The 115,343-nt window shown below is 61.3% G+C and carries 101 protein-coding genes, 1 tRNA gene and 4 riboswitches (1 of these 106 running past the window's edge); of the genes, 40 read left to right on the top strand and 62 right to left on the bottom strand.

What is annotated here, in order from left to right:
- On the bottom strand, window positions 1-1,640 hold the 5' portion of the coding sequence (locus K7R21_RS12435; RefSeq protein ID WP_224983638.1) for a KUP/HAK/KT family potassium transporter. It extends 178 nt beyond the left edge of the window; only the first 1,640 of its 1,818 coding nucleotides appear in the window; the start codon lies at window positions 1,638-1,640; its stop codon lies off the left edge, out of view.
- Between the two features lie 88 nt (window positions 1,641-1,728).
- Entirely contained in the window at window positions 1,729-3,549 is a 1,821-nt protein-coding gene (locus tag K7R21_RS12430; protein WP_224983637.1) for a KUP/HAK/KT family potassium transporter, read from the bottom strand.
- 250 nt (window positions 3,550-3,799) lie between these two features.
- Here K7R21_RS12430 and ileS point away from each other — a divergent pair, with 250 nt between their 5' ends.
- Both ileS and lspA read left to right on the top strand, forming a co-directional pair.
- Entirely contained in the window at window positions 3,800-6,577 is a 2,778-nt protein-coding gene (gene ileS, locus K7R21_RS12425; protein WP_224983636.1) for an isoleucine--tRNA ligase, read from the top strand.
- A gap of 145 nt (window positions 6,578-6,722) precedes the next feature.
- Window positions 6,723-7,229, top strand: coding sequence for a signal peptidase II (lspA, locus tag K7R21_RS12420; protein ID WP_224983635.1), 507 nt, complete (start codon window positions 6,723-6,725; stop codon window positions 7,227-7,229).
- Window positions 7,230-7,314: 85 nt separating this feature from the next.
- Here the strand turns inward: lspA and ybgC are convergent, their stop codons facing one another.
- The 25 genes from ybgC to K7R21_RS12295 form a co-directional block, all read right to left on the bottom strand.
- Complete coding sequence (ybgC, locus tag K7R21_RS12415; RefSeq protein WP_224983634.1) at window positions 7,315-7,725, bottom strand: tol-pal system-associated acyl-CoA thioesterase; 411 nt, start codon at window positions 7,723-7,725, stop codon at window positions 7,315-7,317.
- Between the two features lie 194 nt (window positions 7,726-7,919).
- Complete coding sequence (gene glnE / locus K7R21_RS12410) at window positions 7,920-11,138, bottom strand: bifunctional [glutamate--ammonia ligase]-adenylyl-L-tyrosine phosphorylase/[glutamate--ammonia-ligase] adenylyltransferase (RefSeq protein ID WP_224983633.1); 3,219 nt, start codon at window positions 11,136-11,138, stop codon at window positions 7,920-7,922.
- Entirely contained in the window at window positions 11,135-12,175 is a 1,041-nt protein-coding gene (gene mtnA / locus K7R21_RS12405; RefSeq protein WP_224983632.1) for an S-methyl-5-thioribose-1-phosphate isomerase, read from the bottom strand. The genes glnE and mtnA overlap by 4 nt, the downstream gene beginning before the upstream one ends.
- A gap of 127 nt (window positions 12,176-12,302) precedes the next feature.
- Entirely contained in the window at window positions 12,303-13,742 is a 1,440-nt protein-coding gene (gene gatB, locus K7R21_RS12400; protein WP_224983631.1) for an Asp-tRNA(Asn)/Glu-tRNA(Gln) amidotransferase subunit GatB, read from the bottom strand.
- A 166-nt stretch (window positions 13,743-13,908) separates the two neighbouring features.
- The gene (gatA, locus tag K7R21_RS12395; RefSeq protein ID WP_224983630.1) at window positions 13,909-15,366 is read right to left on the bottom strand and encodes an Asp-tRNA(Asn)/Glu-tRNA(Gln) amidotransferase subunit GatA; all 1,458 of its coding nucleotides are present in this window, start codon (window positions 15,364-15,366) and stop codon (window positions 13,909-13,911) included.
- 12 nt (window positions 15,367-15,378) lie between these two features.
- Window positions 15,379-15,666 (bottom strand): Asp-tRNA(Asn)/Glu-tRNA(Gln) amidotransferase subunit GatC, encoded by a 288-nt coding sequence (gene gatC, locus K7R21_RS12390; RefSeq protein ID WP_199390778.1) that lies wholly within the window; start codon window positions 15,664-15,666, stop codon window positions 15,379-15,381.
- 90 nt (window positions 15,667-15,756) lie between these two features.
- A complete protein-coding gene (locus K7R21_RS12385) occupies window positions 15,757-16,527 on the bottom strand; it encodes a fibronectin type III domain-containing protein (RefSeq protein WP_224983629.1) in 771 nt (256 codons plus the stop codon).
- Window positions 16,527-17,903, bottom strand: a complete 1,377-nt coding sequence (gene argH / locus K7R21_RS12380; RefSeq protein ID WP_224983628.1) for an argininosuccinate lyase — start codon at window positions 17,901-17,903, stop codon at window positions 16,527-16,529. Before argH ends, K7R21_RS12385 begins: the two co-directional genes overlap by 1 nt.
- 46 nt (window positions 17,904-17,949) lie before the next feature.
- Window positions 17,950-19,089, bottom strand: a complete 1,140-nt coding sequence (locus tag K7R21_RS12375) for a hypothetical protein (protein ID WP_224983627.1) — start codon at window positions 19,087-19,089, stop codon at window positions 17,950-17,952.
- Between the two features lie 171 nt (window positions 19,090-19,260).
- Window positions 19,261-19,692, bottom strand: a complete 432-nt coding sequence (locus K7R21_RS12370; protein WP_224984894.1) for an NUDIX domain-containing protein — start codon at window positions 19,690-19,692, stop codon at window positions 19,261-19,263.
- A 61-nt stretch (window positions 19,693-19,753) separates the two neighbouring features.
- A complete protein-coding gene (locus tag K7R21_RS12365) occupies window positions 19,754-20,974 on the bottom strand; it encodes an argininosuccinate synthase (protein ID WP_224983626.1) in 1,221 nt (406 codons plus the stop codon).
- Window positions 20,975-21,031: 57 nt separating this feature from the next.
- Entirely contained in the window at window positions 21,032-21,943 is a 912-nt protein-coding gene (gene argF, locus K7R21_RS12360) for an ornithine carbamoyltransferase (RefSeq protein ID WP_224983625.1), read from the bottom strand.
- Window positions 21,944-22,136: 193 nt separating this feature from the next.
- Complete coding sequence (locus tag K7R21_RS12355; protein ID WP_224983624.1) at window positions 22,137-23,330, bottom strand: acetylornithine transaminase; 1,194 nt, start codon at window positions 23,328-23,330, stop codon at window positions 22,137-22,139.
- A gap of 106 nt (window positions 23,331-23,436) precedes the next feature.
- Window positions 23,437-24,315 carry an acetylglutamate kinase gene (gene argB, locus K7R21_RS12350; protein WP_224983623.1) on the bottom strand — a complete coding sequence of 293 codons (879 nt, stop codon included), beginning with the start codon at window positions 24,313-24,315 and terminating at the stop codon, window positions 23,437-23,439.
- Between the two features lie 96 nt (window positions 24,316-24,411).
- The gene (locus K7R21_RS12345; RefSeq protein ID WP_224983622.1) at window positions 24,412-25,551 is read right to left on the bottom strand and encodes a hybrid sensor histidine kinase/response regulator; all 1,140 of its coding nucleotides are present in this window, start codon (window positions 25,549-25,551) and stop codon (window positions 24,412-24,414) included.
- Window positions 25,552-25,676: 125 nt separating this feature from the next.
- The gene (alaS, locus tag K7R21_RS12340) at window positions 25,677-28,304 is read right to left on the bottom strand and encodes an alanine--tRNA ligase (protein WP_224983621.1); all 2,628 of its coding nucleotides are present in this window, start codon (window positions 28,302-28,304) and stop codon (window positions 25,677-25,679) included.
- A gap of 88 nt (window positions 28,305-28,392) precedes the next feature.
- Window positions 28,393-28,854 (bottom strand): regulatory protein RecX, encoded by a 462-nt coding sequence (locus K7R21_RS12335; protein ID WP_224983620.1) that lies wholly within the window; start codon window positions 28,852-28,854, stop codon window positions 28,393-28,395.
- Window positions 28,855-30,015 carry a type IV pilus twitching motility protein PilT gene (locus K7R21_RS12330; protein WP_224983619.1) on the bottom strand — a complete coding sequence of 387 codons (1,161 nt, stop codon included), beginning with the start codon at window positions 30,013-30,015 and terminating at the stop codon, window positions 28,855-28,857. It lies immediately after the preceding gene.
- Between the two features lie 3 nt (window positions 30,016-30,018).
- Complete coding sequence (recA, locus tag K7R21_RS12325; RefSeq protein ID WP_224983618.1) at window positions 30,019-31,035, bottom strand: recombinase RecA; 1,017 nt, start codon at window positions 31,033-31,035, stop codon at window positions 30,019-30,021.
- Between the two features lie 193 nt (window positions 31,036-31,228).
- Entirely contained in the window at window positions 31,229-33,199 is a 1,971-nt protein-coding gene (locus K7R21_RS12320; RefSeq protein WP_224983617.1) for a sensor histidine kinase, read from the bottom strand.
- Between the two features lie 39 nt (window positions 33,200-33,238).
- Window positions 33,239-34,483 carry a competence/damage-inducible protein A gene (locus tag K7R21_RS12315; protein WP_224983616.1) on the bottom strand — a complete coding sequence of 415 codons (1,245 nt, stop codon included), beginning with the start codon at window positions 34,481-34,483 and terminating at the stop codon, window positions 33,239-33,241.
- On the bottom strand, window positions 34,480-34,929 hold the full coding sequence (locus K7R21_RS12310; protein WP_224983615.1) for a phosphatidylglycerophosphatase A family protein: 450 nt from the start codon (window positions 34,927-34,929) through the stop codon (window positions 34,480-34,482). Before K7R21_RS12310 ends, K7R21_RS12315 begins: the two co-directional genes overlap by 4 nt.
- On the bottom strand, window positions 34,926-36,083 hold the full coding sequence (gene larC / locus K7R21_RS12305) for a nickel pincer cofactor biosynthesis protein LarC (RefSeq protein WP_224983614.1): 1,158 nt from the start codon (window positions 36,081-36,083) through the stop codon (window positions 34,926-34,928). The genes K7R21_RS12310 and larC overlap by 4 nt, the downstream gene beginning before the upstream one ends.
- The gene (gene larB, locus K7R21_RS12300; RefSeq protein ID WP_224983613.1) at window positions 36,080-36,835 is read right to left on the bottom strand and encodes a nickel pincer cofactor biosynthesis protein LarB; all 756 of its coding nucleotides are present in this window, start codon (window positions 36,833-36,835) and stop codon (window positions 36,080-36,082) included. The genes larC and larB overlap by 4 nt, the downstream gene beginning before the upstream one ends.
- Window positions 36,836-37,074: 239 nt before the next feature.
- Window positions 37,075-37,473, bottom strand: a complete 399-nt coding sequence (locus K7R21_RS12295; protein WP_224983612.1) for an endonuclease domain-containing protein — start codon at window positions 37,471-37,473, stop codon at window positions 37,075-37,077.
- A gap of 213 nt (window positions 37,474-37,686) precedes the next feature.
- Here K7R21_RS12295 and K7R21_RS12290 point away from each other — a divergent pair, with 213 nt between their 5' ends.
- Entirely contained in the window at window positions 37,687-38,436 is a 750-nt protein-coding gene (locus tag K7R21_RS12290) for an SDR family oxidoreductase (RefSeq protein ID WP_224983611.1), read from the top strand.
- A gap of 176 nt (window positions 38,437-38,612) precedes the next feature.
- Here the strand turns inward: K7R21_RS12290 and K7R21_RS12285 are convergent, their stop codons facing one another.
- From K7R21_RS12285 to K7R21_RS12255, 7 genes are all read right to left on the bottom strand, one after another.
- Complete coding sequence (locus K7R21_RS12285) at window positions 38,613-40,514, bottom strand: LTA synthase family protein (protein WP_224983610.1); 1,902 nt, start codon at window positions 40,512-40,514, stop codon at window positions 38,613-38,615.
- 101 nt (window positions 40,515-40,615) lie between these two features.
- Window positions 40,616-42,829, bottom strand: a complete 2,214-nt coding sequence (locus K7R21_RS12280) for a hybrid sensor histidine kinase/response regulator (protein WP_224983609.1) — start codon at window positions 42,827-42,829, stop codon at window positions 40,616-40,618.
- The gene (locus K7R21_RS12275; protein WP_224983608.1) at window positions 42,816-44,255 is read right to left on the bottom strand and encodes a heavy metal sensor histidine kinase; all 1,440 of its coding nucleotides are present in this window, start codon (window positions 44,253-44,255) and stop codon (window positions 42,816-42,818) included. The genes K7R21_RS12280 and K7R21_RS12275 overlap by 14 nt, the downstream gene beginning before the upstream one ends.
- The gene (locus K7R21_RS12270; protein ID WP_224983607.1) at window positions 44,233-44,907 is read right to left on the bottom strand and encodes a heavy metal response regulator transcription factor; all 675 of its coding nucleotides are present in this window, start codon (window positions 44,905-44,907) and stop codon (window positions 44,233-44,235) included. Before K7R21_RS12270 ends, K7R21_RS12275 begins: the two co-directional genes overlap by 23 nt.
- A gap of 84 nt (window positions 44,908-44,991) precedes the next feature.
- Complete coding sequence (locus K7R21_RS12265; RefSeq protein ID WP_224983606.1) at window positions 44,992-47,448, bottom strand: methyl-accepting chemotaxis protein; 2,457 nt, start codon at window positions 47,446-47,448, stop codon at window positions 44,992-44,994.
- Window positions 47,449-47,491: 43 nt separating this feature from the next.
- Window positions 47,492-48,250 (bottom strand): substrate-binding domain-containing protein, encoded by a 759-nt coding sequence (locus K7R21_RS12260; protein ID WP_224983605.1) that lies wholly within the window; start codon window positions 48,248-48,250, stop codon window positions 47,492-47,494.
- 79 nt (window positions 48,251-48,329) lie between these two features.
- Complete coding sequence (locus tag K7R21_RS12255; RefSeq protein WP_224983604.1) at window positions 48,330-49,094, bottom strand: substrate-binding domain-containing protein; 765 nt, start codon at window positions 49,092-49,094, stop codon at window positions 48,330-48,332.
- A 181-nt stretch (window positions 49,095-49,275) separates the two neighbouring features.
- Between K7R21_RS12255 and K7R21_RS12250 the strand changes: the two genes are divergently transcribed.
- The 3 genes from K7R21_RS12250 to K7R21_RS12240 all read left to right on the top strand — a co-directional run bounded on the left by K7R21_RS12250 (window position 49,276) and on the right by K7R21_RS12240 (window position 51,426).
- Window positions 49,276-49,491, top strand: coding sequence for a hypothetical protein (locus K7R21_RS12250; protein ID WP_224983603.1), 216 nt, complete (start codon window positions 49,276-49,278; stop codon window positions 49,489-49,491).
- 135 nt (window positions 49,492-49,626) lie between these two features.
- Window positions 49,627-50,025 (top strand): hypothetical protein, encoded by a 399-nt coding sequence (locus K7R21_RS12245; RefSeq protein ID WP_224983602.1) that lies wholly within the window; start codon window positions 49,627-49,629, stop codon window positions 50,023-50,025.
- Window positions 50,026-50,151: 126 nt separating this feature from the next.
- Window positions 50,152-51,426: a glycerate kinase type-2 family protein gene (locus tag K7R21_RS12240; RefSeq protein WP_224983601.1), complete on the top strand. Its 1,275-nt coding sequence runs from the start codon at window positions 50,152-50,154 to the stop codon at window positions 51,424-51,426.
- Here K7R21_RS12240 and K7R21_RS12235 read toward each other — a convergent pair whose 3' ends face one another.
- Both K7R21_RS12235 and K7R21_RS12230 read right to left on the bottom strand, forming a co-directional pair.
- Window positions 51,427-51,756 carry a hypothetical protein gene (locus K7R21_RS12235; protein ID WP_224983600.1) on the bottom strand — a complete coding sequence of 110 codons (330 nt, stop codon included), beginning with the start codon at window positions 51,754-51,756 and terminating at the stop codon, window positions 51,427-51,429.
- A gap of 117 nt (window positions 51,757-51,873) precedes the next feature.
- Entirely contained in the window at window positions 51,874-52,104 is a 231-nt protein-coding gene (locus K7R21_RS12230) for a hypothetical protein (protein ID WP_199390751.1), read from the bottom strand.
- Window positions 52,105-52,559: 455 nt separating this feature from the next.
- Between K7R21_RS12230 and K7R21_RS12225 the strand changes: the two genes are divergently transcribed.
- The 21 genes from K7R21_RS12225 to K7R21_RS12125 all read left to right on the top strand — a co-directional run bounded on the left by K7R21_RS12225 (window position 52,560) and on the right by K7R21_RS12125 (window position 82,321).
- The gene (locus K7R21_RS12225) at window positions 52,560-53,384 is read left to right on the top strand and encodes a mechanosensitive ion channel family protein (RefSeq protein WP_224983599.1); all 825 of its coding nucleotides are present in this window, start codon (window positions 52,560-52,562) and stop codon (window positions 53,382-53,384) included.
- A gap of 116 nt (window positions 53,385-53,500) precedes the next feature.
- Window positions 53,501-53,788 carry a hypothetical protein gene (locus tag K7R21_RS12220; protein WP_224983598.1) on the top strand — a complete coding sequence of 96 codons (288 nt, stop codon included), beginning with the start codon at window positions 53,501-53,503 and terminating at the stop codon, window positions 53,786-53,788.
- Between the two features lie 41 nt (window positions 53,789-53,829).
- A complete protein-coding gene (locus K7R21_RS12215) occupies window positions 53,830-54,108 on the top strand; it encodes a hypothetical protein (RefSeq protein WP_224983597.1) in 279 nt (92 codons plus the stop codon).
- 128 nt (window positions 54,109-54,236) lie between these two features.
- Window positions 54,237-54,313: riboswitch (cyclic di-GMP riboswitch) on the top strand.
- 139 nt (window positions 54,314-54,452) lie between these two features.
- Entirely contained in the window at window positions 54,453-54,872 is a 420-nt protein-coding gene (locus tag K7R21_RS12210) for a bacteriohemerythrin (protein ID WP_224983596.1), read from the top strand.
- Window positions 54,873-55,031: 159 nt separating this feature from the next.
- Window positions 55,032-55,108, top strand: a riboswitch (cyclic di-GMP riboswitch).
- 124 nt (window positions 55,109-55,232) lie between these two features.
- Window positions 55,233-55,308, top strand: a riboswitch (cyclic di-GMP riboswitch).
- 107 nt (window positions 55,309-55,415) lie between these two features.
- A complete protein-coding gene (locus tag K7R21_RS12205; protein WP_224983595.1) occupies window positions 55,416-55,577 on the top strand; it encodes a hypothetical protein in 162 nt (53 codons plus the stop codon).
- A gap of 188 nt (window positions 55,578-55,765) precedes the next feature.
- Window positions 55,766-64,390: an isopeptide-forming domain-containing fimbrial protein gene (locus tag K7R21_RS12200; RefSeq protein WP_224983594.1), complete on the top strand. Its 8,625-nt coding sequence runs from the start codon at window positions 55,766-55,768 to the stop codon at window positions 64,388-64,390.
- A gap of 194 nt (window positions 64,391-64,584) precedes the next feature.
- A complete protein-coding gene (locus K7R21_RS20850) occupies window positions 64,585-69,711 on the top strand; it encodes an OmpA family protein (RefSeq protein ID WP_318248347.1) in 5,127 nt (1,708 codons plus the stop codon).
- Between the two features lie 208 nt (window positions 69,712-69,919).
- Entirely contained in the window at window positions 69,920-70,654 is a 735-nt protein-coding gene (locus K7R21_RS12190) for a hypothetical protein (RefSeq protein WP_224983593.1), read from the top strand.
- 3 nt (window positions 70,655-70,657) lie between these two features.
- The gene (locus tag K7R21_RS12185; RefSeq protein WP_224983592.1) at window positions 70,658-72,565 is read left to right on the top strand and encodes a hypothetical protein; all 1,908 of its coding nucleotides are present in this window, start codon (window positions 70,658-70,660) and stop codon (window positions 72,563-72,565) included.
- The gene (locus K7R21_RS12180; protein ID WP_224983591.1) at window positions 72,562-75,807 is read left to right on the top strand and encodes a tetratricopeptide repeat protein; all 3,246 of its coding nucleotides are present in this window, start codon (window positions 72,562-72,564) and stop codon (window positions 75,805-75,807) included. The genes K7R21_RS12185 and K7R21_RS12180 overlap by 4 nt, the downstream gene beginning before the upstream one ends.
- Window positions 75,804-76,523: a tetratricopeptide repeat protein gene (locus K7R21_RS12175; RefSeq protein WP_224983590.1), complete on the top strand. Its 720-nt coding sequence runs from the start codon at window positions 75,804-75,806 to the stop codon at window positions 76,521-76,523. The genes K7R21_RS12180 and K7R21_RS12175 overlap by 4 nt, the downstream gene beginning before the upstream one ends.
- Window positions 76,524-76,678: 155 nt before the next feature.
- A complete protein-coding gene (locus K7R21_RS12170) occupies window positions 76,679-77,053 on the top strand; it encodes a hypothetical protein (RefSeq protein WP_224983589.1) in 375 nt (124 codons plus the stop codon).
- A gap of 60 nt (window positions 77,054-77,113) precedes the next feature.
- Window positions 77,114-77,749, top strand: coding sequence for a MotA/TolQ/ExbB proton channel family protein (locus K7R21_RS12165; RefSeq protein ID WP_224983588.1), 636 nt, complete (start codon window positions 77,114-77,116; stop codon window positions 77,747-77,749).
- A gap of 41 nt (window positions 77,750-77,790) precedes the next feature.
- On the top strand, window positions 77,791-78,291 hold the full coding sequence (locus K7R21_RS12160) for an ExbD/TolR family protein (RefSeq protein WP_224983587.1): 501 nt from the start codon (window positions 77,791-77,793) through the stop codon (window positions 78,289-78,291).
- Window positions 78,288-78,782 carry an ExbD/TolR family protein gene (locus K7R21_RS12155; RefSeq protein ID WP_224983586.1) on the top strand — a complete coding sequence of 165 codons (495 nt, stop codon included), beginning with the start codon at window positions 78,288-78,290 and terminating at the stop codon, window positions 78,780-78,782. Before K7R21_RS12160 ends, K7R21_RS12155 begins: the two co-directional genes overlap by 4 nt.
- A 10-nt stretch (window positions 78,783-78,792) precedes the next feature.
- On the top strand, window positions 78,793-80,271 hold the full coding sequence (locus K7R21_RS12150) for an AgmX/PglI C-terminal domain-containing protein (RefSeq protein WP_224983585.1): 1,479 nt from the start codon (window positions 78,793-78,795) through the stop codon (window positions 80,269-80,271).
- A gap of 30 nt (window positions 80,272-80,301) precedes the next feature.
- Window positions 80,302-80,601, top strand: a complete 300-nt coding sequence (locus K7R21_RS12145) for a hypothetical protein (protein ID WP_224983584.1) — start codon at window positions 80,302-80,304, stop codon at window positions 80,599-80,601.
- A 91-nt stretch (window positions 80,602-80,692) separates the two neighbouring features.
- On the top strand, window positions 80,693-80,956 hold the full coding sequence (locus K7R21_RS12140) for a hypothetical protein (RefSeq protein WP_224983583.1): 264 nt from the start codon (window positions 80,693-80,695) through the stop codon (window positions 80,954-80,956).
- On the top strand, window positions 80,953-81,570 hold the full coding sequence (locus K7R21_RS12135) for a porin family protein (protein ID WP_224983582.1): 618 nt from the start codon (window positions 80,953-80,955) through the stop codon (window positions 81,568-81,570). The genes K7R21_RS12140 and K7R21_RS12135 overlap by 4 nt, the downstream gene beginning before the upstream one ends.
- 37 nt (window positions 81,571-81,607) lie before the next feature.
- A complete protein-coding gene (locus tag K7R21_RS12130) occupies window positions 81,608-82,069 on the top strand; it encodes a hypothetical protein (protein WP_224983581.1) in 462 nt (153 codons plus the stop codon).
- Window positions 82,070-82,138: 69 nt separating this feature from the next.
- The gene (locus tag K7R21_RS12125) at window positions 82,139-82,321 is read left to right on the top strand and encodes a hypothetical protein (RefSeq protein WP_224983580.1); all 183 of its coding nucleotides are present in this window, start codon (window positions 82,139-82,141) and stop codon (window positions 82,319-82,321) included.
- Window positions 82,322-82,369: 48 nt separating this feature from the next.
- Here K7R21_RS12125 and arsB read toward each other — a convergent pair whose 3' ends face one another.
- Window positions 82,370-83,428 (bottom strand): ACR3 family arsenite efflux transporter, encoded by a 1,059-nt coding sequence (arsB, locus tag K7R21_RS12120; RefSeq protein WP_224983579.1) that lies wholly within the window; start codon window positions 83,426-83,428, stop codon window positions 82,370-82,372.
- Window positions 83,425-83,871 carry an arsenate reductase ArsC gene (locus K7R21_RS12115; protein WP_224983578.1) on the bottom strand — a complete coding sequence of 149 codons (447 nt, stop codon included), beginning with the start codon at window positions 83,869-83,871 and terminating at the stop codon, window positions 83,425-83,427. The genes arsB and K7R21_RS12115 overlap by 4 nt, the downstream gene beginning before the upstream one ends.
- 227 nt (window positions 83,872-84,098) lie before the next feature.
- Here K7R21_RS12115 and K7R21_RS12110 point away from each other — a divergent pair, with 227 nt between their 5' ends.
- A complete protein-coding gene (locus K7R21_RS12110; protein ID WP_224983577.1) occupies window positions 84,099-84,494 on the top strand; it encodes a hypothetical protein in 396 nt (131 codons plus the stop codon).
- A gap of 76 nt (window positions 84,495-84,570) precedes the next feature.
- Here the strand turns inward: K7R21_RS12110 and K7R21_RS12105 are convergent, their stop codons facing one another.
- From K7R21_RS12105 to K7R21_RS12085, 5 genes are all read right to left on the bottom strand, one after another.
- Complete coding sequence (locus K7R21_RS12105) at window positions 84,571-84,708, bottom strand: entericidin A/B family lipoprotein (RefSeq protein WP_318248346.1); 138 nt, start codon at window positions 84,706-84,708, stop codon at window positions 84,571-84,573.
- 856 nt (window positions 84,709-85,564) lie between these two features.
- Window positions 85,565-85,942 carry a hypothetical protein gene (locus K7R21_RS12100; RefSeq protein ID WP_224983576.1) on the bottom strand — a complete coding sequence of 126 codons (378 nt, stop codon included), beginning with the start codon at window positions 85,940-85,942 and terminating at the stop codon, window positions 85,565-85,567.
- A 366-nt stretch (window positions 85,943-86,308) separates the two neighbouring features.
- Window positions 86,309-86,446 carry an entericidin A/B family lipoprotein gene (locus K7R21_RS12095; protein ID WP_224983575.1) on the bottom strand — a complete coding sequence of 46 codons (138 nt, stop codon included), beginning with the start codon at window positions 86,444-86,446 and terminating at the stop codon, window positions 86,309-86,311.
- A 91-nt stretch (window positions 86,447-86,537) separates the two neighbouring features.
- Window positions 86,538-86,783, bottom strand: coding sequence for a YMGG-like glycine zipper-containing protein (locus tag K7R21_RS12090; RefSeq protein ID WP_224983574.1), 246 nt, complete (start codon window positions 86,781-86,783; stop codon window positions 86,538-86,540).
- 21 nt (window positions 86,784-86,804) lie between these two features.
- Complete coding sequence (locus tag K7R21_RS12085; protein ID WP_224983573.1) at window positions 86,805-87,263, bottom strand: hypothetical protein; 459 nt, start codon at window positions 87,261-87,263, stop codon at window positions 86,805-86,807.
- Window positions 87,264-88,117: 854 nt separating this feature from the next.
- A riboswitch (cyclic di-GMP riboswitch) is annotated at window positions 88,118-88,201 on the top strand.
- A 23-nt stretch (window positions 88,202-88,224) separates the two neighbouring features.
- Between K7R21_RS12085 and K7R21_RS12080 the strand changes: the two genes are divergently transcribed.
- Window positions 88,225-89,154 carry a CxxxxCH/CxxCH domain c-type cytochrome gene (locus K7R21_RS12080; protein WP_224983572.1) on the top strand — a complete coding sequence of 310 codons (930 nt, stop codon included), beginning with the start codon at window positions 88,225-88,227 and terminating at the stop codon, window positions 89,152-89,154.
- Between the two features lie 1,175 nt (window positions 89,155-90,329).
- Here the strand turns inward: K7R21_RS12080 and K7R21_RS12075 are convergent.
- The 12 genes from K7R21_RS12075 to K7R21_RS12015 all read right to left on the bottom strand — a co-directional run bounded on the left by K7R21_RS12075 (window position 90,330) and on the right by K7R21_RS12015 (window position 98,765).
- Window positions 90,330-90,527, bottom strand: a complete 198-nt coding sequence (locus K7R21_RS12075) for a hypothetical protein (protein ID WP_224983571.1) — start codon at window positions 90,525-90,527, stop codon at window positions 90,330-90,332.
- Between the two features lie 375 nt (window positions 90,528-90,902).
- Entirely contained in the window at window positions 90,903-91,523 is a 621-nt protein-coding gene (locus K7R21_RS12070; RefSeq protein ID WP_224983570.1) for a hypothetical protein, read from the bottom strand.
- A 568-nt stretch (window positions 91,524-92,091) separates the two neighbouring features.
- A complete protein-coding gene (locus K7R21_RS12065) occupies window positions 92,092-92,517 on the bottom strand; it encodes a hypothetical protein (RefSeq protein ID WP_224983569.1) in 426 nt (141 codons plus the stop codon).
- Window positions 92,505-93,383 (bottom strand): toprim domain-containing protein, encoded by an 879-nt coding sequence (locus K7R21_RS12060; protein ID WP_224983568.1) that lies wholly within the window; start codon window positions 93,381-93,383, stop codon window positions 92,505-92,507. The genes K7R21_RS12065 and K7R21_RS12060 overlap by 13 nt, the downstream gene beginning before the upstream one ends.
- A complete protein-coding gene (locus tag K7R21_RS12055; protein WP_224983567.1) occupies window positions 93,380-93,631 on the bottom strand; it encodes a hypothetical protein in 252 nt (83 codons plus the stop codon). Before K7R21_RS12055 ends, K7R21_RS12060 begins: the two co-directional genes overlap by 4 nt.
- Before the next feature lie 311 nt (window positions 93,632-93,942).
- A complete protein-coding gene (locus K7R21_RS12045) occupies window positions 93,943-94,701 on the bottom strand; it encodes a hypothetical protein (RefSeq protein ID WP_224983565.1) in 759 nt (252 codons plus the stop codon).
- A 60-nt stretch (window positions 94,702-94,761) separates the two neighbouring features.
- Window positions 94,762-96,018, bottom strand: a complete 1,257-nt coding sequence (locus tag K7R21_RS12040; RefSeq protein ID WP_224983564.1) for a tyrosine-type recombinase/integrase — start codon at window positions 96,016-96,018, stop codon at window positions 94,762-94,764.
- Between the two features lie 180 nt (window positions 96,019-96,198).
- Window positions 96,199-96,286: transfer RNA gene (locus K7R21_RS12035), tRNA-Ser, on the bottom strand.
- A 93-nt stretch (window positions 96,287-96,379) separates the two neighbouring features.
- Complete coding sequence (locus K7R21_RS12030; RefSeq protein ID WP_224983563.1) at window positions 96,380-96,640, bottom strand: hypothetical protein; 261 nt, start codon at window positions 96,638-96,640, stop codon at window positions 96,380-96,382.
- Window positions 96,641-96,728: 88 nt separating this feature from the next.
- On the bottom strand, window positions 96,729-97,217 hold the full coding sequence (gene tadA, locus K7R21_RS12025) for a tRNA adenosine(34) deaminase TadA (protein ID WP_224983562.1): 489 nt from the start codon (window positions 97,215-97,217) through the stop codon (window positions 96,729-96,731).
- 77 nt (window positions 97,218-97,294) lie between these two features.
- The gene (gene nikR / locus K7R21_RS12020; protein WP_012531991.1) at window positions 97,295-97,714 is read right to left on the bottom strand and encodes a nickel-responsive transcriptional regulator NikR; all 420 of its coding nucleotides are present in this window, start codon (window positions 97,712-97,714) and stop codon (window positions 97,295-97,297) included.
- Between the two features lie 166 nt (window positions 97,715-97,880).
- On the bottom strand, window positions 97,881-98,765 hold the full coding sequence (locus K7R21_RS12015; RefSeq protein ID WP_224983561.1) for an SDR family oxidoreductase: 885 nt from the start codon (window positions 98,763-98,765) through the stop codon (window positions 97,881-97,883).
- A 170-nt stretch (window positions 98,766-98,935) separates the two neighbouring features.
- On the opposite strand from K7R21_RS12015, the gene K7R21_RS12010 reads away from it, so the two are divergent.
- The gene (locus tag K7R21_RS12010) at window positions 98,936-99,412 is read left to right on the top strand and encodes a ferritin family protein (RefSeq protein ID WP_224983560.1); all 477 of its coding nucleotides are present in this window, start codon (window positions 98,936-98,938) and stop codon (window positions 99,410-99,412) included.
- 95 nt (window positions 99,413-99,507) lie between these two features.
- On the opposite strand, the gene K7R21_RS12005 is transcribed toward K7R21_RS12010, so the two are convergent.
- Window positions 99,508-99,960: an FKBP-type peptidyl-prolyl cis-trans isomerase gene (locus K7R21_RS12005; RefSeq protein ID WP_224983559.1), complete on the bottom strand. Its 453-nt coding sequence runs from the start codon at window positions 99,958-99,960 to the stop codon at window positions 99,508-99,510.
- A 183-nt stretch (window positions 99,961-100,143) separates the two neighbouring features.
- Between K7R21_RS12005 and K7R21_RS12000 the strand changes: the two genes are divergently transcribed.
- The 3 genes from K7R21_RS12000 to K7R21_RS11990 all read left to right on the top strand — a co-directional run bounded on the left by K7R21_RS12000 (window position 100,144) and on the right by K7R21_RS11990 (window position 102,172).
- Complete coding sequence (locus K7R21_RS12000; protein WP_224983558.1) at window positions 100,144-100,665, top strand: NUDIX hydrolase; 522 nt, start codon at window positions 100,144-100,146, stop codon at window positions 100,663-100,665.
- Window positions 100,662-101,576: an RluA family pseudouridine synthase gene (locus tag K7R21_RS11995; protein WP_224983557.1), complete on the top strand. Its 915-nt coding sequence runs from the start codon at window positions 100,662-100,664 to the stop codon at window positions 101,574-101,576. The genes K7R21_RS12000 and K7R21_RS11995 overlap by 4 nt, the downstream gene beginning before the upstream one ends.
- A gap of 131 nt (window positions 101,577-101,707) precedes the next feature.
- The gene (locus K7R21_RS11990; protein ID WP_224983556.1) at window positions 101,708-102,172 is read left to right on the top strand and encodes a hypothetical protein; all 465 of its coding nucleotides are present in this window, start codon (window positions 101,708-101,710) and stop codon (window positions 102,170-102,172) included.
- 87 nt (window positions 102,173-102,259) lie between these two features.
- On the opposite strand, the gene K7R21_RS11985 is transcribed toward K7R21_RS11990, so the two are convergent.
- From K7R21_RS11985 to aroF, 6 genes are all read right to left on the bottom strand, one after another.
- Window positions 102,260-102,940 (bottom strand): cyclase family protein, encoded by a 681-nt coding sequence (locus K7R21_RS11985; protein WP_224983555.1) that lies wholly within the window; start codon window positions 102,938-102,940, stop codon window positions 102,260-102,262.
- A 183-nt stretch (window positions 102,941-103,123) separates the two neighbouring features.
- Complete coding sequence (gene hslO / locus K7R21_RS11980) at window positions 103,124-103,999, bottom strand: Hsp33 family molecular chaperone HslO (RefSeq protein WP_224983554.1); 876 nt, start codon at window positions 103,997-103,999, stop codon at window positions 103,124-103,126.
- Complete coding sequence (locus tag K7R21_RS11975) at window positions 103,996-104,553, bottom strand: hypothetical protein (protein ID WP_224983553.1); 558 nt, start codon at window positions 104,551-104,553, stop codon at window positions 103,996-103,998. Before K7R21_RS11975 ends, hslO begins: the two co-directional genes overlap by 4 nt.
- A gap of 3 nt (window positions 104,554-104,556) precedes the next feature.
- Window positions 104,557-106,851, bottom strand: a complete 2,295-nt coding sequence (locus tag K7R21_RS11970) for a peptidase U32 family protein (RefSeq protein ID WP_224983552.1) — start codon at window positions 106,849-106,851, stop codon at window positions 104,557-104,559.
- Between the two features lie 127 nt (window positions 106,852-106,978).
- On the bottom strand, window positions 106,979-107,479 hold the full coding sequence (locus K7R21_RS11965) for a hypothetical protein (protein ID WP_224983551.1): 501 nt from the start codon (window positions 107,477-107,479) through the stop codon (window positions 106,979-106,981).
- A 234-nt stretch (window positions 107,480-107,713) separates the two neighbouring features.
- Window positions 107,714-108,733: a 3-deoxy-7-phosphoheptulonate synthase gene (gene aroF, locus K7R21_RS11960; protein ID WP_224983550.1), complete on the bottom strand. Its 1,020-nt coding sequence runs from the start codon at window positions 108,731-108,733 to the stop codon at window positions 107,714-107,716.
- Window positions 108,734-109,130: 397 nt separating this feature from the next.
- Here aroF and K7R21_RS11955 point away from each other — a divergent pair, with 397 nt between their 5' ends.
- The 7 genes from K7R21_RS11955 (at window position 109,131) to cobI (ending at window position 115,230) form a co-directional block, all read left to right on the top strand.
- Window positions 109,131-109,580, top strand: a complete 450-nt coding sequence (locus tag K7R21_RS11955; RefSeq protein ID WP_224983549.1) for a YqaA family protein — start codon at window positions 109,131-109,133, stop codon at window positions 109,578-109,580.
- A gap of 14 nt (window positions 109,581-109,594) precedes the next feature.
- Entirely contained in the window at window positions 109,595-110,899 is a 1,305-nt protein-coding gene (locus K7R21_RS11950; RefSeq protein WP_224983548.1) for a M16 family metallopeptidase, read from the top strand.
- 104 nt (window positions 110,900-111,003) lie between these two features.
- Window positions 111,004-111,387, top strand: a complete 384-nt coding sequence (locus K7R21_RS11945; RefSeq protein WP_224983547.1) for a sirohydrochlorin chelatase — start codon at window positions 111,004-111,006, stop codon at window positions 111,385-111,387.
- Window positions 111,387-112,040, top strand: coding sequence for a precorrin-8X methylmutase (locus K7R21_RS11940; protein WP_224983546.1), 654 nt, complete (start codon window positions 111,387-111,389; stop codon window positions 112,038-112,040). Before K7R21_RS11945 ends, K7R21_RS11940 begins: the two co-directional genes overlap by 1 nt.
- Before the next feature lie 72 nt (window positions 112,041-112,112).
- The gene (locus K7R21_RS11935; protein WP_224983545.1) at window positions 112,113-113,183 is read left to right on the top strand and encodes a cobalt-precorrin-5B (C(1))-methyltransferase; all 1,071 of its coding nucleotides are present in this window, start codon (window positions 112,113-112,115) and stop codon (window positions 113,181-113,183) included.
- Window positions 113,184-113,302: 119 nt separating this feature from the next.
- Window positions 113,303-114,520 (top strand): precorrin-6y C5,15-methyltransferase (decarboxylating) subunit CbiE, encoded by a 1,218-nt coding sequence (cbiE, locus tag K7R21_RS11930; RefSeq protein ID WP_224983544.1) that lies wholly within the window; start codon window positions 113,303-113,305, stop codon window positions 114,518-114,520.
- Window positions 114,520-115,230 carry a precorrin-2 C(20)-methyltransferase gene (cobI, locus tag K7R21_RS11925; RefSeq protein ID WP_224983543.1) on the top strand — a complete coding sequence of 237 codons (711 nt, stop codon included), beginning with the start codon at window positions 114,520-114,522 and terminating at the stop codon, window positions 115,228-115,230. Before cbiE ends, cobI begins: the two co-directional genes overlap by 1 nt.
- Window positions 115,231-115,343: the final 113 nt, after the last annotated feature.

The following is a 115,343-nucleotide window of genomic DNA, read 5'->3' as shown; positions in this document are numbered from 1 at the left end:
AGCGTCTCGATGTCGATCACCTCCATGTAGCCGGCGAAGATTTCGAAGGAGTCCAGCCCGCTGCCCCTGTTCTCGGTCAGCTTGTAGGAGACCCCAAACGGCTCGTCGGTCCTGATGATGGAGATGAAGACGTTGCGCTCGTAGATGATGTTGCTGCGGATGATGCAGTGCACCACGTACGGGGGGACCACGGCCCACTCGCGGGTGAAGAACAGGCCGGTCCCGGGGATGGTGCGCTGCTTGGCGAAGATCTGCTCGTAGGACATGAGGAAGGTCTCCACGTCCAGCGGCTTGAGCGCCCGGTACAGTGCGCGCTGCCCCTTGGTCCAGAGCAGAATGGTCAGGAACGGGATGGAGGCGAGGATCAGCGACCAGTAGCCGCCATGCGGCAGCTTGTTCAGGTTGGCGATCAGGAACACGAAGTCGACCAGGGTGACGGCGATCGCAATGGGGACCTTCCACTTCTTGGTCGTGTTGGCGAAGATCATGGTCATCATGATGCCGGTGATGGCCATGCTGCCGGTAACGGCGAGGCCGTAGGCCGCGGCCAGATTCTCCGACTTCTTGAAGAGCAACATGATGAAGAGAACCAGCACCATCAGGGTCCAGTTCACCGAGCCGATGTAGATCTGCGATTTCAGGTGACTGGAGGTGTAGTCCACCTTCATGAGCGGCATGATCCTGGTGGTGATCCCCTGGTAGATGATGGAGAACACGCCACTGATCAGGGCCTGGGAGGCGATCACGGTAGCCAGGATGGTGAGCAGCAGGAAGGGTATGTACAGGACCTGGGACTGGCCGTGGATCATGGCGAACAGGGTGTTCTTGTCGTGCTGGTGCTCCAGCAGGTAGGCACCCTGGCCCAGGTAGTTGATCACCAGCGCTACGAACACGAAGTACCAGGCCCGAACGATGGGCTTTCGTCCCAGGTGCCCCATGTCGGCGTAGAGCGCCTCGCCCCCCGTGGCGCACAGGATCACCTCGGAGAGGACGAAGAACCCCGACATGCCGTTGTCGAGGAAGAACTTGATGGCGTACCAGGGTGACAGCGACTTGATCACCTCCGGGTGCGCAGAGATGGCGATCACCCCGGAGACGGTGAGGGCGGAGAACCAGAGCACCATCAGGGGGCCGAAGGCGCCCGCCACCTTGTCCGTTCCCTTGGACTGGAAAATGAAGAGGATCACGGCGATGGTGGCGGCGATGAGAATCACGCCCCCCTCAGACAGGTTGGCCGTGGCGGGGATTAGTTCCAGACCCTCGACCGCGGAGAGAATGGAAATTGCCGGCGTGATGACGCCGTCGCCCAATAAGAGCGAGACCCCGACGAAGGAAAGGAGACCGATGAACCCCAGGGCGCGCCCCCCCTTGAGCATGCGGACCAGGATCTCCTTCAAGACGATGGTGCCACCCTCACCCTTTCGCCCGAGGCTCATGGCGAGCCAGGCGTACTCTACGGTAACCAGGACGAACAGGGTCCACACGATCAGCGACAGGATGCCGTAGATGTTATCGGGGGTGGGCTTGGTGAGGGCAAAGATGACGGAAAGGGTATATATGGGGCTCGTGCCGATGTCGCCGAAAACCAGGCCCATCGATTTCACTACACCGCCCCAGTATGATTGTTCGTGTTTCTGCATGGAGCACGCCTCCGGTTGGTAACAGCGCGCAACTTATAGCACCGCTCTGCACCGGTGACAAGAAAAACCGCGCAAAGTTCCGGTGTATCTACATTTCCACCCGCGTCACCACCCCTTGCAGTTTGGCGGCGGGAAGCTTGTTGAACTGTACGAAGTTAGGGGTGACCTTCTTGATCAGGTCGAAGAGTCTCCAGACGGGGTTCTTGGTCTCGATGTCCTCGACGCCGTAGAAGATGACCTTCTCCTGAATGCCGTGTTCCTTCAACTGCTTCTCGATGTCCAGCACCTCCATGTAGCCGGCGCTGATCTGGAAGAACTCAAGCCCGGTCCCAACGTCCTTCTTGTGGCGGGCGATGTTGCCGAAGGGCTCATCAGTGCGCACGATGGAGATGAGCACGTTCCTCTCGTAGATGATGTTCGAGCGGATCATGCAGTGCACGATGTAGGGGGGGATCACGTCGAGCGCCTTGATGAAAAAGAGAGCGCTGCCCGGGATGTTCTTGGCCTTGGCGTAGATCTGCTCGTAGGAGAGCAGGAAAATGTCCAGGTCGAGCGGGCGCAGGGCGCGGTAGAGGTGGCGCTGGCCGTGGGTCCAGACCTGGATGGTGATGAAGGGGATGGAGGCCAGGATGATGGACCAGTAGGCGCCGTGTACGAACTTGGGGAAGGTCGAAGTGAAGTAGATCACGTCGATGACGGCGATGGCCGCTACAATTGGGACCTTCCACTTCTTCGTAGTTTTTGAGAATACCATGATCATCATGATGGCGGTGATGGTCATGGAGCCGGTGACCGCCATGCCGTAGGCCGCGGCGAGGTTGCCGGACTTCTGGAAGAAGAACATGACGAAGATGACTGCGCACATGAGGGTCCAGTTCACCGCGCCGATGTAGATCTGCGATTGCATGTGGGTCGAGGTGTAGTCGACCTTGAACAGTGGCATGAGGCGCGTGGTGATCCCCTGGTACACGATGGAGAAAACCCCGCTGATGATGGACTGCGACGCGATGATGGTGGCGAAGATGGTGAGGACCAGGAACGGGATGTACAGCAGCGACGACTGGCCCTGGATCATGGAGAACAGTATGTTCTTACTGTCGGGATTTTGCAGCAGGTGCGCTCCCTGCCCCAGGTAGTTCATGTAGAGCGCGGCGAAAACGAAGTACCAGGCGCGGATGATCGGCTTCTTGCCCAGGTGTCCCATGTCGGCGTAGAGGGCCTCGCCGCCGGTCGAGCACAGGATCACTTCGGAGAGGACAAAGTAGCCGGCGATGCCGTTTTCGCGGAAGAAGTTGATGGCGTGCACGGGGTTGATGGCACCCACGATCTCCGGGGTACCCGAAACGGAAACCAGGCCCGAGACGAAGAGAGAGCCGAAGTACAGGATCATGATGGGGCCGAAGATGCCGGTGATCTTGTCGGTGCCGCGCGACTGGACGAAGAAGAGGGTGATGGCGATGAGTGCGGCGATGCCGACCAGCACCCCCTGCCGTGTCGCCTCGAGCCCGGGGATGAACAGCAGGCCCTCGACCGCCGAGAGGATCGAGATGGCGGGGGTAATGACGCCGTCGCCCAAAAGGAGCGACACCCCCAGGAAGGAGAGAAATCCCGCGAACGCGAGCACGCGCCCCTGCCGGAAGAGCTTGATGATAATCTCCCGGAGCACGATCTCGCCCCCCTGACCCTTCTTGCCGAGGCTCATGGCGAGCCATGCGTACTCCGCCGTGACCAGAATGGTCATGGTCCAAAAGACCAGGCAGAGGATGCCGTACACGTTGGACACGGTGGGCTTGGTCATCGCGAATACGACGGTCAGGGTATAGATGGGGCTCGTGCCAATGTCCCCGAACACGAGGCCCAGTGCCTTGACAATACCGCCCCAGTAAGAAAGCTCGGTTTTTTGACTCATAAAACTCCAACGGGACAAGAAAAGACTGTCACAGGACGTAACTGATTAGACGCATTGAACGGTGCAGGGATTTATACACCATTGCCGTTGGATTTGTCACCTCCCCTTCGAAAAAACCTACACGCTGGCTGGGGGGGCAACAATGGCGTAAGGTGCGGAAATCCTTGTTTGCGCTTGACATTCCTCCCCATTGCTTGTAGCTTAAGTCGTTTCTCTCATGGCTTAAATAGACAGTGCGGAGGCCGTTTACATGGATTACAAAGATACTCTTAATCTCCCGATAACCAACTTCCCGATGAAGGGGAATCTTCCCCAGCGCGAGCCCGAAATGCTCAAGCAGTGGGCTGAGGTTGACATACACAGCAAGATCGAGGAGGCCGGCAAAGGCAAGCCGCGCTACGTGCTGCACGACGGCCCTCCCTACGCCAACGGTCATATCCATATCGGCCACGCGCTGAACAAGATCCTCAAGGACATCGTGCTGAAGAGCAAACGCATGGAAGGCTTCGCCGCCCCCTACGTGCCGGGTTGGGACTGCCACGGCCTCCCCATCGAACTGCAGGTGGAGAAGAACCTCGGCTCCAAGAAGCACGAGATCTCCAAGCTGGAGATGCGCAAACTCTGCCGCGAGTACGCCGCCAAGTTCGTCGCCATCCAGCGCGCCGAGTTCGAGCGCCTGGGCATTTTCGGCGACTGGAACGAACCGTACCTGACCATGAATGCGAGCTACGAGGGCGCCACCGCCCGCGAACTGGCCACCTTCGCCGAGAACGGCGGCCTCTACAAGGGGAAGAAGCCGGTACACTGGTGCTCCTCCTGCGGCACGGCGCTGGCCGAGGCCGAGGTCGAGTACGCGGACCACAAGTCCCCGTCCGTGTTCGTAAAGTTCCCGCTCAAAGAGGACCTGGGCGGCGCGGTGCCTGAGCTGGCCGGCAAGAAGCCGTCCATGGTCATCTGGACCACCACCCCCTGGACCCTCCCGGCGAACCTCGCCATCGCGCTGCACCCGGAGCTCGACTACGTGGCGCTCGCGCTGAACAGCGGCGACGTGGTCATCGTGGCCGACGGCCTCAAGGAGAGCTTCCTGAAGGAGATCGGCGCCGAGGGGACCGTGCTGACCAAGTTCCCGTCCAAGATCCTGGAGAAGAAGTTGGCCCGCCACCCGTTCTACGATCAGGATTCCATCATCCTCCTGGGCGAGCACGTCACCCTGGAAGCCGGCACCGGCTGCGTCCACACCGCGCCCGGCCACGGCCAGGAAGACTACGAGCTGGGCCTCGCCTCGGGACTCGATATCTACAACCCGGTCGACAACCGCGGCCGCTTCTACGAAAACATCGAGTTCTTCGGCGGCCAGTTCGTCTTCGACGCCAACAAGAACGTAATCGAGAAGCTGACCGAGGTCGGCGCGCTTTTGGGCTCCAAGGAGATTTCCCACTCCTACCCGCATTGCTGGCGCTGCAAGAAGCCGGTCATCTTCCGCGCCACCGAGCAGTGGTTCATCTCCATGGAGAAGAACGACCTGCGCGGCAAGGCACTCAGTGAGATCAACAACGTCAACTGGATCCCGAAGTGGGGCCGCGAGCGCATCTACGGCATGATCGAGAACCGTCCGGACTGGTGCGTGTCCCGCCAGCGCTCCTGGGGCGTGCCCATCGCGGCCTTCTACTGCAAGAGCTGCGGCCACGTCATGGCTGACGGCAAGATCATGCACCAGGTGGCCGACCTCTTCGCCGAGCACACCTCCGACATCTGGTACGACTGGGATGCCGCCAAGTTCCTGCCGGAAGGGACCACCTGCCCCTCCTGCGGCAAGAACGAGTTCGAGAAGGAAGGGGACATCCTCGACGTCTGGTTCGACTCCGGCACCTCGCACGCCGCCGTCCTCGAACTGCGCGACAACCTGGGTTCTCCGGCCGACATGTACCTGGAAGGAAGCGACCAGCACCGCGGCTGGTTCCACTCGTCGCTCTTGGCCAGCGTCGGCACCCGCGGCCGCGCCCCCTACAAGAACGTGCTCACCCACGGCTTCGTCATGGACGGCGCCGGCCGCAAGATGAGCAAGTCCGTGGGCAACGTGGTGGCGCCGGAAGACGTCATCAAGAAGTTCGGCGCCGACGTGCTCCGCCTCTGGGTCGCCGCGCAGGACTACCGCGACGACCTGCGCATCTCCCAGGAGATCCTGACCCGGCTCTCCGAGAGCTACCGCCGCATCAGGAACACCTGCCGCTACATCCTGGGCAACATCCACGACTTCAACCCGGACACCGACTGCGTCCCGTTCGAGCAGATGCCGGAGCTGGACCGTTGGGCCATGCACCAGCTCGAGCTTCTGAAGGAGAAGGTGCTCGCCTCCTACACCGACAGCGAGTTCCACATCCTGTACCACGCGGTGAACGGCTTCTGCACCGTCGAGATGAGCGCCTTCTACCTCGATATTCTCAAGGACCGCGTCTACACCTCGAAGAAGGATTCGCTGGCCAGGAGAAGCGGCCAGACCGTCATGTACAAGGTACTTGACGCCCTGGTGCGCATGGTGGCGCCGGTGCTCTCCTTCACCGCCGAGGAAGTCTGGGCCGAGATGCCCGGCACCCGCGAGTCGAGCGTGCACGTGGCGCTCTTCCCGGCGCTCACCCCCGAGGTCAAGGATGAGGCGCTGGCAGTGCGCTGGGAGAAGATCATCAAGATCCGCTCCGAGGTCTCCAAGGCGCTCGAACTTGCCCGCGTGAAGAAAGTGATCGGGCACTCCCTCGACGCCGCCGTCGCCATCAAGGCCTCCGGCGAGACCGAGGTGCTTCTGAAGGATTACGCGGATCAGCTCGCCGAGATCTTTATCGTTTCCAAGGCGGAGCTTGCCGGCGCAGTTTCCGGCGAGGTCTACGTTGCGGAAGGGGTGGAAGGACTCGAGGTGGGTGTCAGCGCGGCTCCGGGTGAGAAGTGCGAGCGCTGCTGGTGCTACAGCGAGAAGCTGGGCGAAGACGCCGGCCATCCGGGCATCTGCCCGAAATGCCTGGCCGCTGTGAAATAGGTAGCTAAATCTTTGATTGGATTACCCTCTCCCTATGGGAGAGGGTGCCCGCAGGGCGGGTGAGGGCGGTGCCATCGGCGATACCCTCACCCTGGCCCTCTCCCGGAGGGAGAGGGGACCTCGGGACCATCTTCTAAAGGACCCTATGAAACCGAAATACATCATCCTCGCAGCGGTCTCGGCGCTGGTGCTGGTCCTGGACCAGTGGAGCAAGGTCTACATCGACAAGAGCATGACCCTGCACAGCTCCTATCCCGTCATCGAGGGGTTCTTCAACATCACCTATCTGCGCAACAAGGGAGCCGCCTTCGGGATCTTGGCCTCTTCGAGCTACCGGCTTCCTTTCTTTCTGCTGGTTTCCAGCATCGCGGTCATCGTAATCCTGGTGGCGGTTGGCAAAATGCGGGACAACCAGACTTGGAACGTCGCCTCGTTGTCGCTGATCTTCTCCGGTGCGTTGGGCAACATGATCGACCGGGTGCGCCTGGGCGAGGTCATCGACTTCCTCGACGTGCATTGGAAAGGGCACCACTGGCCCGCTTTCAACATCGCCGACTCCGCCATCTGCGTCGGTGTCTTCATCCTCGCCGTCGACATGCTGCTCGAGGAGCGCCGGGACAAGAAGACCCCACCCACCTCGGACGCCAACTGACCCCTAGGGGACTGGCTCCGCCAGGTGCCTGTCCCCTTAGATCTTCGACCTTCCCCCTTTGCGAAAGGGGGGAAAGGTGCAGATCTCAACCTTCCTGCTGGCTCTCCTCCAACAACCTCGTGAACAACTCCCTGATCTCGTTGGGCAGGCGTCGTGCCTTCATCTCCGGGCTGACGCAGGCCAGTGTCACCTTCGCCTCCACCAGTAACTTGTCGTCTTCCTTCCTGACCACCTGCTGCGCCACCATGAATGAGCTGTTCTTCAGCGTCGCGATCTGGGTGCGCACCACCAGGAGGTCGTCCAACCGGGCCGGCGCCCGGAAGTTGGCCTCGATGGCCACCACCGGGAAGATGATCCCCATGTCGTGCATCTCGCGCACCGACAGGCCGTGCGTCCTGAGAAATTCCGTCCTGGCCCTTTCCATGTAGCTTATGTAGTTGGAGTGGTACACCACCCCGCCCGCATCGGTGTCTTCGTAGTAAATCCGTACTTCCATGTAGCCTCCTCAATAAAAAAGACCCCCGGAGGGGATCTGTCCATGTAGCCCTCTCCCCTGCCCCTCTCCCAGAGGGCGAGGGGACGGCCAGGATGCTCCTCCCCCCGGAGGGGGGAGGTTGGGAAGGGGGATTTTTGAGCGAAGCCGCTACCCGGCGTCGCCCAAGTCTTTTCCGCGCGGGGATTTCCCCCTCCCTAACCCTCCCCCTCCGGGGGAGGGGACTGTGCATCTGTGGCCGCCTGTTCGCTTGCCGCTTCGCCCCCAAGAATCCTGCCGTACACCTCACGCACCGCCTCGGTGACCCGCTCGTAATCAGCCATCAGCGCCTGTCCCGGGTTCTTCAGCATAGGGTCGTAGCCGAGCCTCCTGGCCAGCTTGTTCAGGTATTTGAGCGGCCCGCCCAGGTCGTTCATCGAGTAGTCGTGGATGATGCGCAGACGGTTCTCCAGGCGGCGCAGGAAACGGTACCCTTCGGCGAGTGACTGGAAATCGGGTTCGGTGATGATCCCCTGTATGCGCATGGCGTCCATCGCTGCCAGGGTGTTGCAACTGCGGATCTCGCGGTGCTCGCAGCCGTACTTCAGTTGCAGGAACTGGATGATGAACTCGACGTCGACCATGCCGCCGCGGCCGGTCTTGATGTTGTAGCTGCCGGTCGATTCCTTGGCCAGCTCGTTCTCCATGCGCATCCTGAGCCGGTGGATCTCCTTGCGCACGGAGTCGTCGGCGCTGGCGCCGTACACGGTCCCCTCGATGATCTTTTCCACCTTCTCCTTCAGTCGTGGATCGCCATAGGTGACCCGCGCCTTGGTGAGCGCCTGGCGCTCCCAGATCTGTGCTTCCGTGGCGTGGTAGGTCTCGAAGGCCTCGATGGAGGTGACAAGCGGGCCGGCGTTGCCGGAGGGGCGCAGCCGGGTGTCGATCTTGTAGGCGTACCCCTCACGGGTCTGGGTGGTCAGCACCAGGATGATCTTCTGCCCGAGTTTGGCGAAGTACTCGCGGTTGGTGATGCTCTTCTCGCCGTCGGTGAACCCCTGGCCGTCGTAGATGTAGATGACGTCCAGGTCGGAATGGTAGTTGAGCTCGAAGCCCCCCAGTTTGCCCATGGCGACGATGGCGAAGGCCGCCTGGTGCCTGCTGCCGTCCTCGTCGACCACCATGGGACGGCCGAACCGGGCCAATTCGCCCGTCGCTATGCAGCAGGCAGCGGCGAGGGTGACGTCGGCCAGGTCGGTCAACTGCTGCGCCACCTCGGGCTGCTTCATCTTGCCGTAGATGTCGTTCATACCGATGCGCAGGAACTCCTCGTGGCGGTAGCTGCGCATGGCGTCCAGCTCTTCTTCGAAGCAGTCGGCCTGGGTGATGAAATCGTCCAGCTCCTTGGCCATGGTCGCCCGTTCCTTCTGGAGGTAGGCATAGCCGTGCGTGGTCATGCTGTCCAACAGCTCCGGGTGCCCGATGAAGATCTTGGAGAGGAACTCGGACATGCCGAACATGGAGGTGAGGAGCTTCAGGATGTCGCGGTTCTCGGCCAAAAGGGCGTAGATCGAGGAACGGGTCCGCTGCGAGGAGAGGAAGCGCTCCAGGTTGGCCAGCGCCAGGTCGGGGTCGGGGCTGTGGAAGACCTCCTGCAAGAACAGCGGGGCGATCTTCTCCAGGGTGCGCCGTCCCTGTTCGGTAAGGTTCACCTTGGCTGGGCCGTCGCGCAGAACCAAGAGGTTCTCGTAGGCAGCATCGGGGTGTTCGAAATGGCGCTCCTCGAGCATGTCCTTGATGAGGTCGGGATCGGCGTTGTGGTCGAAGAAGAAGTGCACCTCGGGGAGCACCTCCTCCTTGATCTTCTCGTCACGGGACAGGAATAGATCGCCGTAGATGGCGGAGACGGCGCGGCGGTGCCCCTCGAGCGTTTCGCGGAAGCGCTGCAGACCGTCTTTCCTGAGATAGCCGCAGCGCCGGGCCAGCGCGTGCAGTTCCTCGTCCTTGCGCGGCAGGGCATGGGTCTGGCGCTCCTGCACTACCTGGATCCGGTGTTCGACGGTGCGCAAGAAGCGGTAGGCGTCGGAGAGGGCGGTGCAGTCGCCTTCCTTGATGAGGTGCGCCTGGTAGAGCGTCTGCAGGGCCTTCAACGAGTTGCGCTCGCGCAGCTGCGGGTTCTTGCCGGCGTAGACCAGCTGCAGCGCCTGGATGAAGAATTCGATCTCCCGGATGCCGCCGCGCCCGAGCTTGATATTGACCTCTCCCTCCTGGTTGCGGGCAAGAGAGGCATCGATCTTCTTCTTCATCGCCATCATGTCTTCGATCAGGTTGTAATCGAGGTAACGGCGGTAGATGAATGGAGTCAGTGCGGCAAGGATCCTTTCGCCCAGTTCGATGGAGCCGGCAACCGGGCGCGCTTTCATCATGGCGGCGCGTTCCCAGGACTGGCCCCAGGCCTCGTAGTAGACCTCGGCGGAGCGCATGGAGCTGGCGAGGTCCCCGGCCTTGCCGTCGGGCCTGAGCCCCATGTCGACGCGGAACACGAAGCCGTCCTCGGTGACCTGGGAGATGGCACGGCTCACCATCTCGGCCAGCTTCACGAAGAAAGCGTGCAGGGAGAGCTTGCTTTTGAACCCGCCGCGTCCGTCCGGGATGCCGATACTTTCCCCCTTGTCGGAAGAGTAGAAGTAGATCAGGTCGATGTCGGAGGAGAAGTTGAGCTCCCTGCCGCCGAACTTGCCCATGCCGATGATGGTGAATTCGGCAGTGACCGGGCCGTTCGGGGTCTGCTCCATTGGCGTGCCGTGCTCCTGCACCAGCTGGGCGAAGGCTGCCTCGTAGGCAATTTGCAGGGTGGCAGCGGCGAGCGAGGAGAGTTCACCGGTGACTTCTTCCAGGGGGGCGAGCCCGTTGAGGTCGCGTGCGGCGATGCGCAGCATCTCGGCGTACTTGAAGCGGCGCAGGTGGGAGAAGAGGTCGGCGTAGCTGGTTCCCTGCGGGATGCGATCGCGCAGGGCCTGCAGCATTTCTTCTTCACTGCGGCGCAGCATGATTTCGCGCTCGACGAAAAGGCGCTGCAGGTAGGATGGGTCGCGGCAGATGATGTTGGTTAGGAAGGGGGAGGAGCCGCAGATGTTCATCAACTGGGTGTTGAGGGCGCGGCGGGAGCAGATCTCCAGCAGGGCTTCGCGGGGGACCACGGTGCTGATGCGTTCAAAGCCGTTGAGCGCCATGTCCGGCAGCGGCGTGGAGAGTGCGGCGAGCGCCAGTTCGACCAAGCGCTCGCCGGGCAGCACCTCAGAGAGAAGTCTCAGGTTTTCGACCGTGCGCGCGCCGTAGCTGAAACCGACCTGTTCCAGCTGGTGGGACAGGTCGCCCTTGTCCGGCTCGGAGAGCGCGGAGAGCAGCAGCGCGGCCAGGTCGGCGAGGCGGCTCATAGCCCGACCAGTGCCTTAAGCTCCCTCTCGTAGTCACCGCGCACCACCCCTTTTTCGGTAATGATGCCGGTGATGTAGCGGGCGGGGGTGACGTCGAAGGCGGGGTTTCTCACCTTGACCCCTTCCGGTGCGATGCTGACGCCCTGCACCTTGGTGACCTCTTCGGAGTTGCGCTCCTCGATGGGGATCTGGTCGCCGTTGGCGAGCTTCAGGTCCAGGGTCGAGATCGGTGCGGCCACGTAGAACGGGATCCGGTTCTCCTTGGCCAGGACGGCGACTGAGTAGGTGCCGATCTTGTTGGCTGTGTCACCGTTGGCGGCGATGCGGTCGGCGCCGACCACGCAGAAGTCGATCTGCCCACTCTTCATGAGCCAGCCGGCCATGTTGTCGGAGATGAGGGTGACCGGGATCGAGTCCTTCATCAGCTCCCAGGCGGTGAGGCGTGCGCCCTGGAGCCAGGGGCGGGTTTCGTCGGCGAAGACCCGGATGTTTTTGCCCGCCTCGTGCGCGCCACGGATGACGCCCAGCGCGGTGCCGTAGCCGGCGGTGGCGAGGCCCCCCGCATTGCAGTGGGTCAGGATGGAGGCCCCCTCTTTGACCAAGGCGGCGCCGTGGCGGCCGATTTCCTTGCAGATGGCGAGGTCTTCGGCCTCGACGCTGATCGCCTCGGCTTTGAGGATTTCACGGATGGAGTGGAGGTCGAGTTCCTTGTGCTGCAGCGCGACGCGCTTCATGCGCTCCAGTCCCCAGAACAGGTTGACCGCGGTGGGGCGGGTGCGGCCGAGCACGTCGCAGACGTTCTCGAGCTGACGGTAGAAGGTGTCGAAGCTGTCCGCGATGATCTCGCGAGCGCCCAGCGCGACCCCCATGGCGGCGGCGATGCCGATGGCGGGAGCGCCCCGGACCACCATGCCGCGGATCGCCTCGGCGACCCCCTGGAAGTCCGTGTATTCGTTGTAGACTTCCTCGGCGGGGAGCCGGGTCTGGTCTATCATGATCACCTTGTTGTCGCGCCACTCTATGGTTCTGAAGGACATGTGGTACCTCGTTCCTTTACGTTGAAACCAAAAGCAATTAACAGGGATAAAAGGGATGAAGGGGATAAAGCAAATCGTTTGTTCTATCCCTTTTTATCCCCTTCATCCCTGTTAAACGCCTTTGTCTTTAGCCGTTAAGCTTTTTCAGCAGCAGCTCGTTGACCACGGCGGGGTTGGCCTTGCCCTTGGAAGCGCGCATCACCTGACCGACGAAGAAGCCGAAGACGGTTTCCTTGCCGCCACGGTACTGTTCGACCTGGGCCGGGTTGTTCTTGAGCACTTCGTCCACCATCGCTTCGATGGCGCCGGTGTCGGAAACCTGCACCAGCCCCTTCTCCTCGACGATCTTCTCCGGTGCCTTGCCGGTCTTGTACATCTCGTCGAAGACGGTCTTGGCGATCTTGCCGGAGATGGTCCCTTTCTCCATCAGCTTCAACAGGTCGGCCAAGAGTGCCGGCGTCACAGCGCAGTCGGTGATGGAGCGGTTGTTGTCTTCGTTGAGCGCACGGGAGACTTCGCCCATGACCCAGTTGGACACCGTCTTCGCCTGCGGGAACAGGGCGACGGTCTCCTCGTAGTAGGCAGCCAACTCGCGGCTGGACACCAGTACCTCGGCGTCGTACTCGGGCAGGCCCAGCTCTGCGACGTAGCGGGCGCGCTTAGCCTCCGGCAGTTCCGGCAGGGTGGCGCGCACGTCCTCGATCCACTGGTCCGGGATCAGCACCGGAACGAGGTCCGGGTCCGGGAAGTAGCGGTAGTCGTGGGCCTCTTCCTTGCCGCGCATGGAGCGGGTGGTGCCGGTGTTCGGGTCGAAGAGACGGGTTTCCTGGATCACCTTGCCGCCGTCGTCGAGGATCTCCGCCTGGCGCTCGATCTCGTACTCGATGGCCTGCTTGATGAACTTGAAGGAGTTGATGTTCTTCAGTTCAGCGCGGGTGCCGAAGACGGTCGAGCCGACCGGCATCAGTGAGACGTTGGCGTCGCAGCGGAAGCTCCCCTCCTCGAGGTTGCCGTCGCAGATGCCGAGGTACATGACGATCTGGTGCAGCTTCTTCAGGTAGGCAATGGCCTCGTCCGGCGAACGCATGTCCGGCTCGGAGACGATCTCGAGAAGCGGCGTGCAGGCGCGGTTCAGGTCGACGCAGGAATCGTCCACCCCGGGGATGTCGGCGTGCACCAGTTTGCCGGCGTCCTCCTCCATGTGGATGCGGGTGATGCCGATCCGCTTGGTTTCGCCGTCAACCTCGATGTCCAGGTGGCCGTGCTGGCAGATGGGAAGGTCGAATTGGCTGATCTGGTACCCCTTGGGGAGGTCCGGGTAGAAGTAGTTCTTGCGGGCGAACACGTTTCTCTGGGTGATGGAGCAGTTGGTGGCGAGGCCCGCGAGAATGGCGTTTTCCACCACCTGCTTGTTGAGGACCGGCAGTGCACCGGGGAAGCCGAGGCAGACCGGGCAGGTCTGGGAGTTCGGCTCCGCGCCGAAGCGGGTCGAGCAGCCGCAGAAGATCTTGGTGTTGGTGGTGAGCTGGGTGTGCACCTCAAGCCCGATGACAACCTGATATTTCATAGATAGCTCCGACGAGTTTTTTCTCGGTGATGCTTCCCCCCTCCCGGCCTCCCCCCTCCAGGGGGAGGAGTCGACCCTCGCCCAAACGGTGGGAGTTGACTCTACTCCCAAGGTGGGAGTTGCTGCTCCCTCCCCCGGAGGGGGAGGGCAGGGGAGGGGGCAAAGGTTACAGCGGCGCCTTCTTCAGATGCCACTGGGTCTCCCTCTCGAACGCGTAGGCGGTGGAGAGGACGGTCGCTTCGCCGAAGGGCTTGCCGATCAGCTGCAGCCCGATCGGGAGCCCCCCCGCGCTGAACCCGGCCGGGATGCTGATGCCGCAGGTGCCGGCCAGGTTCACCGGAATGGTGAAGATGTCGGATAGGTACATCTGCAGCGGGTCGGCTAGCTTCTCGCCGATCTTGAAGGGGGGCGTCGGCGCGATCGGGGTCAGCAGCACGTCCACTTCGTTGAAGGCATTCAGGAAGTCCTGCATGATCAGGGTCCTGACCTTCTGGGCCTTGACGTAGTAGGCGTCGTAGTAGCCGGAGGAGAGGGCGTAGGTGCCCAGCATGATCCTTCTCTTCACCTCGGACCCAAAGCCTTCGGCGCGGGTCTTGGCGAACATCTCCTTCAGGCCCCGGACATCCTCGGCGCGGTGGCCGAAACGGACGCCGTCGTAGCGGGCCAGGTTGGAGGAGGCTTCGGCGGTGGCGATCAGGTAGTAGGTGGCCACGGCGTACTCGGTGTGCGGCAGGCTCACCTCGCGCAGTTCGGCGCCCAGGCTCTTGTACAGGGCGATCGCCTCGTCCATGGCCCGCTTCACGTCCGGGTCGAGCCCCTCGATGAAGTACTGCTTGGGGAGACCGATCTTCAGCCCCTTGACGCCCGTGGCAAGGCCGGCAACGTAGTCGGGGACGGGGGTGTTGACCGAGGTGGAGTCTTTCGGGTCGTACCCGGCCACGGCACCCAGGAGGAGTGCTGCATCGGTGACGTCACGGGTGAGCGGGCCGACCTGGTCCAGCGACGAGGCGTAGGCGATCACGCCGTAGCGGGAAACCCTGCCGTAGGTCGGCTTGAGACCGACGCAGGAGCAGTGCGACGCGGGCTGGCGGATGGAGCCGCCAGTGTCGGTGCCCAAGGTCGCGGTCGCGGTGCGCGCAGCGATGGCGGCGGCCGAACCGCCGGAAGATCCGCCCGGGGTGCACTCGAGGTTCCAGGGGTTCTTCACCGGGCCGAAGTAGGAGGACTCGTTGGAGCTACCCATGGCAAACTCGTCTTGGTTCAGCTTGCCCACGATGACCGCGCCCTGCTCCTTGAGCTTGGCGACCGCGGTGCCGTCGTAGGGGGGGACGAAGTTTTCCAGGATGCGGGAGCCGCAGGTGGTACGGATGCCCTTGGTGATGAAGATGTCCTTCAGGCCGACGGGGATGCCGGTGAGGGGCGCGATGTCGCCGGCGGCGATGCGCTTGTCGGCGGCTTCCGCCTCGACCAGCGCCTGCTCGGGGGTGACGGTGATGTAGGCGTTCACCTGGCCGTCCACCGCCTCGATGCGCTCCAGCATGGCGCGGGTCGCCTCGACGGAGGAGACCTCCTTCGCCTTAAGCTTCTCGTGCAGCTCGTGTATGGTAAGGTCGAAAATTTCCATTGCAAAACACTCCTATTCTATGACCTTGGGCACCCTGAAAAAGCTTTCCGCGCGCAGCGGCGCGTTGGCGAGGGCCGCTTCCACGCCGATGGAATCGGCGGGCTGGTCGGGGCGGAAGGCGTTCTCCATCGGCACCGCGTGCGAGGTCGGTACAATCCCCTCGGTATCCAGTGCGTTCAGTTTCTCCACGTAGGCGAGGATGCCGTCCATCTGTCCGGTGAAGGTGTCCAGCTCGCTGTCGGAAAGTTCCAACCGCGCCAGCCTGGCTACGTGCTCCACCTCACTTCTCGTGATCTTCATACCTGCTCCAAATGCGCCCCTGGCGGGGCGTCGTGATGTTAAAAGATGTTCCCGGTTATTATCATGAAAGGGCTGAAAAGGCAACGGCACCTAGTCCGGAAGCACCAGCCCCGTTTCGGTGACGTTGGACGGGGCGCTCTCGACGGTCTGGCCGTCGACGGTGGCGACGCTGGTCACGGCGTAGTTGTAGGTGATCCCGAGGATGACGTCCTTGTCCTGGTAGGTGTTGCCGGTCAGCGGCGCCTTGTTGAGCGGGGCGAGCGGCAAAGGCTCACCCTTTTTGCTCCGGTACAGGTTGTATCCGGCCGCCACGCCCTGCTCCGGGGGGAGCCCCACGAAATTCAAGGTCACCTCGTTGGGCGAGCCCGCTGCCTCCAGTACCGGCGGGAGGGGAGGGGTGACCGCCGTGCGCCGCACCTTGTTGGAGTCCTTGCTCTGCGCGCCGCTCTTGGTGAATGAGCGCACCTTGTACTGGTAGGCCTGCCCCTTTCTCAGATCGAAGTCGTCGTAGATCCAGAGGCCGCCCACCTGGCGCACCGCTTTGGGGAGGTCGAGGTCGACCAGCGTCAGCTGCTTGTAGGCACTGGGGCATTCTTCGCAGTCCTGCGCCGGAGGGAGCACGTTGCGCCGGTAGAGCAGGAAGCCGGAAAGATCCTCCAGCTTGCCACCCTTTTCCAGCCTGCCCGGTCCGCTCCAGCTCACCTGGAATTCAGCCCCCTTTTGTGCCACGGCCAGCGAGCCGATCGGCGCCGGGACCAGCGCCTCGGGCGGGATCAGCTGCCCTTTCTTGGCGCAGCCGGAGCTGAGGGTAAGCGCGGCGGCCAGGAACAGGGCCGGCAGGAATCCGCGAACGGCCGTCATTACCGCCCTTCCTTGGCGCGGGCGATCTCGGCCTTGACACACTCGAGCGCGGTGCCGCCGGTCGCGCGGCGTGCGTTGACCGAAGCCTCCAGGGTGATGGAGCCGAAGATGTCATCCTCGATGCGCGGCGAGAAGATCTGCCACTCCGCCAGGGACAGTTCCGGGATGTCCATCTCGTTCTCGATGCAGTAGCGCACTGCCTTGCCGACGATTTCGTGGGCGTCGCGGAACGGGATCCCCTTTCTCACCAGGTAGTCGGCCACGTCGGTCGCGGTGGAGAAGCCGGCAGCGGCTGCGGTCTTCATGCGCGCCTCGTTCACCTTCATCTCGCGCACCATGTCCGCGAAGATCTTGAGCGACCCTTTGACGGTGTCGATGGTGTCGAACAGCGGCTCCTTGTCCTCCTGCATGTCCTTGTTGTAGGCCAGGGGGAGCGACTTCATCAGGGTGAGGAGCGCCATCAGGTTGCCGTAGACGCGGCCGGTCTTGCCGCGGACCAGCTCCGGGACGTCCGGGTTCTTCTTCTGCGGCATGATGGAGGAGCCGGTGCAGAAGGAGTCGGAGAGGTCGACGAACTTGAACTCGCTGGTGGACCAGAGGATCAGTTCCTCGGCGAAGCGGGACAGGTGCATCATCAGGATGGAGGATGCCGCGCAGAACTCGATGGCGAAGTCACGGTCGGAAACCGAGTCGAGCGAGTTCCTGGTCACCTCGGGGAAGTCGAGCAGTTCCGCCACGTACTCGCGGTCGATGGGGAAGGTGGTCCCGGCCAGCGCGCCGGCGCCCAGCGGCAGCACGTTGGTGCGCTTCAGGCAGTCTTCCATGCGCCCCTTGTCGCGCTTGAGCATCTCGTGGTAGGCCATCATGTGGTGCGAGAAGAGGATGGGCTGCGCGGTCTGCAGGTGGGTGAAGCCCGGCATCATGACGCCGAGGTTCTGCTCCGCCTGGTAGATGAGGGCGTCGATCAAAAGGTCGATGTAGGCGGAGATCTCCACCAGTTCGTCCCGGAGGTAGAGCCGGATGTCGAGCGCCACCTGGTCGTTACGGGAGCGGCCGGTGTGGAGCCTCTTGCCCGCGTCGCCAATCTTCTCGGAGAGGCGCGCCTCGATGTTCATGTGGATGTCTTCCAGGGAGACCGAGAAGTCGAACTCGCCTGCCTCGATCTTGTCCAGGATTTCCCTGAGGCCGTGCACGATCTCCTCTACGTCCTTAACCGGGATGATCCCCTGCTTGCCCAGCATGGTGGCGTGGGCGATGGACCCGCGGATGTCCTGGTGGTACAGGCGCTTGTCGAAGTTGATGGAGGCGGTGAACTCTTCTACGAACTTGTCGGTGGGCTGGGTGAAACGGCCACCCCACAGTTTGTCTTTGGACATGTCTTTCGATCTCCTGCTGCCGATTATTTTTAGAACTGCACTTCCTTTAAAAAACCTGCTCCTCACCGCCGCTCGCCTTGATCCAGCCGTCATCGGTCCAGCGCAGCACCGTGTGCACCTTCAACGGCACCCGCGAACTTCTCGGGTCGAGTTCGTGATAGAGCGGCAGGTTGAAGTAGAAAAGCCTGGTCCCGGTGCCGAACCTCAAGCGGCACACCGGCGCGCCGCCGAAGTCGTCGCTGGCGAACTCCCGTCCCTGGACCGGCGACATCTTGTGGCGTGCGCTGATGGCCACGAAGGAAACCCCGTAGCACCCCTCGCAGCGCACCCCCTCGATCTCGCTCTCGTCGGAGCAGTTGCCGAAGACAGTCACCGTCTCGCGCACCCCAGGGGTGTCCTCCAGGTACTCTCCGTAGAAGCCGGTCACCACGTCGCGGTAGGCGCGGTGCTCGGGCTTTGGGTTGCACTGGATCACGAACAGGGCGTCCAGCGACTGCCTCATGGTGAAGAAGAGCCGGTTGGAGTGATCGATGATCTGCTTGATGTTGGAGGAGTAGAGGTCCCGGTAGAGGTAATCAAGGCAGATGATCGTCATGAAATTGAAGCAGGCCGGCTCACCGCGGAACAGGTAGAAATGGCGACCGCGGTACAGGTCGTGGTCCTTGTCCAGGAACTCCTCGCCGCGGAAGGGGTGCGTCTTGGCCTCCAGGAAAACCCGCAGGCGACCGCTGCTTTCCTTGATGGCGATGCAGCACCAGTTGACCGGCATGCCGAGGATGTCGCCCGAATCGATGTCGCGTTCCACACCCTCCAGCGCTTCGGCGTTGTCATCCTGGAAGCGGGTCAAAAGGGCCCGGTACTGTTCCAGCCGGATCTGCTCCATGCCGAACATGGTCACCGTGTTGGGGCGGAAGCGCTCCGCAATCACGTCGAGCAGGTCGTCGAAGTGGGAGACCGGGACCGAGGTCTCCGGGAACATCAGGAAATGTAGCCGCTTCAGGTTGCCCGCGCCGTCGGCCACCAGATCCATGACGCTGCGTACCATGTGCCACTGCTCCTCCGGGTTGACCAGGGAGAACAGGTGGTCGCGGCGCTGCAGCCGGTTCGGGATCTGGGCGATGAGACAGTGCAGGTGATGACCCAGAGGGAAATCGAGCTGGACATGTTTCTCGACGATCTTGACCATGGGCGGGGACCCCAATTGACGATGGACAATGCACAATTGACAATGAACAGCGGACTGCAAATCGCTAATTTAACGCAAAGACGCGGAGGCGCTAAGACACCAGGAAAAAACTGAAAGGCAACTCACCGGTTTTACCTTGCGGCTTTGCGTCTTTGCGTTAACAAAGGCTTTTCAGGTACCACCCGTAAAGATCTTACTGAGGATAAAGCGGGCGCCGGCCGGTATCTTGTAGGTCGCCAACTCGGCCGGCTCGACCCAGCGGGCCTCGGCCACTTCGTCCTTGTTATGGTTCACGTCGCAGTAAAGCGGCGTGCAGCGGTAGTAGATGATGATGAAGTGGTAGTTGTCCTCACCCGGCGTCACGTGCTCGAAGACGTCGATGAGGTCGCCCACTTCCACCTCGAGGCCCACTTCTTCCCAGACCTCGCGCTTGAGCGCCGCCACGATCGGTTCACCGAGGTCGATCTTGCCACCCGGCATCACCCACTCCCCCTGGAAGGGAGGGATGTTCCTCTTGGTGAGGAGCACCCGGCCATCGCTGTCGATGATGACCGCAACCACCGAGGTGACTATGTGGCTGGCCTTGAAATCGTTTTGCTCCATATAAGCGGATAGGGGCACGAAAGCCTCGTGCCCCTATGACCCTCCTTTACTGCCAGCTCAACTACTTGTTCTTGTTGGCCATCATCAGGGAACGGATCCTGAGCCTCAGCGAGTTCAGCTTGATGAAGCCCTCGGCGTCCGCCTGGTTGTAGACCTGGTCCTTCTCGAAGGTCGCGAAGTCGAGGTTGAACAGGGAGTCGCTCTCGGACTTGCGGCCCACGGTGCGCACGTGCCCTTTGTAGAGCTTGAGGCGGGCGACGCCGTTGACGGTCTTCTGGGAGTCGTCGATCAGGCACTGCATCATCTCGCGCTCCGGGGAGAACCAGTAGCCGTTGTAGATCATCTCGGCGTAGCGCGGGATCAGGGAGTCACGCAGGTGCATGACTTCGCGGTCGATGGTGATCTGCTCGACCGCCATGTGGGCTTCGCGCAGGATGGTGCCGCCCGGGGTCTCGTAGACTCCACGGGACTTCATGCCGACCGAGCGGTTCTCGAGGAGGTCGACGCGGCCGATGCCGTGCTCGCCGCCGATGGTGTTCAGGTGCGCCAGCAACTGCGCCGGGGTCATGCGCACGCCGTCGACGGCAACCGCGTTACCCTTCTCGAACTCGATCTCGACGTACTGCGGCTTGTTCGGTGCCTTCTCCGGAGCCTTGGTGAGCACGAACATGTTCTCGGGCGGCTCGAGCCAGGTATCCTCCAGGATGCCCCCTTCGAAGGAGATGTGCAGCAGGTTGCGGTCGGAAGACCAGGGGCGCTTCTTGGTGATCGGGATCGGGATGTCGTTGCGCTTGGCGTAGTTGATCAGCGCCTGGCGCGAGTTCAGCTTCCACTCCCTCCACGGTGCGACCACGGTGATGGCCGGGTTGAAGTGGTAGTAGGCCAGCTCGAAGCGGACCTGGTCGTTGCCCTTGCCGGTGGCGCCGTGGGAGACGGCGTCGCAGCCCTCGATCTTGGCAATTTCCATCTGGCGCTTGGCGATCAGCGGGCGCGCGATGGAGGTGCCCAGCAGGTAGGAGCCCTCGTAGATCGCGTTGGCGCGGAACATCGGGTATACGAAGTCGCGCACGAATTCTTCGCGCAGGTCGTCGATGTACACCTTGTCGGCGCCAGTCTTGAATGCCTTCTCGCGTACCGGCTCGAGCTCGTCGCCCTGGCCCAGGTCTGCGGAGAACGTCACCACCTCACAGCCGTACTCGTTTTTGAGCCACTTGAGGATGATGGAGGTGTCAAGCCCGCCCGAGTAGGCGAGGACGATCTTTTTCACTTCTTTCTTTGCCATGGGTTCTCCTTTGGTCGTTGATCGCTCTGACCGTCCCGTACGGGGCGGCCGGTCGGATTATTTCATCAGTGTGGCCATGATGGCCTTCTGCACGTGCAGGCGGTTCTCCGCTTCGTCCCAGACCACCGAGTTGGGGCCTTCGATGACGCCGTCGCTGATCTCCTCGCCGCGGTGCGCCGGGAGGCAGTGCAGCACGAGGGCGTCCTTCTTGGCCAGGGCGAGCAGCTGCTCGTCCAGCTGATAGCCGGCGAAGGCCTTCTCGCGGATCTTCTGCTCCTCTTCCTGTCCCATGCTGGCCCAGACGTCGGTGTTCAAGACGTCGGCGTCCTTGGCGGCTTCTTTCGGGTCGCGGGTGATCACGATCTTGGAGGAGCCGTTCGCCTTGGCCCATGCCATAACCTGCGGGTTGGGGTCGTACCCTTCCGGGCAGGCGAGAGTCAGGTCGAAGCCGAAGATGGCGGCGGCCTCGATCCAGGAATTGGCCATGTTGTTGCCGTCGCCGATCCAGGCGAACTTGAGCCCGTCGTAGCTACCCTTGTGCTCGATCACGGTGAACACGTCGGCCATGATCTGGCAGGGGTGGTGCAGGTCGGTGAGGCCGTTGATGACCGGGATGGAGGCGTACTTGGCGAACTCTTCCACGGTCTCCTGGGCGAAGGTGCGGATCATGACGCCGTCGCAGTAGCGCGCCATGACGCGGGCGGTGTCCTTGATCGGCTCGCCGCGGCCCATCTGGGAGTCCTTGCTGGAGATGAAGAGCGGGTGCCCCCCCAGCTGGTACATGCCGACCTCGAATGAGATCCTGGTGCGGGTCGAGGATTTCTCGAAGATCATGGCCAGCGACTTGCCCTTGAGGAGGTGGTGCTCCTCGCGGTTCTTGGTCTTCGCTTTCAGGTCCTTGCACAGGGCAAACATGGCGTCCAGTTCGGCCTTGGTGAACTGGCTCAGTGCCAGGAAGTCTTTTTTCATATCGCTGGTTCTCGCTTCTCTTTTTTTAGATGGCCGACAGGCGGCGTTACAGCTCTATGTCCACTCACTCCCTCTCCCTCTGGGAGAGGGTTGGGGTGAGGGAGCTTCTTGTTTTTGTGCTATCACAGTCGGGGGCAACACCCTCACCCCCAGCCCCTCTCCCGAAGGACGAGGGGATCGATCGGCGCCTCACTTACAGTTCGGCCAGAATCTCCGACAAGGTGGCGATCATCTCGTCCACCTCTTTCTTCCCGACGATGAGGGGCGGGACGAAACGGAGCACCTTCTCCTGGGCGCAGTTCAGCAACAGCCCGCGGGAGAGGGCGGTCTTGACGATGTCGCCGCCGGGGATGGCCAGCTCCACCCCGATCATGAGGCCGATGCCGCGCACCTCGGTGATCAGGCTCGGGAACTTCTTGCCCAAAGCCTCGAGTTCGCCCATCAGGTACTCGCCGATCTCCTCGGTGTGGTTCAGGATCCCTTCTTCCTGGATGGCGCGTACCGTCGCCACTGCCGCAGCGGTCACCAGCGGGTTGCCGCCGAAGGTGGAGCCGTGGGTGCCCGGGGTGAAGGATTCTGCCAGTTTGTCGGTGGCGAGCATGGTGCCGATCGGCGCACCGCCGGCCAGCGCCTTGGCGAGTGTCATGATGTCCGGGGTGATGCCGAAGTGCTCATGGGCGAACATCTTGCCGGTGCGCCCCATCCCCACCTGGACTTCGTCGAAAATGAGGATCAGGTTGTTCTCGTCGCAGATCTTGCGCACTTCCTGGAAGTAGGAAGCATCGGGAACTACCACGCCACCTTCGCCCTGGATCGGTTCCAGCATTACGGCGCAGGTGCCTGGTCCGATGGCATCCCTGAGTGCCTGGGCGTCATTGAAGGGGATGTGGCGGAAGCCATGCAGGAGCGGATCGAAGAATTTCTGCACCTTCTCCTGGCCGGTGGCCGAGACCGTGGCCATGGTGCGGCCGTGGAACGAGGAGATGGCGGTGATGATTTCGTAGCGGTCGAGCCCGAACTTCTCGCGGCTGTACTTCCTGGCCAGCTTGATGGCCGCCTCGTTCGCCTCGGCGCCCGAGTTGCAGAAGAAGGCCTTGTTGGCGAAGGAGAGGTTGCACAGAAGTTCAGCCAGCTCGATCTGGGTCGGGATGTGGTAGTAGTTCGAGCAGTGGATCAGTTCCGCCGCCTGCTTGGCCAGCGCCGCGATAACTTTCGGGTGGCAGTGTCCCAGGTTGTTGACAGCGACCCCGGCCAGGAAGTCGAGGTAGCGCTTGCCGTCCGCGTCCCAGAGGTAGCACCCCTCGCCCTTCACCGGCACCAGCGGGTACCGGCCGTACGTCTTCATGATGTATTTGTCAGCCTTTTCTATCCAGGCAGATGAATTCATAACTAAACTCCTTAAAAACGGGACCAGGGGCTTGGGACCAAGGGCTAGCAAAGGCGAAGACCGCTGGTTTTACCAGTCTCTAGTCTCCAGCCCCTAGCCTCTGCCTTTACGCCTGTATCTCTGTCCCTATCCCGACGTTTGTGAAGATCTCCAGAAGGATGGCGTGCTCGATCCGGCCGTCCACGATGTGCGCTTTCTTCACGCCTGCGGCGAGCGCGTCGGTGCAGCAGGTCACTTTCGGGATCATGCCGCCGGTGACGGTGCCGTTGTCGATCAACGCGGGGACGTCGGCGAGCGGGATGCTGGAAAGAAGCTCCCCTTGCTTGTCCTTCACACCGGAGACGTCGGTAAGCAGGATCAGCTTCTCGGCGCCCAGCGCGGCGGCGACCTTGCCGGCTACCACGTCCGCGTTGATGTTGTAACTCTGCCCGTCACGCCCCACGCCTACCGGCGCGATCACCGGGATGAAGCCACCCTTTTCCAATGCCTGCAGAATGGCGGGGTTCACTTCGACGACGTCGCCCACGAAGCCGATGTCGACCATCTCGACCCCGCCGTCCTCTCGTCGGATTTCCTGGAGCAGCTTTTCGCAGAGCAAGAGACTTCCGTCCTTGCCGGAAAGACCGGCGGCGCGGCCGCCATGCTGGTTGATGTAGCCGACCACCTCGCGGTTCACCTGGCCGGTCAGCACCATCTCGACCACGCCCATGGTCTCCGCGTCGGTGACGCGCATCCCTTTGACAAACTCTGACACTATGCCGTAGCGCTTCAGTGTCTCGTTGATCTGGGGACCGCCACCGTGCACTACCACGGTATTGATGCCTATGTACTTGAGCAGGATGATGTCGAGGGCAAAAGACTTTCTCAGCTTCTCTTCTGCCATGGCGTGCCCGCCGTACTTGATGACGATGGTCTTCCCCGAGAAGCGTCTGATATAGGGAAGGGCCTCCATGAGAGTGCTGGCTTTTTCTATGAGATGCTGCATAAGTGCCTCTTATAGCGTTAATTAGGGCATAGAAAGACGTAATATAGCAGATAGGGGGAAATAATCAACTTCAAAGAGGGGCGAAGCCCAGAGTTATCAGGGGCTTTGGCTGGCTTTGTTGGGGAGTGTGATGACGACGCGGGTGCCGACGTTTTCCTCGCTATCGATGCTGACGGTGCCGCCGTGCATCCGGATGAACTCGCGCACGTAGAACAGGCCGAGTCCGAAACCGCGCACCTGACCGGTGTGCTCCGCGTCGACCTGGTAGAACTTCTCGAACAGCTTGGGGAGCTGTTCGGTCGGGATGCCGATGCCGTTGTCCTGCACGGTGATCTCGCACTGGTCCTCGAGGTTGCGCAGCGTGACACAGACCACACCAGTTTCCTTGGAGAATTTGATGGCGTTGTCGATCACCTGGCGCACGGCGAAGCTCACCTTGTCGCGGTCCAGCATAAGTGCCGGAACGGTGTCCTGGGTGATGTGGGCGGTGACGCCGGGACGGTCTGCGACCTCCCGGGCTTCCTGCAGAAGCTTGGGCAGCAGCAGGTTGAGGGTGCAGGGCTCCAGGTGCAGCCCGACGCCGCTGTCCATGACCGAGGAGAAGGTGAGCAGGTCGGTGACCAGGTTGCCCAGGTAGCACGCCTCGTTGTAGATCAGCTTGATGTGTTCCTTGGTCCCCGCGTCGGACGGATCGATGATGCCGGAGGCGAGGTTCTGCAGGAACAGTGAAATGGAGGTGATGGGGGTGCGGAACTTGTGGGAGATGAGCGACAGGAATACGGTCTTGAAGCGGTCGAGGTTCCTGAGGTTGGCGATCTCGTCCTTAAGTGCTTTTTTGACGAGCGCCTTGCTGATGGCGCTCTTCAACTGCAGCAGGTTGAGCGGCTTGGTGATGAAGTCGTCTGCGTCGGCTTTCAGGGCCTTGAGGATCAGGTCCTTGTCGGCGAAGCCGGTCATGATGATGACCACCATGGTCGGCTCGCGTTCTTTGAGTTTTTTCAGCAGCTCGATGCCGTCCATGCGGGGCATCATGACGTCGGTGAGGATGACGTCGACGCCGCCGCGCAGGAAGATCTCGTACGCCTCCTGGCCGTCCCCCGCCTCGACGATGTGGTAGTCGTTGAGCACCCGCTTGCACAGGTCGCGGATCACCCCTTCATCGTCGACGATGAGGATGGTTTTCTTGTCCCTGTCCTGCAGGAGTTCCTGGGTGTGATTGGCGGTCAGTTCGAGCATCGGCATGTCCCGGTTGTGCTGAAATATCTGCCTGTTGCAAGTGGGGCTAACTTCTTCCCTTCCCTGACCCTCCCCCCGGGAGGGGAAGGGTGGGAGTGGGGAATCCTGTATGTTTCTACGAGCAGCTACCCTATGATGCGGTACACCGCCTCGAGCGCCTCGGCGAGGTTCTCCGGCTTGGTGCCGCCTGCCTGGGCCAGTTCGGGCTTGCCACCGCCGTTGCCGCCCACGATGGGAGCGATGGCCTTGATGATGTCGCCCGCCTTCCAGCGCGAGGTGAGGTCGGATGTGACCGCCACCAGCAGGTTCGCCTTGGCGGCGTCGCCTGCGCCCAGCACGATGATGCCGGAACCGATGCGCTCCTTGAGCGTGTCGGAGAGCTCGCGCAGCCCCTTGGCATCGCCGTCAACCTTGACCGCCAGGATCTTGATGCCGTTTTGCTCGCGCACCTGCTGGATCAGGTCGGCGGACTTGGAGGCGTTCATCTTCGCCTGCAGCGCGTCGAGTTCCTTCTGCAGCTCGCGCTGGCCGGCCAGGAGCTTCTCTACGCGGTCGAGGGTGCTGACCCCTTCTGCCTTCAAAAGGGTCGCGATGCTTCTCTGCTCGTCTTCCATCTGGTGCACCACGGCCAGCGCGCCGTGCCCGGTCTGGGCCTCGATGCGCCTCACGCCGGCGGCGATACCCGCCTCGGAGATGATCTTGAAGAGGCCGATCTCGCCTGCGCCGTGCACGTGGGTGCCGCCGCACAGTTCGGAGGAGACGTCGCCCACGCGCACCACGCGCACCACGTCGCCGTACTTCTCGCCGAAGAGCGCGGTCGCGCCTGCGGCCAGGGCCTCGGCAGCCGGCATCTCGCGGGCGTCGACACTGTCGTTGGCCATGATGTGGCCGTTGACCAGGACCTCGACCCTGCGGATTTCCTCGGCGGTCATCGGGCTGAAGTGGGTGAAGTCGAAGCGCAGACGGTCCGGGGTGACCAGGGAGCCTGCCTGCTTGACGTGGTCGCCCAGCACCTCGCGCAGCGCCGCTTGCAACAGGTGGGTCGCGGTGTGGTTTCTCGCGGTCGCAGAGCGGTTGGCCGAGGCAACCTTCAGGTCCACGGCCTCGCCGTTACGGATGTTGCCGGACACCACCTTGCCGCGGTGCACGATCAGGTCGGTGAAGGGGCGGCTGGTGCTTTCCACTTCGACATGCGCGGCGCCGGTGGAGATGGTGCCGGTGTCGCCCGCCTGGCCGCCGGACTCGCCGTAGAAGGGGGTCTTGGCGGTGACGATTTCGACCTCGTCCCCGGCGTTGGCCTCTTCGACCAGCACGCCTCCCTTGACGATAGCGCTCACGGTGGAGTAGGCGGTCTGCTCGGCGTAGCCCACGAAGTCGCTAGTGATGCCGGAGCCGTGCAGTTCCTTGTAGATGGCGGCAAGGCCCTGCTCGCCGGAGCCTTTCCAGTTTTCCCTCGCCTTGACGCGCTGTTTCTCCATGCACAGGGCGAAGCCGTCCTCGTCAAGGGTGAGCCCTTCCGCCTCGACGATATCGGCGGTGAGGTCGACCGGGAAGCCGAAGGTGTCGTAGAGCTTGAAGATCACTTCGCCGGAGAGCACGGTGTCACCCTTGGCTTTCAGGGCTGCAGTCTCCTCGTTGAGGATGGCGAGGCCGCGGTCGAGAGTCTCGATGAAGCGCTCCTCCTCCGCCTTGATCACCTTCTTCACGTAGTGCTCGCGCTCGAGCAGTTCCGGGTAGGCATCGCCCATCATCATGTTGACAGCGTCGACCACCTTGTAGAGCATCGGCTCGGACACGCCCAGCATCTTGGCGTGGCGCGCGGCGCGGCGCATGATGCGCCTGAGCACGTAGCCGCGTCCCTCGTTGGAGGGGAGCACGCCGTCGCAGATCAGGAAGGTGGTGGCGCGGGAGTGGTCGGCGATGACGCGCATGGAGACGTCGTCCTTCTCGTCGGCGCGGTACTTCTTGCCGCAGATCCCCTCGATGTGGCGAATGATCCCCTGGATCAGGTCGGTGTCGTAGTTAGAGGTGACCCCCTGCATGACGGCGGAGATGCGCTCGAGGCCCATGCCGGTGTCGACGGAGGGTTTCGGGAGCGGGGTCAAGGTGCCGTCCTTGTCGCGGTTGAACTGCATGAAGACGTTGTTCCAGATCTCCATGTAGCGATCGCAGTCGCAGCCGACGGCGCAGTCAGGGGAGCCGCAGCCGGTGCCGGGGCCGTTGTCCCAGAAGATCTCGGAGCAGGGGCCGCAGGGGCCGGTATCGCCCATGGCCCAGAAGTTGTCCTTCTCGCCGAAGCGGTAGATGCGCTCGCGCGGTACCCCTTCCTGGGTGTGCCAGATGTCGGCGGCTTCGTCGTCGTCGTTGTACACGGTGACGTAGAGGCGGTCCTTTGAGAGGCCGAGTTCGACGGTGAGGAATTCCCAGGCGAAGGCGATCGCTTCTTTCTTGAAGTAGTCGCCGAAAGAGAAGTTGCCCAGCATCTCGAAGAAGGTGTGGTGGCGCGCGGTGCGGCCGACGTTTTCGAGGTCGTTGTGCTTGCCGCCAGCGCGGACGCATTTCTGCGAGGAGACGGCCCGGTTGTAATCGCGCTTCTCAAGGCCGAGGAACACGTCCTTGAACTGGTTCATACCTGCGTTGGTGAACAGCAGGGTGGGATCGTTCTTCGGGATGAGGTTCGAGCTCTCCACCAGGGTGTGGCCCTTTTTCTGAAAGAAGTTGAAGAACTGCGCCCGGATCTCTTTGCCTGTCATAAAAAAACCTCAGTAAATGGAATATCTAAACCTAAAACGGTTGTGCGTTGTGGGGGCTCCCTCTCCCGGAGGGCGAGGGTATGACCTTCTAATCCTCGTGTGCCTTCAACTCCCTGAAGATGGCGCCCAGCGAGAACCCCTTCCTCTGCAGGTAGCCGACGATGCGCCGCTTCTCCTTGTCGGAAGCCGTGGCAGCGTCGAAGCCGGGGTAGCGGCGCTCCATCACCTGCGCCAGGAGCTCCGCCTCGCTGTACTCCTGGGCCAACTCGTCCAGTACCTGGCTCACGATCGAACTGGCCACGCCGCGCCGGGACAGCTCCAGCTTCAGCCTCGGTCCGACTCCCTTACCGTTTCTGAGCGCTGAAGAAGCGAAGCTGCGGGCGAAGCGCAGGTCGTCGAGATAGCCAAGCTCCTTCATCCGTCCGACCGCCGCCTCGATGTCGCTTTCCTCGTATCCCTTGCCGGAAAGCTTCTTCCTCAGTTCCCCTTCAGAGTGGTCGCGCAGGGTGAGCACCCGCAGACTGCACTCTAGGGCGGTCCCGCGCTGCACCTAGTACTTCTCGATAACCAGGTCCGCCCCGCCTTCCTGGGCTGGCGCTTCCGGTTCCTCGGTGAAGTTGTCCCAGCTGGAATCCGATGTTGAGGAGATGCCGGAAACCTTGAGTGCGAAGTCGTCGGGGTTGCTGGATTGGCGCAGGGCCTCTTCGTAGGTGATCAGCTTCCTGCCCAGAAGCTGCATGAGCGACTGGTCGAAGGTCTGCATCCCGTAGGTGGTGTGCCCCTGGGCGATGGCCTCCGGGATCTGCTTGGTCTTTTCCTTGTCGTCGATGCAGTCCCTGATGCGCGCGGTGCCGATCATGACTTCGACCGCAGGAACGCGCCCCTTGCCATCGATGCGCGGCACCAGACGCTGCGAAACGACCCCTCTCAGGATGCCGGCCAGCTGCATTCTGACCTGCCTCTGATGGAACGGGGGGAAGACGGAGATCACCCTGTTCACGGTTTCGGCGGCGTCCAGGGTGTGCAGGGTGGAAAGGACCAGGTGACCGGTCTCCGCGGCGGTGAGGGCGGTCTCGATGGTCTCGTAGTCGCGCATCTCGCCTACCAGGATGACGTCCGGGTCCTGGCGCAGCGCCGAGGTGAGCGCCTTGCCGAAAGTGAGCGTGTCGAAGCCCACCTCGCGCTGGCTGATCAGGCTCTTCTTGTCCTTGTGCAGGTACTCGACAGGGTCCTCGATGGTGATGATGTTGCAGGTCCTGTGTTCGTTGATGTAGTCGATGAGGGAGGCCAGCGTCGTGGACTTGCCGGAACCGGTGGTGCCGGTGACCAGGATCAGGCCGCGCTGCTCCAGCGCCAGTTTTTTGAGGACCGGCGGCAGGTTCAGCGTCTCCAGGGTCGGGATGGCGATCGGGATGGTGCGCAGCACCATGGCGACCGTCCCGCGCTGGGCGAAGGCGTTGACGCGGAAGCGCCCGAGACCCGGGACACCGTAGGAGAGGTCGACCTCGTAGTTTTCCTCGAAGATCCGTTTCTGGCGGTCGTTCATGATGGAGAAGGCCATGTTCCTGACCGCTTCGCTGGAGAGCCGTTCCGCGTTGGGAATGGCGCGCAGGGAGCCGTCGATCCTGACGATGGGGGGGAGCCCCGCCTTCAGGTGGATATCCGACCCCTTCGCCTTCATGGCTATGCCGAGGATCTCGTTAAGTTGCATGGTTTAGGCTGCGCCGGATGCTTGGGCGTCTTGTTCTGGAGCGGTGAGTTTAGCCCTGATCTCTTCGGTGATCTCCGGGTGCTCCTTGAGGAACAGCCGGGAGTTCTCGCGGCCTTGCCCGATGCGCTCCTTGCCGTAGGAGAACCAGGCGCCGCTCTTCTCGACCACGTTGCGCTCGACGGCCAGGTCGAGGACGTCCCCTTCCTTGGAGATCCCTTCGCCGTAGAGGATGTCGAACTCCACTTCCTTGAACGGGGGCGCCACCTTGTTCTTGACCACCTTGACGCGGGTCCGGGAGCCGATCATGTCGTTGCCCTGCTTGAGCGCCGCGATCTTGCGGATATCCATGCGCACCGAGGCGTAGAACTTGAGCGCGTTGCCGCCGGTGGTGGTCTCGGGGTTGCCGAACATGACGCCGATCTTCATCCTGATCTGGTTGATGAAGATGACGCAGCAGTTGCTCTTGGAGATGATGCCGGTCAGTTTCCTGAGTGCCTGGGACATCAGGCGTGCCTGCAGGCCCATGTGCGAATCGCCCATGTCGCCCTCGATCTCGGCTTTCGGGACCAGGGCGGCGACGGAGTCGACTACGAGGACGTCGATGGCGCCGGAGCGCACCAGGGTTTCCGCGATCTCGAGCGCCTGCTCGCCGGTGTCCGGCTGGGAGACCAGCAGGTCGTCGGTCTTGACGCCCAGCTTCCTGGCGTAGCCGATATCGAGGGCGTGCTCGGCGTCGACGAAGGCGGCGATGCCGCCCAGTTTCTGGGCTTCGGCGATCACGTGCAGGGCGAGGGTGGTTTTACCGGAGGATTCCGGTCCGAAGATCTCGATGACGCGGCCGCGGGGTACGCCCCCCACGCCAAGCGCCAAGTCCAGCGACAGGGAGCCGGTCGGGATGGCCGCCACGTCCGGCAGTGCCTCCTCGTTGCCCAGCCTCATGATGGCCCCTTTGCCGAACTGTTTCTCGATCTGGCTCATGGCCAGGTCGAGGGCTTTTTCCGCTTTTTCCTTATCGAGCATCGTTTTATATCTCCTTAGCCTTGTCAGGCGCTATTTTTGGGTCTGGTTCCGGAACCAATCACACATAACACAAAAACCGTTCAAGGTTCAACGTTCAATGTTCGTAAAAGGGCTGTCTGCTTAATAATCTCTGGCGCTACTGCCCCCGCGCCACGTCCTCTGGTCGGAATGAGCATCGAACGTTGAACGGGTTTTAGAACAGTGCGGGTTGGATCAGTTCCTGCTCGAGCGGCAACACCAGGAAGAAGGAGCTTCCCTCGCAGCTCTCCACCCATACCATGCCGCCATGGGCTTCGACCATTCCCTTGACGATGGCGAGCCCCAGTCCGGCACCCTTGCCCTGTCGCCTACCGCTGGAGTGGTGCCTGATCTCGCCCACTTCGTAGAAGATCTCGAAGATGCCCTGCTGTTCCTGCAGCGGGATGCCGATGCCGCAGTCGCGCACCTCCACTTCCAGGTAGCAGCGCTCACCGCAGCGCCTGAGGAACTCGGGGTTGAAACGCATCAGCGTGTGCGCGCGCTGGTGCAGGTCCTCCTGCTGCACCACCCGGCCGTGGACCACGATCTCGCCCCCCTCGGGGCTAAAGCGAATGGCGTTCAAGAGGAGCTCGTAGAAGACCCGCTCGAGGTAGCCGCAGTCCCCCTGGAAGAAGGGGAGGTGGTCCAGGTCGCGCAGCGTCACCACCTGGCCCCGCTCCTCGAACAGGGGCTGGAGCTGGTCCAGGAGATTTTCCAGGAGCATCCTCAGGTGGATGGCAGAGGTCTCCAGCCCTTCGCGGCGTGACTCCAGCCGGATCAGCTTCAGCAGGTCGGCGACCAGGGCTTTCAGCCTGAGCCCGCCGTCGCGCACCATCTCGAGGACCCGGCAGGCGTCCTCCTGAGAACTCCACCCCTGCTGCAGCAGGTGGTCCACGCCGGAGATGATGCTGGTAAGCGGGGTGTTGAACTCGTGGGAGACCATGCCCAGGAACTGGTTCTTCATGCGGTCCAGCCGGATCTGCTCCACGTGCGCACGCTCCACCAGGGCCAGGTTCTGCTTCAGCCTGGTTTCGGAAACGGAGAGGCTGTGACTGCTCTTCTCCAGGAGACGGTGCGAGCGGAGCAACTCCTCGCTCTTCCAGGTGAGCTCGGTGAAGAGCCTGATCTGTTCGATGATGTTGCCCATCTGCTTGCCGACCGTCTCCAGGAAACGCAATTCCTCGAGGGTGTAGCGGTAGGACTCGCGGTGGATGAGGTGAATTACACCGAGCAGGCGCTCCTGGGAGTTGACGGGGATGGAGGTGAGGCTCCCCCACCCTTCGCCGGCGTCGCCCAGGGGGACCACGCATACATCGTGGAAGCCGTCGGGGTTGCTCAGGGTTGTCCCCAGCACCTGTACCAGTTCGGGGGAGGCGTGTTTCGAGGCGCACAGGGTAGGGGAGGAAGTATCGGGGGTGGAGAGATGAAGGGTGCCGCTTTCCGCGCGGAACAGCTCCATCAGCTGGAGCAGGGTCCCTTCCTGCACCGTCTTCAGGTCTTTGCCGAGGTTCATGCTGGTCAGCATGTTGTTCAGGATGGAGAGCTCGCGGTTTCTCTGCCAGATCTCCCGCTCGGTGCGGTGCTTCTCGGTAATGTCGCGCAGCAGGCAGTGGGCCACCTGCTCATCCCCGAGGTCGATGAGCCGCGCGTTGATTTCGCCCAGGAATGAAGAGCCGTCCTTGCGCTTGAGCTGCACCTCGTCCCAGTCGGCCTCGCCGTTGCGCACCAGCTGGTACAGGAACGAGCGCAGCCGCTCGTGCTCGCAGGGGGCGATCAGGTCGCGCACCACCATGGTGGATAGCTCGTCCTTGGTGAAGCCGAACAACTCCCGCCCCAGCCGGTTTTCCTCCTCGAGGACCGCCGTTTCCACGTTGAAGATGAAGATGGCGTTACCCGCCCCTTCCAGCAGGCTCTTGTAGCGCCGGGCACTCTTGGCGGCCTCCTGCTGCATGCCGTCGATCTCGCGGCGCAGGCCGTCCACCACCTTCGCCTCGCGCTGCTTGAAGAGCGCCACGAAGCACAAGAGCACCGCCGCCAGCGACACCGAGACGCCGAAGTGCAGCAGTCCGGGCAGCGGCGTGTACTGCTCGATAAGAAGGAGCAGCAGTTCGCAGGCGACTATGAGTAACAGCGGCGCGAAGTGCAAGGTCGTTTTCCCTGTACCGGCATTTAAGTAATGGCCCCGTCAGTCGGGGACCGCTGCTCCGTTGTGGGTGAGGAGGTATTCGCGCAACCAGTTGAGCGCAGTAAAGCAGGTGATGGAGCGGACCCGGGTCCGATCTCCCTGGAAATTGCAGCGTTCGACCCGGCAGGAGGCTGCGTCGGCCAGCGCGACGTACACCGTGCCCACCGGCTTTTCCGGGGTGCCCCCGTCCGGTCCGGCGATGCCGGTGACCGACAGGGCCAGGTCGCTTCCGGCGGCCTTGCGGGCACCCTCGGCCATGGCGCGGGCGACCTCGGCGCTGACCGCCCCGTGCCGCTCGATCAGTTCGGGGGGGACGGCGATCATCCTGCTCTTGGCGGCGTTACTGTAGGTAACGTTCCCTTCCAGGAAGTAGGCGGAGCTGCCGGCCACGGCGGTGATGCGCGCGGCGATCATGCCACCGGTGCAGGACTCGGCCAGCGCCAGGGTGAGGCCGCGTTCCCGGAACAGGCGCGCCAGCACGTCGTCCATGGTCTCGTCGTCCTCGGCGAAGAGGTACTGTGCCAGCCGGTTTCTCACCTCCGCGGCCGCTGCCTCGAGGAGTTGAGCGTCTTTGTTTGCCGCACGCAGGATCACGTGGATCTCGGGGTACTTGACGCAGTAAGCGAGCTGCACGGGGGCGTCCGCCGGGAAAGCGCCTCCCAGGCGCTCGGCGATCGCCGCCTCGGGGATGCCGAACACTTTCAGGGTGATGCGCCGCCACGGCGCCGGGAGCCGCTTGGCGAGCTCCGGTAGCACCGTGTCCGCCAGCATCCGCTCCATCTCGTACGGGACTCCGGGGAGGAAGAAGAGATCCGCCGCGCCGATGGTGACCACGAAGCCGCAGGCGGTTCCCAGCGGGTTGGGGATGAGCCGGGATCCTGCCGGGAAAAGCGCCTGGCGCCGGTTGGACGGGTGCAGCGGCCTCGCGATCCTCTTTTCAAACTCGGCCAGGTGGTCGAGCGCCGTCTGCGACAACTCCAGCTCGACTCCCGCCGCCCGTGCCGCACCCTGCGCCGTGTAGTCGTCGGGGGTGGGGCCGAGCCCACCGGTGACGATGACCGCGTCGCTGGCCGCTGCCAGTTCGGTAAGGGCCTGTGCGATCGCCTCCTCGTCGTCCGGAACCGTGAGGTGCCGAAAGACGCGGCCGCCGCAGTCGTAGATCCGCCCCGCGATGTGGCTCGCGTTGGTGTCGGTCACCTCGCCGGTGAGCAGCTCGTCCCCTATGGAAAGGATGGCGACTCTCACAAAAACCTCAGCGCCAGGTGGGTGGCGGCGCAGGCGTAGACGCCGGCGGCGATATCGTCCAGCACTACGCCGTAGCCGTTTTTCAGCGAGCGGTCGAACCAGCGTGCCGGCTGCGGTTTCAGGATGTCGAAGATCCGGAACATGATGAAGCCAACGAGGATCCCCTGCCAGGACGCCGGGACCGCGGTCATGGTCACCAGGTAGCCGGCCACCTCGTCGATGACGATCTTGCCCGAGTCGTGCTCGCCCCAGAGCTCCTCGCCGAAACCCGCGCTCCAGCAGGCGAACAGCGTGAAGGCGACCGTGGTGAGGAGGTAGAGCCACAGCGGCATCTCCGAGAGGAGCAGGAAGAACGGGATGGCGCCGAGAGTTCCGACCGTTCCGGAGGCAAAGGGGGAAAAGCCGGTGCCAAACCAGGTCGCGGCAATGATGACGAATGTTTTCATCCCTGGCAGCACTCCCTTGCCACCGTCCGGTACACCTCGACCAGCGGCATCCTCTTTGCCAGGGCGATCTCGCGGCAGGAGTCGTACTCCGGCGTCACCCGTCCGTTGCCCAGCACCTTGACCCGAACCTCGCCCAGCGAGGTCACCCGCGTCTCGCAGCAGCGGGGGAGGGTGATCCGCCCGGCCGGGTAGTAGCGCAGGCCGATGGCACTCGATTCCGCCAGGATGAGGTCGGAGAGCTTTTGCAGGTCACCCGGGTTGGCGATGACGGTGAGCCGGGTGCCGGGGCGGTTCTTCTTCATCTGCAGCGGCGAGAAGGAGACGTCGAGCGCCCCCGCCTCCATGAGCCGTTCCATGAGGAAGCCGAAGATCTCGGCGGGCATGTCGTCGATGTGAGTCTCGAGGACCAGCACCTCCTGGGCTTCTTTTGCCTCGGTGCTCTCTCCAAGCACCAGCCGGAGCAGGTTGGGGAGTTCCGGGAAGTCCTTTTCGCCGGCGCCGTAACCGGTTGCCGCGACGGTCATCACCGGGGTAGGGCCAAAGCTGTCGGCAAGCGCCGCGACGATGGCCGCGCCGGTCGGGGTGACCCGTTCGCCCGGGCCGATGTCGGGACCGAGCGGGATCCCCTCCATCAGTTTGGCGGTGGCGGGCGCCGGAACGGGAAGCAGGCCGTGCGCCGTTTTGACGAAGCCGTGGCCGTAGGGAAGGCCCGAGGCGCAGACCTTTTCGATGCCCAGGTAGTCGAGGCCGATGGCGGTGCCGACGATGTCGACGATGGAGTCGACGGCGCCCACCTCGTGGAAGTGGACCCGCTCCAGCGGCACGCCGTGCACGGTCGCCTCGGCCTGCGCCAGCTTCAGGAAGATGCGCTGGGAGAGTTCCTTGACCCGCGGTTTGAGGTCCGACTTCTCGATCATCGCCGAGATGCCGGAGTAGTGGCGGTGCGGCTGGTCCTCCTCGGTGAGGGTGACCTTGAAGGAGGTGCCGGCGACGCCGTGGCGGTCGACCTTGCGGCTCTCCAGCGTGTAGCCGCACAGCGGCAGCGAGGAAAGTTCCTGTTGCAGCGTCTCCAGCGGGAGCCCGAGTTCGATCAGGGCGGCCACGGTCATGTCACCTGCGATCCCGGCGAAACAATCGAAATACAGTACCTTCATCCGTGAATCCTGTTCATGAGGCTCGCCGCGTAGGCCGCCCCGAAACCGTTGTCTATGTTGACCACCGTTACCCCGGCGGCGCAGGAATTGAGCATGCCCAAGAGGGCTGCCACACCGCCGAAGGAGGCGCCGTAGCCCACAGAGGTCGGCACCGCAATGACCGGCTTGTCCACCAACCCGCCCACGACGGAAGGGAGCGCCCCCTCCATTCCGGCCACGACGATGATCACCGACGCTTCCGCGAGCGTTCCGCGCCGCGCCAGCAGGCGGTGCAGGCCGGCCACACCCACGTCGTAGACCTTCTCCACCTCGTTGCCCATCATCTGCGCGGTCAGCACCGCCTCGGCCGCTACCGGGATATCGGAGGTGCCGGCGCAGACCACGAGCACCTTGCCCCGGCCGCGCAATTCGACCGGATGCTGTTCGATGGTGAGAGCGCGGGCGTCGGCGTGGTAGACGGCCTGCGGGAAAAACTCCAGGAGTTTTGTCCCCTTGGCGCGGTTCACCCGCGTCGCCAGGACGTTGCCTCCCTTCTCCATGAGCGCGGTGATGATGGTACGCATCTGGGCCACGCTCTTGCCCTGCCCGAAGATGACTTCCGGGAAACCCTGGCGCAGGGTGCGGTGGTGGTCGACCGTGGCGCAGCCGACGTCCTCGAAGGGGAGGTGCTTCAATTTCTCCAGTGCCTGGGCGACGTCGAGCGTCCCCTCACTCACTTCCTGGAGAACTTTTTCAATTACCTTGTTTTGCATGAATAAGAAGCTGCCTCCGGAGGTTGGAAAATGCGATTAAGGCTAACATACAAACCTCGTATTCGCTGCTAAAAAATGCTTTTTTTGGCAGGAGCCGGGAAATTTCTGAGAGACGGATGCGGCTGTTATGTCAATGTGCCGCAACGTTGCGGAGTAGAAAGGAAAAGCCTCCGGGTGAGAATGATTGATTGGGTACCATGGAGTCACGACGATTTTGCCGCCAGAATTAGACGGCGCTATCACGTTCCCCCCTTTGCGAAGGGGGGACAGGGGGGATTTGCTCTTTGCTGGCACACTCCAAAAATCTCTTCCAGAACCGCTGTCGTTTCCAACAATACCTGCCGATCGTCGAACCTTAGCACCATCAGTCCATGTTGCAGCAGAAACAGATCGCGTGCCGCATCACGTTTACTATGCTCCCTTTGCAAGTGCTGGCTGCCATCCACCTCAATCACCAGCAGTGCCGCAGCACAATAGAAGTCAACGACATAGGGACCAACCGGTTTCTGTCGGTTGAAGTGGAGTCCAAGGAGTTGTTTGCCCCGCAGATGAGACCACAGCAGCTGCTCAGCATAAGTCATCTGCTTGCGAAGTTTGCGCGATGGCTCCTTCAACTGATGGTTGTATGGTCTAACCACGGCAAATCCCCCCTGTCCCCCCTTCGCAAAGGGGGGTACGCTCGGTCACGCGCGGCGCTTAACGATCAGCATTATCAAAGCTTCTGGAAAGGTCGGTTCAAATATACACAAGGGAGACGAGGATTCTTTGCAACCTACCCGTTTCTATTGCGATCACCCTGATGCTGTTGTAAGTTTTGACCCTGTTGCCGCAACGTTGGATCGGAGGTCGAGATGGCTCAAGGAGAACAGAGGCTGGTGGCGCTGGTTACTGGCGCGGCGCGCGGGATCGGCAGGGGAATCGCGCGGAGGCTGCTCACGGAAGGGTACGCGGTGGTGCTGACTGACATAGAGGGTGCGGCGGTTGCCGAAACGGCAGCGGGGTTCGGTGCGCCGGAGGCCGTCCTGGCGCTGCAGGCGGACGTCGCTGACGAGGCATCGGTGCAGGACCTTGTCGCCCGGGCAGTGGCCTGCTTCGGGCGGCTGGACCTGCTGGTCAACAACGCGGCGCTGGCGCGGGCACATGCGGCTCCGGTACACGAGCTTGCACTTTCCGAGTGGAACCGCGTCATCGGCACCAACCTGACCGGCGTCTTCCTCTGCAGCAAGTACGCGGTGCAGCACCTGAAGGAAAGCCGCGGCAGTATCGTCAACATCTCCTCCACCCGTGCGCTCCAATCCGAGCCCGACACCGAGGCCTATTCCGCCAGCAAGGGTGGCGTCGTGGCGCTTACCCATGCCCTCGCCATGAGCCTTGGCCCCGAGGTCCGGGTCAACTGCGTGAGCCCGGGATGGATCCACAACGGCGACGAGGCCGAGTTGCGGCCGGTCGACCACCAGCAGCACCCCGCGGGACGCGTTGGCCGCGCGGAGGACATTGCCGAAATGGTCCTCTATCTTGCCTCGCCCCGCGCCGGCTTCATCACCGGCCAGAACTTCGTGGTGGACGGCGGCATGACCCGCAAGATGATCTACGAAGAATAGCTTGTGTCTCCTCCCTCTCCCTCCGGGAGAGGGTTGGGGTGAGGGCGTTGCCGTAGGCGAGATTCCCCTTCGTGGTGTTCCCCTCACCCGCCCCCATATAAAAACGGGACGCGGCCGATGTGGCTGCGTCCCGTTTGTCGTTGTAGCGGCTCTATGCCGTCTGTTGCCGTCCCGCCTTAGCGGATCCGGTTCAACCTGTTTTGGTACAGGTAGTCCGCGCCCTGGTAGTAGGCCAGCATGTCCGCCAGCATGGTGTCTGTCACCGGCTCGCTTTTGGCGTCGCCGGTCTTGCGGTTCACCTTGTACTGCGCTGCGTACTGCTGCGGTCCCAGCACCAGGAGCTCATTCTCGGTAAGGTATCCGAGCTTCTGATAGGTCGAGATGAAGGCGCGCGGCTGCTGCCCCGATTCCTTGAAGACGTCGCGCCCGAGGAAGTCGCTCTGGTAGCTCATGTTCATCAGGCCGAGCACGGTGGGGGCGAGGTCGATCTGGCTCATCAGCTTGTCCACGCGCGCCGGCTTGATGTGGGCCGGAGAGTAGACCAGCAGCGGGATCTCATACTTCTTGATCGGGATGTCACTCTTGCCGGCGCTGCCTGCGCAGTGGTCGGCGATGATGACGAAGATGGTGTCCTTGAACCAGGGCTTGCTGCTCGCCTCAGCGATCAGCCTGCCGATGGCGTAGTCGGCGTATTTCACCCCGCCGTCGCGCCCCGTCTTGGACGGGATATCGATCCTGCCCGCGGGGTAGGTGAAGGGACGGTGGTTAGAGGTGGTCATCACCATGGAGAAGAAGGGTTTGTGTGCCGCGAACGACTTGTCTCCCTCCTTGATCACCTTGCGGAACAGGTCTTCGTCGCACACGCCCCAGACGTTGGCGAAAGTGACCTCGTCCTTGGCAAAGTCGGTGCGGTCCACGATGGCATAACCGTTAGACGAGAAGAAGGCGTTCATGTTGTCGAAGTAGCCGTGCCCGGCGTAGATGTACTTGGACTGGTACCCCTTGGCGTTCATGATCTCGCCCCAGGAGCGGAAGCCACCGTTGTTGGGACGCTTCACGATGGAGGTGCCGGGCAGCGGCGGAACGGAGAGGGTGATGGCCTCCAGACCGCGGATGGTGCGGGTGCCGTTGGCGTAGAGGTTGGTGAACAGAAGCGACTGGGAGGCAAGGCGGTCCAGGTTCGGGGTGAGTCCCTTGTTGTTGCCGAAGGTGCCCAGGTACTCCGCCGACAGGCTCTCCTCGGTCACTACCACCACGTTGAGGTGCTTTTCCGGCCCCTCGGCGCGGATGGCGCGGGTGAAACGTTCCGATTTGGGATCGACGAAGCTGTTGTTCCTCTCCGCAACCAAGGTCCTCAGCCGCGTGTTGACCTGGTTCTGCGGCAGGGTGCGGTAGAACCTTGTGAAGGAAAGCTCGTTGTTGATGAAGGCGGCAAACAGGTTGTAGACCCCGTTGCCCGCGATCTCGTTGACGTAGTTGTTCTTCGATATGGTCGATTGCGAGATGTTGACCACGCCGTACGAGAGGACCACGGGGAGCAGCAGCAGGAAACCGGTGCGGTGGTAGGCGCCGTTGAACGTCAGCTCCGCCCCGCGGGTCAGCGGTTTTCTCAGCACCCAGCAAATCGCCGCCGCGGCCGCGCCGATACCGGAGAAGATGGCGGAAAGCGGGTAGGATTCGCGGATGTTGCCAATCACCTCGTGGGTGTAGACCAGGTAGTCGATGGCGATGAAGTTGAAGCGGGTGCCGAACTCGTCGTAGAAGATGAACTCCGCGCAGATGTCGAAGATGAGGGCGGCGACGAACAGGGCGAAGAAAAAGCGCACCAGCCATATGTGCCAGCGGTGCGTCGCCACCTTGCGCGGTACCAGGATCAGGTACAGCGCCAACGGCAGGATGGCGTAGGCCAGCGTCGCCAGGTCGAAGTAGAACCCTGCGGCAGCGGCCTTGAGCAGCAGTGCGAGTTTGAGGCCGGCCCCTTTCGGGGTGGCGGCTGCCAGCATGATGCGGATGGCGGTGTTGACTGCGAGGAAGGTACAGGAGACGAAGGCAACTAGCCCAAGTCGTCGTTGCGGCATAGGGGAACCTCTTTTACTTTTCTGATGGCAAAATAACACTGTATCTTAGGATATTGCTCGTTGCCGTTGCATTGCAGGTAGATGACATTTTTGTCATGTGGCTAGTCGACGGCCTCGCCTTTCGCGTCGAGCACGGCGCGCACCTTGGCAGCCAGGTCGTTCATGGTGAAGGGCTTCGAGATGAAGTTCACCCCCTGGTCCAGCACACCGTGGTGCGCGATCACGTTGGCAGTGTAGCCTGACATGTAGAGGCACTTGACCTTGGGGCAGAAGGGAAGCAGCCTGCGCACCAGCTCCCTGCCGTTCATGTCCGGCATCACCACGTCGGTGATGACCAGGTCGATCCGGTCGCGGTGTTGCTGCGCCAGTTCCAGCGCGTCTCCCGGTTTCGCTGCCGGCAGTACCTGGTACCCCTGCAGGGTCAACAGCGAGACGGCGACGTTCAGGATGCTGGCTTCGTCCTCGACCAGCAGGATGGTTTCGCTGCCGCCGTGGCAGGGTGCCGGGGCTGCTTCGGGCAACGGCCGTGCGCCCTCCTCGGTGTGCCGCGGCAGGTAGATCTTGAACGTGGTCCCTTCCCCCAGCTCACTGTAGGTATTGATGAAGCCGTTGTTCTGCTTCACGATGCCGTACACGGTGGCGAGCCCCAGCCCGGTTCCGCGCCCTATCTCCTTGGTCGAGAAGAACGGCTCGAAGATCTGGGCCATGGTCTCCCGGTCCATGCCGCAGCCGTCGTCGCTCACCGCCAGCAGGACGTACTCGCCAGGGACGAAGTCGAAATGCGCGTTGCAGTACTCCGCGTCGAAGGAGACATTGCCGGTTTCGATGGTGATCTTTCCGATATCGGTGATGGCATCGCGCGCGTTGACGCAGAGGTTGGCCAGGATCTGGTCCAACTGCGAGGGGTCCATGCACACTTTCCAGAGATCCCGGCCTGGGTTCCAGGCGAGGTCGATGTCCTCTCCCACCAAGCGCTTGAGCATCTTCAGCATCTCTTCCACCGCGCCGTTCAGGTTCAGCGCCCTGGGGGCGATGGTCTGCTTGCGGGCGAAACCCAGCAACTGGCTGGTGAGCGCTGCCGATTTCTCTGCCGCATGCTGGATCCCCTCAAGCCGCACCAGGGTCGGGTGTCCCGCCCCCAGCTCTCGCATCCCCAGTTGGGCCAGTCCCATGATCACGGTGAGCAGGTTGTTAAAGTCGTGCGCAATGCCTCCCGCGAGACGTCCCACCGATTCCATTTTCTGGGCCTGCTGCAGCTGGTGCTCCAGGCGCTGCCGCTCCGTCTCGGCCCGTTTCAGCTCGGTGACGTCCGATACCAGCACGTAAAACCCGTGCACCGAGCCCTCGACCAGGTCGGGGATGTAGTGGGACCAGACGTAGGCGGTCTCGCCGTCGCGCTTCACCAGCGTCCTTTGGAAGTGCTGGGGCTCTCCCGCCAGCACCGCGCGCACGTGCGGCTCGTTCTGGAGGAAGAGCTCTTCTCCCAGGAGGGCGCGCATGGTGGAGCCGATGATCTCGTCGTTATTCTTGCCGAACCAGTCCCGGTAGGGCCGGTTGGCGAAGCCGCAGGTCAGGTCCCCGTTCCAGTAGCCCACCAAGCCCGGCAGGTGATCCGTCAGCAGGCGCAGGAAGCGCTCGTTGGCCTCGAGGGCGGTCTCGAACCTCTTTCTCTCGGTGATGTCCTCGGTGAAGATAACGATGCCGCCGACCTCACCCGCCGCCTGGTACCAGGGGCGGATCTCCCATCTGACGTACTGCAGCGACCCATCGGCGCGCCGGAATTCTTCCGCCTCCTCGCGCAGGGTCTCCCCGGCCAGGCCGCGGCGATGGCACTCTTTCCAGTACTCGGGGATTTCGGGGAAGACCTCGTAGTGGGACAGGCCAATGATGTCGCGCTCCCCCAGGCCGTACATGGAAAGCCAGCGGCGGCTTACCTCCATGTAGCGCATGTCGCGGTCGAACATGGCCAGCGATGCGGGGGCGGATTCGAAGAACAGGCGCAACTGCGCGTTCTTCTGGCTCAGGTTCTCCAGGTTTTCCAAGCGACCGCGGTCGGCGGCTGCCAACTGCCCCAGCAGCCGGTTGATCAGGATGTACAGCAGGGTGGCGGTACAGAGGATGAAGACGAACCCCTTGGCCACAGCGATTTGCAGCAGCATCCCCTTGTCATCGATGAGCAGGTCGATGATGTGATCGGATCCGTAGATCCAGGCCAGCCCGAAAATGGCGTAGATCACCACTATGCGCACCGTCTGGTTCTGGATCAGCGGGCGGCCGGGATGCCCTCCCGCTCGTTCCTGGTCATATACGGGCAACGGATGCTCCTGTCTCCCCATGTTGGGGGGGCGGAAAGCGCAGGGTTACCACGGTTCCCGCGCCGGGCCGGCTGGCTACCGAGGCGGTGCCGCCGTGAAGGTTCATGATCGAGCGCACGATGGCGAGGCCGAGTCCGCTCCCCTGGTTGTAGATCTGGCGGGCCTGCGGCGAGCGGTAGAACCGGTCGAACACGCGCGGCAGCTCGGCGGGGTCGACCCCCATGCCGTCGTCCTCGACGGCAATTTCCAGTCCCCCCTCGTCGGTGCACCTCAATTTCACCCTGATCTCGCCGCATCGGGAGCCGTAGTGCAGGGCGTTGGAGATGATGTTGCCCACGGCGCGCTGGAACAGGTTGGGGTCGACGCTCACCTCTCCGTCCCCCTCGATCACGATCGCCGTGTGCTGTTCCTCGGCCAGGGTGCCGTAGTACTCTGCCAGCCGTTCCACTTCGGCCCGTGCGTCGATCAGCACCGGCTGGTAGGCACGGTCCGGCCGCGCCAGGAACAGGATGTCCACCACCATGCGGGACAGCCGCTCATATTCCTCGATGGCCGACTCGATGATGCGGCGGTATTCCTCCTCCGAGCGCGCCCGGGAGAGCGCGACCTCGGCCTCCCCCCGCAGGTTGTTGATCGGGGTACGCAGCTCGTGGGCCAGGTTGGCGGAGAATTCCGAGAGGCGGGCGAAGGATTCCTCCAGCCTCCCCAGCATGGCGTCCAGCGCCACGGTGAGCTGGTCCAGTTCGCGCGGCCAACTCGCTGTCCCGATGCGCTGGTGCAGGTCCGCCTCGGTAATGTGTGCCACCTTTTCCGCCATCTCCTGTAGCGGCCGCAATCCCCGGCGGGCGATCGCTACCCCGGAAAGCGCTGCCAGCAGCAGGCCGGTCACCACCGCCACCGCGGTCCGGATCAGGTACTTCGACATCAGTTCATCTTCGTCGGTGATCTCCAGCGCGACCTGGATCAGCCGGTAATGGGGAGCGCCGGCCCGCTCTGCCCAGGCGGCATTGAGCACGTAGTGCCTCTTGTCGGGAGCGCGGTACTTGCGGCCGCGACTGATCTTCTCGGTACTGGTCACCGCTGGGGGGAACAGATCAACCGCGAGCACAGCCATCCCCGGGGACTGCATCAGGGTGTGCCCCTCGGCATCCTGGATCCGCACCAGGTGCCGGTTCGGCTGCCCCGGCTTGTTGACCGGGATCTGGTCCCTCAGGGCGTCGGGATGGCGGGCGATGATGTCCCTGAGCGTCCCGATACGCTCCACAAGGAAATCGTTGTCCTCGTAGTCGAGGTCTTTATAAAGGGTCTTGAACTGGAACCAGTTGGTGCAGAGGAGGATCAGCAGGGTGGCGATCAGGTAGAAACCCACCAGCCGGGCGGTAATCGAGCTGGAGTGGGGACGGTCAGGCCACTTCATCGATGACATAGCCGACCCCCCTGATGGTGTGGATGAGCTTCAGGGTAAACGGGTCGTCCACCTTTTTCCTCAACCTCCTGATGGCGACGTCCACTACGTTGGTGTCGCTGTCGAAGTTGATCCCCCAGACCTGCTCCGAGATGGTGGTGCGGGAGAGGACCTCGCCGCGGCGCCTGAGCATCAGCGCGAGCAGCTGGAACTCCTTGACGGTCAGGTCGAGGGTCTGGCCGCCGCGTCGGGCCTTGTGCCGGACCAGGTCCAGTTCCAGGTCTGCCAACTTGAGCAGTTCGGCCTGCTGAAGCGGGTGCCGGCGCAGGATGATCCTGATCCGCGCCAGCAGTTCCGAGAAGGCGTAGGGCTTCACCAGGTAATCGTCGGCCCCAAGTTCCAGGCCGTGCACCCGGTCGTGCACCGCGTCGCGCGCGGACAGGAAGATCACCGGGACGTCCTTGCCCGCCTCCCTGAGTTCCTGGATGATGGCCCATCCCCCCTTGATGGGGAGCATCACGTCGAGGATGATCAGGTCGTACTGCTCGGTCATGGCCAGGTGCAGGCCATCCTCGCCGTCGTTGGCGATGTCGACGCTGAAGCCGTTCTCGGTGAGCCCCTTTTTCAGGTAGTTGGCGGCCTTGTGCTCGTCTTCGATGATCAGGATGCGCATCCGACTCTCCACTGCTCATGAAATACCCGCAAGAGTATATATCATTGGAGAGCCGGACGCGATAACTATAATAAACAACAGCGTCTACACCCTGAACCACCCCACCATGCCGTTCAACTCGGTGGCCAGCTGGGACAGGCTCCCCGAGGAGTGCCTGATGTCGGTGAAGGAGCTTCTGAGCTCTTTCGCTATCTCGTGCACCCCCTCCATGTTCTGCGAGACTTCGCTGCTGGTGGAGGACTGTTCCTCGGCGGCCACCGCGATCCTTTGCACCATGTCCGCCACCTGTTCGACGTAGCTCACGATTTCGCCGATGGCCACCAGGGTCTGCTGTACCTGCCCCTGGACCTTCTGCACCGACTCCCTTTCTTCCTGCATGTAGTCGACCGAGGAGCGGACGCTGTTCTGCATGGTTTTGACGGTCTGCGCGATCTCCTGGGTCGCGGTGCCGGTCCGCTCGGCCAGCTCCCGCACGTTGTCGGCGACCACGGCGAAACCGCGCCCCTGCTCGCCGGCGCGCGCCGCCTCGATGGCTGCGTTCAGGGCCAGGAGGTTGGTCTGGTTGGCGATGTCATTGATCAGGGTGACCACGTCGGAGATCTCCTCGGACTGTTTGCCCAGCGACTCCACCTTTTGGGCCGCCTGCTGCACCGACTCGGCGAAGCGGTCCAGCTCCCGGGCCGTTTCCGTCATCGCCTGCTTGCCGCGTTCTGCAATCCCCTTCATCTTGGTGGCCGCATCCGAGGTGTCGCTGGAGTTGCGTGCCACCTCGATGGTGGTCTGGGTCATCTCGGTCATGGCGGTCGCGGACTGGTCGATGCGGGAGGTCTGCTCTTCGGCCCCCTGCTCAAGGGCCACCGCCGTTGCCGAGAGTTCCTCGGAACTGCTGGCGAGGCTCTGGGTGGCGTCCTTGATCTTGCCCACCATGCCCCTCAGGTTGTTGACCATTTCCCCCATGGCCAGCTGCACCTTGCCCACCTCGTCGCCGCTCTTGCTGTCGATCTGTACCGCGAGATCCCCCTTGGCCACCGCCTGCGACACTGAAAGGAGCTGGGCGAGGGGTGCGGAGATGGAGCGGTAGACCCAGATGCCGAAGATGATGCCGAAGAGCACGGCGCCGAGGCTGATGGCCGCGATGAGCAGCGTGGAGAAGCGCACCATCTTGTTCACGGAGGTGATCGCTTTCTCCTGGTCCACTTGGGCGATGCTCACCGTTTTCTGCCCGCTCTCCGCCTGCTGCTTGACGATCTCGCGCAGCTTGCCCATGGCGGTAGCCGCCTTGGCCTCCATGTCGAGCCGGTTGCGGATCTTGGAGAGCACGCCGTCCTTGACGAAGAGCAACCCCTTGATGGTGGAGAGCCCACCCTCCGCCTGGTGCAGCAGGGCGGCTTCGCCGCGCGCGTTGAGCTTGGCCAGTGCCTGGGCGAGTTGGGCGTCCACCTGGGCGATGCGGCCGAAGATCCCGTTCAGCTCCGCCTCGATGGCGTCGACGTCCTTCACGCTCCCTGCGGTGAAGAGCCGTGAGGCGAGCCCGTCCACCTTGAGCCCGAGCGAGAGGAGCTCGGAATTGCTGGCCATGGCACCGGTAGCCACGGTGGAGTTGTTGAAGTAAGAGGACTGCTTGCGGCTTTCCGAGGAGAGGGTGTCGGCGGCCATGGCCGCCTCCTGCTCCAGCACCAGGTTGACTGCGTTCATCTTCTGGGTGAGTTCGGAGAAGAGCTGGTCGCGCGCCGAGGTATCGGTCACCCCCGGCTCGAGTGTCGCCCCTTGCGCCTTGCCGAAGGGGGCGATTTTGCTGTTCAGGTACTTGAGGTCGGCAGAGATGCTGCTGGAGCTTTTAGCCAACTCGTTTTGCAGCGCCTTGTTCATGGCGGAGTTGCACTTGGCCAGCGAGATGAGGACCGCCTTCTTCCCCTGGGCCTTGCTTACCTCCAGCAGGCCCAGGTGGAAGTCCTTCAGGGTCAGTTTGAGCGCCTCGACGTTGCGCACCCGGTCCGAGACCCCCTTGGTTTCGGTCACCGACCTGCTGTAGGAGGTGGAGCTGGACGCCTGCAGCCCCTTGATCTTGGCGTCCAGTTCCCTGAGGCGCGTGGTCGCCTCGCGCATCCGCTCCGTGATGGCCTTGTTGGCCGCGGCCGCGTCCTCTTCGGCCTGCAGCTTCCCCTTGGTGACCGTGAAGATCTCGCCCGCGATGCTGGTCAGCGCCTGGTGCGCCTCGATCTTCGCGTCACCCGAGAGCGCCTGTAGCGCGCCCTGGCCCTTGTCCACCAGGGCCAGCGACTTTTCCGCCTCAGTCTTGCCGGTCTCGAACTCGGTGCGGGTTCGGGAGGCGCTGGCCTTGATCAGGTCGGCCGTTGCCTCCTGGATTTCGCGCTGGAACTCCACCGTCCTCATCTGGAAGGGGGTGCTGCGCTGGGTGAGATCCTGGAGTTTGCTGTCGACAAAGCGCATGCCGACGATGCTGGCGATGGCGACTCCGGCAACGATCAGGATTACGGTGACTACGTTCAGGGTGAGTTTGGTCTTGATAGTCATGCTCATGCATCTACTCCGGTCTGCGGGCGCTGGGGAAACGGTGGTCGGGTTACTGCTTGATGTATTGTTGTCCCTCTCCCTTGATAAAGGAGATCAGCTTCTGCACCTTGGGCGAGGGCGCACCCTTGGTGATCACGATGACCGGCCGCGCCACGTCAGGGGTCTTCACGGTCTTGATGGTGGCGTCCAGCATGGTGATCGGACCGAATGCGATCGCCTCCGGGTTGGCGGCGACCTTTTCACGCACGTCCTCGAACCTGCCCGCATCGACCACGTCGGTCGCAAAGGGTGCGTCGCCCAGGGCGAGCTTCTTAAAGGCGGCGTTGGTGGCGGGATTGATCGAGGACAGGACGATCAGGATCGGGGCGTCGTTGCCACCTACCTCTTTCCAGTTGGTGATCTTGCCGGTGAAGATCCCTTTCAGCTGGTCCATGGTGAGTGCGGTGACGGGGTTGTCCTTGTGGCTGACCGTGTAGATCTTGCTGGCGCCGATCTCGGTGGCGACGTAGGCGGACGGGTCGGCGACCTCGATGTTCTCCTTCTTCGCGGTCTTGACGAGGTCGGCAAAGGCGAGACCCGCAGCGGAAACGTCGAGCTCTCCTGCCATCAGCTGCTTAAAGGCGAGGGTGGCGCTGCTGAAGTTGAGGTTTACATTGATGCCGGTGCTCTTCTCGAAAGGTTCCTTCACCGGTTTCAGATAGCCGTCGATGGGAGCGCCGCCCCCTCCCGCCTTGATCTCTTCGCCCATGGCGGTGCTGCCGAAGACCATCGATGCAACGAGTGCCAGACAGATCATCCCTCTTTTCATAACTGCGTACCCTCCTGGTTTGGTAGGTCTCTTGACGAGACGGGAAAAGTTGCTCCGAACGACAGGCGTCGTTAGGTCGTTACTGCTTGATGTACTTTTTCCCCTCGCCGTTGATGAAGTCGAGGAGCTTTTGGACCTTGGCCGAGGGCTTTCCCTTGGTGAGCAGGGTGATGTCGCGCGCCAGTTCCGGCGTCTGCACCGCCTTGACCGACTCGTCTACCAGCGACAGCGGGCCGAAGCCGATGGCGGAGGGGTTGGAGGCGACGTTGAGCCTGACGTCCTCGGCCGTGGTGGCGTCGATGACGTCCTTGGCGACCGCCTTGTCCCCCATGAACTTCTTGAAGAACATGCTGTTGGTACCGGGAGTCAGCTTGCCGATCACCACCAGGATCGGCACATCCTCACCGCCCAACTCCTTCCAGGATCCGATCGCTCCGGAGAATATCCCCTGCAGCTGCTCGGCGCTCAACTGGTTAACCTTGTTCTCCTTGTGTACCAGTACCTTGATCTTGTCCTTGCCGATGACGACCGGGGCAAAGGCAGTCGGCTGCCCCACCTCGGCTCCTTCCTTCTTCATCAGAGCCAGCCAGTCCTGGTAGGTAAGCCCCGCAGCGGCGGCGTCCACTTCCCCTTTCTGCAGGTCCAGGAAAGCGTTTTTGGGGCCGGAGGCGACGATGTAGAGCTTGAGGCCAGTGGCCTGTTCGAATGCGGCGCGGATCGGCTTCAGGATGTTCTCGGTGGGCGCACCCCCCGCACCGATCTTGAGTTCCTCGGCGCCTGCCTGAGCCGCGAGCCCTGCCAGTAAAGACATGATAATAACTGCCGCAACACGTATTACTCTCATAGGTAATTCCTCCTGCTCACAGATTGAAATGACACAAAGCAACGACTGTCAAGTAGACGCATTGGGTTCTATTCGACAGGACTCTGAAGAAACTTGAAGATTAAGCTGGAAGAGTAGTGCATACGCTAAGACAAAAAGGTGTTCTTGTTGCGATAACGTAGTTACTAAGAGGAGTGGTGTAATGAGGAGCCGTGAATACCCGGCTCCTTTGGGGACAGTTAAAGCCGGACCTGCTGCACCACCTGCTGCAATTCCCCGGAGTTGGTGTGCACCTGCGCTGCCGCACTCGGCGCCCCTGGTCTCGCTCTGGATCGCCTTGAACATCTCGCCGGTCTCCCTGGTGGCCCGGGTAGTTCGTTGCGCCAGCGCGCACAGGAACCTGCAGATGGGGAGGTGATATTGTGGAGCGGCAGGTGCCGGTGAAATTTTGCATTATGAAATTTTTATGGCACGATTTTAACCATTGTCCTGTATCCGGGTCTATACACGCCAGCAGGAAGTGCAGCGACTGGCTGCCAGTGGAGGAAGAGACATGACCAGATCGATTCTGAGCTACATCTATCCTCCGGGGTGTTTCGCACTCCCGGAAATCAAAGAGAACCGCTGCCCGCTGTGTGGCAATTTTCAGGTCGACTGCAGCTGCACTGAATGTCAGCACCCGGTGTTGGTGGAGGGCAGAGAGCAGAGATGCGGTGTGCATGGCTGCCTCGAGCATCTCCTGGATCGCGAGCTGGTAGCGCGCATCGAGATGCTGGAGAGCCAGCTCGAAGACTTGAGAGTGGAGGCGCGGAAGAGGGAACGACCGACTGCGCCCTGCCCGGTGTGCGGCGAGGTGCTGGTCGTGGACATCTATAGTAACGGGCCGTATTCCTGCCACGGCCACTTCTATGCGGGGGAGAAGTACGGCTGGATCAAGCGGGAGCAGTACTAGCCGGTGCAGCAGCCATGGTGGTACCGGGCCCGTGGGGGAAACCCTGCGGGCCCTTGTTGTTTTGGATGATTTTCCCCGTTGCGCAGCAGCATCTCGATGGTGTATCAATCGGGGACCTTACACCGCATGGGAGAAACCATGGAGCCGCGCCAACTATTGCAGCAGATGTTTGAAGCCGCCGTTTTGTCGGCGCGTCCGGAGTCCTGCCTGGCGCGTCACCTCCCGGCGCCCCCCAAGGGACGGGTGATCGTCGTCGGAGCGGGGAAGGCGTCGGCAGCCATGGCGCGCGCCTTCGAGGACGCTTGGGAAGGGGAGATCGCCGCCGGGCTCGTGGTGACCCGCTACGGCTACCAAGTCCCCTGCCGGCGCATCGAGGTGGTGGGCGCGTCACATCCGGTCCCGGACCAGGCGGGATGCGATGCCGCGGCAAGGATGCTCGAACTGGTGCATGGACTCAGCGCCGACGACCTGGTCGTCTGCCTGATCTCCGGCGGTGGTTCTGCCTTGTTGCCCCTTCCCCTGCCCGGGGTAACCCTTGCGCAAAAGCAGGAGCTCAGCCGGGAGCTGTTGCGCTGCGGAGCCGTCATCTCCGAGATCAACTGCGTGCGCCGCCATCTCTCCGCCATCAAAGGAGGGAGGCTTGCCGCCGCATGCCACCCCGCCCGCGTGCTCACCCTCGCTATTTCCGATGTTCCCGGTGACGACCCTGTCGACATCGCTTCCGGTCCCACCGTCGGCGATGTCACCACCTGTGCCGATGCGCTTGCCATCATCGACCGCTACCGTATCGCACTGCCCGAGTCGTTGCGTGAGTGTCTCGAATCCGGTCGGGGCGAATCGGTGCCGCCGGACGACCCGCGCCTGGTTCATGCGCAGTTTCGCCTGATCGCCACCCCCCAGGCGGCGCTGGAAGCCGCGGCGCAGGTAGCACAGCGTAACGGCGTCGCCGCGCACATCCTGAGCGATCGCATGGAGGGTGAATCGAGAGAGGTGGGCAAGGTCCTGGCGGCGCTGGCCTTGCAAGTGGCACGGCGCGGTCAACCTTTTGCCGCCCCCTGCGTCCTGTTGTCGGGAGGGGAGACCACGGTAACGGTGCGGGGGGGCGGACGTGGCGGCCCCAACGTGGAATTCCTACTGGCGCTCGCACTGGCGCTGCAGGGTGAAAAGGGAATTTACGCGGTGGCGGGTGATACTGACGGGGTGGATGGCCAGGCAGAGATAGCAGGAGGCTTCGTGAGCCCGGAACTTTTGCTGCGGGCCTGGGGGATGGGGATCAACCCCAGGCAAAGCCTCGATGACAACGACGGGCACGGCTTCTTCGCGGCCTTGGGGGAAACGCTGGTGACCGGCCCTACACTCACCAACGTGAACGATTTCAGGGCTATTCTCATCGCCGGCTGATCAGACCCGACTCTCAGTCATCATCTTTTTCATCACGAGGACCAGAAAAGCAACCGCGACGATGAGGGCCGTGTCTTCCAAGGACTGCAAGGACTTGAAGGTCAAGGCCGAGTGGCTGTAGTAATCGGACAGGTAGCGCGCCAGGCCGGCAAACAGTGAGACCAGGATTGCTCCGCGTGCCCCTCCCTGCCAGGAAACGAGGGATACCGGGGCGAGGTAGAAAAGCAGCAGAGAATAATCGCCGGTAAGGTAGTCGACATACCCGAGCGCCACGACTGCTATATATCCTGTCGTTACCCATCCCTGCCCGGTGTTGAGGACCTTACGCATGGAACACCCCTGAGTTGCCCGCGAAGTGGGGCGAGTCGCTACTCTACGGTGTGATACTAAAAAAGCCGCCCGATGTCGACCAACGGGCGGCTTTTGATGCTACAGGTGAAAAGTGGATTACTTCGCAGCCGGAGCAGCTTCAGCAGCCGGAGCTGCTTCTTTCTTCTCGGCTTTCTTAGCAGCTTTCTTTGCTTTTTTCTTCTTAGCAGCTTTTTTCACCGGAGCTTTTTCTTCTTTCTTAACTTCAGCAGCCGGAGCAGCAGCCGGAGCAGCGTCAGCAGCGAAAACAACACCAGCGAAAGCAACAGCAACGAGAGCAGCAACTACGGAAGAAACGATCTTTTTCATGTGAAAATCTCCTAGTATGAATTTGAACTTCTGCCCTTCATAGAGCATCAGTCGTGCCAGCTTTTCAAAAAAATGCTAAGAGCCCGATTTTACTAGCACCGACTATGGTTGAGCCCCTTAGGCACCGGCTCCGGAATACCTTATTTGCTTCAGTGTCTACCGCAAATGAGGTAAAGACGGTAGCTCATATGTGAACTTCTCCGCTGAGTCAATGCGCCGCAGCAACCAGGGATAATCAGAAGGGGCACCGTGCGAACGGTGCCCCTTCTTTTACATTTGCTCTATCACAGAGAAAAGGCACGTCCTCATAGCGGGCCTTTCTGATGGCATAAGTGATGGTAGTGATCCTGTTAGATTGTAAAGAGGGACGATGAGTGTACACTGGACATGTTTTTCAAGCAGTTACAGGGAGCACTGCTCAACAAGCGAGACAATCGCAGCTTTAAGGAGGGAACATGGACAATATGGGGCAGTATCAGCAACTCGCCGTAACGTATGCCACTGAGTACGGTACCAAACTTGTCGCAGTAATCCTGTTCTGGCTTGTGGGGCGCTGGCTCATCGGTTTGGTCGGGCGCATGCTGCAGGGGGTACTGGAGAGACAGAAGGTCGACCCAACCCTGATGCGTTACATCGGCAACTTCGTTTCCGTCACCCTCAATATCGTGTTGGTGGTCGCCATCCTTGGCTACTGCGGCATTCAGACCACAACGTTTGCCGCTTTGGTCGCCGGTGTCGGCATCGCGATAGGCGCCGCCTGGGGCGGCCTGCTCGCGAACCTCGCCGCGGGGATCTTTCTCATCGTGCTGCATCCGTTCAAGGTCGGCGATTTCGTCACCGCCGCAGGGGTGACCGGGACTATCAAGGAGATCGGGCTGTTCATCACCTCGATCAACACGCCGGACAACGTCCTGACCATGGTCGGTAACAACAAGATTTTCGGAGATACCATTCAGAACTTTTCGCTCAACGCGTTCCGGCGGGTCGAAATGAAGTGCCAACTCTCCGGCGAGGCCGATCACGTCGCCGCCATGTTGCTTTTGCGGGAGAAACTCGCGCAAGTTACCAACGTCCTGCCCGATCCCCAGGTGCAGGTGGAGATACTGGAGTTCACCGCGCTCGGGCCGGTGCTGGCCGTGCGTCCTTTCTGTCACAATGATCATTATTGGCAGGTGTACTTCGATGGCAACAAGGTGATCCGCGAGAGTCTCGCTGCCGCTGGTTTCCCGGCGCCGATGCCGGTACAGACGGTGATGCTGCAGAAACAGTTTGCCTGTTGATGGGCGGATTGATCAGCGGGCATGACCAGCGCCATCCGCCGCCGCGGTTTGACTTGCGCAAGTAAGCTGTTATGAATTTACCGTTCAGCACTCACAAATCTTAAGGAGGAAAGAGGATGAAACTGATAGCAGCGTTAACGGGAATCACTTTGCTTGCCGCGAGCACCGTCTATGCAGCTCCCAAGACTTACCAGGTGACCGGTCCGGTCCTCGAAGTCAAGGATGACATGATCGTAGTCCAGAAGGGCAGCGAGAAGTGGCAGATCGCGAAGGACAAGGAGACCAAGGTTACCGGCGATGTAAAAGTCGGCAGCAAAGTAACCATCATGTATAGCATGAAAGCAGCCAGCATCGAGGCTAAGGACGGCGCTGCCAAGCCGGAGAAGAAGGAAAAGAAAAAGTAGCCGACAACGGACAGTGAGTGGGCCCAGGGGGAGGATCTGACATGAAAGACAAAAGCGTCGTCTACAGCTTGAGGGTCGCGGCCTTTGCCGTGGTCTTCGTGGCAGGGTACGTCTGTGGCTCGATCACCGAGCAGAGGGCCAACGCCCAGATGGGAGACTTGGGGGCGGAACTGCTGCAGAGGGCCGCCGGCAGCGGAGGCGTGATCGGCAGTGTAGCCCAGTTGGGCACCACCATCACCGAAATGGAGAAGAACGTAAGCGGCCTGCAGAAGAACATCGACACCTTGAAGAAGGTGAAGACGGCGCTGGGCGGCAAATAGTGGCCACTGCGAATAGGTGAAGGGAGGAAAGGTGTCGTGATGCCAACAAGGTATGGCGTCACACATTAAATGTCGTTTACATGGATTCCTCGGTAGGATATGCTGCCTCCGAAATAGCAAGGACCGATACACGAAAATACTAAACCATCCGCGAGGATGGGACGGAAAGCCTACAGGGTCTCACCGAGACAGCCGGGTCGCCGAAATATCATTCCAGATATCGAGGCCCCGGCTTTTTTGCGTCAAGAGGGCGCGGCAAAAGCCTGAGTGGCAGGGGCGGGTTTCGATACAACGGGAATATCCAGTGAACGTTCCGGGTAATTCATGATGCCGTGGGAGGGCTTATGTTTAACACGAAATGGACCTCAGATCTGGTGATCGGTATTGAAGACGTCGACCAGTGCCACAAGTACGTGGTGAAGAAGATAAACGAAGCCTATGACGGCTTTGTGACGGGTACGCCCCCTGAGGATTACCTTCTCGACGAAATCCTGGTCTACATGTCGCAGTGTTTCGACTACGAGCAGATGCTGATGATGGATACCTGCTACCCGGACTTCCTGGCGCACCGGGATGAACATGAGCTGTTCAGGCAGAGGATGATAGACGTCCGTACCTCTCGCAATGCGGGCGGGAGCCTGAACATCAACCGACTGGTCATCCTGGACCACTGGGTCAGCCGTCACATCCGTGAGTGCGATACCAAACTGGGGGCTTTCGTGGGGGAGCTCTCCGCGTCCGAGGCGAGGCGCCAGTCGGCGTGACGCTATGGCGCTTTCCCTGCCGTGGTACCGCGACAGCGGGAGTTTCGGACGTTCGCACAGGGGTTTGTTAGTAAAAATTTGTTTTCTGAAAAAAATTGTTGCAAATCGTTAACGCATCTGTTAAAAAAGTGGCCGTCAATTACAATTAGTTAAAAAAGTTCTCCGAACGGGCAAAACCAGAGTGATCTGGTGACGCAAAGCCACGGGTCCTGAATCAGGATAGCCGAGTTGCCGAAGAGATGGGTTAGCATCTTGGCACCGTTTATACAGATCAAGAGGCGCTCTCATCTTTGGCAGATGTGAGCGCCTTTTTTATTGGCGCGGCGACCGCGGCTGCAGGTTTTGAAAAAAAGAATACGTTCTCCGAACGGGCAAAACCAGAGTGATCTGGTGACGCAAAGCCACGGGTCCTGTGAAGGATAGCCGGGTTGCCGAAGAGATGGGTCAGCATCTTGGCATCCGGCAAACACCGGCTCAAGGAGCGCTCTCATCTTCGGAAGATGGAGCGCTCTTTTTTATTTTATGAAGTAGATGAGGCATGCCATGGAAAAGTTGACCAAACAGACCCTGGACCCGGAGTGGAAACGAAAGCTGACCGACTGCATGAAGGAGATAGGGCTTCTCTCCGCGCCGCACCTTCAGGTCACCTTGAACATCGCGGACTACCGCGTCTGCGACGCGACCAGGAACGAAAGAATGAAGTGATCCGGCCACCCGCCGAAAATTAAACCAGCATTGAAACAGCGGTAAGTCTCATCCCTACGGGGCAAGTGAAACCCGCGTCATCAGCCGAAGCACCGGCTGTGGCGCGGGTTTTTTCGTGGTGCGTACAGGTCGGCCCTGAGGGGGCCGGAACAATGGTTGTGTGATCTTCATCGAGGGCAGAAGTGAGAATGCTGACACAGACAAAGCTGATGTTACCGATGGCCGCCAGGACGGGCGCCGCCAAGTACCTGGTGCGCCTGGCTGCAACCGCCGCCCTTTTGGTCATGCTGGTTGCGTGGGGAACGACCGCGCACGCCGCGGGGATCTTCTGCTCCCAGTTCGGCGGTGTGGTCGACGGCAACAACCCCGCCACCCTCGCCGCGGTCAGGGGGGCATCCACCTTCGGGGTTGACACCAACTGCACCATCAAGAACTTCCCCGATTCCATCGGCGGCTTCCCTATCACCAACATAAACTTCAACTTCCCGCAGCAGCAGTCGTACTACATCGCTTTTCTGAACGTCTTTTATTACGGCAACATGTCGTGCAACGACCCCACCCAGTCGGACTTCTGGATCTACTGGGCTCCCGGCGGGTACAACAACATCAGTCCCGCCTGCCAGGCCTTCATGGTACCGGTCGACGCGGTGAGCAAGAAAAATCCCCCGGCGCAGACCACCGCCGCCGTCGGGGTCCCCTTCACCTATACGATCAGCGTCCCCCTTTTGGGGAAACTCGACGCGACGGGGACGTTCCAGTACATCGCCAACAGCGACGATGCCACGGTGACCAACGTGGTGATCCCCGACGATCTCACCGCCACGGGCGCCGCCTTGAGCTACGTGACCAACGCTGCTTACTTGGTTAACCCCGCCACGGGGGCGAGGACGGCGCTGAACGGGGGGGCGCCGCTGGCCCTCGGGGCGGGCGCCGGCTGGCTCAGCAGCCACCCCGGCGTACTCTCGGACGCCACCAGGCACCTGGTCTTTTCCTACGAGTACAACCCGGCGCTGGCCTCGCTCCCGGCAGGGTACAACCTGGAGATCCAGGTCACCGTCGTTCTCGACAACAACCCGACAGGCGTGAACCAGGCGGGGGCGCAGTTCTCCAATACCGCCAACATGTGGTTCAACAAGCCGATCAACACCGCCAGCATGGTGGACCTGCAGGCATGGCCCGGCACCACGCCGCCGATGACGGTGGTCGAGCCGAATCTCACCCTTACCAAGAGCGGCTCGGCCGCGACGGTCAACATGGATTCGCAGGTACGGTACACGCTCAACGTCCAGAACACCGGCGGCAGCGACGCGTGGAACGCCACCGTCACCGACCACATCCCTGCCGGCATGAGCACCGTCTCTCCGCTGGGTACCATCAGCGCCCAGGTTTTCGCCTCCGACGGGGCCACCCCGGTGTCGGCTCCGCTGGTGAGCGGCACCGACTTCACCACCACCTGGAGCGGCGGTGCGGGGTCGCCGGGGCTGCTCACCCTGGCCCTGCTCGACTCCGCCAAAATCGCCCCCACCCAGCGCCTCATCGTCACCTACCTGGCGCAGGTCGACAGTACCGGCGTCGCCTCCGGGGCGACCCTCACCAACATCGCCGGTGCCACCAGGTGGTTCAGCGCCAACAGCACCTATCCCGGACGTCGCGAGTACGACCGGACCATCACCGACGGCACCCCCGGCACCCTGGACTTCCAGGATGCCTACACGGTCACGGCGGCGCTCGCCGGCTACTACTTTCAGAAGACGGTGCGCGACCTCACCACCGGGGCCAATCCGGCCACGGCTGCCTTTCCGGGTGACCGGCTGCACTACACCCTGCTTTTGCAGAACTTCACCTGGCCCCCACTGAACGGCGTCACGGTCACCGATACCCTGCCGGCCGGGCTGCGCTCCGTCTCCAACGTCACCGTCACCCCGGCGGGAGGCACAGTGAGCGTCACCCAGCCCAGCGGTGGCACCCCCGGGGCCGTCACCGTTTCCGGCCTCAGCCTGCCCGGCGGCGCCGCCACCAATGCCCAGGTCCAGATCGAATTCGACGCGACCCTCGATACGACACTCGCAAACGGCACCATGGTCTCGAACCAGGCCGGCGTTACCGGTACCGACAGCACCACCACCCCCGCGACGGTCTGGTCCGGCCCGAGCGACGACCCGTACGTGAACGGCACCGTCCTGCTCGGCTCGGGAGGGGATCCGACGAGGGTCACCATCCAGGCCCCCGGAGCGCTATCCAAGACGAACCCGTCACCGGCCACGGCGACCATCGGCCAGCAGTTCAGCTACCAGATCAAGGTACCCGCCACCCCGGCCGACGTCCCCCTTTACGACGTGAGGGTCCTGGACAACCTGGGGCTCTCCGCCGCCGGCATGAGCTTCGTCAGTGCCGACGTGATTTCCGGCGGTACCTGGAACCTGACCAACACCGGTACGGCCACCAACGTAATACTCCAGGACCTCGCCACCGGCATCGACATACCGGCGGGGGGGCAGGCGGTGATCCAGGTGACAGCGGCACTGCAGAACTCCGCCGTGAACCGCGCCGGTCTCACCTTCAACAACACCGCTTCGTACACCTATAACAAGTTAAACGGCGACAGCCTGACCCAGTCGGTCGGCGGCGCGGCGACCACGGCCAACATGACGGTGGTCGAACCGCACCTGACCGCGGCCAAGGCGGTCGGCTACGCATCCCCGGCGGGGAAAGCGGCGTCCGCCGCCGCGGCTCCCGCCGACGTCCTGCGCTACACCGTCACCGTCACCAACGACGGCGGCTCCCGGGCCTACGACGCCGACGTCATGGACTTCCTCCCGGCCAACGTGGCGCTGGTGCCGGGTTCGGCCACCGCGCAGGTGAACGGCGCACCGGTGACCGGGTTCATGCCTACGCCCGCCCTTCTGCCAAGCGGGGCCGTGGACTGGGGGAGCCGCAACGGCGACGCGAGCCTGGACATCCCTGCCGGCGGCACCCTGGTATTGAGCTACCTGGTGACCGTGCTGGAGACGAGCGGCGCCCCCATTACCAACGACGTGTACGTCGACTGGACCTCGCTCTCCGGCTCGGTTCCCGGTGAGCGTACCGGCGCCGGCTGCCCCAGCACCACCGCTCCCAACACCTATTGCTCCGGGCCGGTCTCCGCCACCGTCTCGTCGCTCGACCCGACCGCGCTTGCCAAGACCGTCGTCGCCGACTCCTGGAGCGCGGCCCCGGGGAGCGCGACCGACGCGACCGTGCGGGTGGGGGATACCGTGGTCTACAACGTCGCCCTGACCCTGCGCGAAGGGACCACGCAGAACGTGGTACTCACCGACCAGTTGCCGACGGGGCTCGCCTACGACGCCCTGGTCAGCATCGCCCCCGCCTCGGGGAGCGGCAACTTCAGCTACACGGTCTCCTCCCAGCCCGCGCCCGGCGCCACCGGCACCCTGACCTGGAACCTCGGCAACGTCGCCAACACCCCCGACAACAACGCCGCCAACAACACGCTGACCATCCAGTACCGGGCCCACGTGATGAAGAACGCGCTGGCGCAGTCCCCGACGGCACAGCAGCTCGTCAACAGCGCCACGCTCAACTACGCCATCAACGGTGTGGCCGCCACCCCCAAGAACTCCGGCGCGACCCTCAACGTCTGGCAGCCGCTTCTCAACGTGTCCAAGACGCGGACCGATAGCGCCGGCACGGTGATCAGCGCCGGCGAGGCCATCACCTACACCGTCACGATGGCCAACAGCGGTACTTCGCCCGCCTACAACCCCGTCCTTGCCGACACGCTCCCGGTCGGCCTGCGCCAGGGTGGCGTCACCACCACCGGCGTCGCCTTGATCGACAGCGCCACCGGCGCTACCAGCGCGACCCTCCCCGTGCTCGCCCCGAGCTACAGCGCCGCCACCGGCGTCGCCACCTGGAACTTCGACGCAGCCGGTTCCGCCGGGCTCTACGCGGTCGCGCCGGGGCAGGCCTTGCGGGTGAGCTACCAGGTGAAGGGGGACGCGGGGCTGGGCGCCGGGGTGACCCTGAACAACCAGGCCCAGGTGAGCGCCTACTACTCCTTCGACAGCCAGGACGTCCCGGCGGCGAGCGTCCTTGGCAACCGGCAGTTCTACGGCCCGACGACGGTGGCCACGGTGCAGCTCACCACCGCGGCGGCCACCGCGCTCTCCAAGCAGGCCCAGGTCACCAGCGCCGCCATCGGCCGCCCCTTCAGCTACACCATCACCGTGCCGGCGGTGCCGCAGCCGGCCGCCATGTACGACGTGCGCGTCCTGGACGACTTGAGCTCCACTGCAACCGGGGTGGACCTGCGCTTTGTCGGCGTGCAGCGGGTTTCCGGCCCGGCCTTCACCCCGGTCAACACCGGCAGCGCCACGAGCCTCGTGATCCAGGACAGCGGCAGCGGCATCGACATCCCCGCCGGCCAGCAGGCCGTGATCAACGTGACGGTGCTCCTCACCAATTCCGCCGCCAACACCCTCGGCAAGCAGTTCCAGAACACGGCGACCTACACCTACAACGGCGTCAACAACACCCCGGCCACCCAGGCCAGCGGCGCGCCGGGCGCCAGCGCCGCCATCACCGTCGTCGGCCCCGCGCTGACCGTGCAGAAGAGCGGACCGGCCACCATCAACGCACTCGCTCCTGGCCTGTTCACGCTCAACGTCCAGAACACCGGCGGTAGCACCGCCTGGCAGGCGACCCTCACCGACCTCCTCCCCAACGTGACCACCCCGGCCCCGGGGAGCATGTGCGGCTCCGCCCCCACCAACGTCACGGCGCGCGTCTACCAGGCCGACGGCGTCACGCCGGTCTCGGCGAACCTCGTCAACGGCACCGACTTCACTGTGAGCTTCGCGCCCGCGCCCGCCTGCACCATGACTGTCGCCATGAAATCGGCCGCCGCCGCCATCGCGCCGGGCGAGCGACTGCTGGTCAACTACAGCGCCTCGCTCGACCCCTACACGGCGGGGGGGATCACCCTCACCAACGTGGCGGGCGCCACCAGGTGGCTGAGCGCGGACCCGGCGGTCACCGCGGCTGCGGACATACAGGCCACGACCGCTGCGCTCACTAACGGCACCCCCGGGGTGCTCGACGTTCAGGACGCCTTCACCGTGACCACCCAGGCGCCGCTTTTGAGCTTCACCAACACGGTGCAGAATGCGACCACCGGGCAGTCCGGCGCGAACGCGAGGCCCGGCGACACTCTGAAATACACCCTTACCATCCGCAACCTGGGCACCCTGGGTGCGGCGAACTTCACCCTGACCGACGAGCTCGACAAGCTGAACGCGGTCGCCATGTTCGCACCCGGGACACTGAAGCTCTTGACTGCGCCTTCCGGGGCGAACGTCACCGCCACCTCGGCCAACGGCGGCAGCAAGGGGACCGGCGTGGTGAGCATCGGCAATCTCACGGTGGCCCCGCAGGGGCAGGCGGGCGACGTGCTGACGGTCGAGTTCCAGGCGACGCTGGCGCCGGTGATCGACAGCGGTTCCCTGGTGCAGAACCAGGCGCAGGTCGCGTCCCCCCTGTTGCCGTCGCAGCTGAGCGACGATCCGTCGCTGCCGGGAACGGCCGACCCGACCCGTACCGTCATCGCGTCGGCGCCGCGGTTCCTGCTCCAGAAGACGGTGCGGGACGTCACCTCCGGGAGCGCCACGGTCACGGCCGGCGACACGCTGCGCTACTCCATCACCGTCAAGAACGACGGCACAGAGAACGCCACCGGGGTCACCCTGCGCGACCAGGTCCCCGCCAATACCGCCTATGTTCCCAACAGCACCACCCTGAACGGCAAACCGGTGGCAGACGTCGGCGGTGCCAGCCCGCTGCAGAGCGGGATGACGGTCAACTCGCCGGCGAACCCGGTACCGGGCACCATGCCCGCGGCGGCGGGTGCTGCGAGTAACGTGGCCACCATCACCTTCGAGGTGAGGATCAGCAGGAGCGTGGTGGCCGGAACGCTCATCTCCAACCAGGCCTTCCTGGCCGGGACCGGTGCGGCAAGCGGCCCGTTCCCGGAAGAGGCATCCGACAACCCGGCGACGCCGGTGCCCAACGATCCCACCACGGTGGTGGTCGGCAACCTGCCGCTTCTCTACGCGCTGAAGACGGTCCAGCTCGTCGGCGACGCCAACGGCGACGGCCTGGTCGATCCCGGCGACGAGCTCCAGTACACCATCACCATGACCAACTCGGGGGGGACCGCCGCGACCGGCGTCCTGCTCACCGACGCCATCCCCGCCAACACCACCTACGTCGCCAACAGCGTACGCCTGAACGGCGCGGCGGTGGCCGACGCGGCGGCCGGAGTATCCCCCCTCACCAACGGCATCGGTGTCGTCTCCCCGGGCGTCACCCCGCCAGCGCCCCCCGCGACCGCCGGGACCCTCGCGGCAGGCGGCACCGGTGTCGTAACCTTCAAGGTCCAGGTCAACCAGGGGGTCGCCCCGGGTACCGTGATCAGCAACCAGGGGAGCGTGGCCAGCACGGAACTGCCGCTTTTGGCCACCGACTCCGACGGCACCCCCACCAACGGCTACCAGCCTACCGTGATCGCGGTGGGGAACGCACAGCAGCTCAGCATCACCAAGTCAGCCGTGGTGGTCGGCGGCGGTGCAGCGCTCCCGGGGAGCGTCCTGGAATACACCGTGCGCGCCACCAACGTGGGCCTGGTGCCAGCCACGGGCGTGGTGCTGACCGACGACCTGACCCCGCTCCTCCCCCAGGCGAGCTACCTCACCGGTTCCGGGGTCATGAACGGCTCCTCCAACGGGGTCACCTATGCGGCCCCGGTCCTCAGTGCCAACTACGGTGCCAGCTACGGCCCCCTGGCGCCGGGTGCTGCCGTCGTGATGCGCTTCCAGGTGAAGCTGAACGCCACCGTGTCCAGCGGCAGCGTGGTCAACAACACCGCCCAGGCGAGCTGGGATACCCCGACTCGGGTGGCGAGCGCGGGGACTTCGGTCACCGTCGGCGGCATGCCGGGGAGCGCAAGCCTCACCGGATCGGTGTGGCAGGACGCGAACCACGACAACGTCCTCGATGGCGGCGAGCTTCCTTCCGCGGGCTGGACGGTGGACCTGTACCAGGACGGCCGCGTGGTGGGTACGGTGAAGAGCTCTACCGACGGCTCCTACCGTTTCAGCGGGGTGCCCCCCAACGCCGGCACGGCGATCAAGTACGAACTCCGCTTCCGCGCGCCGGGCGCCGGTGCCGCCACCGCCCTCCTGGGATGGTGCAGCTCTCCCTTCACCAACGGCATGCAGCGCATCTCCGACATCGTGGCCGGCGGCGGCTCGCTGCTGCAGGAGCTGAACCTGCCGCTCACACCCAACGGCGTGGTCTACAACTCCATCGTGCGCACCCCGGTGCCGGGTGCGACCCTCACCATGGTCCAGGCGGGGAGCCGCCTCCCCGTCGCCGCGAGCTGCTTCAACGACCCGGTGCAGCAGGGGCAGGTCACCACCGCCAGCGGCCTCTATAAATTTGACCTCAACTTCAGCGATCCCTCCTGCCCCTCCGGCGGGGAGTACCTGATCCAGGTGACCCCCCCGGCTACCGGTTACATGGCTGGCGTCTCCAAGCTGGTGCCGCCCGCCTCCAGCGACAGCACTGCCTCCTTCGCCGTCCCGGCCTGCCCCAGCAGCGCCTTCGACGCGGTGCCGACCACGGCCGGGTACTGCGAGGCGCAGGCGTCGGACCTGGCGCCCGGCACGTCGGTCCTCCCCGGCGCCGCCACCGCCTATTACCTGCGGCTCACCCTGGACAACCTGCAGCCGGGCTACAGCCAGATCTACAACAACCACATCGCCGTCGATCCGACCCTCAACACGGCAGTCGCCATCACCAAGACCGCGGCCGTCACCGACGTGTCGCGCGGCGCCCTGGTCCCCTACACCATCACCCTCAACAACACCTTGGGGGCGACCCTCAGGGACCTGAGCGTGGTGGACACCTTCCCGGCGGGATTCAAGTACGTGGCCGGGTCGGCGCGCCTGGACGGCCGCAAGGCCGAGCCGACGCTGAACACGCGCCAGATGACCTGGAGCGTCGCGCAGCTCACCAGCAGCACCAGCCACAGCATCACCTTCCTCATGATCGTCGGCTCCGGCGTCTCCGAGGGGGAGTACGTGAACCGCGCCCAGGTGCTGAGCACCATCACCGACAGCGTCGCCTCCGGGGTCGCCTCGGCGACCGTCCGCGTCATCCCCGATGCGGACCTCGACTGCACCGACGTGATCGGCAAGGTCTTCGACGACGCCAACGCCAACGGCTATCCGGACCAGGGAGAAAAAGGGCTCGCCGGCGTGCGCGCCGTGACCGCCCGGGGGCTGGTGGCCACCACCGACGAGTTCGGCCGCTTCCACATCACCTGCGCGGTGGTGCCGGACCAGGACCGCGGCAGCAACTTTATCCTGAAGCTCGACGAGCGCACGCTCCCCACCGGGTACCGCGTCACCGGAGAAAACCCCCAAGTGCAGCGGGCCACGCGGGGCAAGATGCTGCGCTTTGACTTCGGCGCGGCCATTCACCACGTGGTGTCCCTGGACGTCGCCGACGGCGCCTTCGAGCCCAACGGGATGAGGCTGCGCAGGCAATGGCAGCCGAGGATCGACCTCCTTTTGAAGGAACTGCGCAAGGCACCGGCGGTGCTGCGGCTTTCCTACCTCGCCGAGGTGGAGAGCAAGGCCCTGGTGGAGCAGCGTCTCAAGGCGCTCAAGACGGAGATCTCGGGCAAGTGGGGGGACGGTTACCCCCTCACCATCGAGACCGAGGTCTTCTGGCGCCGGGGTGCGCCGCCGTGACCGGAATAGTCTTGCAGGGGAGGAGCCGGCTCTTCTTTCCCTGTTCCAAGGGGATCCCCCACCCCATACCCCCCTCCCGATCCGGGAGGGGGGTATGGGGTGGGGGACGCTGCGGGGAGGGGGAGGCTCAGGCAGCTCGTGCAATGGCATTCAACAAAGAAACCTCAACCTGTTTGGGTAGATGGATGGGACCAATGGTGAAGCAACGTATCGCCCTTACATGCATGATCCTCGCGTCGCTGGCAGCAGCCGGGCCCGCGGCCCGTGCGGAGAGCACACCCGCGCCGGTCGCCAAGGCTGCCGCCGCGCCGGCGGTCGCGACCCCCAACGTCCGGGACGCAGCCGGTCCCGGTGAGACGACCGAGGGGCATCTTCCCAAGGAAGCGACCTATACGCCGTGGCTGCTCGACCCGTCCGTTTTCGCGCAGGACCAGGGGGACCGCACCGAGAAGCGTCAGGTTGCCGAGAAGGACGTGAAGACGGTCAAGCTGACCAACCTGGTGCCGCCCATCCGCTTCCGCACCGGCGAGGCCGACATCACCCGGGAGTACCTGGAGCTTCTGCGCGGCGTGCTGGAGAAGATGCGGGGCCGCAATAACGTCCGCCTCCATTTCGTGGGGCACGCCGACACGCAACGGCTGAGCGGTGCGCTGCAGGCGAAGTTCGGCGACAACACCGGCCTGTCCCGCGAGCGCGCCGGCACCACGGCCGAGTACTGCCAGCGCGCCCTGGGGCTTCCCCCGGAGGCGATCTCCTATGAAGGGATGGGCGACGCCAAGCCGGTCGCCTCCAACGCCACCGAGGAGGGGAGGGCGCTGAACCGGCGGGTGGAGGTCGAGGTCTGGTACGACGAGATCGGCGAAAAGATGGTGGAAAAGGAAGTGATCGTCCCGGCGCAGGTGAACCGGGTCAAGATCTGCCGCACCGAGACGGTCTGCAAGATGCGCTACCAGGAAGGGCTTTCGCACCGGGTCCGGATCAAGAACCTCGTCGCCCCCCTGCAGTACGACGCCGCCATGCTGACTGTGCCGGAGGATTTCCCGCACCAGGTAAGGCAGGCCTTGAACAACCTGGCCGGCAAGCAGCACATCGCCGTCAAGTTCATCGCCTACAGCGACACGACGCCGCTGGAGGCGCGTGACGAGCGCATCTACGGCGACCAGCTGGGGCTCTCCAAGGCGGTCGCCCGGCGCGTCGCCCTCGCCGTGCAGGACGCGCTGAAGAGTACCCCGGTCTCCTTCGAAAGCGAGGGGAAAGGGGCCACACAACCGGTGGCCTCCAACGACACCCCGCAGGGGCGGGCGCTGAACCGGCGCGTTGCGGTGGAGTTCTGGCACGACGACGCGCTCCAGGAACTGTCCGACGAGCCGCAACTCTGCCCAGAGGATGCCGAAGCCCAGACCGTCACCAGGGTCTACGATCCTCCCTCCGGTCCCATCCCGGCCATCCTGTTCCAGGACGGCAACCCGGTGCTCCCCGAGGGGTACACCGAGCGGCTGAAAACGCTCATGGACGACATCAAGCAGCGCAGCAACGTGCGCCTGCGCTTCATCGGCTACATCAGCAACGAGCGGCTGGAGCGTCGCACCGCCGCCGTCTACGGCGACGACATCGGCTGGGCCACCGCGCGCGCCCGGCGCGGCATGACCGAGGTGAGCGCGAAGATGGGGCTCGTCCCGAAGCAGGCGGAGTTCGAGGGGCGGGGCTACGTGCAGTCGGCGGACGTGGTCGCGACCGGCTTCACCGGCACCGGCGAGTCGCGGGTCGAGGTGCAGGTGGTCTATGACGAGCAGGTCCCGGTCAACGACTACGAGGGGGTGGACATCCTGCGCATGACCCGGGAGGTGAACGCGGCCGATCCCCTGGCGCTCAACCTCCTGCGCATCTCGGTGGACGGCAAGCCGGTCGACGACCTGAACAAGAGCATCCCCGACCTGCAGCGCTGCACCGACGTGGCGCTGCAGGTCGCGAGGATCGAATTCAAGTACGACAACCTGAGGGCCTACCGCCGGCTGAACGTCACCGCCTGGCCGCGCAGCATCCGGTACGAGGACCTGCCGGGGACGGAGTTCGCCGAGAACCTGGTCCGCTTCCGCCTCTACGCCAACTACCACAGTTTCATAAAGCGCGCGGAGGTGAGGATCTTCGACGAGGAGCGCTCGGTGCGCGACCTGCCGCTGGCGGTAGTCCCCATGGACGGCGAGGGGATGGCCACCTGGAGCGCGAACTTCGAAAACCCGGTCACCCCGGCCCGTGAGCTCAAGTACCTGGTCCGCGTCTACGACGCGCAGGGGAACTACGACGAGACCGTCGCCCAGCCGCTGTGGGTGGTCGAACAGGTCGATCCCGGCACCGCCAAGTCGGACCCGGAACGGGAACTCCTGGCCGGGTACGGCGGCAGCCGCATCGGGGAGCGCAACATCCCGGTCGCCGGCGGTACCGTCCAGGCCTACGGCAGCTCCATCCCCACCGAGCACCGGGTCTGGTTGGCCGGCTACCCGGGACCGGTGGACGGCAACGGGCGCTTCATCGTCGAGGAGATCCTCCCCAAGGGGATGCACACCGTGGAGGTGGCGGTGCTGGACAAGGCTGGCAACGGCGAGCTCTTCCTGCGCGACCTGGCCATGCCCAAAAGCGACTGGTTCACCGTCGGGATCGCCGACCTGACCTTCTCTGCGGACAAGACCAGCGGCCCCGCCAAGCTGCTCGCCCCGGACCAGCCGCGCTACAGCCACGACTTCAACGCCGAGGGGCGCCTCGCCTTCTACACTAAGGGGACCTTCGGCGACGGCTGGGGGCTCACCGCCAGCGCCGACACGCGGGAAGCTCCCCTGGACCAGCTCTTCAGCAACTTCTTGGACAAGTCGCCCGAGTCGCTGTTTCGGCGCATCGACCAGGACTACCACTTCCCGACCTACGGCGACGATTCGACCGTGCTGGAGGATGCCCCCACCAGCGGTAAGTTTTACGCCCGGCTGAAAAAGGACCAGAACTACGGCCTGTGGGGCAACTTCAGGATCGGGTACCTCGACAACGACCTGGCCCACGTGGACCGCGGGCTCTACGGCGCGAACCTCCACTACCAGATCCCCGGCGTCACCAGCTTCGGCGAGAAGCGCTTCATGGTGGACGGGTTCGCCGCCGAGCCCGGCACGGTGGCCGGCCGCGACGAGTTCCGCGGCACCGGCGGGTCGCTCTACTACCTGCGCCGGCAGGACATCCTGCAGGGTTCCGAGCGGGTGCGCATCGAGATCCGGGACAAGGATTCCAACATGGTGCTGGCGGTGAAGGACCTGACCCCGGTCCAGGACTACGACGTCGATTACCTTCAGGGACGCCTGGTCCTCACCCAGCCCCTGGAGTCGACGGCGGCGGACAACCTCCTGGTGCACAGCGACACCATCGACGGCAACCCCGTCTACCTGGTGGCCCGCTACGAGTACACGCCGGGAGCCGCGGAACTGGACACCATGACCTTCGGCGGCCGGGCCCACTACTGGTTCGGCGACTATGTGAAACTGGGCCTCACCGGCACCGGCGGCAAGGACGGCGACATCGACGAGAGCCTCGCCGGTGCGGACCTCACCCTGCGCAAGTCCGCCGCCACCTGGCTCAAGCTGGAGACCGGCCGCAGCAAGGGGGCGGGGCTCTTCACCTCCACCTCGCTCGACGGCGGCTTCAACTACAGCACCGTGCAGGCACCCGTCGCTGCCGCGATCGCCGCCAACGCCTACCGGATCGATGCGAGCGTCGCCCTGCAGGATCTGAATAAGGATTGGCGGGGGCGCTTTACCCTCTACAGCCAGCTCCTGGAGGCGGGGTACTCCGCACCGGGCCAGGCAGCGGAAAAGGAAACCACTCTGGTCGGCGGCACCGCCGAGGTGCCGGTCAACGACCGCCTGAAGGTCAACGTCAAGGCGGACCAGCGCAACGTGGACCAGGGGCTGCAGACCACGGCAGCCGAGGTGAACGGCACCTACCAGGTGGACGAGCACTGGAGCGCCGGGGTGGGGGCGCGCCTGGATAGCCGCAAGGACCAGTCGACCGTAGTACCCCTGACCCAGGAGACCGGGGACCGCGTCGACGTCGTGGGGAAGGTCGGCTACGACACCAAGGCGCGCTGGAGCGGCTACCTCTTCGGGCAGGAATCGGTACTCACCACCGGCAACCGTGAGGGTAACGGCCGGGGCGGCGTGGGGGGCGCCTTCCGGGTCACCGACCGCCTGAAGCTGAACGGCGAGGCGTCCGGGGGAAATCAGGGCCTGGCCGGTCGCTTCGGCAGCGAGTACCTCTACAGCGACCGTACCACCCTCTATACCAACTACGCCCTCGAGAACGAGCGCTCCGACAACGGCGTGCAGGCTAGGAAAGGTGCCCTCACCTCGGGCTTCCGCACCCGCTACTCGGACAGCGCCAGCGTCTACGGCGAGGAACGCTACACCCACGGCGACGTCCCCAGCGGCCTGCTCCACTCCTACGGCGTCGACCTCGCCCCGACTGACCGGCTCAACTTCGGGGCCAAGGGGGAGTTTGGCACCCTGCGTGACAACCTCACCGGCGCGGAGCTGAAGAGGAAAGCCCTGGGCGTGAGCGCGGGGTACGGCTTTGAGAAGGTGAAGCTCTCCAGCGCCGTGGAATACCGGGTGGACGACGCCGAGCAGTCGGACCTGAGCCGGGTGAAGCGGACCACCTGGCTGTTCAAGAACAGCCTGAAGTACCAGGTGACCCCGGACTGGCGGCTGATCGGCAAGTTCAACTACTCGCAGAGCACCAGCTCGCAGGGGGATTTCTACGACGGCAGCTATACCGAGGCGGTGGTGGGCTACGCCTACCGCCCCGTCGCCAACGATCGCCTGAACGCCTTGGTCAAGTACACCTACTTCTTCAACCTCCCCGCGGTGGGACAGCTAAACGGCACCAGCACCAGCGCGGGTGTCATGCAGCGCAGCCACATCGCGTCGATCGACGCCACCTACGACCTGACGGAGCGCTGGAGCATCGGCGGCAAGTACGCCTACCGGCTCGGGCAGGTCAGCATGGACCGGGTCAACCCCGAGTACTTCGACAGCACCGCCCATCTCTACGTGGCGCGGGCCGACTGGCACTTCCTGCACAAATGGGATGCGCTCGTCGAAGGGCGGATGCTCGACCTGCCGGAGGCGAAGGACCGGCGCAGCGGCGTGCTCCTGGGGCTTTACCGTCACCTGGGCAACAACGTCAAGGTCGGGGGCGGCTACAACTTCAGCAACTTCTCCGACGACCTGACCGACTTCAGCTATCGGCACCAGGGAATATTCGTCAACGTGGTGGGGATGATTTAGTCATGTCTGAGGCGGCCTTACCCCCTCGCCCTCCGGGAGAGGGTGGCCGAAGGCCGGGTGAGGGAGAGGCCATGCAGGAGATCTTCGCCCGTTGCAGCGCCCTCACCCCTGCCCCTCTCCCGGGGGGCGAGGGGAACCCGACTGTCTTCAAATGAACCGCCGGCAACCCGTCCCGGAACGCAGGCACAACTAAACATAGGTGGCAGACATGAGCAAAGTTCTGAAGGTAATCGTCGTAGGGATGTCGGCACTTCTGTTGACCCTTCCTGTCTATGCGCAGGGAGCTGCCCCGGTACCGGGGGGGCAGGAGAGCGTGCGGGAAGAAGTCGCACCGGAGGGTGTTGAGGATCAGGCCATACCCGAGGATATCGACGTGCGAAGCGCGGACGAAAAGCCCGATGCGCAGACCGCAGCGGAGGGCGTCGAAGCCTCACCCGTGCCCAGTCCCGCGCAACTCCCGGTCGGACAGGGAGTGGTCAAGGCCGAGGCCAGGCGGGCGGCTGACAAAGAGCAGACCAAGGGGCTCGACGAGCAGGTCCAGGAGATCAAGGCGGATGTCCTCTCCATCGCCGCGCAGCTGAACCGGCTCGAAGAGAAGCTCCTCTACCCCTCCGACACCCAGGTCGCCATCTTCGTCTCCCTGGAGGGGACCGAGAAGTTCCGCCTGGACGCCGTGACCATCGAGATGGACGGCAAGAAGGTCGCCCATCACCTCTATACCTACAACGAGATCGAGGCGTTGCGGAAGGGGGGCGTGCAACGGATCCACGTGGGGAACGCCATGACCGGCGAGCACCCCCTGCACGTGACGATCATGGGCAAGACCGAAGGCGGATCGGATTTTCAGAGGGAGGAGAACTTCAAGGTCGCCAAGGGGATCGGCCCGAAACTGGTCGGCGTGGTTCTCACCGGCAGCAAGACCATCACCGTGAAGGACTGGTAAGCCATGTCCAGGCTGATCCTCATACTGGTTTGCCTGCTGTCGGCGAGCGTGGCCCTGGCTGCCGGCGCCGCTACGGAAAGCGGCGACCGTGCTCCCCGCCCCGTCGGCGGCCTCAAGGACGTCTACTTCGGAGAAGCGCTCTTCCACGCCTACCAGGGTGAGTGGTTCGAGTCGGTGGCGCGTTTGGACACCGAACTCGGGCAGCACCACCGGGTCGACGAGCCTGCGCTGGATACGCTCTACCCCCACGTGGACCAGGCGCAGTTCGACGTCGGCGACTTCGAGATGGGCTACCGGATGCACCTGCGCGCCGGGCGCGCCATCCGGGCGGTGATCGAGGGGAAGGTGGACGAGCCCCAGCGCAACGCGGCCATTTACCGGCTGGCCCGGCTCTACTTCCGCAAGGATCAACCGCGGGAGGCCCTCCAGGCGATGGAGCGCATCCGGGGCAAGGTGCCGGAGCGGATTCGCGACGACGTCGCGTTCCTGCGGGCGCAGCTCCTCATGGCCAACGACCGCCACGAGGAGGCGTCGCACATCTTGAAGGAACTTTTGGGGACCAAGGGGCTGGAAGGTTTCTCCGGCTACAACATGGGGATTGCGCTGATGCGGCAGGGGAAGGAGCAGGACGGGCGACAGCAGTTGGACCGGGCCGGGCAGATCGCAAGCCTCGATCCCTCCAGCCAGGGAATCAGGGACAAGTCCAACCTGGTGCTCGGCTACAAGCTCCTGGACGAAAACAAGGGGGGCGACGCCAAGCTGGTCCTGGACCGGGTGCGCCTGAGCGGCCCCTTCTCCAACCGTGCGCTGCTCGGCTCGGGGTGGGCCGACGCCAACCAGGGGCAGTTCGAAAGGGCGCTGGTTCCCTGGAGCATCCTTGCCAGGCGCGAGGTGACCGATCCCGCGGTGCAGGAGGCCCTTTTGGCGGTCCCCTTCGCCTACGGCAAGCTGAAGGTCTACGGGAAGGCGGCCGTCTTGTACGGGCAGGCGCTGGCATCGTTCGGCAAGGAGATCGACAAGCTGGGCGCCTCCATCACCTCCGTGCAGGAAGGGAAGTTCCTGAAGGCCCTGGAGCGGGAGGAGCTGCGCCAGGACCCGGACTGGGTGGTGAAGCTGCGCAGCCTGCCCCAGGCGCCGGAGACCTACTACCTCCTCGACCTGATGGCCTCCAACGATTTCCAGGAGTCCCTGAAAAACTACCTCGACCTGAACGAGCTGGCCAGGAAACTCTCCGCCTGGAACCGGGACCTCGATTCCTTCGAGGAGATGATCAAGCTGCGCCGCGGCTACTACGAGCCGCTGCTTCCCGAGATCGACGAGTCCTTCAAGCAGCTCGACTCCCAGATCCGGCTGCGCCAGGAGCAGCGCGACCGCATCGAGAAACGGCTGCACGCCATGCTGACGGCGCCGCGCCCGGACCACCTGGCCACCGCGCAGGAGAGGATCGCCCGTGAGGAGATCGCGCGGCTGGAGCAGGCCGCCGGTGCCTCCGCTCCCGCCGAGGTGAATCAGCGACTGGCACGGCTGCGCGGTGTCATCTCCTTTAACATCGCCACCCAGTACCACCAGCGCTTCACCGATACCTTCGAGGACCTCGACAACCTGAACCGGGAAACGGAGCGCCTCAAGCAGCAGTACGTTTCCTTCGTGCGCACCCGACAGGCCGCGACGCAAAGCTACCAGGGGCACGACGATGGGATCCGCGGCGAGCGCGCGAGAATCGCGACTGCCCGGGAAAAGGTGGCGGCGCTGTTGCCGCGCCAGGGGAAGATACTGGAGGCCATGGCGGTGGAGGAACTGTCCCGGCGCCGGGTGCGCCTCGAGCAGTTCCAGGTCACCGCGCGCTTTGCCATCGCGGACAGCTACGACCGCGCCAACAAGGCGCAGGCTCAAAAGAGGGTGGGCGAATGAAGCGGACCAGATTCCTGATCCTGGCAGTCGCCGCGCTCCTTGCCGCGTGCCAGTCCGGCGGCGGCAGGGAAACCATCGCGCAGCTCAGAACCGTGCAGGTCGAGATCAAGGAAGAGCCGATCGAGGGGGGACTCGACAAGGCGATGGAGGGATACCAGCGCTTCCTTGACGAGACGCCCGAATCTTCGCTCACCCCGGCCGCCATCCGGCGCCTGGCCGACTTGAAGATCGAGAAGGAGTACGGCTACCTTGCCGCCCCCGCCGGGAACAGCCGCGATGTCGCGCTCCCGGCGCCGGAGCGGACCGCAGTCCAGGCCGCGCCTGTCGCCGCTTCCGAACAGGCGAAACCGGGCGAGTCCGAAGCCGATTTCGAAAAGAGGGCGCTCAAGGCCCAGGGGGGGCACGAGACGGGGGAACGGGCCGGGGCCCGCGAGGCGATCGCCCTGTACCAGAAGCTCCTGGACAAGTACCCCCGCTACGACGGCAACGACCAGGTCCTCTACCAGATGTCCCGCGCCTACGAGGAACTGGGCGAGACCGAGCAGGCGATGGCGGTGCTGGATCGCATGGTGAAGGATTTCCCGAAGTCGCGCTACCTGAACGAGGTTCAGTTCCGCCGCGCGGAGTACTTCTTCACCCATCGGCAGTACATCGAGGCGGAAGGGGTGTACAAGGGGCTGGTCGAGGCCGGCCCGGAGACCTCCTACTACGAGCTGGCCCTCTACAAGCTCGGCTGGACCTTCTACAAGCAGGAACTCTACGAGGAGGGGCTGGACCGGTTCATCGCGCTCCTGGACCACAAGGTCGCTACCGGGTACGACTTCACCCAGACCGGCGACGACCTTGAACACAAGCGGGTCGACGACACCTTCCGCGTCGTCAGCCAGAGTTTTTCCTACCTGCACGGCGCCGCTTCCGCCGTGGAGTTCTTCGAGAAGAAAGGCACGCGCAGTTACGAGGACCGCGTCTACAGCAACCTGGGCGAGTTCTACTATGAGAAGCGCCGTTACAGCGACGCGGCGGCGGCCTACAACGCCTTCGTGAGCCGCAACCCCTTCCACCGGGCTTCTCCGCAGTTCAGCATGCGCGTGATCGAAATCCACATCGCGGGGGGGTTCCCGACCCTGGTGATCGAGGCGAAGAAGGAATTCGCCAGGAACTACGGGTTGAAGGCGGAGTACTGGAAGCACTTCGAGCCTGGCTCCCGCCCCGAGGTCTTGGGCTTTTTGAAGACCAACTTCACCGATCTCGCCCACCACTACCATGCGCTGTACCAGGCCCCGGAACATGCCAAGGAGAAGGAGGAGAACTTCCAGGAGGCATTGCACTGGTACGGCGAGTTCCTGGTTTCCTTCCCCAAGGACGCCGAGTCGCCGGTCATCAACTACCAGATGGCGGACCTGCTCATGGAGAACCGCTCCTTCGCGCGGGCGGCGCAGGAATACGAGAAGACCGCCTACGAATACCCGCGCTACGAGAAGTCCTCCGCCGCGGGGTATGCGGCCGTCTTCGCCTACCGCGAACAGCTCAAGGGCACCCGGGACGAGGAAAAGGACCAGGTCAAGCGGGAAGCGGTGCGCAGCTCGCTCAGGTTCGCCGACACTTTCCCGGAACACGAGAAGGCGGCGATCGTGCTCGGGGCGGCCGCGGACGACCTCTACGAGTTGAAGGATTACCAGCAGTCGCTCACGGTGGGACGAAAGCTCATTGCCACCTTCCCGACCGCGGACAAGGACGTGCTCAAGTCCGCCTGGATCGTGGTCGGGCACTCCTCCTATGAGTTGAAGGGGTACGCCGACGCCGAGGCCGCCTACGTCCAGGTGCTGGCCCTGGTCCCCGCGGAAGACAAGAGCCGGGAAGGCTTCACGGACAACCTGGCCGCCTCGATCTACAAGCAGGGCGAGCAGGCCAACGCCGCCAAGGACTACCGCGCCGCCGCAGACCATTTCCTGCGGGTCGGCCGCATGGCCGCGGGTTCCAAGCTCCGGGTCAACGCCGAGTACGACGCCTCGGTTGCGCTGATCCAGCTCAAGGATTGGAAAGCGGCGACGGCGATCCTCACCGGCTTCCGCGGCCTCTTCCCCGGGCACGAACTGCAGCCGGAGGTCACCCGCAAGCTCGCTCACGTCTACAAGGAAGATGGGCAGCTCTCCCTGGCAGCCGGCGAGTACGAGCGCCTGGAGACGGAGTTCAAGGACGAGGAGGTCAGAAGGGAGTCCCTCATGCTGGCGGCGGAACTGCACCAGCAGACCGGGAACAGGAAGCAGGCACTGGTCGTGTACCGCCGCTACGTCGGCTACTTCCCGGAGCCGGTCGAGGTGAACCTGGAGATGCGCAACAAGGTCTGCGAGATCCTCAAGGAGGACGACCGCAAGGCGTACCTCGACGAACTGAGGGAGATCGTGGCCATCGACGCCGCGGCCGGCCCGGCGCGCACCCCGCGTACCAGGTACCTGGCCGGGACGGGGGCCCTGGTGCTCGCCGAGCAGACCTACGAACGCTTCACCGAGGTGCGCCTGGTGAAACCGTTCGAAGACAACCTGCGTAAGAAGAAGGAGCTGATGAAGGAGACCATCCAGAACTTCAACAAGCTGCCGCAGTACGAAGTGGGCGAGGTGACCGCGGCGGCGACCTTCTACCTGGCCGAAATCTACGGGCACTTCGCCAAGGCGCTCACCGGTTCCGAGCGGCCGGACGATCTCAATCCCCAGGAGTTGCAGGAGTACGAGATGGCCCTGGAGGAGCAGGCGTTTCCGTTCGAGGAGAAGGCGATCACGGTCCACGAGAAGAACATGGAGCTGATCTCCCTTGGCATCTACAACGGCTGGATCGATAAGAGCCTCGGCAAGCTGGCGAAACTCCTGCCCGTGCGCTACGACAAGCCGGAAGCCGCCAGCGGCCTCATGGCCTCGCTGGAGAGCTACAGCTACGAGATCGAAAGACCGGTAGCGCCGGCCGCGCCGGCTCCCGCAGCCGGGAACCCGGTCCTAAGCGACGCGGTGGCGCCCGCCGAGCCTGCCGCAACTGTCGGCAATGCCGCTGAGGGTTCGACGGCGGCACCTGCCGAGGGCGGAGAAGGGAAGACGGCAGCAAAGGCCACGGAGGGGGGCGCACCGCAGGAAGATGCAGCCGCCGCGGCGCCGGCGCAAAGCAAGGAAGCTGCCCAGAAAGCCGCACCGACCAAGGCGAAGAAATCTAAGAAGGGGACCGCGAAGCGGCGCCCAAAAGGGGGTAACAAGTGAAGCGATTGGTGAACGACCGTCCCGGTTTCCTGTTCCTGTTCCTTTTGCTCCTGGTCTTGTCGGGGTGCGTGACCGGCGGGCACGCGAAGAAAGTGCCCGATGCCTCCCCGGTCCCCGTGGCCGAGGCGCCCCTCCCCCAGTCCTCCGCTCCATCGGTGCAGCGTCTGGGCCAGGGGAGGGAAGGGTTCGTCATCAGGGAGTCCGTGAACCTCGACCGGCAGGCACGCACGGATTTCGACAAGGCGAACGAACTCCTCAAGGCGGGCGAATACCAGAAGGGCGCGGAGCTGCTGGAAAAGGTGATTGCACAGGCACCGGGACTCACCGCACCCCGCATCAACGCCGCCGGCGCTTACAGTCAGCTGAACAAGCCCGAACAGGCCGAGCAGCAACTGAAGGCCGCGCTGGAGGCGATCCCCGGGCACCCCGTGGCGGGCAACGAGTACGGCCTGCTGCTGCGCAAGGCCGGACGCTTCACCGAGGCCCGCGTCGTGTACGAAAAGTCCCTGGCAGCGTTCCCCGAATACCGTCCCTTGGAAAGGAACCTCGCCATACTCTGCGACCTCTACCTCAAGGACCTCACCTGTGCCCGCGCGCACTACGAGGCGTACAGCAGGGCGACCCCCGACGACAAGCAGGTGAAGCTGTGGATTGCTGACCTGCAGGGGCGCAGCGGACAGGTCGCCATGCACAAGGAGGCGGGACCGCGGCAATGAGTGTTGACGATTTCGACTTTCCCCCGTTGCAAGGCAAGAGGCAGAGGCCTCCGGCCGAGCAGGAGGAGAGGCAGCCTTGCTTTTCGTGGAGGCACCACCGTTACCGGCAGATCCGGTTTTGCTTAAGGCATCACCGCTACAAGGAGGAACGCACTATGTCTGGCAGGCTGTTTTTCTTCATCTTTTTGGTCCTTATCCCGGTTGGCATCGTCATCGCTCAGGACGACGGGACTGCCGCACCTGACGACCCCAATGTCAACGTGGGCGCGGCAGCCCCTGCGGCCCCCGGCGACTCGGAGCCCAAGATGGTCTCGGGGATGTCGGTCCTGGGCAACAAGGAGGCCCCCATGTCCCTGGTCATCGTCCCCTGGAAAACCTCGGAGCTGGGTGCCGAAGCAAGTCTCACCAGGACGCTGGATGAGCGCCCCGCACCGGTGGACCGGGAGGTTTTTTTGCGCGAGGTGGCTTTTTATGACGTCAGCGCCGGCGCCAACGGGAGCGCTTCGGCAGGTTCGAAACCGGGCATGTAATAAATCACCGCATCAGCGGATCAATCGACCCAAAGAGGTCTACAGGCAAGGAGGCAAGTGATGCACGCAATCGTAAGGTTTTTCCAAATGGGTGGGTTCTTCATGTTCCCGATTCTGTTGGTACTGGCGGCCGGGCTCGCCATCGCGGTGGAGCGCTGGATCCACCTGAACCGGGTGAAGAAGGAGAACAGCCAGATCTGGGATCAGGTTCACCCCATCCTGGCGACCGGCGACTTCGACAGGGCGCGGGATCTGGTCAACGAGGACACCTCCACCATAGCGCAGATGCTGTCCATGGGCCTGGCACGCCAGGGCGCGGTGAGAAGAAGAGAGGATATCGAGATCGCCATGGAAGAAAGCCTCATGGAGATCATTCCCCAGCTGGAAAAGCGCACCCCGTACCTTGCGCTCCTGTCGAACATCGCCACCCTGTTCGGTCTGCTCGGCACCATCATGGGCCTCATCGCCGCCTTCACCGCGGTCGCCACGGCGAGCCCGGCCGAGAAGGCGGCACTGCTGGCCGCCAGCATCTCCGAGGCGATGAACTGCACCGCTTTCGGTCTCATGTCCGCGATCCCGCTGCTGCTGATCCACGCCCGCCTCACATCGACCACCGGGCAGATCGTGGGGAGCCTGGAGATGGTTTCGGTGAAGGCGCTCAACAGCATCTCCACCTTTGCCAAGCGTGCCTACTGAGAACCCGAAACCTACTACAGAGAAAATGACAGGAGCCGGTTATGGCCAGACGTAGAAGAAAGCAAAAAGAAGAACTGGACATGGACATCATGGAGGTGCTGAACCTGACACCGATGATGGACGTCTTTACCGTTCTCGTCGTTTTTCTGCTCATCACTGCGGTCTTCACCAGTATCACCATCATGGAGTTGAGCGTCCCCACCGGCGCCGGAGCCGCCGCTGCCGCCAAGCCGAACTTCGCCATCGAGGTGATCGTCCGCAAGGCGGGGCTGGAGATCGCCAACGGCAAGTCCGTAGAAGCCGTCATCTCGAAGAAGGGGGACAAGTACGACCTCGAGAAGCTCTCCGAAGTGATGCGCGGCATCAAGGCCCAGTACCCCGACAAAGAAGACGCGACCGTCCTCATGGAGCCGAAGGTCGAGTACGACTACCTGGTCCAGGTGATGGATGTGGTGCGCGGCACGGTGGTGAAGACGCCGGGGAGCGCACAGGGGGCAAAGATCGTCCTCTTCCCGAAGATATCGATAGGAGATGCACCATGAGAGAAAGCAGGCGCATGAAGCGGCTGGAGCGCAACAACCATCGCCGACAGGCATTTTTGAATCTCATCCCCATGCTGGACGTTCTTTCGGTCCTGGTGTTCTTCCTGCTTTTCCACTCGTTCAACGGGGACATGCCCGAGCAGCGCCTGAGCCTGCCGAACTCGGTGGTGGAGACCAAGCCCAGGGGGACGGTGGTAGTCTCGGTGACTCCCGAGGCGGTCGTGGTGCAAGGGCAGCCGGTGGTCAGAACGGCCGAACTGTACGACGACAAGGTCGGCTACGTGCGCGAAGTGACGGATCGGCTTAAGGAGATCCAAGGCAAGATCGACCAGGGGCGGAGCACCGCCGCCGAAAACGAAACGAGGGAAGTGACCTTGCTCGCGGACAAGAACATCCCGTTCAAGGTACTCAAAAAAATCATGACGAGCTGCACAGCTTCCGGATACGGAAAGATATCACTTGCCGTCATCCAGAAAGCGTCGCATGCCTAGCGGGTGCACTGTGAATACATCCTTACTGGAACAGGAATTGGCCCCTCTCAACGCACAGGTCAGGCAGGTCAAGGAAGCGCTCAACGACCTGGAGATGCAGTTAAGCGTGGCGGACTCGGAACTCGGAATGTTTTCAGACGACCAGATGCGTTTCGACGCCCTCCGGGACGCCTGTAACGCCATGGAGCGGCTTGCCGCGCTGGACGCGGACCAGCTTTTTTGGGAAGTGCTGCCGGAGGTGACGGATCCGGCGCCGCGGGTCGCCCGGATACGAAGCCTGGTCGAGGCCTTCGACGGGGAGATCCGCGGCGTCCTGGAAACAAAGGCACGTCTCAAGGGGCAGGTTGATCGACACCGGGAGGAGCTGGAGTGTCTTTACGACGCGATCCAGGACGCCCACGCCCGCGACCAGCGGCGCGAAGAGGAATTCCTCGTGGAGCGGGAACTTTTCCCGATACCCGAGCATGTCCTGGTCATGCCCTGGAGCGACGACCGCGAGGTCGAGCGGCGCTACCGCCGCGCCATGTCCATCGCCATGCTGCTCAGCCTCATCCTGAGCGTCATCGTGCGCGTGGTGACCGTGCCGGCGCCGGTGCACCCCGTCATTGCCGAGGTCCCGGAACGACTCGCCATGATGGTGCGCAAGGAGATCCCGAAACCGCCCCCGCCCAGGAAAGAGCAGGAGAAAAAGGAGACGGACAAGGACCCGGCCAAGAAGGAGCAGGCTAGCCAGAAAAGCGAGGAGAAAAAGCAGGCTGCGCCCCAGGAGGAGCGCGCCCAGGACAGGCCGAAGACTGCGGCCGTCGAGCAGACGGCAGCCCCCAAGAGGTCGCAGAACACTGGGATGCTTGCCTTCAAGGACAGCTTCAAGGACCTTATCGACGAGACCCCGACCCCGAAACTTGGCGCCGAGTCCCGGCTCAACAGCGCCAACGCCGCCGGCCAGGCGGTTGCCAGCCGTTCCCTGGTGAGCATGCAGGGGGGAGTCGGAAGCGGAGGCGGCTACGCCGCGGTAAGCCAGAACGTCGGCAACGGCGGCAGCGGCGGTATCGGCAATGCCGCCGTCGGTCGCAACGTCGGGGGAGGCAAAGAGGGGAGGCTCGGCAAGGGGGGCGGCTTCGCCCAGGTCAAGAGCGGGATCGCCGGAGCCGGAGGTGCCAAAGAGGGGCGACCGCTTAGCTCCAACGCCCGTGCCGCCCGCACCGACGAGGAAATCCAGATTCTCTTCGACCGGTACAAGGCCGCCCTCTACCGCATCTACAACACTCAGCTGCGCAAGGATCCGACCCTGCGCGGCAAGATGGTGCTGAAGATCGCCATCGAGCCAAGCGGCGTCGTCTCCGCCTGCTCTGTCGAATCAACCAACATCAACGCCGCCGAGTTCTGCGACCAGATCGTGGACAGGGTCAGGAAGTTCAACTTTGGGCCCAAGGACGGTGTGCCAAGGACAACCATCCTATACCCGATCGATTTCCTTCCCGCTCGTTGAGACTGCGCAGGGAGGGCAAGGAGGCAGGTGATGAGCGTAATCATCGATACGCTGATTATCGGGCTGGGGGAACCGGCCATTTTGAGTGAGGCTTTCCCTGGCTGCAAGGTGACTCGGCTTACCAGTGCGGATGCGGTTATCCATCGCTACCGGGTCATCTTGAAAGACGAGGATGAACAGCGTTACTTCGACTTCCTTCAGGACAACTGCATGGCGATGACCTCGAACAGGTTTTACTTCAGGATGAAGAATGACAAGGTCTTCGCAGACCGGATGAGGACAAGGCTCGTCGGCAACTGCGGCAGGGAAGGCGTCGAAACCGGGGTATAGGATCCACCGGAGGAAAATATGCTTTGCCAATCAACCATCGGCGCGTGCTCCGATTACCTGGGGGGCGGCCGACATGGCAGGAGGAGGTGCGATGAAACTGACCGATGTACTGATCCTGGGACCGGCAGAACTGGAGATGGTGTGCGAGGAGTACCCCGGTTGTGCGGTGGGCGATGTGAGCCCCTCCTACAGCCTCATTAAGCAATACCGGATCACCATCGAGGTAGACGACGAGAATGACTATTACAATTTCTTGCTGGACAACAGCATGGCGACGTCATCTCACAACTTTTACTACAGAGTGAGAGTCGACAAAAACTTTTATGAAAGAATCAGGAGGAGAAAACTGAAATGAGCATCTCGAAAAAAGTAAAGCTGGTCACCGTCCTTGCCTGCCTTGCGGGGGCCATATCCCTGGCATCGGGGACAGCCATGGCGGAAAGCATAAAGGGACGGGCCGGCGTCACCGGCAGGATCGGATTCCAGGTTCCCGCGGACAACGAGGCGGAATTCGGCTGGGGGAACAACAAAACCGACACCGGGCTGGTCGGCGGGGTCGGTCTCATCTATGGAATGGACTCAAATTGGGCGGCGGAGCTCGATGCCTCCCACTCCAGTTTTGACTCGGATACCGGCGATTTCCATGTCACCGACGTCTCGCTCGGCGCACAGTACCGCTTCAGGGCCCCAGGAAACAGCAGGATAGTACCGTACCTCGGCGCCGGTCTCGATATCCTGATCTCTGACTACGACCCGTATGATGGGGCCTCACTTCATGTAGATACCTGTGTGGGCGCGCACCTTAAAGGTGGGGCTGACTACTTCGTCACCAAGGACCTGGCGCTTAGCGCCGAGGCGAAATTCGTCCTTGCCCCCGATGCCGACATCACCTACCAGGGCACCCACAGCGGTGACTTCGATCCCTCGAGCTTTAACGGGACCATCGGTCTGCGCTATTTCTTCAACTAGCCGTCGATCCCTGGCCAAATCTTATCCGGAGGTAGCTATGAAACGCATCATGATTCTCCTCGCGGTTGCCCTGTTGGTGCCGGCTGCCGTCTTCGCCGGCGGGCTGGAGGTCTTCCTTTCCAACGTTAACGTCCAGGCCCGGACGGACATGCCCGGCTTCTCGATGGGGCTCAGCGCCCAGTTCGGCGTGCCGGTGACCCAGGTGCAGACCGTGATCCGGGCTGTGCCGGAACCAGCGGACGCCTTCATGGTCCTGCAGCTCGGCCAGATGTCACACCGTTCGCCTGAGTCCGTACTTGCCGTCTACCAGCCCAACAGGAAGAAGGGATGGGGCGCAATCGCCAAGGGGCTCGGCATCAAGCCGGGGTCCCGCGAATTCCACGCCCTGAAGAGCGGCAACCTCCACTTCACTGGCAGGAACGGCGAACGGAGCGGCGGGCGCGGCGATGGACCCGGCAACGGTCATGGTGGCGGACACGGCAGGGGGCACAATTCTTAGCGGAGGCGAGGAGCGGCGGCCCTGCCGCCGCTCCTCGCTGGCTCAGGAAGGAGATGCTGGAGAATGAATATGAGCAAAGGCATGATCACCGTGATAGTGGTTGGTAGCCTTACCGGTATCTGCGGCTGTAAGAAGGAGGGACCTGCGGAACGTGCGGGCAGGGATGTCGACAAGACCGTTGAGAAGATCGCCAAAGAGTTGGGAAAAGCGGACGACCGCCTGGGGGATCTTATCAAGAAGATCGACCGGTGACCGTGACCCCCGTAGCATCCATGATGTTGTCATAGCTGTCACCCCAACTCAGCCCCTAGCCTGTTCGGCAAAGTAGCGGCTTCGGAGCCAGAAAGCGACGTTAACCAGGGCGATCATCACCGGCACCTCGACCAGCGGCCCGATCACTGCCGCGAAGGCCGCGCCGGAATTGAGTCCGAACACCGCCACGGCGACAGCGATGGCAAGCTCGAAGTTGTTGCTGGCGGCGGTGAAGGCGAGCGTGGTGGTCTTGGAGTAGTCGGCACCCAGTTTTTTGCCGAGGTAGAACGAGACCAGGAACATGACCACGAAGTAGATCAGCATGGGGATGGCGATCCGGACCACGTCGAGCGGGAGTTGCACGATCAGGCTCCCTTTCAGGCTGAACATGACCACGATGGTGAAAAGGAGCGCGACCAGGGTGATCGGGCCGATGCGCGGCACGACTTCCCGGTGATAGCGCTCCACCCCGAGCGCCTTGACGCCGACCAACCGGGTGACCGCGCCGGCGATGCAGGGGATGCCGAGGTAGACGAAGACGCTCTCGGCAATCTGCCGGATGCTGACCTCGACCGTGCTGCCGGCGAGGCCGAAGTAGGGGGGGAGTACGGTAATGAAGAACCAGGCGTAGACGCTGTAAAAGAGGACCTGGAAGATGCTGTTGAACGCCACCAGCCCCGCTGCGTACTCCGTGTTCCCCTTGGCCAGGTCGTTCCAGACAATCACCATGGCGATGCAGCGCGCGAGGCCGATCATGATGAGGCCGACCAGGTACTCGGGCTTGTCGGGGAGAAAGACGATGGCGAGCACGAACATCAGTACCGGGCCGATGACCCAGTTCTGCACCAGGGAGAGCCCAAGCACCTTCTTGTTCCTGAACACCTCGGGCATTTCCTCGTAGCGGACCTTGGCGAAGGGAGGGTACATCATCAGGATCAGGCCGCAGGCGATCGGGATGTTGGTGGTGCCGACCTGGAAGCGGTTGATGAACGATTCCACCCCCGGCACGAAGTAGCCGATGGCCACGCCCAGGGCCATCGCGGCGAAGATCCAGAGGGTAAGCCAGCGGTCCAGGAAGGATAGTTTGCGGGAAAGATGTTCGCTCATTTGCCTCCTCCGAAGTATTCCAATATCCAAGCTTTGATTTCATCGCGCACGCGGCGGAACTGGGGTAGGACCTCCTCCTCGGTGCCGACACAGCGCGATGGATCGTCGAAGCCATGGTGGCTGCGCTGCGTGCCGCCGACGTACAGCGGGCACTTGTCGTTGGCGTCCCCGCACAAGGTCACCACATAGTCAAAGCTCACGCCGTCGAACTCCTCGAGAGTTTTGGAGCGGTGTCCCGAGAGGTCGATCCCTATTTCCGCAAGCACCTTGATGGCCAAGGGGTTGACCCGAGTGGCCTCGGTTCCTGCCGAGTGCGCCTCTACCTCGCCTCCCAGCAGGTGGTTGGCCAGTCCCTCCGCCATCTGCGAACGGCATGAGTTATGGGTGCAAAGGAATAGGATCTTCTTTTGATGCACGGGATGCTCCAGGACAGTTTTGGTCATGGTTGCGAACTATATCCGTCAATCCGAATATGGTCAAGGTTCACGTTTTCCAATCACGCGGGTGTCCCCATTCGTTACGAAAATTCCTTCCGTGTTAGCGCCATAACGTCTGGCGATTGACAGGCAATTTACCTTTCGCCATAATTCCGTACATTCAACGTAGACAGCTGAGCTTTTCAGCAGCAGGAGCCGAAGGTCTGCAGGGTTAAAAGCGGCGGGAGGATGCCATGCGCGAACGCGATTACTGCCTGTACGAAGAGGAAGATCCATGGGAAGGAGTGCGGCTGACTAAGGAAGCGATCCGGGCGAGAGCGACGCTCATCTTCTATACGGCGCTGGTGAGTGCGCCCTATGTCGCACTGGTGGCGATGGGAGGTTACGTGAGCGGCCTCATGTCGCACGAAGTGCTCGGCGTCACCTGTTATAACGCCATGATCTCGGCGATTTTCTTTTTCGACACCCTGAGGAATGCCGCGCATGACTGTTTTGAAAGGGCGCAGGCGGAGGGGTTCGTGACCTGCAGGGAAGGCATACCCATTATCGATCCGAGTTACCCGCACCGCCGTCTGGCACGGCTCGCGTTCGCCATACGCGGACGAGTGGTCCCCGCGGTACAAAAGTAATTCTCCAATCAGCAGCACGCAATAGAAAAAGGCCAGTCCTGAGAGACTGGCCTTTTCGTTTCGGTGCGAGATGAAATTATCGCCCGGAGGAATTTTCGATGGCCTTCCCACCGCTTTGCATGTCCTGGCCGACCCCCTTGACGGTGTGGCAACCAGCGAGGGCCCAGATGCTGGTCAAGGTAAGCATGATTGCCGTTGCAATTTTGCGTTTCATGATGTCCTCCTTTCCTGCCTTCAGCAGAAGAACCTTTATCGCTAAATTTGCGACAGCTAATGTTATCACGGCCGCGTAAAGATCGCAAATTGTGCGTGCCCGCAGGATGCTGATGGGCACGCAAGCCTTGCGGCCCCGCATTCAATTTTAAACGTCCTCGCTGTTAAACTGCGGGAGGCCGTAACTCAAATTGCGATGAGGCTGCTAAGCGCGAGATCATCTGGCGGAAATTTGAAGCGGCTCGTAGTTAAGCGCTGCGGGATTCCGTTCAGAATAACTACGGCCGCATTTAACACAACTATGACCACGTTTAAGATAAACATGGTCATAGTTATGTTAAACATGGTCTTGTTTAACTTGAAACAGGTCGTGTTTATTTTAAACGGAGAGGCTCATTAATGACGCAGCTCCTTTGATGGGGTAAAAACGGGTGCATTGGCTCTGGTGAAGACCTACTTCGGGAGAAATCAACGGTCAGTAAGGTTCACACGGGGGTGCGGCATTTCTAAATACGGTGCCAATGGTGTGCGTGACAACCTGTCTTGGTGTGCAATCGACTCGCGTTTAGCATCTACGACCCTTGTTTATTTTAAACGCACCCCAGCATTAGAAAAAGCAGGTCTAGTTTAAGTTAATCGTACCCTTGCATTAGAAAAAGTAGGTCATGATTTTTGTTGCGATGGTGTGGGGTGGGGCAGAGGTTGAGGTGCGCATGTTCGCGGTGCCACGACATCAATAAAAAACCCCGATGTCGTCCCCACCTGACCAAGGTGTGGTTCCATCGGGGTCTTGCGATGCCAGGAATGATGGTGAAGAGGCTGGCGGTGCAGAGGTGACCGCTGCAACCTCCTGGGATTTACGATTGGACCTGCCTTGCGGTTCGGCGAGCTTTCTTCTTGGTTTTATAGGTGACGACGCCGGAGTTGAGCAGGGCTTTCACATCGTTTTCGTCGGCCATCACCGACGCGTACCGCAAAATTTTCTGGATGCGCCCACTGAGGTTTTCCCGGGCGGACTTGCGGGCTGCTATGTGCAGCCGGTTCCCGGTGCGACCGCTCTCGAACATCTGCCGGTACCAGTCCACTTCGTTTTGCAGCACGCTCTGCGATCCTAACTTGTCTTCAGGCCAGCCGTTCTTGAAGATTTCCAGGCTGAACACTACGGGGAAGAAGATGTTGATGTTGGCAAGGTAGGTGGTGTCGGGTCCGTTTGATCTCAATACGTATTCGTCCATGGCTTACCTCCGTGTGTTGGTGTGGTTGACTTCTGTATGGGGGCGTTTCACCCAATGTGCCAACAGGTTATATTTTTTAAAAATTATTAATTTTATTAATGATGCGGGCGTGTTGCCTGGGGGGTGCCTGGTTGCCGATGAAAGCAGTTTTCATCGTCTCCTGTACTCGGCCCGCACAGCATTCCCGCGAAATCGCCGACAAACTCAAGTATATTAGCGAACTTTAAATGTGAACACGCCGTGCAAATTTTGAACGGGGGGGCGGGCGAAGGTATGAAGTCCGGATTTAGTCGGAAACAGTTCGATTGTGAAAGGAAAGAGGCCGGTCAAAGGCCGGCCTCTTGAAGTTTAGGAGAGCCAACAAGGTTACCTTCCTGAAGATCGCTCTATGGCCCTACCGCCACTCTGAAGGTCCTCGCCAAAGCCTTTGACCGTGTGGCACCCGGTCAGGGTCCACATGCAGGCGAGGATGACGGCTACAGCAGCTGCGACTTTTCGCTTCATCGCTCCCTCCTTTCCTTTAGGGCTTCCCGAATGCCCGCTCTTGCTCTCGACACTGAAATTGTGCGGCGAACCCGTTAAGCTGTCAGCAATATCAGCGGTGGCGATAACGGCCTCCGGCGTCAGGATCGCCCAGGATATACCCGGTCAACGCACCTGCAGCACCGCCAAGTATCGCCCCTACTGCGGGGCTCCCGCCAGAGAGTCCACCGATCAAAGCGCCGCCGCCGGCGCCTATGGCGCCTCCACTAAGCGTGCTCTGTTGCTGGCGCGACATCCCGACACATCCGAAGCTTAACGCGACCAGCAGCACGACTGCTATATATTTCAAAGCTCTCATGCGCTGCCTCCTTGCCAGGCCCTATTGTCCGCTGGAACCGGCCAGGGGCCGGTCGGCTATGCCTGATTTCAGCTTGGGTTTAACCAACTGCGTCCAGATTACCCGCATCACAGGGAGATCAAGGTCGTTGGGGTTGTTCCGATAATAGCTGTCGATATCCTGAATGATTGCCTTCATAGGTACGCCGCGAAGGCCTTCGGCCAGTTTTGTCGAGAATCCCTGTCTTTTGAGTTCAGGGTGACGTTGACTCACATTTTCCTCGATGGTGACCACGTGTCCTACGCCCCAGATGAAGGTGAACTTGGCGTCAGGCTGCAGGGTCTGCCAAACTTCCCCGGTAAGCACCGGCATCTCCATCAGTCCCTTCGTCGTATCCACGGGGGGCTTTTCGTCAACCGCAATTGCGGGTGCAGTCCCATAAAGACCTGCAACGAGTGATAGGACACAGCAAAAACGAATTGCTGTCTTAACTATGTTCATGTCCCACCTCCACCCTTAATTAATTGCTCCAAGAAGACATTATATCAAAAGGCTGCTGTCAATTGGAGTAGTAAATCGCGCTACACCAGTGACTTAAGCCGGAAGCGGCAGGCATAAATGACAAGGGACGGGGGATATGTAGTGGAAGAGAGGACGGGGGGCAAAGAAGAGAAAAGGGGTAAAACGCGGGAAAGGCCAGTCAATGTGACTGGCCTTTCTGTTAATGGCGGAGAGATAAGGGATTCGAATGCTGTCAGAATAAAGAAGTGCGACGTAAAGTTGTATAAAAATTATTACTTACCCTGGTTGGCTGCTGGCCAAAGTCCACTGAAATGTTGTGAAAGTTGTGAAAGTGTAGCTCGGTTTGTGAACGGTTTGTGAAAGTCTTATACGCAAAAGTCCCCTTGGGAGAAAGGTGATGCAGGGTTGAAAAATCGAGCCAGGCAATGGCTTCAAAAAAGTTTTTTTTAAGGGTTGCTTGAGCCATAGAGTTCATTGTCTGTCAATCAGTATCCAATTTTAACCCACTATCGGCACCTTGAGACCCGCCCTCAACCTATAAAGGCTCAATATTTCGTAGGGGGTGGGGCACCGTTGGACGACGATACCGGGTCAAAATTCGAAGCCGCTCCACGTGCACACAATATCTGAGCACGTGTCAAACTACCCGACATGAGTGACGGATTTCTTTACAAAAACAACCCCTCCCCCTTATGAATATTTAAGCAAACTGTTGTAATATAGACGTTTGTAAAATTGGAACGTTATTTGCTATTGTCACTCAGCTGATTTGGTCGGACAGTATTTTATGCACCAAGTAGACGGCTTATATAATAATATTTTTATTACAATACTCTGCGTCAAGGTAAACCCATTGTAAAATGGGGACACAAAGCCACAGGTCCTAGGTTAGTAAACCGGACAGCTGGGTTGCCGGAGAATATACCAAAGGAGGGCATGTATGAACGCTAACCATCCGTTTACCCTGGTCCGGTTCGTGATTGCATTGATTGGAACAGCGGCGTTCTTGTCCGTTGTTTCGTGTGGTGAACAGTCCGTGTCGCCTCAAGGTTCCTCTGCCGACAGTTCGAACACAACTGTGGCAAAGGGTGCGGATGTAAGCATGCTTCCCATCAAAGGCAAGCTAGTTTCTGCGGTGGCCCCTAAGAAAGCGGTTTTTGGCATGATTTGGTTCAACACGACTGAAAACCGCGAATATATCTTCGACGGCACCCTGTGGGTGCCTCATGATCAGACCGTTGACGATTTCTATAATTCACAGGCGCTCATAACAAAAAACACCGCTAAAACCGTCGCGTTAATACAGGACGAAGTCTGTGTGGATGGTGACCCCGCCTGCACCCCGACCGGTGCGCATGCCAAACATGGCAGCTTCGCTTGCAGTGTTTGCCACAAGGTCGCTGGCCGCCTGGTCTTCGACAAAACCGGTCCCGCGTATGCAGCGGGCTCCACCCCAACCTTTGATGCGACAGCCAAAACCTGCTCAAATGTCGCCTGCCATGGAGTCCCCTCGGGCACATTCAGCTACTATTTCCCTGGTGGTGACGGTGAACCCGCACTAAATACGGTAACTTATGGTGGAAGCACTGGAAGTTCACAACCGACCCCCTCCTGGTATACCACCGGAGCAGGCGCCTGTGGCGGTTGCCACGGCAATCCGCCTCGCAACGGATCAAGTGGCTCCAACGTCTGGCACAGCGGCTATCACGCAGGCACTCCTACCAGCAATACGAACCAGTGTCAGTTTTGCCATCCTGACGCAACAGGCACGAACGGACAAGGTGTATCAATCACCAATGCGGCGTTGCACGCAGATGGAACCGTTAACGTGCAGGCAAGGTTCACATCTGCCTGCTTCGGCTGCCACTAACGTATCTGAATCCATCCCGCGGAGGAATGACATCTCTATCGATATACACTGACACCATAATATCAGTCTGATACGCAATTACGGTGTGTCACTCTCAAGCCCCATAGGCCATCCCGGTCATGGGGCTTTTCTTGGTGCGTTAGCATGGCGCGTGGTGCGCGAGCCCCCCCAACCAGTCGTGGTGGCAGGTTGGTGACTTGGAGGTGAAAGTCCTCTACGGGCCCTGATGGTGGGAAGCGTTAGCCGAACGGCAAGGGCCTTTGACGTTGGACCTCTTCGCAAAAAATGGGGGGGCACTGGCCCCATGGCTGAGGCGGCAGAGGGTAACAAGGCGGCGGGGTCCCATTCGTGAAGCTCTCCGACGGCAAGGGGGCCGTTAGATATGATCATGAAGTGGTTGAGGCGTCTATGCAGAAGAGGGTAAAAAGGTCGGTGAGTGGGAAATGGCGGTCCTTCGTAGATTCGCACGGCCAAGAGTGACAACCGAGCCAGAGCCCCGCATGAATTGATGGAGCGCACAAAAAAAGAAACTGCTTTGGGAGGTTGCCGCTGTACTTGGACTTGTTTTTAGCAAGCCTCAATTGCGGTCTCTGACCAAAGCAGTTTCGTTGGTGGCTCCCGGCGGCAGAGTAGCGTTTTTAATGCTAGCAGTGTCTACGCTCAGCGGTCGGTTTTTTTTAGGACCGATGGCTGGTGGAGCGGGAACCTTTACCTGTTTCTGAAGGTTTTCACATTCGATAGATGTGGTTGGCATCCTTTCGGTGCGATTATCTTCATAGCAGGTAAGAATAATTATCTGCCTGTCAGCTAGAAAAGCAAACAAGAATTTTGGACATAACAGGCGCCAGAATTCCCGCGCACCTCTCGCACCAGCTGATAGTAGGGCGCCCGACCTCGCTACCCCACGTCTTCTCCGCGCGATGCACCCAACGGTGTGCGATTGTCGTGCAATGCAGGGCGGGTGGTTTTAGCGGACGCCCTTTCTTTTTATTTCACCCTTATCCACAGCTTGGAGGTTGCACCAGAGGTTGCACAAAAACAAAGGGCCCACAGTAATTAGCTGTAAGCCCTAGTTTTGATTGGCGGAGAGATAGTCGCTATAATAGTTGGCGTAACTATCCAAAAAACAATAATATTTATATTGTGAAGTAGGTGTTAGGACTCCAAGAATAACTCTAAAACTTTTCCCTCACTCCATTCCCTCCACTAATTGTGCTTTCGGTCTTACATATCAACCGCAGACTCAGCATGCATTTTGCTGTACAGTGCCTGAAAGTGAAGGTAACTCTGCCAACGTGCGCGAAGAGTGCTTTTCTCTTCTGCTTGAAGGTTTCCTTTTTCATCTTCTCCATGCGTGATTTCTTTATTTTCATAGGGATCCTCCGTTATCAAATCGGTAATGGAAGAATAGCCCGCTTTTATGTCCTGTCAAATGTAACTAATTGAAATCACACAGATTGTGTGTCTGCTTGTCCCATGCAAAATGAATGACTACATCAACCCCACCCTATAGAGCGCACTACCCGGTGCCTCCCCGTATAGCGTATATCGCTTGGCCGGATGCAATCCGGTAAGTTTTGCCCCCCCCGCAGGACTTTTAGAACTGTTGCCTTCCTGTTATCCTGATTTAGAAAAAATTAAAAATATTTTTTGCGACATTATTGTAAGAATTTGGAGAAGCCTTTACGTGCGCAAGGGGAGGGGCGTTTTCTCATAGATACGCGCGCGAAGAAAAAAGAAGCCACTTCTTACCTAGGTTGCTTTATTACTGTCACAAGAGCCCACACAATGAACCTGCCAAGTAGATAGGCCGGATAGGCAATAAATAGAAAAAAAAGCGTAAAGTCATCAAATTTTAAATTCCACGGGAAGCCGCTAAACACCTTGTTGCCATTGTCGTCATATCTAGCAGTGATATTGGCGTCAAGATTTTTATCTTGTAAGACTTCCATCCAATCAATTTGTCCTTTGTCAGTAAAATCCTTTTGAATTGTGCGACTGATTATTTCATTGGATGTTGCTTTAGGGAATTGAATATTTATATCAAGAAGATTGAAATATTTTCCACTTTTTTTGTTTGTTTCAGGTTGAATAAAAGGATTATAATCAACAGGTGTTAATTGTGGCTGAGATGGTTTTTCGGGCAAAATCGGCGCAGCATTTTCCCATTCCTGTGAAAGTTCGGCTTGGCTTTTTCCAACATGAGCTTGTATAAGAGCAACCTCCTTGGCGTCTTTAACGTAGCTATCAATTTTTCTATTTTGCCAAGTGTTTGCATAATATGAGCCGCTAGCGCAAAGTAGCATGGAAAGAATAATAAGCCCTTCCCTAGCAATCAGATATTTTGCTTTTTGAGTTTCTATCGCCATAGTGCTCCCCATCTGAGAGATGCGTCATGTTCACCAGCAATTTTTTTGCTGTGCCTTTATCACCGTGCTTGTTCGATATACATCGTTCATCTCTCATTAACAATAAAATAACCGGCGCACCCCTTTGTGAAGGTGGCCGGTTCGTTTTGACAATTATAGGCGCTTTTCTAAAGGCTTCTTGTCTACCCTAGTCAAGATATGCACCGACAGAGATACAAGATTTTTTGTCGCTGTGAATGGGCCTAGTTTTGCGTCAGAGTCCTTTTAAGATGCTTTCCCAGACGTTCCTTTTGATCGCCTGTCAGTTCCCGCTTTGTCCGGTAGGGATTTTTGCCAAACCGGAACGGATATAGGGGGCAAACCCTAACCGTGCAATTTTCGATTTCTGTGATCTGGTTGCAGGTACAGTCCCGGCACTTAAGGCGAATTGCTTTGACCGGATTTGTCGGACTTTCAAAGTTAGCTCTTACATCATCTATCATTTCAGTTACTCCTCATAAGTGGTTAGTAGCGCGTTTACGCTGTGCGTTTGCGCGGTGCATCGTTGCTCTTGTTCTTGCTCTTGTTCTTAATCCTTCAATGTGGAGGATCTTTTTTCTAAGTACTGTAAGTACTGTTCTCTTAACTCAGGTTGCAGAAGACTAAACCCGTCATCTGAAATTAACAACACTCCCGCCCTAGTCAGTCGGTCTTGAAGGGCATCATACGCGGCAAGAGTAAGGCCCATTGTTTTTGCGTTACCCGGTGAAAAATTATCGACCATACCGCCTCGCCGCCATGCGTTCACGCACCAAACCAAGAACAGTCCTTTATCTTCAGGGCTAAGGCTGTTGAATCGGCTGTCCTTGTCAAGTTGTTCAGGTACAATGCTGAAATATGGGGCCGTCCTTTCTTCCGGGGGGCGCGTCTGTAATTCCTCCGTGGGAATGTTGCGGTGCTTTTTAGCGGTGGGGCCGCGCCGGTGAGTGTTCTTGATCTCGCCTACTCTGAACATAGCACCTCCCCCAGTTGCCCCAGTTGGAGACGAACCACACCGAGTCCTTCCTTTCGTGCTAGGTCATTGAAGTCGGTGTCTTCCTTTTCCCTCTTACCGCTAAATGAGGGAACAACCAAAAATCCCCCTACGGTACGGGCTGCATCCATTGCATTAGTTAAACCGGGGTTCTTTTCAACGGTAGCATCATCATCTGCACAGATGATTAGACGTGAAGCCGGGAAAGCCTCTCTTAGCATTTGAGCAACAGGTTTTAAATTTCCGGCGTCAAACGCGACAGCAACCATTTTGCCGGTAGCCATGTGGATTGTTGCGCATGTTGCGTAACCCTCAGCAATGTAAACGATGTCAGTCGGAGCAGTCGGACCGACAAGGTAAAAGTGTCCCAACTTCAAAGAGCCTGGAATGAAACGCTTTGTGCCACCGGGCCAAATCCTTTGAATTCCATACACCCGCCCTTCGATGTCCATCAATGGGACAAGTAAAGCCCCCTGGTGGAACCGTAAGCCGAATGAAGGAACCCCTTTTGTGTCAAGATAGGGATGGGATTGGCGTGCCGGTGGTGCAACTTCCCAAATGGCGCAGAAGTTGACCGGGCGTGAAACCTTGACAGCTTTCGGATACGGAACGAAAGAGCAGGGGGCATTCTCTGCTTTCCAGCGGTGGATAACTCCTGGCTGTTTGTACGTTCCGAATGAAGCGTTGGCCGGGTGGTCACCGTGGAAACAATACCAGCCGTTGCGAGTAGCGCGCCTGTCACCACTCACATAGAAACGATGAGTTGCACCGTCTGCTATTGGGAGTGTGCCAGGGTCAAGATAGACGGCATTCATAGCCTGTCGTAATGTGTCGGCAGCGGTGGTCATCGTGTCACCTCCTTTGCCTTGCGATACAGCCAAGACCGACAAGCGGCAAAGCGTTTAACAGGCTGCACAAGTTCCCCTGTGGCATAGGTGAAGACAACCGCCCTAGTAGCATCGTCATCGGCAAACTCAAAGGTAACCAGTGCTTTCCCTGGCCGGGATAAAACCGCCGGGATCTTTCCCGTTGCCGTCATGATGGTGGCGCTAAGATCAATATCTGTGGTCTGGAATTCTGCCGGTCTGTTGCTCATTGCGTCTATACCTCCCCAGCCGATTCAATCAGCTTGCGGATATCTTCGACACGCCATGCGGTTGTACGTGGGCCTAGTTTGACTGATGCAGGGTATCGACCGGATTTTACTCCTGCCCACCACTGGCTCTTACAAACAGGATATACGGCGAGGATTACAGGGAGCCTGACTAGGCCGGTTTCGGGAAGGGAATGGAATTTCATGGATGTCCTCCGTGCTTTTTTAATTGTGCGCGCAGGACCTATATTGGACGAAGAGGGATATTAAGACGATTGGGGTTTTTGCTGTTTTTAAGTCAACTTTCCCAACTTTTACATTTGGGATTTTACTAAGGCGTGAATATCTCCTTTGACATAGTTTGTGCCGTAAAGAGCGTTTGTTGCTGTTGCTGTCACGTGGAATAAGGGCGAACCATACCTGTTTATATTGTGGTCATTAATGATACGTGCAAACCGTCTTGCCGCTGCGTTTGTCCCAAACTTGCCAGAAGTAGGTGCTTCGGCAATTATATCTTTTGCTCTACCTGCAATAACATTTAACATCTCAGAGAATTTGACTTTTATCATGCCTTGTGAATCAATCCTGTCCTGCCTCTTTTGGACTAGATCCTCGTACACCATAAAACCCTTAAAGATCGGGCCAGGAAGATGCACAATATGACAATCCAACTCATTTCGCCTCAGCAAGTTGGCTAGTTCACTTGATAGCTTTGAAATTGAATCTGATAATTCCAAGCGGTCTGCGGTGTTTTTGTCGTGAGCCCGAGGGAAATCCATGGCACTCGCCACTTTTTCTAGAAAAATATAAACCCAGCAATCTTCAGAGATTTCATGAAAACGAGGGTTCTTCATTTCGTATTTCTCTAGTGTGACCCACATCTCTAAAAGTGCAGGCTGCTCAGTTCCTAACGCGTCGCCATCTTGTGAATCTTCTGGAGAATCACATGGTATCAACCGGCGAGCAATGTCAAAAAAATCGTGGTCTACGTCATATAAAATGAAATCTCTTTCTTCTTGGACAGATCTTGGAAGGGTTTTAACCAAGGGAATCCTTGGCTTTCTTTGGGCCATGATTGCATCCTGTAGGTTTATTGTAATATTAAGCCGGGTCGTTGTGGAACCCCTAGGCGCTCAAATTTCAACTCGCTTCAGTGGAAGTACCTTTGCCCCAACCTTTAAACCCTCAAGGTAATCCGCCCAAACCTGCATCATCTTCCGGCGCTCGGAAAGGTGGGCCGTGCGGTTATAGGCTCGCCCATTGGGGTCTTTGACGGCGTGGCCTAACTGGTGCTCTACAAGGTCAACGCGACATTGCAGAACTTCGTCAAGGATAGTGCGTGCAAGTGCCCGGAAGCCGTGGGCGGTCATCTCCCCCTTGTATCCCATCCGCTCAAGAGCTGCGTTGATCGCCATATTGCTCATTGGGCGGGTGAAAGAGCGAGCCGATGGGAAGACGTACTTGCTTTGGCCGGTGAGTGCCTTGAGGCTTTGCAGGATTGCGATTGCTTGGGAGGAGAGAGGGACTAGGTGCTTCTGTCCAGCGCGGTACTCTTTGACGCGTTTTTTGAGCTTCATTCGCTCAATAGGGATATTCCACTCTGCCGCTCCAAGGTCAAACTCAGACCATTCCGCTTGTCGGAGTTCCCCAGGTCTAAGAAAGACAAGAGGTGCAAGTTGCATGGCGCACTTGACTGTGAAAGTTCCAGTAAAACCATCTATCGCCCTTAGTAAGCCTGCAACCTCCTTGGGTTCGGTAATTGCGGCATGGTGCTTTTGACTTCGTGGTGGCAGCAAGCCTTTTAAATCGGCTGTGGGGTCCCGGTCGGCTCGGCCACTGCCAACAGCATATCTGAAGACTTGGCCTATCACGAATTTCACTCGGTGTGCCGTTTCAAGTGTTAAGGTTTCGATCCTTCGAAGGACCTTAAGCACGTCCGGTGCCTTCAGGTCTCCTATCGGCCTTGCGCCAATATCTGGAAAGACGTATTGCTCAAGGCGCCGAATGACCCAAAAAGCATGGGAGTCTGACCATGAGGGAGAAAACTTTACGTGCCATTCCCTTGCGACAACCTCAAAACTGTTGGCGTCGGCATCTTCTCCTGCGGCTTTTTTTGCTTTTTTAATTCCAGAAGGGTCAATGTTGTGGGCAAGAAGGGCCTTTGCGTCTTCGCGACGTTTACGGGCCTCTTCTAGGGGAATTGCGGGGTAGGTGCCTAATGCCATGGTCTTGCGCTTATTCCCGAATCGGTAATCAAACCGCCAGAGCTTTCCGCTGGATGGGGTCACTAGCAAAAACAGCCCGTAGCCGTCCATCAGTTTGTAATCTTTGTTCTTGGGTTTGGCGTTTCTGATCTGGGGGTCAGAGAGGGGGGGGATCCGTTTTGGCATGGGCACTTCCTCCTTTTTGGAGTCATGCTGCTTTGGGGGCTGGCGTCATTCCTCCAACGGTAGCTCCAAACTTAACGGATTTTACCATAGCAAAATAATCTTTAACGGACAATCCAAAAAGAAAAGGCCCCGATTTCTCAGGACCTTTTGCTTTTCTCCAGACCATGCTGGATTTTTGTTTGGCGGAGAGATAGGGATTCGAACCCTAGGTACCTTTCGGTACACCTGATTTCGAGTCAGGCACCATCGACCACTCGGACATCTCTCCGGATATGCTGTTGTCAAAGGAGCGGCGCTCCTCAGAGCAGAAAGATATACCTTATTCCAAAGAGAAATTCAACCATGTTGTGGTGCCCCTGGCTCAGTAGGTTAGTCCGGCATAGAAATCCTGCAGAAATTGCCGCTGCGTTTTGGTCAGGACGCCCCTGGTATCTATTTCAGAGAGAATGCGCCAGATCAGGCCCAGCTCGCTATACACCCTGAGCACGGCAGTGAGCTTGTGACGCGAATGATCTTCCGAGGCGATCGTCCCCTGTAGCAGTTCTTCTGTGTAGGTCGCCAGCCGGGTAATTTCATGGTGCGTCGCCATGAGGGCGTTGGGGGTGATTTCTTCAATTTGCATAGGCCCCTCTCAAGCCGGAAAAGAGATTGGATGTCTTAAACTTTCGGCTCGGGGGCAAAAAAGGTTTAGCGCTTTTTTCTCTTTTTTTTCAGCTGTTGGAGGACAATCGTTCCTGCTTCTTCTGTGCACGCAGCTTCACGAAAAAAGCGGAGAGCATGCTGGAGGTTTCCTCGCCGCGCACGCCGGGGGTGAGGATGACGCTGTGGTTCAGCCTCTTGTCGTCGGAGAAATCGAAGAGGGATCCCGCCGCGCCCCCTTTGGGGTCGTAGCTGCCAAAGACCACGCGGTCCAGGCGCGAGAGGATGATGGCGCCCATGCACATGGTGCAGGGCTCGAGGGTGACGTAGAGGGTCGCCCCGGTGATGCGCCAACTGGCAAGTTTCTTCGCAGCCTTGCGTATGGCGATCATTTCGGCGTGGGCTGAAGGGTCCTGCTTGCTTTCGCGCAGGTTATGCCCGCGTGCAATCACGGCTCCGTCTTTCACTATCACGGCGCCGATAGGCACCTCGCCGATGGCTTCGGCCTTCCGGGCCTGGTCCATGGCTTTTCCCATCCAGTAGTTGTCGTCTTTGGTCATGCGGTCTTCTTTATCACTTCGTGGCGGTTCCCTCACCCCCGGCCCCTCTCCCGGGGGGGCGAGGGGAGTTTGTGTCGTTAGTGCAGTCCCTCACCGGTGGTGGTCATGACGAGTTTGCCGTGTTTCACGCCTTTTACGCCGATCAGTTCGTCGGCGATGCGGCGCACGTCGCGGGCCTTGCCGCGCACCACCAGGACTTCGAGGCAGTTGTGGGCGTCGAGGTGAACGTGCAGTGCGGATATGATCTGGTCGTGGTGGGCATGCTGGTGCTCGGTGAGCTTGTCGGAGAGGTCGCGCACATGGTGGTTGTAGACCAGGGTCACCGTGCCGACGCCTTCTTTTTCACCTTCTTCCCAGTCGAGTTCGACCTGTGCTGCCCGGATCAGGTCGCGGATCGCCTCGGAGCGGTTGGCGTAACCCTTCTGCTCGATGAGTCGGTCGAAGCTCTCCAGCAACTGGTCGTCCATGGAAATCCCGAATCTTACCGTCTCGCCCATGCATGACTCTCCTTGAAAAAAGTGCCTTACTATACGTGAATTGGAGAGGAGAGGCAAGGGCAGCTCACGCAAAGCCGCAAAGGCGCAAAGGAAAAGGCAACCCCTGAGAGAAGGGACTTTGCCTTTCTTTGCGCCTTTGCGACTTTGCGTGAAAAGGGACTTTGACTTACTTGAGGTAGCTGCGGATGCCGGGTTCGAAGTTGACCGGCTCGAACTGGAAGGTCTTGCGCCAAATCCCGTCGCAGGTATTGCCCTGCACCAGCATGGCGATCTGATCCGAGGTGATGGGGAAGAATGAGAAGCCCTCGAAGAAGGGGACCACCAGCCGCATGAGCGACAGCGGATTCTTTATCTTGGCAACATGGCTCTTGCCGAGCACGCGCCCGATGACGTCGAGGAGCTCGTTGTAGCTGTAGCGGTCGGGCCCGCACAGGTCGTACTCTTGCCCTATCGTTTCGGGTTTCTCCAGTGCATCGGCAAAACAGCGGGCGACGTCGTCTGCGGAAATGGGCTGCAACTGGTATTCGCCGTCGCCGATGACCGGCATGGCGGGGAAGGAGCGCATGTAGCCGGCCAGCATATTGATGAATTCATCCCTGGGGCCAAAGATTATGGAGGGACGGAAGATCGTGTAATCAAGTCCAGAGTGACGCACCAGTTCTTCTGCCTGGTGCTTGGTTTTGAAGTAACGGGCGGTGCTGTCGGGGTGGGTGCCCAAGGCGGACATCTGCAGGTGGCGCCGCACGTTGCCTTTTCTGGCAGCGGTAAGGATGCTCCCGGTGGCCTCGACGTGCAGGCGCTGGAAGGTTACGCCACGCCCGGGGAACTCCCTGATGATTCCAACCAGGTTGATGGTGGCATCGCAGCCGCGCACAGCTTCCTCGAATGTCTCCGGCTTGGTGACGTCGCCCACAATCTCCTCGACGTCGGGTTCCTTGTTGCCGAGGCTTTTGCGGTGCACGAGTAGCCTCAAGCTGTGCCCCCGAGCCAGAAGCGACTCTCTTACATGTCCTCCCACGAAACCAGTGCCGCCAGCCAAAAAGATCAACATACTCGCCTCCGCCCCTCTAGACCCAGTTCCCATAGCTCATGACAACAGCCGATAGTGTAGCAGGTGTTATTGGAATCTCCATTTAGTGGATAAAGTGTATACAAAATCTTGTGCTCCGGCGTTTCTTGTGTTAAAAAGCCTTTCACAACAAAGACTAGAGGAGACCCGCCATGGCTGAGCAAGGTGATGTCTGTTACACATTTGAAGCTGCGATCGAAATGGCCGCCCAGATGGAGAACGAAGGATTCCGCGCTTATTTAGCCGCGCTCCGTATCGTGAAAGATAAGGCTGCCCGTCAGATTATCAAGGAAGCCGCGTTTGACGAACTGGAGCACAAGCACCAGTTGGAGAAGGCGCTGGTTGAAGGGGAAATGAAAGGGGGAGAGGGGCTGCACCAGCCGGTGCCAACCATGAACCTCGATTACGTGCTGCCGAAGAAGGAGCTCCGCTCGGATTCAACGGCCCGTGACGCCATGGCCTACGCCATTCACCTCGAGAAGGGCTCCATTGACTTCTACGACCGGATGTCCCGCGGCTGCGAAGGCGCTCCCATGGCGGTGCTGTTCAAGAAGATGCTGGCGGACGAGTCCCGTCACCTCCAGGAACTGGAAGACCTGTACGAGCAGCACTTCATGACCGAGAACTAGGTCCGGCCCTTCCAGGTCGCACGGGGATACAAAAAAATCCCCTCCTTTGCGGGAGGGGATTTTTTATTGCTTCAGAAATAAAGATTCGGCCGCTGCTAGAGGATCTCCACCAGTTTGAGGTCGAAGTTGAGCGCCTGCCCTGCCAGCGGGTGGTTGGCGTCGATGGTGATGGTTTGGTTGGTCACCTCGGTCACCATTACGTTGAACACCTGGCCGTCCTCCTGGGTCACTTCCAGCTGCTGGCCGACTTCCGGTTTCATCTCCGGGGGGAGGTCGCCACGCGGCACTACCGCCACCATTTCTTCCATTCTTTCGCCATAGGCTTCGTCCACCGGGATGTGGATGGTCTTGGACTCGCCCACGGAAAGCCCTTTGACCCCTGCGTCAAAGCCCGGAATGACCTGGCCGGAGCCGATGACGAACTCCATCGGGCCGTGGCCGCAGCCGCAATCGTCCTCGCCACACTCGGAAGAGTCGAACACGGTGCCGTCGTCCAGTCTCCCTGTATAATGAACCTTTACGCGGTCCCCGTCTTTAGCTTGTGCCATGTTGTTCACCTCGCATATTTGGATATAAGCTTCAGAGGGTAGCAGATGGATTGACTTTTATCCACCGATTAATTGTGCAAGCTAATGCCCCGTCCTGACGTCCAGGTTGCTCACCGTGCTCGCCTAATTTATCTTTTGTCAAATCCATCAAGGAAATGGTATGTATCTACCTCTGGGGGATTCATGGAAACAAAGAACAGGACGATGCTTTTCAACGGCCTCGTGGTCGGCATCGAGCAGATGGACGTCCTCATCGGCGACCAGGGGTGGCACACCTATCAGGTCGTGCGCCATCCCGGCGGCGCCGGCGTGCTCGCGCTGCACGACGACGGCTGTGTCACGCTGATCCGGCAACTGCGTCCCGCGGTGGACGACTTCTTGCTGGAAATCCCGGCCGGGCGGCTCGCCCCCGGTGAAGACCCGCAACTGTGCGCGTCGCGCGAGTTGATGGAGGAAACCGGACTGGTGGCGGATAAAATTGTTTCCCTCGGCGTCATCCATCCCTCTCCCGGCGTTTTCGACGAGGTGGTTCATCTCTACCTCGCCACCGGTCTTTCCCAAGGGGACGCCGCGCCCGAAGCGTACGAGGAAATCTCTTGCCAGAAGATCCCCTTTGACCAGGCGCTGGCGATGGCGGCTGACGGCAGTATCACCGACGGCAAGACCATCGTGGCGCTTTTGCGCGCCCAGAGGTATCTGGCATGATGCTCACGGCACGGATAGACGCGGAACAGGCGGGACTGAGGTTGGACGATGCGGCGAAGTTGCTGTTCCCCCAGCTTTCCAAGGGGGAGATCCGCCGGGTCATCGACTGGGGCGGCTGCAACATCAACCAGGTGCTGGTTCGGGTGGCGTCGCGCCAGGTGAAAGAAGGGGACGAGGTTGCCCTGGGGCTGATGGAGGCGGAGCGCTGCATCGACCTGGTGTACCAAAAACATGAGCTCCTTTACGAGGACAAGGATTTCCTGGCCGTGTACAAAGCCGTTGGCGTCAACAGCCAGCGCACGCCGTACCAGTTGAAGGGTACGGTGGAGTACGCGGTCGAGTGTTACATGAAAAGCATCGGGCTGCGGGATCCTTCCCGTGTGGTGCACCGTCTGGACCGCGGCACCAGCGGTGTGATGTTCTTTCCCAAGCACAAGCAGGCAGCGACTCTCATCTCGAACCTGCTCAAAGATGGGAAAGTGCAGAAGACCTACTGGGCGCTGGTGTCGGGTTCGCCGGACCAGCAGAGCTGGAAGGTGGATGCGCCGCTGGATAGGGTCAGCAAGTTCCGCTACGGCGTGTCGCTCAGGGGGAAACCTGCGCGCACCGTCTTCAACGTATTGGGTGAAGGGGGTGGGGTGACCGCCATCGAGGCCAAGCCGCTTACCGGGCGCACCCACCAGATCCGCGTGCACCTGGCCCATTCCGGGTTCCCCATCATCGGGGACGAGAGCTACGGGGGGATTCCCGCCAGCAGGATGATGCTGCATTGCCGGGCCATGCGTTTCACCGGCCCGCGCGGCAAGGTCATCGAGGCGGTGGCGCCGCTCGACGCGGAGTTCCTGGAGGCCGCGCCGGAAGGCGCGTTCGAGCCGCAGGATGTAGATACAACAGCATATGAACAGGGATAAAAGGGATAACGGGGATAACGGGGATAACGGCAAAGACAAAGCGAAAACTGTAAAGGCTTTTGGCTTTATCCCTTTTATCCCCTTTATCCCTGTTAGATAGTTTTTTTACTAAACGTAACTACGGAGGATTTATGAAGAAGAAATTGTTGATTGCATTGTTCCCGGTGGTGTTGCTGATCGCAGGAGCCTTGGCGGTCTGGGGTGATGAGCAGCAAGCGGTTAAACCGGGCTGCGGCAACTGCCCCAAGATGCAGCAGCAGATGCAGCAGCAGGCGCCGTGCGCCAACTGCCCGAAGGCCGCTGCTATCGAAAAGGGTGCCGCCCCGTGCGCCAACTGCCCGAAAGCGGCTGCGGCCGAAAAGGGTGCAGCTCCTTGTCCTCACTGCCCGAAAAAGGGCGCCGCCGCACAGCCCACCTGCGACAAGTGCCCCAAGGGTGCCGCCATGCAGCCTGCGTGTGACAAGTGCCAGAAGATGAAAGGTGTGGAGGCCGCTCCGATGGCGGGCTGCGACAAGTGCGCGAAGCTGCAGCAGGGTCAGGCACCCGCGGACCAGCCGGTGCAGAAGGAATGCTGCAAGAAGCAGAAGGCGATGTAAATCGTTCGACACCCGCCGAGCTTATATTGAAAAGGGGACTGGCTCCTAAGGAACCAGTCCCCTTTATTTATGATGTTGTTGCAACTGCTATGAAAGCGGCCACCTGCTGGTGTGCGGGTCGAAAGGTTGCTGCGCGGCAGCATCGGGAGGTTCGATCAAAAGAGCTCGAACCGGCGCTCCGTCGCCGTCCTTCAGTTTCAACGGCAGGCAGATCAACTGGTAATATCCCGCGGGAACGCCGGCGAGATTGACGCCTTCAATTACCGGGATGCCGCCGTTTAAAAGAATCCTGTGCACCTCGCCGTCCCCGTCCATCGGTTCCACCGAAAGGTAATCGACCGCCACCAGTTTCACCTTCATGTGGTGCAGGTAGTGCGCCCCCTCCACTGTCAGCGCGGCGAAGTCGCGGCGAAACTCGTTCTCGCCCCAAAACTGCGAGTTGCCGGTCTTGATCAGCAGCCGTTCCACTCCCTTCAACTCTAGCGGTTCCAGCTCATTGCGGCCGATCTTTTTGGCGTGGGGAATCTCCACGACCCGAGCCTGGCCGATGAGGAGGTCGAGCGGGATCTCATCGACGGTGATACCGGCATCGTTGAAATGGCGGGGGGGATCGATGTGGGTGCCGGAGTGGGTGCCCAGCGTGATGCGGGAAAGGTTGGCGGTGTCGCCCTTGGCGATGCGGTGCCATGGCTCGACGGTAACGGTGGGGTCTCCCGGGTAGGAGGGGAGATCGGGTGAAAGCGACACGCTGATGTCGTGGATTCTCATCGGGCACCTCCCGGTTTAATGTGAAAGCGACACCGCAAAGTATAACGCAAGACGGCCTCACGCGAAGGCGCAAAGTCGCAAAGAAAATTCGAAAAACAAACAGGGACGAAGGGAATGAAGGGATAAAACCTTTCTTGGTGTTATCCCTTTTATCCCCCTTATCCCTGTTGATGGTCTTTTGCTTTATTGCACTTCGGCGGCCAGTCGCTCCAGGTCGGCTTCGCTGAAGCGGTAGTGTTCGCCGCAGAACTCGCAGGTGACCTCGGCGCCGTGCTGCTCCTGGACCATGGAGGTCAGCTCCTTCTTCCCCATCGATATCAGCACCCGCTCGATCCGCTCTCTGCTGCAACTGCAGGCGAAGCCGATGGCGCGTTTCTCTAGCACGTCGTACTCCATGCCGGACAGGAGCATCTCCATGATCTCCTCGGGGGTCTTGCTGCTGTGCAGCAGTTCGCTCAGGGGGGGGAGTTTCTCGATATGGTCCATCAACTCTTCGACCACCAGGGGATCTATCGGCGGGATGGCCTGGATCAGGAAGCCGCCGCACGCGCTGACCGCGCCATCCTGCTCGATGAACTCGGCGATGCCGACGGCGGACGGGATCTGCTCTGACTCCACCAGGTACAGGGCGAGATCTTCGGCGATGCCGCTGGTGTAAAGCTGCACGGTGCCGCGGTACGGTTCCTTGAGCCCGAGGTCCTTTGCGACAGTGAGAAAGCCCGCCCGGCCCAGTGCGTTAGGAACATCAAGGGCCCCGTCGGGACGAAGCATGTGCACCTGGGTGTCGCCGACGTAGCCGCGCACGCTGCCGTCGCTGTCGGCTTCGATGACGATCTTCTTCAGCGGGCCGTTTCCCTCAAAGCGCATGGCAACACGCTGGCCGGTCTTCAGCATTGCCCCCATGAGCGCCCCGGCAGTAAGGGAGCGCCCGAGGGCAGCCGTAGCCGTCGGCAATGTGCCGTGGCGGCGGCAAACTTCACTTACCGTGTTGGTGGTAACGCAGGTGAGGGCCCTCACCGTCCCGGACTTGGCAATCGCGCGTACCAGATAATCTGTCATAAAACCACCCCCACCCTTCCTCCTAGTTCACCCCGCTTCAGCCAGAGTTCTTTCAATGTAATGTAATCCCAAATGCTGATTCCCTTCACCCGGTGCGCAAACAGTTCGGCCAGGCGCGGCACCTGGTTCAGGTCGCACACCAGCAGATCGCCCATCATGCTCAACGACGGAATTCTCTGCACCACCTTTCTGGTCAGCCAGTCAAGGTCGAGCGGCGTAACCGGTCCGTGCTTCAGGAATACGCACTTGCGCGTGGCGCTAAACTCGATCCCCTCGATGGTGAAGCTGGCGGAAAAGGGAATGGCGAAAGGAACCAACCGCTTCTTGAGGCGACCGGAAAGCTCGCAGTAGCCGTTTTCGATAGCGAGTTTGAATTCCACCAGTTCGTCGTCCACGGCCTTGTCCAGGAACTCGCGCTGCAGGTACTCCTGGGTGATGCGGAATTCCCGACGCAGCAGGAGGTCCTTGAGGCTCTGCTCCTGCACCAGCCCCATGAAAGCGGGATCGTTGAGCCGATCTTGGATCCTCCCCTTGATCTTGTCGATGATCCCCATTTCTTAGACCAGCCCAGTGCTGAAGTTGAATTCGGACGCCCCCGGTACGGCGATACCCTTGCGGTACGCCTCCAGCACCCGCTCGCGCTCCTGCTGCTGCAGGGCGGAGAGGTCAAGCAGGAACCTGCTGCAGCCGAGCCCGCGCAGGTCGTTTCGGTATTGGGTCAGAGAGAACGGTGTCTGTGCGGTCACCACGCTTAGGTGGTCCTTCACCTTCACCGAGTAGAGGTCGCCGCGGTCGGACGCGAGCGGCGCGTCCCCCTTGATGTCCTTGATGGCGATCTTCGAGGTGATCACCGGGACCGGCGCGAAGAGCAGCACGCCGCGGTCGATCTTCACATCGCTGGCGAGAAGCTGGGCCAGGTTGGCGCGATCGTCCTCGATGTAGAGGGTGGCGCGCGACACGCCCAGTTCCTGCCAGGATAGGAGCGCCTGGCTGTTCAGCGAGAAGAGTCGGTAATCGGTGTTGAGTTCCGCGTCGGTGCCCTTGAAGAACTGGAAATGGGACAGGTTGGTGAGCTCGAAGCGCTTGAAGCCGGCGCGCAGGATCCCCTGGACCGCGTCCTGGTAGAAGGGGAGGTCTGCCTCGAAGATGATGAAGGGGAGCTGCCAGATCACCTTGTGCTCGCTTCCCTTCAGCTTGCGCGCGAAAGGTGCGAACTGGTGCAGGTTCGCCTTGGAGACCGGCAGCACCACCGTGTCGACCATGTCGCGGTGCAGTTCGTGCCAGTCCTTGACGTGTTCGAGTTTTACGGCCAGTTCTTCCTTGCCGCGAGCCGGACCCGGGCGCTTGCCGACCAGGCTGGCCAAGGCTCTTTCCCGATTTTGCGCGCTCCGGTCCTTAAGCGCACCCAGCGACTGCTCGGAGAGCCAGGCGTAGAAGCGGCGCCGGATGTCCTTGAGGGCAGGCGGGGGGATCATCAGCGCGGGGAAATCCGGCGCCGACAGCGACGCCAGAGTGAACTCGGTGTCGCCGCTCTTGGAGAACTGCGCGCGCAGCACCCCTTCCATGTCGCTGGTGCGGGACGGCTCCAGTTCACCCAGTTCGAACTCGGTGCTGAGCTGGTTGCCGAGCACCTTGGCGTCGATCTTCAGCTTTTGGTCCTGGTAGGAGAGGGTGAGCCGGCAGGGGATACTGCCGCCCTTCACCCCTTCCAGCCGCCTGAGGCAGGCGTTCTCGCTCATGGTGAAAGCGGTTTCGGAAGAGACCTTGAACACCGAGTCGCCCAGCTTGAACGGGAAGGGAGACGGCGTCGAGACCAGGGTGTTCTCCTTCGCGATCATCACCTTCTTGCCACCCAGGTACAGTTCCTTGATGGTGAAGGCACGGCCGGCCATGTCGCTCTTGGGCTGGACGCGGATACGGTCGCCGACGTGCAGGGTGTCCTTGGTGTCGAAGCTGATCCGGTTGCCGCGGATCTCCCTGATATCGCCCAGGTAGCGGCCGGTGGCTCCCTTGATGGAGGGGGTGGAGATGTCGGTCGGGTTGTGCGAGGCGAGGAAGCCCTTGGTCGGCACGCGCCCGAAGGAGAGCTTCAGCAGTTCCTTGGCCTCGGCCACCTTCGCCGCGTGCTGCCCCGGTGCCGCGTCCAGCACCATGCGGTAGGCGCCGATGACGCTCGCCACGTACTCCGCGGACTTCATCCTCCCCTCGATCTTGAGGGAATGGACCCCCGCTTCGATCAGCTGCGGGATCATCTCGATGCTGGAGAAGTCGTTGGTGGAGAGGTAGTACCCTTCCTTTCCCTTGTGCTTGTACTGGCGCCGGCAGGGCTGTGCGCAGCGCCCGCGGTTGCCGCTGTGTCCGCCCAGGAAGGAGGAAAAGAAGCATTGGCCTGAGATGGAGAAGCAGAGGGCCCCGTGGATGAAACATTCGATCTCGGCGCGGCTCGCAGCAACGATGGTCTTGATCTCGTCGATGTGCAGTTCGCGCGCCAGCACCACGCGCTCGAAACCAAGTTCCTCCAGTTGGCGCACGCCCAGCGAGTTATGGATGGTCATCTGCGTAGAAGCGTGCAGCGGGATCCCCGGGAAGAACTCCCGAGCCAGGCGCGCAACGGCCATGTCCTGCAGGATCACGCCGTCCACCCGCATCGCCTCGAGAGCGGACAGGTTGTCGATCAGCAGCGGCAGTTCGTTTTCTTTGACGAGGGTGTTGAGGGTAACGTAGACCTTCCTACCGTGGGCATGGGCGTAGGCGGTCATGCGCTCCATCTGGGAAAGGGTGAAGTTCTTGGCCTTGGCGCGGGCCGAGAAGTCGCGCAACCCGGCGTAGACAGCGTCGGCGCCTTTCTCCATGGCGGCAAAAAAGGCCTCCAGCGAGCCGGCAGGCGACAACAATTCGGGTTTATTGGTAACAGTACTGTTTAGTTTTAATGACATCCGCCTAGAGTACCGGAAGGGTTGGCATGGGTCAAGCGGACTCTTAATGTTGCTTCTGGGGCTGGATGGGGAGGTACTTATACCTGCGTTTATGGGTGGAGAGATCGGCGAGCGAGTAAAGGTCCGACTGCGAGACCGTCCACGTCGGCCCCTCTTTCTTCAAATGGATCGTCTTGGTGACGAATTCGGTGCCGGGCGTACTGGCCTCGAAGCCAAGCCGTGCCTGCACTACCGCGCTCTTGCCACTTTTCAGCGAGACCCTGGCGTCCTGGATCTTCTCCCAGCAGCAGGCGGGTTTGCGTGGCGCGGAGGCGAGCCGGTTGGCGAACTTCTCCCGGCCGTCCTTGCCGCCGTTGGTGTGCTGGTAGAGGTCGTCGAACCTGCCGTCGCGCCAGAGGTCAAGGATGGTTTCGAAATCCTTGAGCACCTCCTGTTCGCTGGCGGGGGAGGTGTCGCGTGCGGGCGCGCCGCGCCGGGCACCCTCGGAGGGGGCGGCGATGGCAAGGACGAACATCAGGATCAGCAACGGTCGCAGGATAGACATGGGGCACCTCCTCCAGTGGTAAGTACCCGGAGAGCATACCTTAAAATGCATGTGTCGCCAGTAGCTCTCATAAGCCGGAGGAGCCTCACCGACGCTCCTTCCCCCGGAGGGGGGAGGTTGGGAGGGGGGATTGCCTGGATGAGTCGCTACGCGCCCCCTCCCTGGCCCTCCCCCTCCGGGGGAGGGGAAATTAAGTCCCCCATCCCCCTAGCCCCCAGTCCCTGGCCCCTGCCTTTAAAGCGTCTTCTCTGCCGCTTCCGCGAACAGCTTCAGGCGGTCCATCAGTGCCTGGAACTTCTTCGGCTTCAGCGACTGCGGGCCATCCGACGATGCTTTCTCCGGATCGGGATGCACCTCGATGATGAGACCGTCGGCGCCGGCGGCAACCGCAGCGTAGGACATCGGCGCGATGTAGTGGTAGTTGCCGGTGCCGTGGGACGGGTCGATCACCACGGGGAGATGGGTCTTGTTCTTGAGGACCGGAATGGCGGAGAGGTCGAGGGTGTTCCTGGTGGCGGTCTCGAAGGTCCTGATGCCGCGCTCGCACAGGATCACGGACTGGTTCCCCTCGCTCATGATGTACTCGGCGCTCATCAAGAATTCCTGGATAGTCATGGACATGCCGCGCTTCAACAGGATCGGCTTGTTGATCTGGCCCACCTTCTTCAACAAGGCGAAGTTCTGTGCGTTGCGGGCGCCGATTTGGAGCATGTCGGAGTAGGAGGCTACCAGGTCGACGGATTCCGGGTCGATGACCTCGGTGACGAAGGGGAGGCCGGTCAGGTCGCGGGCCTTGGCGAGGAGTTTCAAGCCTTCTTCCTCAAGGCCCTGGAAGGAGTAGGGGGAGGTTCGGGGTTTGAAGGCGCCGCCCCGGAGCATCTGGGCGCCGGCTGCCTTGACGGCGTGGGCCGATTCGATGATTTGCTCTTCATTCTCCACCGAACAGGGGCCGGCCATGACCACCAGTTCCTTGCCGCCGATGGCGAGGGTGTCCGAGATGCGCACGACGCTCGGCTCTTTCTTTACTTCCTTGGAGGCCAGCTTGTACGGCTGCAGGATGGGGACCACGCTCTCCACGCCCTGCATCGACTCGAGCGTCTGTAGCACGCTCTTGCCCCGCTCGTCGCCGACCGCGCCGATCACGTCGCGGGTGGTGCCGCGGATGATGTGCGGCGTGTAGCCCAGTTCCTTGATCCTCTTGGTGACTGCGTCCCGTTCCTTCTTCGCCGCTCCTGCCTTCATTACCACGATCATACTCACGCTCCTTTTGGTCCCCGAAAGCGAAAAGGCCGGAGGATTGCTCCCCCGGCCCTTTGTATGAATGTTCTGGTAAATCAGCTTCGCGAACCATAAGGGGGAGGAGAGTCCTGCCACCCCAGCTTCGGTTCGGAATTTAGTACCTGCTACCTAAATTACACCTCTACCCGGGGCGACGGCCTAAAATAAAAGCCGTACCAAAAGTAAAAGTTAGTAAAGGTAAAGTAGCCGGTGTTGATCATGACAGCGTTAATGCCACTCGCCGCCGCCAATGTCAACAAAAAAGTTGCCACTGCCGTGCCGCTCTGACACCCCCTCTGTAGCGCACTCACTTAGACCCGAATTAATTCAATGTTGTTTGACAATCTGCACCCTTTCCGCTAATTTGACCGGAATGCACGAGTGGCTGGTCAATTACGGGTTTTACTCCCTGTTTCTGCTGAGTTTCCTGGCCGCCACCCTGCTGCCGCTTGGCTCGGAGTGGCTGGTCGTGGCGATGTTGATCGGGGGGCAAAATCCCGTCTCCGTGGTCCTGATCGCCACCGCCGGCAACTACCTGGGAGCACTTAGCACCTACTGGATCGGCCTCTACGGTGGCGATTTCCTGCGGCGCCGGGTGCTGCGCATGGACGAGGAGACGACGATGAAGGCGGAGCGCTTCTACGAACGCTTCGGATCGTTGTCGCTTCTGTTCAGCTTCCTGCCGGTGATCGGCGACCCGCTTTGCCTGGTCGGCGGCGTGCTGCAGGTCGGTTTCATCCGCTTTTCCCTCCTGGTTCTGACCGGCAAGCTGGCGCGTTACGCGGCGGTCGCCTGGCTCACCCTGAAAGGGGCGGCACTCTGAAGTACGGAGGTTTGATGCTCAGCTGTACCAAGAAGGTTCTCCCCAACGGGCTGCGCCTCGTTTCCGTCGAGATGCCGCACCTGCACAGCGCGGAGATTGCCATCTACATAAAGGCGGGAGGCCGCAACGACACCACCGGTAAGGCCGGTATCTCCCACTTCCTGGAGCACATGCTCTTCCGCGGCTCCAGCGAATTCGCTTCCAACCTGGAACTTGAGATCGCCTTCGAGGCCATCGGCGGCAGCGTCAACGCGGCGACCGACGAGGAGACCACCTGCTACTTCTCCCGGGTGCACCCGGACCAGATCGCCGAGGGGATACGTCTCTTTTCCTCGATGTTGTTGACCCCGACCCTGGAAGGGCTGGAGATAGAGAAGCGGATCATCACCGAGGAGGCGCTGGAGGACATCAACGAGCGCGGCGAGGAGACCAACACCAGTAACCTCTGCAGCAAGCTCCTGTGGCCCGACCATCCGCTGGGCACTCCCACCATCGGGTATCTCGACAGCATAAAGGGGATCACCGAGGAAGACCTGCGCCGCTATCTCGCCGATCACTACGTTCCCGGCAACGCGCTCATCGTCGCCGCGGGACGGCACAACTCGGAGCAGTTCTTCGCGGCGTGCGAGCAGTTCTTCGCCGGTTGGAACGGCGGCAGCGCCATTCCGCCCCTGCCGGCCAACCAGGTGCAGCAGGAACCGCGCGCCGTGTTCGTCAAGGACTCGGACAGCCAGGTGAACCTGCAGATTGCCTTCCGCGGTTTTGCCCGCCAGGATCAGCGCCTCATGGGGCTGCGGCTGATGCGACGCATCCTTTCCGGCGGTGGGAGTTCTCGACTGCACCTGTCGCTGCGGGAGAAGCTCGGCATCGTCTACTCCGTGGACGCGTCCCTGTCGGCCTACGAGGAGACCGGCGCCTTCGCCATCGAACTGTCCACCGCGCCGGAGAATCTGGTGCTGGCCGTCGCCGAGGTGTTGCGCGAGGTCAAGAGTCTGGCGTTCGAGGAGGTCGGGGAGGCGGAGTTGGCGCGGGTCAAGGAAGGATACTTCTACGATCTCGAGTACAGCGCCGATTCCACCTACGAGATGCAGGTCCGCTACGGCTGGGGCGAGTTGATGTCCCTGGTGAGGACCATCGAGGAGGATCGTGCCGAGGCGGCCGCGGTCCGCGCGGAGGAGTTGAAGCACATGGCCCACGCACTGTTCGCCCCGAAGAACCTGGTCCTCGCTGCCGTAGGCCCCTGGAAGGCGCCCGCCAAGCGCGCGGTGGAGAAGCTGGTACGGGAGTACCAGAAGGGCTGGGCAGAGACCAATCGTTAACGCAAAGATGCCAAACCGCAAAGAAGAGCAGTTTCTGCTAAAAAAGGATTTTGCGACTCTGCGGCTTTGCGTTACATGGCTTTACGCATTTCAATGGAGCAGATATGAAGACAGCATTACTCTTGATGGCTCACGGCAGCAGGATCGCCGAGGCGAATGACGCGGTACACGAGATCGCTAAACGGGTGAAGAAAATGACGCAGTTCGAGATCGTCGAGGTCTCCTTCCGCGAACAGCACCTTCCCAATATCCAACAGGGTGTCGATGCTTGCGTGGCGCAGGGGGCGGAGCGAATCCTGCTCGTTCCCTACTTCCTGTACATGGGCGCCCACGTCCTGGAGGACCTCCCCGAGGAACTGGAGGAGGCGAAGCACCGTCACCCCGGCGTGGAGATGGTACTCGGCAAACACCTGGGCGTACACGACAAGCTGGCCGAGATCGTTGTCGAGCGCGTTGCGGAGAGCCTTACCGAGCAGAGGTGGCACTGATGTCGGTGCACCTGCGCCCCGAGGAGATCGAGGCGGAATCGTTCCGCATCATTGAGGAGGAACTGGGGCCGCACAACTGGAACGCGCAGCAGTGGCCGCTGGTCCGCCGCGCCATCCATACCAGCGCTGATTTCGATTACGCCCGCAGCATGGTAATCACGGAACGGGCGGTGACTGACGGCATTGAGGCGCTCCGCGCCGGAATGGGCGTCGTGACCGATACTACCATGATCATCTCCGGCATGAACAAGGAGCGGCTCTCCAGGTTCGGCGCGCAGCTCTCGTGCTTCGTTGCGGACCCGCAGGTGGCCAGGGAGGCCAAGGAACAGGGGGTAACCCGCTCCATCCTGGCCATGCGTAAAGCGGCACGGGACACGGCTAACGGCATCTTCGTCATTGGCAATGCTCCCACGGCCCTCTTCGAATTGATCCGGCTGATCCGCGAAGAAGGGGTGCGCCCGAGGCTCATCGTGGCGCTGCCGGTCGGTTTCGTCGGCGCAGCCGAGAGCAAGGATGCCCTGCGTGAACTGGCGCGGGAATATCCGGAACTGCAGTTCGTCACCAACATCGGGCGCAAGGGTGGCTCCAACGTTGCGGCCGCGGTGATGAATGCAATACTCATCCAGGCGGTCGGTGCTGAGCCTGGCAACTAGGTTTTTAATGCCGGAGCCCGTCCCGGCCGGTCTTTACATGCTATTTTTTGTGTTCTTCACATGGGATGAAGTATGAGCGGGAAAGAACTCAGATACGGCTTCACCACCGGTGCCTGTGCCGCTGCCGCCGTTAAAGGGGCTGCCCAGATGCTGCGCGACCAGTTGCTGGTCGACGAGGTGCAACTGACGCTCCCCTGCGGCAAGGGGGCGCGCTTTCGCATCGAGGGTGGCGTGCTGCGCGACAACACCGCTTCCTGCTACGTGGTCAAGGACGCCGGTGACGATCCGGACGTGACCAACGGCGCCCAAATCCACGTCACCGCCCAGGTGGACATGTTCACCAAGAACCGCATCGTGATCCAGGGAGGCACCGGCATCGGCAAGGTGACCAAGCCGGGGCTGGCGGTCCCGGTGGGCGAGTGGGCCATCAACCCCGTGCCGCGCAGCATGATCCTCGAGGTGGTGAAGGAAGTCTTCGCCGTCCGCTGCGTTCCGGCCACCCTCACCTTTACCATCAGCATCCCCAACGGCGAGGAACTGGCCAAGAAGACGCTCAACGAGCGACTGGGCATCATCGGTGGGCTCTCCATCCTGGGGACTTCGGGAATCGTGAAGCCGATATCCACCAGGGCCTGGACCGATACCGTGGACACATCCATTGACGTGGCGCTGGCCTGCGGCTCCAGGACCGTGGTGCTCTCCACGGGACGCAGTTCGGAAATGGCGGTGCAGCGGATCCTGAAGCTGACCGATGAATCGTTCGTCATGATGGGCGACCACTTCGGCTACTCGCTGCAGAGCTGCGCCAGGAAAGGCGTTCCCGAGGTGGTGGTGGCGGGGCAGTTCGCCAAGCTGGTGAAGATCGCCTGCGGCCACGAGCAGACCCACGTTACTTCTTCGGAGCTGGACCTGGTGACGGTGGCGTCCTGGCTTGCGGAAAACCGCGCTACGGCACACTTGGCAACGCTGGCCCGTGAAGCGAATACGGCGCGGCAGTTGCTGGAGGAGTCAGGCTTCGACAAGGCGCTGATCAAGCTGGTCTGCGACAAGGTGGCTGACGTCTGCGCCGAACTGGCGCCCTATCTGAAGGTGCGGGTGTTCCTGGCGGGCTACCAGGGAGAGATGCTTTACTTCGACCGGTAACCGATTCCTCTCCGTGGGGAGAGGGTTACCTATTGCAGCGCCCTCACCCCAGCCCTCTCCCGGAGGGAGAGGGGGAGGGAGATGACAGTTGATTATGTTTTGATGGAAAGGAGGGGGGCATGGCGGAACAAAAGATTTACCTCGTCGGCGCGGGCATCGAGGGATGGGAAGGCTTCGGCAAACAGGCACTCGAGGTGATCGACAGCGCCGAGGTTCTCATCGGCCACAAGCGACTGCTGGACATCTTCCCCGACTTTAAGGGGGAGAAACGCCTCCTCGAAGACCTCTCCATCATGCTGGAGCACCTGAAGAACACGGAGAAGAAAACCGTGGTCCTCGGTTCCGGCGACCCCAACTTCTTCGGCGTCGCGCGCTTCCTGCTCAGAAACCTCCCCAAAGAGCGCATCGAGATCTACCCCAACGTGACCAGCGTGCAGTACGCCTTCGCCCGCATCAAAGAGCCGTGGGACGACGCCACCTTCGTGTCCGTGCACGGCAGGGGGATCAAGCCGGCACTGGACCGCATCGTCGCCTCCGAGAAGATCGCCATCCTCACCGACAGCGTCAACACCCCCGCTGTCCTGGCCCGGGAGTTGATCCACCGCGGTGCCGAGGGGTACGAGGCCTGGGTCTGCGAGGACCTGGGACTTGCCACGGAAAAGTTCACCAAGACCGACGTCCGCGGACTGGTCGACTTCAAGTGCTCGCCGCTCAACATCCTCATCCTGATCAAGACCTGGGAGCCGAACCTCGAGAACTACCCGGTGATCGGCATCCGTGACGACGAGTTTGCCACCGCCAAGAAGCTGATCACCAAGGAAGAGGTGCGCGCCATAACCCTGGGCAAACTGCAACTGCAGGACGACCTGGTGATGTGGGACATCGGCGCCGGCAGCGGTTCGGTCTCGATCGAAGCGGGCAACCTGATGCCCAACGGCCGCATCTTCGCCCTGGAGAAGAATCCGCAGTACCTGACCTACCTCAAGGAAAACCTGAAGAAGTTCGTGGCCCGCAACGTGACCGTGGCCGAGGCCTTCGCTCCGGAAGGGCTGGAGGATCTGCCCGATCCGGACCGCGTCTTCATCGGTGGCTCCGGTGGCATGCTCGAGGAGATCATCGAGGCGGTGGACAAGCGCCTCAAACCCGACGGTTTCATCGTCCTCAACGCGGTGACCCTGGACACCCTGACCAAGTCGGTGGAATTCCTGGAAGATCACGGCTACACCGTCGAGGTCACCTGCGTCAACATTTCCAAGACCCGCAGCCTTACCGATTACAAGATGTTCGCTGCCCACAACCCGGTGTACGTAATCGCCGCCTGGAAAGGGGAGGAGTAGTGGCGGTTGTCTACGCGGTAGGGGTGGGGCCGGGCGATCCGGAACTGTTGACCAGGAAGGCGGAGCGGATCTTGCGGAGCGTGGATGTCATCTGCGCCCCTACCGGTGCGGCCGAAGGGGGGAGCTACGCCCTCTCCATCGTCGAGCAGTTCATCGACCGCAGTCGCCAGGAAGTGCTGATCCAACTGTTTCCCATGGTGAAAGACCAGCAGGGGCTCGACCCGTTCTGGGAGGAGGCCGCGGACCAGGTGGCGCAGCGCATTGCCGCCGGCAAGGACGTCGCCTTCGTCACCATCGGCGACCCGTTTCTTTATTCCACCTACCTCTACATCCACAGGATCTTCCTCGCCAAGTACCCCGAGATCAAGATAGAAGTGGTGCCGGGCATCTCCAGCATCCTCGCCTCCTCCGCCATCTCCGGCCTGCCGCTTGGGCTTGGGGCCGAGCGTATCGCCATCCTCCCCGCCACCTACGAAAAGGACGAGCTGAAGCGCACCCTGGAGGAGTTCGACACCGTTGTGCTCATGAAGGTGAACCGGGTCTTTGACTCCGTCTATGCCGCGCTCAAGGAACTGGGGCGGGAAAAGAGAGGCGTCTTCGTACGCCGGGTCGGTTCGGCGGAGGAAGAGGTGCATCACGATCTTGAGTCCCTGGTGGGGCAGAAGCTCGATTACCTCTCCATGCTGATCGTGAGGAAGAACCCGCTTTAGTTTTGCACCGAATGCCGACCTACCGTCCGCAGTCCCTCCCCCCGGAGGGGGAAGGATGGGATGGGGCACGTGCTAAGGAAAAGAACCCCCTCCCTGTCCCTCCCCCTCCGGGG

Origin of the sequence: Geomonas agri (assembly GCF_020179605.1) — a bacterium.
Classification (GTDB): Bacteria; Desulfobacterota; Desulfuromonadia; order Geobacterales; family Geobacteraceae; genus Geomonas; species Geomonas agri.
Note: the sequence above shows the minus strand (reverse complement) of the source record. Positions and strands in the feature narration are given on the sequence as shown.

Coding starts and splice junctions, on each gene's coding strand:
- alaS (WP_224983621.1), bottom strand. CDS start 28,304: ATGACAGGCAAAGAGATCCGGGCGCAGTTCTTCAACTTCTTTCAGAAA.
- K7R21_RS12115 (WP_224983578.1), bottom strand. CDS start 83,871: ATGACCAAAACTGTCCTGGAGCATCCCGTGCATCAAAAGAAGATCCTA.
- K7R21_RS12190 (WP_224983593.1), top strand. CDS start 69,920: ATGAGCAAAGTTCTGAAGGTAATCGTCGTAGGGATGTCGGCACTTCTG.
- argB (WP_224983623.1), bottom strand. CDS start 24,315: ATGCAGCATCTCATAGAAAAAGCCAGCACTCTCATGGAGGCCCTTCCC.
- K7R21_RS12430 (WP_224983637.1), bottom strand. CDS start 3,549: ATGAGTCAAAAAACCGAGCTTTCTTACTGGGGCGGTATTGTCAAGGCA.
- K7R21_RS11995 (WP_224983557.1), top strand. CDS start 100,662: ATGATGCTCACGGCACGGATAGACGCGGAACAGGCGGGACTGAGGTTG.
- K7R21_RS12075 (WP_224983571.1), bottom strand. CDS start 90,527: ATGAAAATAAAGAAATCACGCATGGAGAAGATGAAAAAGGAAACCTTC.
- K7R21_RS11955 (WP_224983549.1), top strand. CDS start 109,131: ATGCACGAGTGGCTGGTCAATTACGGGTTTTACTCCCTGTTTCTGCTG.
- K7R21_RS12250 (WP_224983603.1), top strand. CDS start 49,276: ATGAGGAGCCGTGAATACCCGGCTCCTTTGGGGACAGTTAAAGCCGGA.
- cbiE (WP_224983544.1), top strand. CDS start 113,303: ATGGCGGAACAAAAGATTTACCTCGTCGGCGCGGGCATCGAGGGATGG.
- larC (WP_224983614.1), bottom strand. CDS start 36,083: ATGAAGGTACTGTATTTCGATTGTTTCGCCGGGATCGCAGGTGACATG.
- K7R21_RS12385 (WP_224983629.1), bottom strand. CDS start 16,527: ATGACGGCCGTTCGCGGATTCCTGCCGGCCCTGTTCCTGGCCGCCGCG.
- K7R21_RS12095 (WP_224983575.1), bottom strand. CDS start 86,446: ATGAAGCGAAAAGTCGCAGCTGCTGTAGCCGTCATCCTCGCCTGCATG.
- K7R21_RS12160 (WP_224983587.1), top strand. CDS start 77,791: ATGGCCAGACGTAGAAGAAAGCAAAAAGAAGAACTGGACATGGACATC.
- K7R21_RS12185 (WP_224983592.1), top strand. CDS start 70,658: ATGTCCAGGCTGATCCTCATACTGGTTTGCCTGCTGTCGGCGAGCGTG.
- K7R21_RS12165 (WP_224983588.1), top strand. CDS start 77,114: ATGCACGCAATCGTAAGGTTTTTCCAAATGGGTGGGTTCTTCATGTTC.
- K7R21_RS12240 (WP_224983601.1), top strand. CDS start 50,152: ATGGGAGAAACCATGGAGCCGCGCCAACTATTGCAGCAGATGTTTGAA.
- K7R21_RS12145 (WP_224983584.1), top strand. CDS start 80,302: ATGAGCGTAATCATCGATACGCTGATTATCGGGCTGGGGGAACCGGCC.
- K7R21_RS12290 (WP_224983611.1), top strand. CDS start 37,687: ATGGCTCAAGGAGAACAGAGGCTGGTGGCGCTGGTTACTGGCGCGGCG.
- K7R21_RS12015 (WP_224983561.1), bottom strand. CDS start 98,765: ATGTTGATCTTTTTGGCTGGCGGCACTGGTTTCGTGGGAGGACATGTA.
- K7R21_RS11985 (WP_224983555.1), bottom strand. CDS start 102,940: ATGAGAATCCACGACATCAGCGTGTCGCTTTCACCCGATCTCCCCTCC.
- K7R21_RS12105 (WP_318248346.1), bottom strand. CDS start 84,708: ATGAAACGCAAAATTGCAACGGCAATCATGCTTACCTTGACCAGCATC.
- K7R21_RS12355 (WP_224983624.1), bottom strand. CDS start 23,330: ATGAATTCATCTGCCTGGATAGAAAAGGCTGACAAATACATCATGAAG.
- K7R21_RS12005 (WP_224983559.1), bottom strand. CDS start 99,960: ATGGCACAAGCTAAAGACGGGGACCGCGTAAAGGTTCATTATACAGGG.
- K7R21_RS12180 (WP_224983591.1), top strand. CDS start 72,562: ATGAAGCGGACCAGATTCCTGATCCTGGCAGTCGCCGCGCTCCTTGCC.
- K7R21_RS12045 (WP_224983565.1), bottom strand. CDS start 94,701: ATGGCCCAAAGAAAGCCAAGGATTCCCTTGGTTAAAACCCTTCCAAGA.
- nikR (WP_012531991.1), bottom strand. CDS start 97,714: ATGGGCGAGACGGTAAGATTCGGGATTTCCATGGACGACCAGTTGCTG.
- K7R21_RS12220 (WP_224983598.1), top strand. CDS start 53,501: ATGAAACTGATAGCAGCGTTAACGGGAATCACTTTGCTTGCCGCGAGC.
- K7R21_RS12010 (WP_224983560.1), top strand. CDS start 98,936: ATGGCTGAGCAAGGTGATGTCTGTTACACATTTGAAGCTGCGATCGAA.
- K7R21_RS11975 (WP_224983553.1), bottom strand. CDS start 104,553: ATGGGGATCATCGACAAGATCAAGGGGAGGATCCAAGATCGGCTCAAC.
- K7R21_RS11965 (WP_224983551.1), bottom strand. CDS start 107,479: ATGTCTATCCTGCGACCGTTGCTGATCCTGATGTTCGTCCTTGCCATC.
- K7R21_RS12265 (WP_224983606.1), bottom strand. CDS start 47,448: ATGAGCATGACTATCAAGACCAAACTCACCCTGAACGTAGTCACCGTA.
- lspA (WP_224983635.1), top strand. CDS start 6,723: ATGAAACCGAAATACATCATCCTCGCAGCGGTCTCGGCGCTGGTGCTG.
- K7R21_RS12375 (WP_224983627.1), bottom strand. CDS start 19,089: ATGGTCAAGATCGTCGAGAAACATGTCCAGCTCGATTTCCCTCTGGGT.
- K7R21_RS11970 (WP_224983552.1), bottom strand. CDS start 106,851: ATGGAGAAAGGCGCCGACGCTGTCTACGCCGGGTTGCGCGACTTCTCG.
- mtnA (WP_224983632.1), bottom strand. CDS start 12,175: ATGTCCTTCAGAACCATAGAGTGGCGCGACAACAAGGTGATCATGATA.
- larB (WP_224983613.1), bottom strand. CDS start 36,835: ATGCAAAACAAGGTAATTGAAAAAGTTCTCCAGGAAGTGAGTGAGGGG.
- K7R21_RS12040 (WP_224983564.1), bottom strand. CDS start 96,018: ATGCCAAAACGGATCCCCCCCCTCTCTGACCCCCAGATCAGAAACGCC.
- K7R21_RS12110 (WP_224983577.1), top strand. CDS start 84,099: ATGCGCGAACGCGATTACTGCCTGTACGAAGAGGAAGATCCATGGGAA.
- ybgC (WP_224983634.1), bottom strand. CDS start 7,725: ATGGAAGTACGGATTTACTACGAAGACACCGATGCGGGCGGGGTGGTG.
- gatA (WP_224983630.1), bottom strand. CDS start 15,366: ATGGAAATTTTCGACCTTACCATACACGAGCTGCACGAGAAGCTTAAG.
- K7R21_RS12060 (WP_224983568.1), bottom strand. CDS start 93,383: ATGACCACCGCTGCCGACACATTACGACAGGCTATGAATGCCGTCTAT.
- tadA (WP_224983562.1), bottom strand. CDS start 97,217: ATGACCAAAGACGACAACTACTGGATGGGAAAAGCCATGGACCAGGCC.
- K7R21_RS12370 (WP_224984894.1), bottom strand. CDS start 19,692: ATGGAGCAAAACGATTTCAAGGCCAGCCACATAGTCACCTCGGTGGTT.
- recA (WP_224983618.1), bottom strand. CDS start 31,035: ATGCTCGATAAGGAAAAAGCGGAAAAAGCCCTCGACCTGGCCATGAGC.
- K7R21_RS12080 (WP_224983572.1), top strand. CDS start 88,225: ATGAACGCTAACCATCCGTTTACCCTGGTCCGGTTCGTGATTGCATTG.
- K7R21_RS12090 (WP_224983574.1), bottom strand. CDS start 86,783: ATGAGAGCTTTGAAATATATAGCAGTCGTGCTGCTGGTCGCGTTAAGC.
- K7R21_RS12125 (WP_224983580.1), top strand. CDS start 82,139: ATGAGCAAAGGCATGATCACCGTGATAGTGGTTGGTAGCCTTACCGGT.
- gatB (WP_224983631.1), bottom strand. CDS start 13,742: ATGAAATATCAGGTTGTCATCGGGCTTGAGGTGCACACCCAGCTCACC.
- K7R21_RS12365 (WP_224983626.1), bottom strand. CDS start 20,974: ATGGCAAAGAAAGAAGTGAAAAAGATCGTCCTCGCCTACTCGGGCGGG.
- arsB (WP_224983579.1), bottom strand. CDS start 83,428: ATGAGCGAACATCTTTCCCGCAAACTATCCTTCCTGGACCGCTGGCTT.
- K7R21_RS12275 (WP_224983608.1), bottom strand. CDS start 44,255: ATGTCATCGATGAAGTGGCCTGACCGTCCCCACTCCAGCTCGATTACC.
- K7R21_RS11950 (WP_224983548.1), top strand. CDS start 109,595: ATGCTCAGCTGTACCAAGAAGGTTCTCCCCAACGGGCTGCGCCTCGTT.
- K7R21_RS11990 (WP_224983556.1), top strand. CDS start 101,708: ATGAAGAAGAAATTGTTGATTGCATTGTTCCCGGTGGTGTTGCTGATC.
- K7R21_RS12210 (WP_224983596.1), top strand. CDS start 54,453: ATGTTTAACACGAAATGGACCTCAGATCTGGTGATCGGTATTGAAGAC.
- K7R21_RS12215 (WP_224983597.1), top strand. CDS start 53,830: ATGAAAGACAAAAGCGTCGTCTACAGCTTGAGGGTCGCGGCCTTTGCC.
- K7R21_RS12030 (WP_224983563.1), bottom strand. CDS start 96,640: ATGCAAATTGAAGAAATCACCCCCAACGCCCTCATGGCGACGCACCAT.
- K7R21_RS12310 (WP_224983615.1), bottom strand. CDS start 34,929: ATGAAAACATTCGTCATCATTGCCGCGACCTGGTTTGGCACCGGCTTT.
- K7R21_RS12230 (WP_199390751.1), bottom strand. CDS start 52,104: ATGAAAAAGATCGTTTCTTCCGTAGTTGCTGCTCTCGTTGCTGTTGCT.
- K7R21_RS12235 (WP_224983600.1), bottom strand. CDS start 51,756: ATGCGTAAGGTCCTCAACACCGGGCAGGGATGGGTAACGACAGGATAT.
- K7R21_RS20850 (WP_318248347.1), top strand. CDS start 64,585: ATGGTGAAGCAACGTATCGCCCTTACATGCATGATCCTCGCGTCGCTG.
- K7R21_RS12330 (WP_224983619.1), bottom strand. CDS start 30,015: ATGCAACTTAACGAGATCCTCGGCATAGCCATGAAGGCGAAGGGGTCG.
- K7R21_RS12345 (WP_224983622.1), bottom strand. CDS start 25,551: ATGCTCGAACTGACCGCCAATCACACCCAGGAACTCCTGCAGGACAGG.
- K7R21_RS12285 (WP_224983610.1), bottom strand. CDS start 40,514: ATGCCGCAACGACGACTTGGGCTAGTTGCCTTCGTCTCCTGTACCTTC.
- K7R21_RS12225 (WP_224983599.1), top strand. CDS start 52,560: ATGGACAATATGGGGCAGTATCAGCAACTCGCCGTAACGTATGCCACT.
- argH (WP_224983628.1), bottom strand. CDS start 17,903: ATGTCCAAAGACAAACTGTGGGGTGGCCGTTTCACCCAGCCCACCGAC.
- K7R21_RS12065 (WP_224983569.1), bottom strand. CDS start 92,517: ATGTTCAGAGTAGGCGAGATCAAGAACACTCACCGGCGCGGCCCCACC.
- K7R21_RS12140 (WP_224983583.1), top strand. CDS start 80,693: ATGAAACTGACCGATGTACTGATCCTGGGACCGGCAGAACTGGAGATG.
- K7R21_RS12130 (WP_224983581.1), top strand. CDS start 81,608: ATGAAACGCATCATGATTCTCCTCGCGGTTGCCCTGTTGGTGCCGGCT.
- K7R21_RS12085 (WP_224983573.1), bottom strand. CDS start 87,263: ATGAACATAGTTAAGACAGCAATTCGTTTTTGCTGTGTCCTATCACTC.
- K7R21_RS11935 (WP_224983545.1), top strand. CDS start 112,113: ATGAGCGGGAAAGAACTCAGATACGGCTTCACCACCGGTGCCTGTGCC.
- K7R21_RS11945 (WP_224983547.1), top strand. CDS start 111,004: ATGAAGACAGCATTACTCTTGATGGCTCACGGCAGCAGGATCGCCGAG.
- K7R21_RS12205 (WP_224983595.1), top strand. CDS start 55,416: ATGGAAAAGTTGACCAAACAGACCCTGGACCCGGAGTGGAAACGAAAG.
- K7R21_RS12200 (WP_224983594.1), top strand. CDS start 55,766: ATGCTGACACAGACAAAGCTGATGTTACCGATGGCCGCCAGGACGGGC.
- aroF (WP_224983550.1), bottom strand. CDS start 108,733: ATGATCGTGGTAATGAAGGCAGGAGCGGCGAAGAAGGAACGGGACGCA.
- K7R21_RS12255 (WP_224983604.1), bottom strand. CDS start 49,094: ATGAGAGTAATACGTGTTGCGGCAGTTATTATCATGTCTTTACTGGCA.
- K7R21_RS12260 (WP_224983605.1), bottom strand. CDS start 48,250: ATGAAAAGAGGGATGATCTGTCTGGCACTCGTTGCATCGATGGTCTTC.
- gatC (WP_199390778.1), bottom strand. CDS start 15,666: ATGAAGATCACGAGAAGTGAGGTGGAGCACGTAGCCAGGCTGGCGCGG.
- K7R21_RS11940 (WP_224983546.1), top strand. CDS start 111,387: ATGTCGGTGCACCTGCGCCCCGAGGAGATCGAGGCGGAATCGTTCCGC.
- glnE (WP_224983633.1), bottom strand. CDS start 11,138: ATGAGCCGCCTCGCCGACCTGGCCGCGCTGCTGCTCTCCGCGCTCTCC.
- K7R21_RS12000 (WP_224983558.1), top strand. CDS start 100,144: ATGGAAACAAAGAACAGGACGATGCTTTTCAACGGCCTCGTGGTCGGC.
- K7R21_RS12170 (WP_224983589.1), top strand. CDS start 76,679: ATGTCTGGCAGGCTGTTTTTCTTCATCTTTTTGGTCCTTATCCCGGTT.
- K7R21_RS12270 (WP_224983607.1), bottom strand. CDS start 44,907: ATGCGCATCCTGATCATCGAAGACGAGCACAAGGCCGCCAACTACCTG.
- K7R21_RS12135 (WP_224983582.1), top strand. CDS start 80,953: ATGAGCATCTCGAAAAAAGTAAAGCTGGTCACCGTCCTTGCCTGCCTT.
- K7R21_RS12155 (WP_224983586.1), top strand. CDS start 78,288: ATGAGAGAAAGCAGGCGCATGAAGCGGCTGGAGCGCAACAACCATCGC.
- argF (WP_224983625.1), bottom strand. CDS start 21,943: ATGAAAAAAGACTTCCTGGCACTGAGCCAGTTCACCAAGGCCGAACTG.
- K7R21_RS12070 (WP_224983570.1), bottom strand. CDS start 91,523: ATGGCGATAGAAACTCAAAAAGCAAAATATCTGATTGCTAGGGAAGGG.
- K7R21_RS12100 (WP_224983576.1), bottom strand. CDS start 85,942: ATGGACGAATACGTATTGAGATCAAACGGACCCGACACCACCTACCTT.
- K7R21_RS12245 (WP_224983602.1), top strand. CDS start 49,627: ATGACCAGATCGATTCTGAGCTACATCTATCCTCCGGGGTGTTTCGCA.
- ileS (WP_224983636.1), top strand. CDS start 3,800: ATGGATTACAAAGATACTCTTAATCTCCCGATAACCAACTTCCCGATG.
- hslO (WP_224983554.1), bottom strand. CDS start 103,999: ATGACAGATTATCTGGTACGCGCGATTGCCAAGTCCGGGACGGTGAGG.
- K7R21_RS12055 (WP_224983567.1), bottom strand. CDS start 93,631: ATGAGCAACAGACCGGCAGAATTCCAGACCACAGATATTGATCTTAGC.